Genomic DNA, 115,343 nt, shown 5'->3' on the forward strand with positions numbered 1-115,343 from the left:
GATTTGGACGAGGTTATCGATCTTCGTTCCCTCGCCGATCCAGGTCCGGCCGAAACGCGCGCGATCGACCATCGACCCGGCGCCGATTTCCACATCGTTGTCGATTTGCACGATGCCAGCCTGACGCACCTTGCGGTGGCGTCCCTGGCTGAACTCATAGCCAAAACCATCCGCGCCGATGACGACGCCTGAATGCAGGATGACATCGGACCCGAGGCTGCATTCCGCGTGCACGGTGCTGTTGGCGAACAACTTGGAGTTGCTGCCGATCCGAGCATTGCGCCCGACGAAACATCCCGCGCCAATCTCGACTCCGTCCGCCAGCTCCACGCCGTCTTCGATCACGGCGTAAGGACCGATGGCAACGCGAGCCGGGTCGAATTTGACCGTGGACGCAATGACTGCCGACGCATGCACTCCGGCGACAAAGGGCGCGGGCTGGAATCCATACGTTTCCACGATCAGTTCAAAGGAGCGCGACGGGTCAGCCACGGCGATGTAGGCGGCCTGCGGCGGCAACTCCGCGTAATCGGCCGGCACCAGCACCGCGCTGGCATTCGTTTTGAGCAATCGCTCATTGTATCGCGTGTCGTGGAAGAAACTGAGATCTCCGGCAACAGCCTCTTTGAGTGATGCAAATCCGGTGATCTCCTGATCGGGATCACCGTTCATGAGCGTCCCTCCGACGAGGGTGGCGAGGTCTGAGAGGGCGATCTTCATGAAACGCAGGCTCTCACGCTTTGCATTCTGATGCGAAGGTTATCTTTGAATTTGAAGCTTTTGTCACGAGACCATCACCCCTGGAGGGTTTCGACGCGCATCCAGCTTGGCTCGCCGCGCACACAGTTGAGTTTGCCGATGGCGGTGATGGCGGACTTCATGTCGCCGAGGCGGGCGTCGTGAATCATGAGCACAAGCGAAGTTTCCCCGCTGGTGTCTTCGAGATCTTCGGGCTGGATCATTGACGAAATGCCGATGCCGCGCTCGCCGAGCACTGTGGCGACCTGGGCCAGAACACCGGGAACGTCATCGACGGTCAGGCGCAGGTAGTAATGCGAGACAGTGTCGTTGACAGGCTTCGATTTGCCGTAGAGGCCGTGCGGCACGAAGCCGCTGTGACGCGCGCCATGCATCAGCACGGCCGCTGCTTCGCAAAGATCGCTGATCACGCTGCTGCTGGTCGGGTCCTGGCCGGCTCCGCGGCCGTAGAAGAGCGTCTCGCCCACGACATCGCCGTTCACGAGCACGGCATTGAAAGCGCCGCTCACGTTCGCTAGCACATGTGACAACGGCACCAGCGTGGGCTGCGTCCGCACTTCGACCAGACCGTTTTCATCAGCGCGGATCACGGAGAGCAGCTTGATCGTGTAGCCGAGGCGGGCGGCGAATTTGAAGTCCGTGATGTCAACGCGGTCCACACCCTCGACATGCACCTTGTCCTGCGGAATCCAGAAACCGTAGCTCAGCGAGGCCAGGATGATGGCCTTGTGTGCCGCATCCCAGCCGCTGACATCCAGCGTCGGATCGGCCTCCGCATAGCCTTTCTCCTGCGCCTCACGCAGGGCGTCCTGGTAGCTCAGCCCCGCCTGTGACATGCGGGTGAGGATGTAGTTGCAGGTGCCGTTGATGATGCCGTGGATTGACCGGATGTGGTTCCCGACGAGGCCTTCCTGCAGCACCTGGATGATGGGAATGCCGCCCGCGACCGCCGCCTCGAAGTAAATCGGCACTCCGCACTCCTCGGCCAGCGCGAATAGCTCTTTCCCGCGCTCCGCAAGGAGGGCCTTGTTGCCGGTGACGACGATTTTCTTGGCCCGCAAAGCCGCCGAAACCATCTCGTAAGCCGTGGTCGTGCCGCCGATCAATTCGACGACGACCGGGATGGTCGGGTCGTTCACCAGTTCCTTCCAGTCCGTGGTCAAAAGCTCCGCCGGAACGTCCACGTCCCGCGGCCGTTTCAGGTCCCGCACGGCCACGCGGGTCACGCGCAGGTCGGCCCCGGTGCGTTGGGTGATCAAAGCGCGGTTCTTTTGCAGATTCTTGAACACACCCGCTCCCACATTGCCTAACCCGGCCAAGCCTATGTTAATGACACGCGGAGAACTGAGGTTGGACATGATGAACGGAGTGTTGCCGGAGTTGAGGGGGCGTAGTCATGGCGGAGGCACGCCGGACTCGCAAGCAGGAAGGCTGGACAAGGCAGGTTCAGCTAATTTACTAAGCATGCTATCAAAAACGACTGATAATCAGCGGCTTGCGGCGGACGTGTCACAAAATATGCCTTGTCCAACTCGGGGTACGTCTGATAATTTTTGGTTAAATCCCATGACTTTGCGCTCCATCACCTACTGGCTTGCCTGCACAATCGCCGCCGCGATTGCGGCCGGGGCTGCCGAGTCGGATGCGATTGCCGCACTGCCTTTCTCCCCGACTTCCGAACTGGCAAGTTCTGTCATCCCGGTGCCTGAGCCAAGCCGTGCGTTGTTTCTCTTCGCCGGCATCATGGCCATGGCCTTCACATACCGGCGTGCATGGATGAACTGGAAACGCGGCTGCTGAAAAGCGAGCCACTCATTTTGGCGAGGGCTTTTTGATCGACGCCTGGCGGGCAAATCGGTAGCCTCTCCACATGAAAGCTTTTCCAGTGCTGCTTTGTCTTGTTTCCGGCCTGCTCCATGCTGGAGACGCCGCATATCCGAAACAAGCCATCGCCACGGTGCATCCGCTGGCCACGCAGGCCGGAATGGATGCCTTTGCGAAAGGTGGAAATGCCATCGACGCGGCCATCGCGGCCGGTTTGACGCTCGGCGTCGTGGATGGGCACAATTCCGGCATCGGTGGCGGCTGCTTTTTCGTCATCCGGGCCGCCGACGGCACCGTGACCTGCATCGACGGCCGTGAAATGGCTCCCGCGAAGGCCCATCGCGACATGTATGTCATCAACGGCAAGCTCGACGACGAGGCCAGCAAGACCGGCGCCCTGGCCAGCGGCGTGCCGGGCTATCTCAAAGCCTGCGCCGTCGCCCAAACGAAGCACGGCAAGCTCAAGCTCGCCGACGTGTTGCTGCCCGCCGCCGACATCGCGGAGAAGGGCTTTCCCATTGATGAACCCTACGCCCGCAAGCTCGCCGCCACCGCCGCCAAGCTCGCCCAGTTTCCCGCCTCCGCCGCCATCTTCCTCAAGGAGGGCAAACCGATCGAAAAAGGTCAGCCGCTCGTGCAGGCCGACCTCGCAGCTACTTATCGAGCGGTCGCGAAGAATGGCATCGAGTGGTTTTACGAAGGTGAGTTCGCCCAAAAGACCGAGGCATGGATGAAAGCGAATGGCGGCATCACCACCGCCGCTGATTACGCGGCTTACAAAGCTCCCGAGCGTGAAGCGATTCGCTCGAAGTATCGCGGTTACGACCTCATCACGATGCCGCCGCCCAGTTCCGGTGGCGTGCATGTGGCGCAGATCCTGAACATCCTGCAGCACTTTCCCATCCGCCACTTCCGCGCCAGCAGTCGCGTGCATGTCATCACGGAGGCAATGAAGCTCGCCTTTGCCGATCGTGCCCACTGGCTCGGCGATCCCGACTTTGCCAAGGTGCCGCGCGGCCTCGTCGATCCCGCATACGCGGCTGAACTCGCGAAAAAGATCGACCTCGATCACACGACCCCGGTTTCCGGCCACGGCATGCCGCCGCATTGGGAAGGCGACATCTTTGGCAAGCACACCACCTTCCTCTGCACCGCCGATGCGGAAGGAAACTGGGTGGCTCTCAATCAAACCATCAACACCGCCTTTGGCAGCAAGGTCGTCATTCCCGGCACCGGCGTGCTTTTGAATGATGAGATGGATGACTTCGCCGTGCAGCCCGGCATTCCGAATGCCTTCAAGCTGGTTGGAGCCGAGGCGAACGCCGTCGCTCCTGGCAAACGGCCACTTTCCAGCATGAGCCCCACCATCGTGCTCAAAGACGGCCAGCCCGTCATCGTCACCGGAGCCGCCGGCGGCCCGACGATCATCACGCAGGCCCTTCTACTCCTCACCCACATCATCGACGACGGCCAGCTCCCCGCCGCCGCGCTCGCCGAACCTCGTTTTCATCATCAATGGAACCCCGATGAGCTGAAAATCGAAAAAGCCTTTGGGGAAGAAACTCTCCAACGCGTCGAAAAACTCGGCCACAAGCTGGCTCCCACCGCTGGCTTCGGTGCCTGCCAGGCGATCTACTTCGATGCGGAGAAAAAGCTGTTCTTCCCCGCCCACGATCCCCGCGTGCCGGGCAAGGCGGACGGGCGGTGAGCCTCAATCCTCCTTCAACTTCCGACGCAGGGTGGCGCGATTCATTTTGAGGGCGGCGGCGAGGCGTGTGGGCTTGTGGTCAAAGCGTTGGAGGAGCGTTTCGAGCATGGTGGCCTCGACGGTCTCGAGCAGGTCGTCGTAGGCGGGCATGCTGTCGTCATCGCCGGTGGTTTTCTGGTCGAGCCAGGCGGCGAGCGAGCGTTTCATCGCCTCCTCCAAATGATTGGTTCCACAGCCACTCACGATGCCGGAGGGCAGGTGATGCGGCAAAATCGTGCTGCCACCGCACACCGCGATGGCATGTGTCATCGCTGTCATCAATTCGCGCACGTTTCCGGGCCAGGCGTGCGCCTTGAGCACGGCAAGCGCCTCCGCGGACAAAACGTGGTCACCCAGGAAGGAAGCCGCCAGCGCAGGCAAGTCACCTGTGCGCTCCGCCAAGGGCGGGAACGTCACCTGCAGAACCGCGAGCGCATAAAACAGGTCCTCGCGCACTTCCGTGAGTTCGCGGCTCGCCGTGCTGAAAACCCGCGCTTTCAAATCGCCAAGGCGATGCATGAGCGCGGCCTGCAGCGGTTTTGAAAAAGTGCCGATCTCATCGAGAACCAGCACCCCGCGTCCCGCTTTCGCGACAGCCTCATCCAGCGCCGCCTCCACACGATCCATGGCCCATTCATCGGCCCGGAACACGACCAAGGGTTCCTTGGCGCGCGCGCTGTGACGGTGAATCACCTGCGTGGCCAGGCTTTTGCCGCTTCCGGGTGGTCCTTGCAGCAACACCGGCGTGTCACAACCGCTCGCCTGCGCGATGACTGAAAACGCGCGCTGCATCGCCTCGCAGGAGCCGATCATCGTTGTTCCGGCGGCCGGCTCGACTTTCGCCGGTTTGAAAACCTCGCGAATTGTCCGTTGCATGGCCGCGAGATCGAGCGGCTTGAGAAAATACTCGCGCGCGCCGAGACGCCGCGCCTCCAGAGCCGTGTCGAGGGTGCCGTGCGCGGTGATGATCACCACCGGCGGTGGTTCTGGCAGCGATTGGATCTTTTCCAACACCTTCAGCCCGCTCATGTCCGGCAGGCCCACGTCAAGAATGACAAGCGCAAAGTCCTGCGTGCCGAGCTTGTCGATGGCGCCGCGTCCGCTCGCGGCGACCACCGGCGTGGCATCGAGGCGGCGCGTCACGGTCGAGAGCGCCGCGGCGAGCGCGTATTCGTCTTCAATGATGAGGATGGCCGGGTTCATTGGTCAGGCGAGGGAAGCGTCACGGTGACAACCGCGCCGCCCTTGGGGTTGTTTTGCATTTCAAGCTGTCCGCCGTGCGCCTCAATGATGCTGGCGACAATGTTGAGCCCCACGCCCATGCCGCCTTCCTTCTCGGTGAAGAACAGCTCGGCGCCACGGGCGAGTGCCGCGTCGGAAAAACCGGAGCCGCTGTCGATGAAGCGCATGATGACCGCTTTCTCCCGGTGCTCGGCCTCGATGCGCAGGCTCCCGCCACGTGGCATCGCTTGAATCGCATTCACGATGAGGTTGCGAAAAGCCTGTCCCAGGCGTTGGGCATCGCCCATGACCCAAATCGGTCCCGCGAGGTTGTTCTCGATGCGCACCGAGGTGTGTTTTGCCTGCGCGTCGAGGTTCTGCGCCACGCTCCTGACACATTCGGCCGCATCCAGCTTCGTGAGTCTTGGCGGCAGTGGATTGGCGAGATGCAGCCATTGATTCACCAGCCCTGCGATCACCTCGGACTCGGATGTGATGAGCCTCAGAGCCGTCGCGTCTTCGTCATTGGCAGGCGTCATCAACTGCGCGTGAAGTTGGATCGAGGCGAGCGGGTTCTTGATGTCATGCGCCAGGCTCGTCGCCACGCGGCCTAGCATGGCCAGGCGCTCCGATTGCGCCCGTTTGATGCGCTCCCGTGCCAGCATCCATCCGACGAGCGCCGAGAGCAGCCAGAAGACGATGAAGGCGTTCCGGGTTGCGGGATCGCGCAATGAAAGCTGCGACGCGGCCGGCTTGCGCGTGAAGATCATGTCGTTTTTGTCATCCAGGCGGATCATCAGCGTGTTCTCATCGGGAGCCGCGGCTTTTCCCGCTTCACGGAACTCGATGCGCATGCCCAGCAGTTGTTCGAGATCGTCCGCGAGCTTCGCGCTGCGAGGCAGGTTCATGCGCCGCACAAAGTCTGCATCCGCCTGCGCCAGCGCCTGAAACAGGCGGTTCGACTCCTCGTGCTCACGCTGTCTCAGCCAGGCCAGCAAAAGCAAAGATCCCGCGACAACGAACGCGAGAAAGCCGAGGCCGAAACGAAGGCCCGATCCAAATTTCCATTTAGAATACTTGATCGACATCTGAAATCATAAATCAGCCATCACGTCGAAGTTCATCCCATGTTTGGATTTTTCTCCACGTTGCCACAGTGTCCGTGACCCGAAGGATCGTCTGGTTCGCGATAATATAGTTCCCTATGCGCCGCACTTCATCTTCAGTTTTGACAATGATGCGGGTTACATCCTCGAACGTGAACGTTAAACGATCATTGTCCTTGGAAGGAACTGCGCGCCACTCCTTTTCGTCGTAGAATCGGCGAGTGCCCCTGCCTTCACTAGCACGATCACACCAATCTCCTTCGTAGAGCCTGACGAGAGGCATAAGCTTTCTGCAATGCGAAAGTAGCTCTTGAAACGTCTCGTTGGTGATCACCATCAACTTTTTCACCGAATCGGGAATGGCTTGTAATTCCTCAATGGTCGGAGCGACTCCAGTTACTTCGGCTAGCTGCACGAATATATTTTCATCATATTGAGGCATGTCCCTGTATAGATCCATGACAACGCTCGACGTTTCGCTCAAGAAATCAGGCGAGTTCTTGTGAACATAACGCACCGGGGTGACTCCCTTGCTTTGCCCCCAATTCTTTGTCAGTGCGATTGCATAATCGCCATATTGCTTTCGATGATCTTCGGTTTGGCTTATCGGCAGATCACAAAAGCATACGATCTCACAATCATGGACATGTTTGGTTATCCCAAACTGATCGAACGGATTGTTTCGATAACCTGACAATGGCAATTCCTCTTGGCAGAGCGAAAACCGAAAACCTTCGGCAAGAATTCCCTCCAAGTTCTCGATTTCAGGAGTGTAATGAAACAAGGATTCCGCGCTGACTTTCGTGGTCATATAGACAAAGAACCATGTGCTGAATTGGGCGCAATAAGACTCTCTTCACACATGAAGCTCACGGCTCGGGCAGCGGAGCGGTCTTATCAATCGGTTTGTCCTCCCACACGGCTTCTTTTGTGACCGGATCGTAGGTCAGCACTCGGCTTTTGCTGCCAGGAACGGGGTCTTTGTCGATCTTGGGCAGCCATTTCGCGAGCTCAGCCTTCTTCGCGGCGTGTTTCGGGTCTCCGGCGAGGTTGGTCCATTCATTGGGATCGTTCTTCATGTCGTAGAGCTCCTCGCTGCCGTCGGCGTAATGAATGTAGCGCCAGTCTTCGGTCCGGATGCCGTGGTTGCCTTTGTTGTGCGTGGTGATGGCCGGCCATTCGCGCGGTGCGCTGGCATCCTGGAGCTGCGGGACGAGGCTGTGGCCTTCGAGATCATCACGGGCGGGCATTTTCGTGAGCGCGAGCAGCGTGGGGAAGATGTCGAGCAGCTCGGCGGGACGATTGCAGACCTGTCCGGCCTTTACTCCAGGGCCGGCGAAAATGAGCGGCACCTTGGTGCTGCGGTCCCACAACGTGTTTTTGCCGGTGATCAATTTTTCGCCAAGGTGCCAGCCGTGATCGCCCCAAAGAACGATGATCGTGTTTTCCGCACGGCCGGAGGCTTCAAGTTGGGAGACCAGGCGGCCCACCTGGCTGTCCATGAAACTCACGCAGGCAAGATAGGCGCGCGCGAGAGGCTTCCATTCGTTGAATTGACGCAATGTGCTCAAGCGTGGCTCCGGCAGCTTCCAGTGGAGGAAATCGGCGAACTTCGGCAGATCGGCGCGGTCGTCTTCTTTGACCGGCGGCATCTTCAAACCGGCCTCGGGATAAAGATCGAACCACTTCTGCGAGGCATAGCATGGCACATGCGGCAGGCGAAATCCGGCGGCGATGAAGAAGGGCTTGCCGGCAGGGGCGCGTTTCATCGCGTCGATGGCGGAGTCCGCGATCTTCCAATCGGCGTTGTCCTCGTCGTTTTCTGGAAACACGCCCCAGTCCATCGCGGGATGGCGACCCGGACCCGGGAGGCTGGCGATGGGCTTTTTCGGCTTTGGCATCGGGCCGCGGTTGCCCCATTCGTTGAACTCGGCCTTCTGATCGCCGCCCCGCATGGAGCCGTCATGGTAGATTTTTCCACTGTTGAACGTGAAGTAGCCCGCCTGCGTGAAGGTCTGCGGCAGGGTGACGTGATTTCTCGTCTGCTCGACCTCGCGGATGCCGGGTGACAGGCCGCAGATGCCCGTCGTGGACGGCCGCAGACCGGTGAGCAACGAGCTGCGTGATGGATTGCACAGCGGCGCCTGGCAGTGGGCATTTGCGAAGAGCGTGCCGCGTTTTGCCAGCCCGTCGATGTGTGGCGTCTTCACCTGTGGATGCCCGCCCATGCAGCCGATCCAGTCGTTTTGATCGTCGATGGCGATGAAGAGGATGTTCGGACGCGGATCAGCGGCGTGTGTGAGCAGGCCGAAAGCCAGCAACAAGGCGATAACCGGGGATGATTTCATGGTCGGCTTCAAACGAAGGCCGGTGCGATGAAATAGCAGCCGCGATGAGGGACCGTGAGTTTGTCGGAGGAAGTGGAAGAGCAGGGCGCAGGATCAGAACATGGTGAGCGTGGTGAAGCGTGCTCATCACGCCTGCGTCAGTCCGCGCTGCTCACGAATGTGACGCAAAACGCCACGGCAGCCGTCTTCGAGGAGGTCGAGCACATGCTCGAAGCCCTGCTCGCCGCCGTAATAGGGGTCGGGAACTTCCTCCTCTTTGTGACCGGTGCAGAATTCGCAGAAGAGTCGGATTTTTTCACTGAACTGTGATTTGGAATCATAGGACAACACATCTCGGTGATTTTGCCGGTCCATCACGAGCACGAGGTCATGGTCGAGCAGATCGTTTTCATTCACCTGGCGGGCACGGCTGCTGAGGTTGTAGCCTCGCTTTTGGCCCGCGTTGCGCATGCGTTGGTCGGGCAGCTTGCCTGAATGCCAGCCGGCCGTGCCTGCGGACCGCATCGTGATGCTGCCAGCCAGCCCCTCAGCTTCCACCAAGGCGCGCATGACCGCTTCTGCCGCAGGAGAGCGGCAGATGTTGCCAAGGCAGACGAAAAGAAGGCGGAACGGGCTGTCCATGAGCGGAGCTAGGCCAGCGCCGGGCGGCGCACAAGGCCAAACCGGCTCCCTTCTGCCGGGGATGCCGGACATCCCCCAAGAATTCTTTTTTTGCGAACGAGTCTTTGGTTGAGCCGTAGTTTGAGCACGCTATCTGCTTCCAAACACCCCAACCCCTCCCCACACGCCATGCCAGTCGTATCCAAAGGTCTTGAAGGAATCGTCGCCGCAGAAACCCGTCTCGGGGAGGTGAAGGGCGCGGAGGGCGTGCTGTTTTACTGCGGTTATGACATCAACGAACTGGTCAAGGCCAGCTACGAGGAGATCGTCTATCTTCTTTACTACAACAAGCTGCCGAACGCGGTCGAATTGGAAAAGCTCACCACCGCGTTGCGTGCCGAGCGTGAGCTGCCGCAGGGAGTGATCGACTTCCTCAAGACCGCGCCAAAGACCGCGAAGCCCATCGACATCATGCGCACGGCCGTTTCGATGCTCGGCTGCTATGATTTGAAGCGCCACGACATCGAGGTGAGCGAAAATCTTGCCAATGCCATCCGGCTCACCGCGCAGATTGGTGTGATCGCCGCTTATTTCCATCGTGCCCGTCAGGGCCTGGAGCTGCCGCCGGTGCGCAAGGACCTCAGCGAAGCCGCCCACTTCCTTTACCTGATGACCGGAGAGGTTCCCAGCAAGGAGGCCGAGCGCACGCTCGACATCGCCTACATCCTGCATGCCGAGCACGGCTTCAACGCATCCACCTTCACCGCCCGTGTCGTGGCCTCGACGCTCAGCGACATGTATTCCGCCATCTCCGCCGCGATCGGCGCCCTGAAGGGCCCGCTCCACGGCGGTGCCAATGAAGGCGTGATTCACATGCTCCAGGAGATCGGCAGCCTCGACAAGGTGGACGCCTGGGTCGAGGACGCTCTGGCGCAGAAGAAGAAAATCATGGGCATCGGCCACCGGGTTTACAAGGTGCTCGATCCGCGCGCACCGCACCTGCGTGAGATGGCCATCAAGCTCACCGAGCAGCTCGGCGAGGCGAAGTGGATCCAGATGTCCGAGCGTATCGCGCAGATCATGCGTGAACGGAAAAACCTGAACGCAAACGTCGATTTCTACAGCGCCACGGTTTACTACAGCCTCGACATCCCGACCGATTTGTTCACTCCCATCTTCGCCATCGCCCGCATGAGCGGCTGGACGGCGCATGTGCTGGAGCAATGGAGCGAGAACCGCCTGTTCCGTCCGCTGAGCGAATACGTCGGCAAGCCCTACGGCCAGAAAGTCGTGCCGATCGAGCAGCGCTGAACTGCCGAGCCGGAAAGAACGGTTTTTGAAGCGCCAGCAGTGGCGGCAGTGCCGGTAGCAGCGTAGTTTGTTTGCTTGAATCGACTCCTTCCAACCATTGGAGCCGTCGCCGCCGCATTTTGCGTGCAGGCGGTGGCGCAGCCTGGCACGCGCCTCGTGTGGCAGCCGGTGCAGGAGTATTTCATCCACCGCGACGAGACGCAGCAGGTGGCGGCCGGCACGAAGCGGCTCAATTCATTCACCACCTACACGCACATCGGCAGCGACTTCGGCTTCCACGGTCCTGCCGAGCATGAGATCGAGTGGCTCACCGACGAGATCGTGGTGCACCTCGGGCAGCAGCCGGAAGCATGGGCGGGCATGTGGCATAGCCTGGCGGGGCAGGCGCGAAATGAAAAGCGAGTGATGGACTTCACCCGCGCCTATCCGGAGCCGGTCACCGACCCATGCCAGCCGAAGGTCTCGGCAGTCATGATGAAGGCCGCCGGACGGGGCAGGATCAAGTTGGAGATCAAATCAGCATCGCAGGAGTTGCGCTGGACGCAGATGATCGAGTTGAATGATCCTCAGCATCGCATGTTCGTGCATCCTGTCGCCTCCGACGCGGTGCGCGACGCGAAGATACTCGTGTGGACGGCCGAGCCGGGTTCCGAGGTGCGTGTCTGCGGCCTCTTTCTCGGAGTCGAATTGCCGCAAATGAGCTGGGACGCGTATGCGTTCCTCGCGTCTTACGCGAAGATCGCGCGCTCCTATTCCATCGACACCGGTTTTGTGCGGGATCGTGCTCACATCGAGGAGGGCGCGTTTGAGTCGGTCTCCGCCACCGGCATGTATGTGCTGGCCTCCGCGGCCGCCGCGCAGGAGCCGTTGCGGATCGTGACGCCTGAATACGCGCGTTGGGTTCTCACGCGCACCCACGAGGCGGTGCGGAAGCTCAAAACCGCGCGCGGCCTGCTGCCGCATTTCGTTCACCGTCGCAATGACGAGTATCAGATCCACCCGAACACCGAGTACAGCACGGTGGACACCGCCATCTACACGCAGTCCATGCTGCTGGCCGCCCGCATGCTGGGGGAGTCGCGGGTGGAGCAGGAGGTGCTCGAACAATTGCGGAGCATCGAGTTCGACCTCATGCGCCTGCCCGACGGGCATCTCTCCCACGGCTTCGCCGATGACGGCGTGACTCTGCTGCCGCATGGCTGGCAGGACTGGGGTGGCGAGTCCGCCCTGGTCATGCTCATGGAGGGCATCGCGAATCCGCAGCATCGTCCGCCGCCCATGCGCGCCCCCGGCAAGGCCTGGCAGGGCACCGGCTTCATCACCGAGTTGCAAAGCTTGTTTCACCCCGACTTCGACAGCGACGAACCGGACTCGCACGACGGAGTGCGCTGGCTCAGCGTGCGCCGCGCCATGCTCGGCGCGCAGCGCGCCTACATTCCCAAACGCTGGCCGGGCTCCCTGGCCGCCCGCGAAGGCATCTACGGCCTCTCCGCCGGCGAAAACAAGGCCGGCAACGGCTACTACGTCGGCGGTGTCGATCTGCCTGACCAGCGCCTCATCCATCCTCATTACATCCTCATGTCCGCCAGCATGCACCCCAGGCCGTCCGAGGTTTATGCTCTGCTTCAGCGCATGGAAAAGGCCGGCTACTTCCCGCCCTGGGGCATGGTGGAGAACCTGGATGTCGATGCGCGCGACTACCTGCCCATGGAAGGCTCGCTCAATGCCGGTTTCGAGGCGCTCGGTGCTTATCATCTGTTTGCCAGGAGCCGCGGTATTCCGGATGCCATTCATCAGGCCAGCCTGCGCTGTCCGCAGATCCGCCGTGCCATGCAGTTGTTTTACTCGAAGGCCCCTGCGGTGCAGTCCGCCGCGCCGGAGGCGGCGGGACCTTGAAGCAAAGCCTTGCCCCCGGCCCCATCCCCGGCTAACTCGGCTGTCATGTTTGTCGATCAGATCAAAGTCCACGCACGCGCCGGAAAAGGCGGCGATGGCAGCGCCCATTTCCATCGTGGCAAGTTTCGTCCCAAAGGAGGTCCCGATGGAGGTGACGGCGGGAAGGGCGGGGATGTCATCCTGCTCGCCGACCCCAGCACCGACAGCCTGCGCAACTACGTCTTCAACAACCGCCTCTTCGCCGAGGACGGCGCGAAGGGCGGCGCCACGCAGTGCACCGGCCGCAGCGGCAAGAACATGACCTTCAAAGTGCCGCCCGGAACGCTCGTCAGCCGCATCACCGAGGCGCTCGACGAGGCCACCGGGGAGATCGTGCTCAAATACGAGCCCGTGGCCGACCTCACCGAGACCAACGGCACCTACATCCTCTGCAAAGGCGGCAAAGGCGGGAAGGGGAACGTCCATTTCAAGACCTCCACGCATCAGGCCCCGCGTGAGTTCACGCCCGGCACGCCTGGCGAGGAAGGGGATTTCCACTTTGAGCTGCGCAGCATCGCCGACGCCGGATTCGTCGGCGCGCCGAACGCGGGCAAATCGACGCTGCTCTCCAAGCTCAGCGCCGCGAAGCCGAAGATCGCCAACTATCCCTTCACCACGCTGCAACCGATGGTCGGCGTGGTCGAGTTCGGCGAAAACCGCCGTGGCACCCTCGCGGACATTCCCGGCCTCATCGAGGGCGCGCATGAAAACATCGGCCTCGGCCACGACTTCCTGCGCCACATCATGCGCTGCCGCATTTTGCTCTTTGTCGTCGACACCGCCGGCACCGAGGGGCGCGATCCCGTCGCCGACCTCGAAACCGTGCGCACCGAGGTCGCCCTCTACTCGAAGGAGCTCTCCAAACGCCCTTGGTGCATCATCGCCAACAAGATCGACCTTCCCGAGGCGCAGGAAAACCTCGTCCACTTCAAGGAGCGCTTCAAACGCATCAAAATCCACCCCGTCTCCGCCGAAACCGGCGAGGGACTCGACAAGCTCAAGAAGTGGCTCGACGAGAAGATCGGGCAGAAGTTTGAAAACTGAGAGGCGATGCGCCTGAACCGCTCCAATCTTTGCTGGCTGGCCCTGGCGCTGATCATGGCGGGCTATTTGGTCTTTTGGTTCCTGCTGCTGGGGGCCACGGCGACGTACAGCACGCCGGATTCGTGGGTGAAGGTGCTGCAATCGCCGGAAATCCGGCATGCGACATGGCTGAGCCTGGCGACATGCAGCTTCGCGGCAGGCTTTGCCGTGCTGCTGGCGGTGCCGGTCGGCTATTTGATGTCCCGCCTGGAGTTTCGCGGCAAATCCTGGCTGGATGCGGCGCTGGACATCCCGATCATCTTGCCGCCGCTGGTCGTCGGCTTGTGCTTGCTGATCTTTTTCCAGACGAAGATCGGCAAGGTGATCGAGATGGCGATTCCCTTCACCTATCAAGTCAGCGGTGTGATCCTCGCGCAGTTTGTGGTGGCTGCGGCATTCGCGATCCGCACGATGCGCGGGACGTTTCAGCATCTCTCGGCGCGGCCGGAGGATGTGGCGCTGACGCTGGGCTGCACGCGGTTTCAGGCGCTGTGGCATGTGGCGCTGCCGGCGGCGCGGCGGGGCATGGTGGCGGCGTTTTGCATCGCCTGGGCGCGGAGTTTGGGGGAGTTCGGGCCGATCCTTGTGTTCGCCGGGGCCACGCGGATGAAGACCGAGGTGCTACCGACGACAGTGTGGCTCGAATTGAGTGTGGGAAATCTCGAAGCTGCCGTGGCGGTGAGTTTATTCATGGTGCTGCTGGCCGTGCTGGTACTGGTGGTGGTGCGTGCGACGGGGGAAAAAGTATGATTCAGCTCGATCACATCACCTGGAAGACCGGCGAGCGCGTGATCCTCGCGGATGTGACCGTCGCGATTCCGGCGAATACTTACGCGGTGCTCATGGGATCGACCGGCTGCGGCAAGACCACGCTGCTGGAGATTCTCTGCGGCCTGCGAAAGCCGGCTTCAGGCCGTGTGTTGCTGGATGGTGTCGATGTCACGCATCTGGAGCCGCGTGAGCGCGGGATCGGCTACGTGCCGCAGGATCTGGCGCTGTTTCCCGGCCTGAAAGTGCGCGAGCAGATCGGTTTCGCGCCGAAACTGCGCGGCGTGCCGCCTGAGGAACTGAATCAACGCGTGAACCGGCTCGCCGGGCAGTTTGGCATCGCCCCGCTGCTGGATCGTCTGCCAGACATGCTTTCCGGCGGTGAAAAGCAGCGTGTGGCGCTGGCCCGTGCTCTCGCGGCGCAGCCGAAGCTGCTGCTGCTCGACGAACCGCTCTCCGCGCTGGATGAGGGCATGCGCGCGGAGGCGGTCTCGCTGCTGCAAAAAGTGCAGCAGGAGCATGCGCTGACCGTTTTGCACGTCACCCACTCCAGCAGCGAGGCGGCGGCGCTCGGCCACCTGCACCTGCGCATGGACGCAGGGAGGCTGGAGGTTGAATGAGTGGAAACCCGGTCTAGTCTCCTCCCATGCCAGCGACTCTTGCCAAACCCAATGCCCGCAGTGTGTTGAACCAGTTGGAAGCGCTTTCATTCGCATCGCTGGAGAAGTTGATGCCGCAAATCGCGGCTTTGCGCGCGAAGAAGCACCCGCTGGTGATGTCGAAGCGGGAGGCCTGGCTCAAGAAAAAACTCGAAGCAGGGCTGCCGGCGGGACAGTGGGAAGAATACCGCCGTCTGATTGAGCGACGTGACGCCGGAGGTCTCACCGCTCAGCAGCAGCAGCGAGTGGAGACGCTGGCCGATGTGCTGGAGCAGCATCGTGCCGAATGGCTTGGCTGGGCCATGGAACTGGCGCGGCTGCGGCGCATGACTTTGCAGGGGTTGATGCGCAGTCTGAACATCCAGCGCCCGGTGCATGGCTGAGTCCCGTGTCAGCGCCGCGGTCAGGCGGCTTGTTGCGGATCGTGCGGCGCATCGTTGTGAATACTGCCTTGCCCTCGAAACCTTCTCTCCAGGTGGTTATTGCATCGAGCATGTCATGCCCGTTGCAGCCGGGGGTGGCTCTGAGCCTGCCAATCTGGCCTTCGCGTGCGCTGGCTGTAATGCGTTCAAGTCCGACAAGACCACTGCTGTTGATCCCGTGACCGGGCGGTCATTCCGCTTGTTTCATCCGCGTCGTGATCGCTGGGCGCGGCATTTTGCCTGGAGTGCTGACACATTGCGCATCGACGGCATCACCGGCATTGGCCGGTGCAGTGCTGCCGCGTTGAAGCTGAATCGTCCGGCTCTGGTGAATCTGCGCCGTCTGCTGTTCCGAGAAGGACTGCATCCACCAGGGCCGTGAGTTTGAGCAGATGATGGATTGGAATCTGCCCGAAGCCGCGTTTAAGGTGCGCAAATTACCCCCTGAATGGATTGGAATGACTGGCAGCGCGTGCTGAAATGGCGCGCCCTCGAAGAAGGCGATGCTGATGGCGTGCTCGTCAGCGCGGAGCGTCGCCGTGAGGCGACGGCGCATACGCGGGCAGGGCTGGTCTCCGAGGAGATCGAGGGGGACGCGCTGGACGAGCGCTCCGAGTCGTTTCTCGACAAACGGGCCGAATGGCTGGAGCGGGAGGCGGTGGGCTGGCGCGGGGAGCTGATTCGCGTGCTGGAACTGCTGCGCGTGCCGCACGGACGCTGGTCCTGGGCCGTCGCGGGCTGGGGGATCGCGCTGATCACGGGTTACTGGCTCACCGACCTGGGACAGACGGGCGAGTTCAACCTGCTGGCGCTGCCGCTGGTCGGTCTGCTGGCATGGAACGCGGTGGTGATCGTGCTTGGCGTGTTTTGCGAGCTCATGCCGATGTCGTCACTGGCCGGTCGCGGCGGCTGGCTGGCGGAGTTTCTGGCGCATGGTGTCTCGCGCTTCAGCGCGGCGTCCAAGCAGACTGAAAACACGCTTGGCGGCGCGGTGCGCGCACGGTTTGAAGAGCTGGTCTGGCCGCTGGCCTGGAGTCGTCTGCAAATGCGCCTGCGCCTGTGGCTGCACGTCGCCGCGGCGATGCTGGCGCTCGGCGGCGCGGTGGCGCTGTATGCCCGCGGTTGGTCGAAGGAATATCGCGCGGTGTGGGAGAGCACGCTGCTGAGTGAAACGGGCGCCCGGGCGTTCTTTGAGACCTTGTTCAAGCCCGCTTCGGTCGTCTTGCGCAAGCCGGTCCCGCTGGAGCAGCTCGAAGGCATGCACCGCACGGGTGGCAAGGCGGAGCAGCCGGCTCCTGCGCTGACGTGGATTCATTTGTACGCGGGAACGCTGCTGGTGTTGGTGATCGCGCCGCGTCTGATGCTCGCGGGGATCGGCGCGGCTCGCGGCGGGCGGGTGATTTCGTCCCGCGCCCGTGCTTTGAGTTGGGGAAATCATGTCCGCGGGCTGCTGCGGGCCGTCGAGGGCGGCGACGAGGTCGTGCAGGTGCTGGTGCATGCGATGGAGCTCACGCCGCATCATCGCGAGGTGTGGGATCGCGGCGTGCGCGGACGCTTTGGCGGCATGGCGCGCGCCGAGTATGTGCGCATCCCGGCGGGTGAGGAGGATGAGTTTGCCGCTGCCTGGCAGCCGGTGTCCGCCCAGGTGGTGGTGCTTTTCAGCATGGCGACGACGCCCGAGGCCGAGGTGCAGCGCCGCCTGGTGTCCGATGTGCGGCAGCGTCTGCTCACGAAGCATGCGGAGCCGGATTTGATCGTCCTCCTTGACGCCACCAGCCTCGCCGGACGCTGGTCGCCTGAGAAAATCGCCGGCCGCGAACAGCTTTGGACGCGCACCGTCGAAGGTCTTGCCACCGAGGTGATCGTGGCCGTGCGCAAAGAATCCGCACGCGATTCCGCGCCATTGTTGTAATCTTCACCCAATTGTCCCCCTGTCGTGGCCACCTTGCTCTCCAGATTTAAATCATCGCCTCCTGCCGCGGAGAAGGGGGGACTGGAGGTGCGCGATGCTTCGGACATCATCACTCTCAGCCTGATCTCGCACACGAACGCGGGCAAGACCACGCTGGCGCGCACGCTGCTGCGCCAGGATGTGGGGGAGGTGCGTGACGCGCCGCATGTGACGCTCTTCAACGAATCCTTCACCCTGCTCGAAACCGGCGGCTTCGTGCTGCGCCTTTGGGACACGCCGGGTTTTGGCGACAGCGCACGCCTGATGAAGCGCCTGAAGCGCGAGCGCAACCCGGTGCTGTGGTTCCTTTCGCAAACGTGGGATCGTATCACGGACCGGCCGCTGTGGTGCAGCCACCAGGCGCTCAAAAATGTGCGCGATGACGCTGACGTGGTGCTCTACCTCGTGAACGCTGCCGAATCGCCCGAGGCGGCGGGTTACATCGGCCCGGAGATGGAAATCCTCGGCTGGGTGGGCAAGCCGGTCGTGGTGCTGCTCAATCAAACCGGCACACCGGGCAGCTCTGAATTTGAAGCGACGGAACTCGATGCGTGGCGCGCGCATTTGAAGCAGTTCGAGATCGTGCGCGCGGTGCTCGCGCTGGATGCCTTCGCACGCTGCTGGGTGCAGGAGGACAAGCTGATGGAGTCGCTGGCTCCCCTCATGGAAGGCTCCAAGATTCCGACCTTTCAGCAGATCAAGAAGGCATGGACTCAGCGGAACATCGGCGTGTTCCGCGATTCTGTTCGGCTCATTTCCGAGCAACTCACCGCCGCGCTCCTGGATGGTGTGGAAGTGCGTGCCGAGACACTGCTGGAACGCGTTGGGTGGCAGCGCGATGAGTTGAACCAAGAATACAATGGAGCGCGGCAGAAACTCGCCTCCCAGCTCGCGGATCGTGTGGAGCAGGCGACGAACAAGCTCATTGAGGCGCATGGATTGAAAGGCGCGGCGGGTCACGAGATCAGCCAGGCGGCTCGTGAGCACTTTCATCTGCCGCATGGCGTTTCGGAGAACATCTGGGGCGTGCTGGGAAGCTTCGCCGGAGGTGCGATGGGCGGTTTGATCGCGGATTTGAAACTCGGTGGCATGACCTTCGGCGGCGGTGCGCTGCTCGGTGGCATTGCGTCGGGCATCGGCGCGTATGCGTTGATCCGCAGCTACAATCTCGTGCGCGGCAGCGACCAGCGTCTGCGCTGGTCACGCGAGCATTTTCGCGAGCAGGTGCGCCTGGCGCTGCTGACGTATCTCGCGGTCTGTCACTTTGGACGCGGTCGCGGTGAGTGGCAGGAAAGCGAGCAGCCGAAGCATTGGCGCGAGGCGGTGGACGCGGTTCTCGAAGAGCATGCTGATGCCGTGGATCATCTGTGGAAAACCGGCGTGCAAAAGGAGACGATGCCGGCGGCCTTGTTCCGCCAGACGCATCAATTGGCGGGCGATTGCATGACGGCGCTGCTCGAACGGCTGTATCCGGGCGTGGAATCTGACGCCTGGCGCTCCTGAGCATCGAATGCGCGCAAGCGGCGTTCCAGTCGTGCTTGGAAGGTCTTCCAGCACGGCGCGTGCGCGGAAGCGGGCGGGCGTGATGTTCAAGGCGCGCAGGCAATCTCGATGATCCCATGAGACGACGGTGGCGGTGGCGAGGTGGATGGCTTGAAATTGCCAGCGCCAGAGCCGCTGCATCGCGGGTGTAAGTGTCTTCAGCCGCTCGAACAGGAAGTCGCGTTGGAACGAGAGATGGCCCATTTCATCACGCAGCAGCTTTTTTGCGACGGTTTGGACGACGGGATCGCTGCAACGCAGGGCGAGGAGGCCGAAATAGACCTCGGCGATGAGTTCGGCGGTCAGGAGCACCTGGATGTTGAACTCGAGGTTCACCAAGTCCCGCATCCAGCGGAAGATGGAGTTGGTCCACTGCTTCTGAAGCAAGTTTCCGCGCAAATGGGTAACAGCGCGTACGAGGAGGGCCGCGTGGCTTTGCTCCTCCGCGACGAAGAGGTCCACGGCACGTTGATAGCCCTTGAGGCATTCGAGAGAGGCAATGCTGCGGGTGTAACGGCGCAAACGCGTGCCGCCGCCGCTTTCACCGAGCTGGAAGACGGCGAGCGAGCGTGCAAGCGGGATGCGTTCTTCATCCGGCAGCGCGCAAGGCACGTCTGGAAGCTGAAGTTCGCGGTTGAGGCGTGTGTTGGTCTCGAAGTGGTGGATCCAATGTTGGGTGTTCATCGACGTTCTTGGTTTCTTGTTCTTGGTTCTTTGGTGATCAGGCGGCTTGGAGCATGGAGCGGAGAAATTCGTGGGCGGGTGTGGTACGCAGTTCGGCGGCGATCTGGCGGAGGCGCTGCATGACGGCATCGACGGTTTCGTCGAGCGTGGAGGTGCCGGCGGTGACGCCGACGTTGCGAGCATCGCGGAACCACGCAGGATCGAGTTCATCCGGTCGTTCGATTTGCAGCGTGCGCAGGCCGTGGGCGAGCGCCTTTTGCGCGAGCTGGCGGGTGTTGTTGCTGTTGCGGCCGCCGATGACAACGATGTGGTCGCAATCTCGAATCAGGTCGTCCATCGCGGTCTGTCGTTGCTTGGTGGGATGGCAGATGGTGTCGATGAAACGCACCTCAGAGGTGCTGTGACGGCGTTTGATGGCCTCGACGAGCCGTAGCGTGTTTTCGACGGGCTGCGTGGTCTGCGAGACGATTCCAAGCCGTGGATGAGCGGGAATTTGTGCGAGGTCTGATCCTTCGAGAACGACAACGGCCTGTGGAAAGTCGCCGACGAGGCCGCGAACCTCGACATGCTGGCGCTGGCCGATGACGACCGGCTGGTATCCGTCGCTGACGAGTGTGGCGAGGGCGTGGTGGGCTTTTTTGACGAGCGGACAGGTGGTGTCGATGACGGTGTGGCCGGCGTTTTGCCACGATTGGCGATGTTTGTCAGAGGCGCCGTGCGCGGTGATGGCGACTTGATGCGTCGTGGCGGACTGAAGGTCATCAAGATCACCACGCTGAGCGCCAACGGCGGCGAGATGTCGATCGACAAGCGGATTGTGGACGAGCTGGCCGAGGATGGTCAGCGGGGCGCGTTGCGCAGCGGTGTGGGTGGTGCGTAGGGCGTCTCGGACGCCGAAGCACATGCCGTGATGTTGAGCGAGGATGATGTTCATGGTGTTGTTGGCTTTGTGAGGCAAAGTGAATGGGCAAAAAGAAGGGCAATCAGGTCTGCTGCGCGGCTTTGACGATCTCGCCGAGCACTTCGACGTAGTCTTTGAAGGCTTTGCGACCGGCGGCGGTGAGCTCATAGCTGGTGCGTGGGCGTGTGCCGGACTCGTCCCGGGTTTCTTTGATATAGCCGGCGGTGCCGAGCGTGCGCAGGTGGGTGATGAGATTCCCGTCGCTCATGCCGAGCTCGTTTTTGAGATCCTGGAAAGCCCATTCGCCGCGAGTGGAGAGCAGCGTCATGATCGAGAGGCGGCCCTTTTCGTGGATGAGCTTGTCGATTTGATCGAAGTCGATCATTCCGGCCGCACCTCCGCAGGTTTGCGGCTGACAAAGACCGCCAGAGCATAAACAACGTGCAGCAGGCCGAAGGTGATGCCCATGACAAGAGATGCGGGCGCGAGATCGCTGGATAGCAGATCCACATCACGCTTCGTGGCCCAGACGACGAAAAGCAGCAGTCCTGTCACGACGAATGCCCAGCCGAGGCGGATCAGGGAACGCGGAGAAAAGCTCGCGGTGCCGAGCAGGGAAAGACCATAACAAAGCGCCCAGATCAGCGCGGCGAGCGTGAGATTGTGCAGGAAAATGATCAAACCGATGCCGACCACGCCGCCGACCAGCATTGGCGGTGTGAAGGCCCGCAAAGCCATGCGCATGCCTGGGGAAATGAACGGCTGGTTGCGACGTGCGGCCTCCCTCGCGAGCAGAATGACGTTCAAGACGGAGGCCACTCCGAGAATGGCCAGCCAGGTGTAAAGGAAGCAATTGTCACACATCACGGCGGCTCCTTGGTTCGTCAGCGCATGCCACACAGGCCATCCAGCAGCCGCTAGAGCCAGCACACCGCCTGTGAGCGCCGCAGGAGCCGAAACTGCCCGGTAGATGTGCGCCTTTTCCATCAGGGAGCGGATGATTTGGAGGTTTTCCAAGGCGGCTTCGGTCGTGCTCATGTGACCAACTTTGTATCACAAAGCAAGGAGTGCAACAGAAACTTTGTGGGGCAAAGTTTGACGTAATCACACTGAGGTTTGGCAAACAGGGTTTACAGAGGCTTATAATTATCATAAATTAAGGTTCAATGTCTCCAACTGTTGTTTCATTGCCGCATGGCTGCACCTCGCGATTGCTGACGTGCTTGCCATTGCTTGGAGCGTGGCTGTTTCTACTGCTCGCGGGGCAGGGAACGGTCTTTTCGGCCGATCCCACGGTGGAGCAGCAGTATTGGCTGGAACTCACGAACCGCTTCCGTAGCGATCCGCAGGGTGAGTTGGGAAAGCTGGTGAACTTCTCCTCTCTTGGCGTGTGGGATTCGCCCAAATCAGACGACGCCTACATCGCGAACACACTGAATTTCTTCGGCACCAGTGCCTCGGCACTCGCGACGCAGTTTTCCGGGCCTTCCGCCGCGCCGCCGGTGGCTTGGAGCCATGCGCTGAACGCCTCCGCGACGACTTATTCGAACCTCATGGTCAGCAACGACCAGCAGTCGCACACGCTCGACGGTCTCAGCCTCGACCAGCGCATTCAAAGTGGCGGCTACAGCGGCAACTGGCTGGAGGTGGCAGAAAATCTCTTCGCGTCCACGAGGAACATCATCCACGGCCACGCGGCATTTGTCATCGACTGGGGGGATGGCAATGGCGCGTCGCCCGGTTATGGCGACGGAATTCAAAATCCTGCGGGCCATCGCGACGTGCTGATCGATTCTCTCTTCAAGGAGATCGGCATCGGTTTCCAAAGCGTCGCGATTCCAGGCGGCAACGTGAACGTTGTCGGCCCTTACGTCGTCACACAGCACTTCGCCACGCAGTATCGCCAGAGTGGCGCGAATTACTTCGCAGATGCGATCCTCACGGGCTCGGTGTTTCAGGACACGATCGCAGCCGATTTGTTTTACACGCCGGGTGAAGGACTGGCGGGCGAAGCGATCCATGTTTACGACGATGCCACGGGCATTCTCGTCGCCAGCGGGTTCAGCAACAGCGCCGGCGGGTTCAATATCTCTCTCGCCGGTCTCACCGACGGCGTCGTGTATCGTGTGGAGGCTCCTGGCACGGGGCTGGCGCCGCAAACCTTCACGCTCACCGCGCACATCGAAAACTATGGGGCGGACGTGACATTCTACAACAACGTCTATTCCTCCTTCATGGTCGTGCCCGAGCCGGGAAGCCTCCTGTTGTGCCTTGCCGCCATGCTGCGATTCCTCTCTTTCCGTTCACGCTGTTCCTTTGAATCGTCATGAAACACATCGCCCTGTTTCTTCTCACGCTGGTCGCCGCCGCCCAGGAAGCTCCCTCTACGCTTGCGACGGAGATCCGTTCCATCATCGACGAGTATGAGAACTCCGTCCGCGCGAACACGCAGAAGATGATCGCCGCCGCGACCGAGGAGGAGAAGAACAAATACCGCTCCAGCATTCCGAGCGCCGGTCCTTATGCGACGAAGATGATGCAACTCGTGCAGGCAAATCTCGACAAGCCTGACGTGGTGAAGGCGGTGTCATGGCTCGTGACCGGGGCGGCCAATTTTCCCGAAGGACAGGAGGCGCTGAAGATGCTCGGCTCTGTCTTCGCCGACCGCAAGGGCATCGCCGAGGCGGTGAAGCAGCTCGAATACCACGGCCTGCCGGCGGAGCCGATCCTCAAGGCGGTCATCGAAAAAAACACGAACCGCGAGGAGAAAGCCGCCGCGCTCTACGCGCTCGGCGCGATTCATTTCAAAAACTTCGATGCTACGGCTGATCGTGTTTCGGGTGAGGCCTCGAAGGGCAGGGCGCTTGAGTGTTTTCAGCAGCTCAACGCCGATTACTCCGATGTGACGATCCAGGGCTTCAAGCTCTCCGATTTTACGGCCAAGATGCTCTTTGAGATGACGAACCTCCAGGTTGGCTGCGAAGCACCGGAGATCGAAGGCAAGGACGCGGACGGCATCAGTTTCAAGCTCAGCGATTATCGTGGCAAACACGTCATCGTCATCTTCTGGGGCGGCTGGTGCCACGCCTGCCACGGCATCCTGCCGCTGATGAACCAGGCCGCGGCGCAGTTGAAGGACAAAAACGCCGTCGTCATCGGCGTGAACACTGACATCGAGTCCGAGGCGAAGAAAGCGCTCGCCGATTACCAAGTCACCTTCCGCAACGTGCTCGACAACACCACCAGCGGTCCGAACACCTCTCTCTACAACCTGCGCAACTTCCCCACGCTCTACCTCATCGACACCAGGGGGGGGATCGCGATCAAGAACGGCTCGCTGGATGCGATGATTGCCCGGATTAACGAGGCCAAGTGAGAGCAAAAAAGGGCGGATGGAGACCTCTGGCCCGGTGAAGGCGAATCCCCGGCTGAATGGTCGCTGACGACTCCTTTCAGCCCTCCAGATGGTTTAGAAGTATTAAAAACTTGCTATTTCTATAAAAAACCATAAAAATAGGGGATTATAAGACCTGATTTAGGGTCATAAGCCACATGCTTCCACTCATCGACCAGATCCTCTCAACCGCCGGCTGCGGCGAGTTGCCTGCCGTGCGGCAGGCGATTGAGGACGCATGCTTCAATCAGACGTCGTTTGTCGATGCGGTCCTCGATTGCGAAGGCGTGCGCGAGAGGGATTTCCTGATGGCACTGGCGAAAACGCTCGGCCTGCAATGGTGGGAGCCGAAAGATGAGGAAAAACCCGCGGAGTCGGGATTGCGTCGTCTGCTTCCGGCGGAGATCGCGTTGCGGCATCGTTTGCTGCCGATTTTCAGCGAAGAAATGAAGGATGAGGCGGCCGATGAAGCATCAGGCGAGCCGGCCCGGACACTTCATATCGCCACCTTCGATCCGTTGAACCTCGTCGCGCATCAGCGTGTGGCGGCGAGTCTCCCGATGCCGGTGATCTGGCATGTGGGACCGCGCACTCGCATCGTGGAGGGCTTGCAGAAGCTCTACGGCCTGGGGGCTGACACTTTCGAGAAAATCCTGCGCGGTCGGGCCGACTGGGGCTCCGAGGAATTGAAGGACGAGGTCACCGTGCTCGATGAACCCGAGGATGAGGAGGCCAGCGTGGTGCGCTTCGTGAATCAAATCATCCGCCGCGGCCTCGACCAGCGTGCCACCGACATCCACGTCGAGCCACAGCACGACCGTCTGCGCATCCGCTACCGCATCGACGGCCGCCTTGAGGAACTGGCCGTGCCGGAGAACATCAAATCGCTTCAGGCATCGGTCATCGCCCGCCTGAAGATCATGGCGCGGCTCGACATCGCGGAAAAGCGCCTGCCGCAGGACGGCCGCATCAATCTGGAACTCGACGGCACGCCCATCGACGTGCGTGTGGCCACGATTCCATCCGTCGAAGGCGAAAGCGTCAGCCTGCGCCTCCTGGCACAGCAGCAGGTCACCATCAGCCGCCTCGGTTTGACCGACACGGTGCGTCCGGTGGTGGAAGAACTGCTCAAGCTGCCCAACGGCATCATCCTCATCACCGGTCCCACCGGCAGCGGTAAATCGACCTCGCTCTACGCTTTCCTCACGGAGCTCAATCAGACGCATCGCCGCATCGTCACCATCGAGGATCCAGTCGAATACAAGATGCCCGGCGTGGTGCAGATCGCGGTCAAACCGGAGATCGGCCTCACCTTTGCCGCCGGCCTGCGCAGCATCCTGCGCGGTGATCCGAACGTCGTGATGATCGGGGAAATGCGCGACCTCGAAACGACCGAGATCGCCGTGCGTGCCGCTTTGACCGGACATCTTGTCTTGAGCACCCTGCACACGAACGACGCGATTGGCGGCATCACGCGTCTCATCGACATGGGGGTCGAGCCCTTCCTCGTCTCCAGCGCGGTTCGGGCCTTCCTCGCCCAGCGCCTGGTGCGCAAGCTGTGCCCCATGTGCAAAGCACCCGCCGATGTCGAGGAGAGCTATCTGCGCTCCATCGGCTTCCCCATGCAGGTGCGAGGGCAAATCATGCGCGCTGTTGGCTGCGAAGCCTGCCGTGGCAGCGGTTTCCAGGGCCGTCTCTCGATCTACGAGGTCTGCCTCGTCACGCATGCCTTGCAGCATCTCATCAACACACGCGCGCATCCCGCCGAATTCCACAAGCAGGCGATGAAGGACGGCTACATCCCGATGCGCGGCTACGGCTTTCAAAAAGTGCTCAGCGGCGAAACCACCATCGAGGAAGTCCTCTCCGTCACTGCCGCCGCAGAACGCCACGCGCCCGCTCCTGTCTCTCCTGTCGCCACCCCATCTCACACACGCCTCGCCGCTTAGTCATTCGTCATTCTGAATTCGTCATTTCAAGATGCCCCTCTTCACCTACAGCGCCCAAGGTCCCTCCGGTCTCATCACCGGCGAGCTTTCCGCGTCCGACCGTAGCGAGGCGTTCAGCATTCTCGGCCGCAAAAAAATCCAGCCGATCAAACTCGAGGCCGCGGGCGATGCCAGATCGAACGCCAAGGCTTCGTCAAAGGTGAAAAGCACCGCCGAACCCATCACGAGCGGCCCGATCAAGCTCAAGCTCGCCCAAGTCGTGCTCTTCATTGAAGAACTCGCCGATCTCGTTGGCGCGGGCATCCAGCTCGAGCCGGCGCTCGCTACGATGGAACGCCGCCGAGAGTTGTCCGGCATCAAAACACTCGCCAGCGTTCTGCGCGGCAAGGTGCGGGATGGCATGTCCTTTGCGAAGGCTGTTTCCAGCACGAGTCCGAGTTTCGGAAACCTGTTCTGTGCCCTTGTCACTGCCGGCGAGGCCAGCGGATCGCTCAGCACGATTTTGAAACGCCAGGCCGCCTACATGCGCTCCCTCGCGGCCCTGAGGTCAAAGGTGCTCTCCGCGATGATTTATCCTGCGTTCCTGGTTGTCGCAGCGGTCGGCGTTTCGTTGATGTTCGTTCTCTACCTCATCCCGAAGCTCACCGAGATGCTCGACAGCACGGGTGGATCGCTGCCGCTGGCCGCGCAGATCGTTCTGCGCGTCAGCGAGCTGTTCAAATCGACGTGGTGGATGCTGCTCCTCGGCGGCATCGCCTCTTTGATCCTCGGACGAGCCTGGCTCCAGCGTCCGGAGTCCGCCATTCCGTGGGCGCGCTTCAAGCTTCGGCTGCCGCTCTTCGGCGAAATCTTCAAAGCGCGCTTCTACGTCCAGTTCCTCGAAACGATGGCCAATTTGCTCGGCAACGGCCTCACGATGGTCCAGGCCATGCAGCTCACTCACCAGGCCATCGAGAATCCGCACCTGCAGCGCGAGTTTGAAGGCGTGCAGCGGCATGTCGGCGAAGGTGTGAGCCTCTCACGCGCCCTTGATCGCAGCGGCCAGTTCCCGCCGCTGCTGCTCGACATGGTAAACGTCGGCGAACAGACCGGCGACATGCCCTCCGCTCTTTCGCGTGCCGCCGAACGCTTCGACCGCGAGCTGACCAAGAAGATCGACACCCTCGCCGCGCTCATCCAGCCACTCATCGTGTTTCTCATGGCCGGCATGGTCGGCTTCATGGCTTACATCATGATGACCACGATTTTCGAAACCATCTCCAGCATCAAATAAGACCACCACCCTCATCCACCCAACAGCCACCATGAAACACACCCGCATCCATCCACGGCATCTTCGCGGCGCCTTCACGCTCGTCGAGATGCTTCTCGTCCTCGGCATCATCGGACTGCTCGTCGGAGTCGGCGTCGTCAGCTTCGGCGGCGTCCTCGAAGGCGGCAAAAACAAGACCGCGCTCGGCCACATCAACCAGATCCAGTCCGCCGTCCGCGCCTATGAGGTCGATACCATGAAACTGCCCTCCACCCAGCAGGGCATTGGCATCCTCGTTGAGAAGGGCAAGCTGAAGAAGATGCCGCTCGATCCCTGGGGGAACGCCTACCACTACCGCAAGCCCGGCACGAAGGACAAGGGCGGCTTCGACATCTACTCCGCCGGTCCTGACGGCATCGCGGACAACGCCGACGACATCGGAAGCTGGCAGCTTTGAAAATGACGAATGAGGAATTCAGAATGACGAAGGAAATCCCAATGAACGAATGCCCGATGACGAACAATAGCGTTCGGCATTCGTCATTCGCCATTCCTCATTCCCGCGCAGCGGGCTTCACGCTCGTCGAAATGCTCGTCGTCCTCGCCGTCATCACCTTGATGCTCGGCATCTCGATCATCAGCATCTCCGGCATCAAGGATGAGGACCGCCTGCGCCGCGCAGTGGCGGTGATCGAGACCACGGCGCGTGAAAGCCTGCTCCAGGCTGTCAAGAACCAGCAACTCGTGCGGATGCAGCTCGCCGCGGGTTCGTTTGGCTCAGCGGCCGATTTTGGCGGCAAGCTTGAAATACGCCGTTTCGGCGAGCGTGAGTTTCGCGCGCCCAAACGCGGCGAAATCTGGGAATTCAGCCCCACCGGTATCTGCGAGCCGATCGAAGTCCGACTCAGCGGTTCCGGCGGCACGGTCGAACTCGCGTTCGACGCGCTCACGGCCTGCGCGAAACGCAAAACCCTCGACTTCCACGCGAAAGGATGAAGAACCTGCGTCCAGTTCGGCCTTCGCCGGGTTTCGCCCTGCTCGAAATCCTCCTCGCCATCGCGTTGTTCGCGCTGGTGTCGGTGGGCATGACGCAGGCCATTGATGGCATCGCAAAAACGACCACGGCGGCGCGTCAGGAGGCGCAGGTGCTGCGCGTGCTCGAATCGGTGCTCGCAGAAGTCGCGCACCAGCCTGAATTCAAGGCGACGAAGGTCAGTTTCCCGAAAACCGCCGACAACATCGACGCCAGCGCCACCATCGAGAAGGTCCGCCTCATCACAAAGGACAAGGTGGAGCTGGATCACATTTTCCGCGTCCGGGCCGAGGCCTGGATCACCGACGGCGTCACGCGCCGCATCGTCCGCACCATGGAAACCTATGTTTATTCGCCCAACAGCCCGATCTAGCGCTGCAGGCTTCACGCTGCTCGAAGTGCTCCTCGCCCTCGTTCTCGTGGGCCTGGTGCTCAGCGGCGTGTTTGGCGTGTCGGATGGCGCGCTGCAGCTCGGAAAGTCAATGGGGGCGGCCCGTGTGAGCGAGACACGCATTTCGAACTTCGTCACGCAATGGCGTGATTACTTTGAGTCCGTGCCGCCTGGCATCTCAATGGCCGCGGGCGTCGAAAAGGTCGCGCGAGGCGCGTCGGGCAATCTGTTCATCACCGGCAGCCAGATGCCCTTCGTGTGGGATCAGCGTCTCAAGACGGCCGACGCGGTCGAGTTCGGCCTCGTGCGCGAACACGGCGAAAAAAGCCTCGCGCTGGTCGTGCGTCATCTGAAACGGCCGCAGAACGCCCGTCGCGAGGATGAATACAGCACCCTCGCCGAGCTGCCGATCCTCGAGAACCTCAAGCAGATGCAGTGGCAGTTCTACGAGGCGGAGGAAAAGAAATGGTTCACAAGCTGGGATCCTAAAAAGCGTCTCAAGCCGCCGCTTTTCATGAAGCTGCGCTTCGCCTTCCTCAACGATCCACGTGAGCACGAATACACGTTCTGGGTCGCGAATGATCTCTCCGGCCAAGGCACACAAGCACCGCAATGACCACCGAATGCCACAACACGAACCTTTGGAGCGCCGACGACTCGTCGGCATCCGGACTTCGTATTGATGTGGCGACGAATCGTCGCCACTCCAAAGAACGCGGTTCCGCGCTCATCGCGGTGTTCTGGATGATCTTCGTGCTCGGCATGGTGCTCTTCGGTGCCACGAAGGCGCTGCACGCGGACACCGAATACACGCGGATGATGCGCGGGCGCATTTTTGCCAAGCGTTACGCCGAGGCGGGCATCGAGCTGGCCCGTCATCCGGCCATGCAGCAGGATGATCCGCTGCTGCACTTCAACAGCGACGATGACGGCGGCTTCGACGTGACGCTGAAGACCGAGGAGGCGCGGCTGAACATCAACCATCTGCTGCAAACCGGTGACAAGGTGCTGCTGCGCCGTCTTTTCAACCGCTGGGGCTTCAAACCCGAGTTCACCGCCGCGCTTTGCGACGCGCTGAAGGACTGGGTGGACGCGGACAGCAACGCCAGCCTCAACGGCGCGGAGAAACGCGAGTATGAGAAGGCCGGCTTCGACGGCATGCCGTTCAACCGTCCGTTCAAGGAGGTCGAGGAGATGCTGAACGTGCGCGGCATGGACATCGTGAACGCGGAGCGTCCGGACTGGCGCGAGTGGTTCACGGTGTATGGCGACGGGCGCATCGACATCAATGACGCCAGCGCGGAGGTCATTTCCCTGATCGGTGACGTGCCGATGGACCGCGTGCAGCCGCTGCTGACCTTCCGCGCCGGTCGCGACGGCGCGCATCGCACGCGCGACGACGCGCGCCTTTCGAGCGTGCCGCAGGTGGCGCAGATGCTCGGCATCTTCAACCGCCAGACAGTCGAGCAGCTCACGCAATGGATTCAATTCGCCGGTCCCATCCGCCGCATCGAAAGCGTCGGCCGTCTGGGCCCCCTGAAACGCAAACTCATTCTCATCACGCAGGGCGGACAGGCCGTCTGGCGTGGTGAAATCCCTCTCCATGGCACGAACTCGTAAACCCACCGCCGAGCTGCTGCTCCCCGGCGCGTCCGTCTGGCAAAGCTGGACGGGTGTGGAGGAAGCGTCGTGCTCGAAAGGCGCTGATCATTCCGCGGATGGCGGTGTCTTCGGCCGTCAGGCCGCGCATCGCGTGCTGGCTCTGCCCGCCGCGCATTGCTGGGTGCTGCCCGCCTGGTTGAAAGGCGGCGAGGAGCATCTCCGCGGCATGGCGCTCCTCCACCTGGAGCGCATGGGCGCGAAGACCGGTGAAGACGAGGCCGCCGTGCAGGTGCGCGGCGTGGCTTCGAAGGACGGCGCGCACCTCGCGCGTATCATCGCGCTGAAGCAGGAGCCCGCGCCGCTGGGCGATCTGTCCCGGCTTCCGGATGAAGTGACGCTGCACGCGCTCTGCTATCCGCTGGTGCAGAACAGCATCACGATCTTCCGCGAGCTGGGCCGCCTGGTGGTGGCGATCACCAGCGGGTCGCAGCTTGTCTATTGCACGCCGCTCTCCTCCGTCCGTCTCGACGACCATGCGCTGGCCGAGCTGAACAACATCTGCCTGCAACTCGGCTTCCAAGGTGTTCTCGGCCGTCTGGAAAGCCTCGTGCTGTGGATCGAGGACGGCGACATCGGCAAAATCCAGCGCGCCACGGGTCTCGCGCCGTATCGCTGCGACATGCCCGCGCCGACGATGCCGCCGCGCGGCTCCAGCCTGCTGATGCCGGACGAGCTTGTCCAAGAACGCCAGCGCCAAGCCGTGAGCGCGCGCACCCGCATGCTGGCGCTCACTTTTGGCTCCGTGCTCGCCGCAGTCGTCGCGCTCGTCGCCACATTGACCGCCCTTGCCATGCAGGAGCGCAACATGCTGCGTGAAAAAGTGGCCGATCTCATGCCGCGCGCCTCGCGCGTGATGGATCATAAGAAAGCATGGCTCGAGGCCGCGCCTGCGGTTGATCCCGCGGTGTGGCCGCAGCAGGTGCTGCTGCATTGCATGGAGCCGGAGGCCTCGAAGGAGGCCAGCATCACCCATTGGGAGTGGACCCCGGACAAGCTGAGCCTCATCGGCCGCATGCCCAATGCCTCTCTCGCGCTGGAATACACCCAGGCCCTCAAAACGAGCGAGGCGCTGGAGAGGTTCGCGCTCGACGGCCCGCCGCCGGTCATCGCCAGCGACCAGAGCGCGACTTTTGAGATGAAAGGAGGCACCGCCGATGAAAAAGAGTGAGAAAATGCTCCTCGGCGTCTTCGCCGCGCTGTTCATCGGCATCGTGCTCGTGGGCGGCGGCCTTTTCGCCTTCCGCAACTTCCTCGAGGTGCGCGACGAGGTCGCGCTGCTGCGCGACCGCCTGGCTTCCATGAACCTGGCCATCTCCCAGGGCGCGGAGTGGGCGGAGCGGAACGCCTGGCTCGATGAAACCGTGCCCGGCTTCACCAGCAACAAGGACGCGTCCGCCAAGCTGCTCGAAGTCGTCTCGCAGGAGGCGCAAAAGCACTCGCTGACCATCGGCACCACCGAGTTCCTTGAACCGGCGCGCGTCATCGGCGCCGACGGCCTGCCGGTGGACGACGAGGAGGGGCACTTCGACAAGGCCGCCATCAAGACCATCCTGACCGGAGTGCCGGAGAAGGCCCTTTTCTCGTGGCTGCATGAGTTGCAGAAGCCGGGGAGCTTTCTCGGCGTCACACGGCTGCAGATCAATCCCAGCGGCTCGAACAAGACCGTCAATGTCGAGGTCGAGTTCACGCAGTTCTACCGCGAGAAAGCGGCCCCGAAGGTCACCAAAGCCAACTAATCATGAAAGTTTCCGGTTCTCAGTTCTCGGTTCTCGGTTGGGTGTTGTTGAGCACTCTGGGCGTCCATGCCCAGGAGGAGAAAAAGGCATCGCCGCCGGTCGCGCTTCCGAAGCTGGAGCATTTCGCCGCGTTGTGGGAGCGCTCCATTGTAACCACGAAGGATCTGCCGGCCCCGGAAACACCGGGCGGGCCGAACTTCGCGGACAACCTCAGCTTGAGCGGTGTTTACGAGATCGACGGCGGCGTGGTGGCCGTGCTGGTGGACCGCACGACCTCGCAGGTCATGGAGGCCCGCATCGGCTCCGAGAACGAGATGGGCATCAAGATCCGGCAGGTGACTCCCGGTGCCAGTTTGGACAAGACCCGCATCCAGTTGCAAAAGGGCGACCAGGCAGGGTGGGTGACCTTCGCCGACCCCGCCGCCGGCGCGGCGCAACCTGCGGAGGTGGTGCAAAAGGCGGTGATTCCAGCGCCAAATCCCGCCGCGGTGTCTCCCGTGTCCGGCGCGGTTCCGCCGCAACGCCGTGCCATGCAGCCAGCTCCGGCGGCAGCCCTGCCTGCGAATCCACTCCTGCCGCCTCCCCCGGCGGCGATCCCGCAGGCTCCGACGATCAACGACGTGCCGCTGCCACCGCCGTGAGATGAAAAAGCCGCACTCGCTCGTGGCGGGTGCGGCTGATGATTGAGCGGAAACTCAAGTCAAAGACGGCTTACTTGGCGTCCTTCTTGGGCTTCGGGGTGATCTCTTCCTTGGAGAGGGAGCCGTCCTTGTTCTTGTCCATCTTGCCGAAGCGTTCCTCGGCTTTGGCGGCGTCTTTCTTGGCGCCGGGGGAGGCGAGCCACTCTTCCTTGGAGATGGAGCCGTTGCCGTCCTTGTCGAGATTCTTCATCATCTGTTCAGGAGACGGGGGAGCCTTTTTCTTGCCAGCTTCCGGCTTCTTGGCGTCGCCTTCGGCGGCGTTGAGAGTGGCGGCGAGGGCGAGGATGGAGAGGATCGAGGTGATCGCTTTCATGATTGTGTGTGGTCGATTTGGTTTGGTTTGAACGAAGAGCGCGGGTTTTTTTGGATTCCCATGCCTGCGCGTGCGTCGTTAAACGAGGCGCGGTCGATTCCGTTTCAAAAAACTTTGCGCGTTTTTTGCACGGGCGAGCTGGCACGCTGAATGGAGGTCACAGCAGGCGGGCGGCGGCCTCGGCGAGGGCGCTGCGCTCTCCTTTGACCAGCGGAACGTGGGCGGCGAAGGCCTGGCCGCGCATGCGCTGGCGGGTATACACCAGGCCGTTGCTGCGGGAATCCACATACGGATTGTCGATCTGCGCGGGATCGCCGACGAGGACGAGCTTCGAGCCGCGGGACATGCGGGTGACGATGGTCTTGGCCTCCAGCGGGGTGAGCTGCTGCGCTTCATCGAGCACAAAGAAGCGGTCCGGGATGCTGCGGCCGCGGATGTAGCAGAGGGCCTCGACCTCGATGATGCCCTGCTGGATGAGGTGGTCATATGGGGCGGCGGGGGCCTGCACCTGCTGGGGGTCGGGGAGGAAGCGGTTCTTTTTGCGGGCGGGTCCCTGCTGGTTGCCTTCGACGGGGCGCATGAGGAGGTCCAGCGCGTCATAGACGGGCTGCAGCCAGGGGCGCATCTTTTCCTGCAACGAGCCTGGCAGGAAGCCGACCGTCTGGCCCATGGCGACGATGGGACGGCTGACGGTGAGGCCGTGGTAGGTGCGGCCAAAGACCTGCTGGAGACCGGCGGCGACGGCGAGGAGGGTTTTGCCCGTGCCCGCCTGGCCGTAGCAGGTGACGAGGCTGATCTCGGGGTCGAGCAGGGCGTCGAGCAGGCAGGCCTGGCCGAGGTTCATGGGCTTGATGGCGCGGCCTTGACCGACCTTGATGGACTCGGGGGTGTGATGGAGGCGGACGAATTCGGCGTTGGCGCCCAGCTTGGCGGGCATGGTGGCCTTTTCCCCGGCGGAGAGGAGGGCGTAGTCATTGATGACCATGCCGGCGATGCGCTGCTCCGGCAGGGTGAGACGTCCGCTGCTGGCGAAGCGCTGCAGCTCGTGCTGCGTGACCTCGATGCGGGCGATGTCGAAGTTGGCGACTTCGCGGGGCTCGACCTTGTCGTGCAGGTAATCCTCGCACTCGATGCCGACGGCGCGCGCCTTGAGCTGCATGTTGAGGTCCTTGCTGACGAGGATGACGGGCGGGGAGACCTGCTCGCGCAGCCAGAGCGTGCAGGCGAGGATGCGGTGGTCGGCTTTTTCGAGGTCGTGGAAGATGCGCTCGAAACCCTGCACGCTGGCGTATTTGCGGGCGTCCTCGGGATCATAAACGGCGAGGCGGATGCTGCCGCCGCCGGAGGTGGGGACGCCCTCGGTGACGGAAGCGTCCTTGGCGGTGAAGATCTTCATCAGCGCCCGATGCACCTCGCGGGCGTTCGAGCCGCGCTCGGTCATCTCGTTTTTAAAGCGGTCCAGCTCGCTCAGCACATCCACGGGGATGCAGACATGGTGCTCGGCGAAGCGGTGGATGCAGGCCGGGTCGTGGAGGAGGACGTTGGTGTCCAGGACGAAGGTTTTGGTGCCTACGACAGGACCGGAGCGGCGGCGGCGGGAGTTGGCGGGGGCGGGTGACAAGGGGCTAGAGACAGGACCAGAATCGGACGGACGGGTGGAGATGAGGGTTTGGGCTACCGATGCAGGATGGTCGTCGCGGTCCATGATGGTTCTGTGTTTGAGGTTGGCTCCGGTGTTTGACCGGAAGGGACGGTTTGTCTTTGGCGCAAGGGGAGTGCCAAGCCTGCCGATCCCTGAATGTGATTTTTTGAATGAATCACGGTAATTGCCAAAGAGTGTCAGAGCGTCGAGTGACTGGCAAGAAATTATTCACAATGCGTGAGTTTATTCACATTCGCAGGGCCAGTCAGGGCGACACAAGGGCGAGATGCGCTGAAGGTTGCCCTCTGGAGGCTGGAGGAGTCACCCTTCGCTTTTCGATGAGTCAGGGGTGGAGCTGCGATGGGTGACTCCATGCGGTGCCAGGGGTGACTCTGTGAAGCATGACGAGTGACTCCTGGCAGCGGGAGGGGTGACCCCATGAAGCGCGATGGGTCAGGGTAGGCGTTGCGATGGGTGCCCCCTCGCATCGCCATGGGTCAGGGGTGGATTCGCCACCCCTGACCCGGCGGTGCGTGCGGGGTGGCTCAGGTGATCGGCGTGATCGCGTCCATGAAGGTGAAGGAGCGCACGCTGCCGTTGATCTTGTTCGCCACACGGACGGTGAGGGGGCCGCTGAGCGTGGCGGGCACCAGGACGGAGAGGGACGTGGGCGTGATGGTGCCATACACCGTGGCGCGCACCTCCGCGTTGCTGCCGCTGCGGAAGAAGACGCCCTGCGTCACATCGCTCTTGTCGAGGTCCAGCCGGTGGCCGCTGAGCTCGATCATCGTGCCGGGGGCGTATTTGCCCGGCGCGTCGTTTTCCTGGCTCAGGATGCTGTCGATGTCCGGGCTCACCTTGCCCACCTCGCCCAGGCTTTCGAGCGTGAGGGTGGAGCGCCAGGCATCGCGCGTCTCCGCGGTGATGCTCAGGGCCACATCGCAGTTCATCTCATCCGGATTGTCAAAGTCCCCCGGTCCTGGCTGGCTGCCGCCGCTGGTGGGGCGGAAGCGCAGCTTGCCCAGCAGGTCGTTGGAAAAGGCGCAGCCGCTGCTGCATTCGAGGATCGTGTCCAGCACGGCGGTGAGCGCTGTTTTGATCTGGTCCGCGGTGAGACCGCCGCTTTTGGTGGCGGCGATGTTGAAGAACACTTCGTCCGTCACCGGATCGCCAAGGACGGGACGCGTGGTAAAGCCCCCCTTTGGATTGGGGGCCACGTGGTATTGGAACGTGGGCATGGTGGTGGTTGGGTTGGGTGGGTTGTGGTTTGCGGATTTCGCCTTGCGGCGAAAAGGCTTCTTCTTCGGCGCGGGCTTCGGCGCCGGCGTGTTGTAAGGCACAAAACCCTCGTCTCCGGGCTCCAGGTAATAGGAGGGGTCCCCCCATCTCAGATTGGGGTCATCCCAAGTGAACGGCTTTCCTGTGAAAGGATTGATCGCGTCCCAATGAAGAGGCTTCATGGCAGGAGGCGGGCTGGTGACGAAAAATTGCACCAAAAACCGGGCCGGATGGCAAGGATTTTTTTGGCCGCAGCCCGCTGCGTAGGCTCGTTCGCCAGAACGAGGGGATCGGGAGCTGTCGAGGGCCTGGGGAGGCTCGCCTTCCGCAGTCTGGCGACTGCGCCTACATCGGCGGGCGTAGGCTCGTTCGCCAGAACGAGGGGACTGGGGAGCTGTTGAGAGCCGGGATACGCTCGCATTCCGCAGTCTGGTGACTGCGCCTACATGCCGTCCTCAATCATACCGCTTGATCAGCGCGATGGCGCAACCGGGCATCTCTTTCCGCAGTGTCCCGGTTTGATGGGTCCGTCAGGCATTCCGCCGCTGCTTCACACGTTCCAGGCAGGCGGACAGCAGCTTCTCGCCTGCGTGGAAATTGGTGGCACGAAGGTCATTCAGGGCGTTCTCGAAGTCGAGGAAGCCTCTCGCATCAGCGGCTTCCAGCAGCGTGAGTGTGCCGATGGTGGTCAGACCATGCTCCTCGGCCACACGCCGGCCTTTGCGCTCATCCATGATCACCGTTTGGATGCGGAGATCGAGAGCGAGGGAGATGGCCTCTGTCTCGCCTGCGTCGAGCCCATACGACACGGCCGGACCTGCGTGGTCATGCGGCTCGATCCAATCAGGAAGCTCGCGGCACCATTCGCGCACCAAGGCTGGGGCGTGCGGATCGAGCAGCTCTCGCAGCACACTGCCCGGCAGGATCACTCTCTGAAACAATCTGCCGAGCAAGCCGGCCTGATGAATTTGGATCAGGTAATTGAGGGGGGAAGTGTCCGTGACGACGGCGTTCATGCCGCTGCGAGCATTTTTTCGAGCTCTTGGCGGTCCTTCTCCAGATCATCCGCACTCAGGCCATAACCCGCGCCATGTTGCTTCAAAAAGGCCTCGGTGTCCCAGTAGTCCATGCCGAGCATCTCGCCGACCTGCCCGCGCGAAAGATCGCCGCTGCGATAGCCCTCCAGCGCCAACGCCTCCAGCACACGCTGCTCGCGCCCCGAGTCCATCAGGTGCAGACTCGCAGCGATGAAGTCGGGGATTTGGAGAGTTACCGTCATATAGCGAAGGCTACCATCTGCGGGAAAGATGTGCCACTGTGTTTTCTTCCTGCTCTTGAGCTAGGGAGGCCGCCGTAGGCTCGTTCGCCCGAACGAGGAGATTCGGGAGCTGTCGAGAGCCTGGGGACGCTCGCCTTCCGCAGTCTGGTGACTGCGCCTACAGGGCTACCGCGTCACCGTCACGTCCGCGCGTTCTTTCTGGAAACCGGAGCACACGCGTCCCGCGTGTCGGCGGCGGCGTCCCGCCGCAGCCCGTCCCTGAGTGTGCGCCGGGTCTGCCACGGCTGAGGAGAGGATGTGAACGCCAGCACCGTTCCCCGCGAGGACGCGGGAAACAGCACGCGGGACGCGTGCGCTCCCTTCGAACTCAGCGCGTCACCTTCACGTCCGCGCGTTCTTTCTGGAAGGCGGCGATGGCAGCGGCATCGACACTGCGCGCAGATTTCGAGCAAAGGATTAAGGGTGCGAGCCTAGCCTCCAGACACCACCAGCACACAACGGAAGCCGCTGTGGTTGTAGCGATACCCGGGAATTCGGCGATCACGACACGACGACAGCAAATTGCCGCGGTCGTAGCTGGTCCACGAACTACCCCGGAGAACGCGGTCTTTTTGTGCAGCATCGAGCCAGTCTTCGCACCACTCCCACACGTTGCCGCCCATGTCATAGAGGCCAAACTTGTTCGGCTTGAAACTCATCACGGGTGCGGTGGTTGGGAAGCCGTCATCGTAATCTTCGAGATATTGGGCGGCACCGATGGGTGCCTTCGCCTTTCGGCTCGCATCGCTGTAGTTCCCGGCCTGGTCCTTGGTCTTCGGAGGGAATTCACCGCCCCAGGGGAACTCGGTACTTTCTTTGCCGCTGAGCATGGCCGGGGTGATGTTTTTGCCGGGCTTCTCCTTGCGCCCCAGGCCGACGGCGATGCTCCACTCCTCATCGGTGGGCAGGCGGTAAAGCTTGCCTTCTTTCTTGGAAAGCCAGGCGCAGAACTTCTGCGCGTCCTCCCAGCTCACTTTCGTGACGGGATGGTTTTCTTTGTTCTCCGTGAGGGCGTAGCCATCCACGCTTTGATCTTTCCAGGTGCCGTCCACGCCGGGTGAATCGGCGGCATAAGCCGCGTAGTCGCTGTAGCGGACTTCGTGGATGCAGAACAGCACCTCGGTGCCTTTCACGGGCAGGAACTTCATGCCGAGGCTGTTGGTGAAGCCGTCCTTCATGGCGAGCATGGCGGCGGGGTTCAGCGGTAGGGCGCTTGGTCCTCCAAGCACCGTCTGGGGCGTGGCGGCGGCGGGCAAGGGACTGCCCGCCCTACCCAATCCTTCCCGATACTCGCGCACGGTCTTCGCATGGGCGATGCGGTCCTGTTGGGTGAGCGTGGCCTCCAACTGCTTGAGGCGATTGTCCAGCGGATCGGTGAGGAGCTTCAAATTCGCGACGCGGGTGGCCTCAATCTTCGCGTAGGCGGCGCGGTAGATGCCGCGCAGCTTCTTGAGCGCCTCGGTGGTCGCCGCGTCGTCTTCGGCGGGGATCGGTTGTTTGTCGGCGATGAGCTTCTTCTCCGCCTCCAGGGCGATGACGCCATCCAGATGCCCGGCCTTCTTCTCATTCGCAATCTCCCGGTCGATGCCGCCGACGTAACCCGCGTTGAGCTTCGCCAACTCCGCCTCGAAGGGCGCGGTGACGCGCTCGGCTTGCAGCTTCACGAACTGCTCATGCAGCGTCTTCAGCTCCGGGATGGCGGCCATGGCCTCGGCCTGCGCTGCCTGGTGCTCCTCGGCAATGACAGCGGCGGTCTTAATGCCGAATCCATATTTTGCAGTGAGAACGAGGGTGAAGCATCCTTTGGAGGCCGCCTCACATGCTGCGGCATCGAGTTGGCTTTTGTCGCCGTAAAACTTCCAAGTGTCATTGCCGATACGTCCGGCGGTGATGGCGCCATTCGTCACAACCTCGGTCATGCCGGTGAACAGCTGTGCCTTGTTTTCTGGGTGGACGCCCACGGGGCCTTTGCCATCGAAAGCAACGGCTATCCACTGACCTCCCAAGTATGCCAGACGGAAGTGCTCGAAGGGCCCTCGAAGGAAGGGCTCTGAGGTGGATGCTTTGCCTGGGGGTCTGATCCATGAGATGTGCCCATCAGGTAAAACGGCAGCTGCGATGTCTCCGTGACGCGCGATGGCGGCCAGCGGGCCGAGTTTGATCAATGGATTGTCATTTGAGTGGCGGTTGGTGCGAAGGCTGACGATTTCACCGGACGCCACCTGGACGGAATCAAAGCCATCGCCGAGTTGAAGGGATACCACTGGCTTTTTGCCGTCTTCCAAGCCGGAAAGATCACGTCCGCTGGCACTGCCGAAGTACTGCAAGCGTCCGCCGCCGGTGATGAGGAGCGTGCGGCTGCCTGCTGCGGCTGCGTCCACCACATCCTTCAATGACGAAGGTATCTTGGTGCATCCGCTGACATCGTGTCCCCAGGCCATGGCTGAGCCATCGGCGCGCACGATCACGGCATGCACACTCGCAAATGAAGGGGTCTTTGTGTCGAAAGCGGATATCCTAACCGCGTCATGCACATTGGTCGGCGGGCTGAGCTCCGCATCGCTGCCTGTCATCGGCAGTCCATCAAGACGGAACACGACGGCATCTCCGGCCATGCTGGGAAGTTTTGGAATGGTCAGGGGAAAGCGGAGGCTAAGCGGCTGAGACGGTGGCAAGATATTGGATGCCGCCGGTAAGGCGGAAGTCGATGCGCTGGATGTGACGGCAGCAGGCTGGCGCAAGTCATTGCCCTTCTCATCCACGCCGAGGATCTTGAGCGCCTCGGCCTCGCTGAGGCCGTCGAGGTTGATGACTTCGACGGCCTTCACGCCGTTAGCTGATATCACTCGAAGTCTGCCCTCTTTAAGCTTGGTGTCTTTAACAGTGGCAACGAGTTTGCCATTAAGTCGAATGATCAAAGTCGTCCCGACTCCAGCAACTTCCAGGGCGACAGGCGCATCAGAGGGAGAATCCAACTTGCCCCGGTGTAAATAGGCCGCTTTATCGCTATCTAGTTGGTCTCTGTCAGGGGTGTAAACAAGTTCGAAAGCGCCAGAACTTCTCATGCGCAAAGCATAGGTGTTATCACGATCTTGATATCGAAGTTGTATAATTGCCGCATTCCCGTTTGGGTCCGCTCTGCTCAATTTATCGATCACCATGCGTCCGCCCTGATTGTGCACCACCAAATCCGAAGCGAATGCCGGGCCTGAAAAGTGCATCCAATCGCTATCATAGGTGGCGCCAGGAGGTGGTTTGAATGCAGAGCCGGGTTGGAAAAGTTTCACCCACTTCCCCGGTGGGAACTGAGGCTCGGAGGGCTTGGAGGCGGCGGGAGAGGAAGCGGTTGTGGTTTTGGGAGGTTCAGCGGGCTTGGAAGGTGGTGCCGCCGTCCCGGCTGCGGGTTTGGGAGGCAGGCCGGAGGCCTGCACCACACTGGTTCCGCTCGAAGGAGCGCCTGAACTCTTTGGCTTCGCGTCCTTCTTGCCAACGAACATGACGAAGGCACCGATGCCGATGGCCGCGGCGGCTCCAAGGCCGATGAGGAGAGGAGCGCGGGCACTTTTGCCCGCTTCAGGTTTCTTCGCGGCTGCACCGCCTGGAGCAGACGAGCGGAGAGGAGTCTCCGCGCTCCCTTTTGACGGCTGCGGCGGTTTGCCGACGGGCTTCTGCGCCACGGCGCTGCGCTGGCCGGGGGCCTGGGCCACTTGCGCCACAGGAATCGCCGCGCTCACCGGCGCGTCATTGCGCACGAAGGGCACCGTCAAAATCACATCCAGCTCACGCCGCAGCTCGGCGGCGCTTTGATGGCGGTCCGCGCGATCGTGCTGCATCGCTTTGAGAATGATGGGGTCGAAACGCGGGTCCAAACCCGGCACGAGCACCGAGGCGGGCTTGAACGCGCCACGCGGGATGTTGCCCGTGATCATCTGGTAGAGCATGACGCCCACCGCATACAAATCCGCGCGGCCATCAATGGCGGTGCCGAGCATCAGGGCCTCGGGGGCCACAAAGTCGGGCGTGCCCATGGCGTAACCCGTCTTCGTGAGGCCGTGGCTGCCGGGCTCCTCCACCTTCGCCAAACCAAAGTCGGCCACCTTGACCTGTCCCTTCATGTTGAGCAGCACGTTGGCGGGCTTGATGTCGCGATGCACGATGCCCAGCTCATGCGCGGCCTGGAGCGCGTCGCACACATGCGCGGTGATGGCCAGCGCATGCTCCGGCGGCAGCCTGCCTTGCGAGGCGATCATCTGCGAGACATCGCTGCCATCGACATACTCCATGGCGAAGTAAAGCTGGCCGCCCAGCGTGGTACCGAAGTCATAGACAGCGACGACGGCGGGATGATTGAGTTTCGCCATGAGCTTCGCCTCGCTCTTGAAGCGCCCGGCGAAGCTGGGGTCCTCCTTTTCGACGCCGGGCGGGAGAATCTTGATGGCCACCGGACGATCCAGGTTCGTCTGCACGCCGCGATACACCGCGCCCATGCCGCCACGACCGAGGATCTTCTCGATGGTGTAACCCGGCATTAGGTTCTGCAGCTCCTCCGCCGTCGGTGGTTCCCAACGAAAGCCTCCGCCCGTGGTGCGTGGCGGCGGGGTGTCGGACGTAGGTGAGGAAGGAGCGGATTCGTCAGCCATGCGGGCGGGTATTTACGAAAAAACTCCGCGAATGGCAAGCATCGACTGGCCGCAGTTTAGCAGGCGGTCGCAGGGTCAGACCGGCACCTCGAAGTACTCCAGCGCCCATTCCCGCATGTAGCGCACGCGTTCGGGCACGAAGCGGTAGATGATGAGCTCGGGATTGTCGAGAGTGCCGAGGTAGGCGCGCAGCAGAGGGTTCGCGGCCCAGATTTCCTCCCGGAGGGCGCGGTCGGTGACGATTTCGGCGCGGGCGGTGATGCGCACCTGGTGGTGGTCGTCGTCGGTGTAGCAGAGCTCGGCCTTCGGATTCAGCTCCAGCTCGCGGGTTTTGCCGTAGCGGCGCAGATTGGCGACATAGACGGTGAATCCATCGGTACGCACGGGAGAAACCGGGCGCAGACGGGGCTGGTCGCCGTCCACGGTGGCGAGCATGGGAAACTTCGCGGCCTTCATGGTGGCGCGGGCGAGCTGCGGAAGGTCGGCCGGATTGACGGGCTGGGGCTGGGGTGGCTGGGGCATGATTCAGGATCAAACGTCGTGGACGTGTCGAATCTGCCCGCAGATTTGGAGTTCCCAAACGAGGCGGAGCCGCTAGGATGCGCGTCATTCGCCCCAATGAAGAACCTGCCCACCGCCTTTCAGCGCAATGTGATGTGGACCGCCGTGACGGCGCTGTCGATCACGGTGATCAGTGCTCTGTCCGTGGGTTTCATCTACCTGCTGACTCAGGTGATGGCCTTCCTGCAGCCGATCCTCGTGCCCTTCGCGGTGGCCGGTGTGCTGGCCTACCTGCTGGAGCCGGGGGTGGAGTGGCTGGAGCGGCGGGGGCTCAATCGCCAGCGCTCGGTGCTGCTGGCCTTTGTGGTGTTCACGCTGGCTTTCGGCGGCCTCGGCTGGTGGATCGTGGTGAAGCTCGGCGACCCGACGGCAAATCTGGCCAAACGGGTGCCGGTGTATGTCGCCAAGTCACGGCAGGCGGTGGTCGATTTCAACGCCAAGGTGGAAAAGGACTACGGCGTGACCTTGCTGCCGCATGCCGCCGTCCAGCCGCCTGCCGCGCAACCTGCCACCGGCGCGACCGATGCGGAGACTGGTGCGCCGAACGCAGACACTGGTGAGAATTTTGACCTGCAAACTTTCCTTAGCGGTGACTGGGCGAAGACAAACCTGCCGAAAATCCCCGGCATGGCCTGGACTTTCATCAAATCGAGCGTGGGCGGCTTCCTTGGCGTGTTCGGTTTCCTCCTCTCCTTCATCATCGTGCCGCTCTACCTGTATTACTTCCTCATCGAGAGCGCGAAGATTCAGGAGCAGTGGTCGGATTACCTCCCGCTGCGTGCCTCGGCCTTCAAGGACGAGGTCGTGAGCTGCCTGAACGAGATCAACGGCTACCTCGTCGCCTTTTTCCGCGGCCAGCTTTTCGTCAGCGTCATCAATGGCATCGCCACCGGCGTCGGGCTCGTCGTCGTGGGCCTCGATTTCGGCCTGCTCATCGGACTGGCGCTGTGCGTGGCGGGGATTATTCCTTACCTCGGCATCGCGCTGTGCTGGATTCCGGCGGTCATCATCGCGGCGGTGCAGGGCGGCAGTGCTTTGATTCCCGGTGACCCGTGGTGGATCATGCCGCTCGTCGTCACCGGCGTGTTTGCGCTGGTGCAGCAGATCGACGCGCTTTTCATCACCCCGCGCATCGTGGGGGAGGCCGTGGGGCTGCATCCCATGACGGTGATCGCCTCCGTGCTGGTTTGGGGGCTGCTCCTTGGCGGGCTGCTGGGCGCCATCCTCGCCGTGCCCCTCACCGCCTCCGTGAAGGTGCTCTTCCAGCGCTACATCTGGCGTGCGCGCATCGCTCCGCAGACGATCGGCGGAGCCAGGAAGGAGGCCGCGCCATGCTGACGACCACACGCCATCCGGGAGTGGTGCATACTGGCTACCACACCTACAAGCCTGTGCATGGCGTGCTGGGCTTTATGATGTCCTGTGGAGCCTCCGTGATCCTGCTGTGGGTGCTGCTGCACTTTTTCAAGGAGGATGAAATCTCCCCGCAAAACATGCAGATCGCCGCAGGTCTCTCGGTGATCGGCTGCCTGCTCTTTTTCTTGGGAACCACCTGGTTTTTCTCCTTCATCACCGGTTATTCGCTCAAGCTTTCCATCGGTGAGGGCGGCATCCGGTATGGCGTGGCCTTTTTTTCCTGGCCGCAGGTGTCGGCAATCGGCGCGCGCATGAAGCGGGGCAGTTTCCAGGTCCATGTGACTCTTTCCCGCGGGTGGTTTTCCAGGCGCTGGCTGATGACCGACGATGGCATGACCCGCGAGATGGCACAGGAACTCATCGAGGAGTTAAGGCGGCAGATTTTGCCGCGTTTCCCACGTCTTGAAATCACCCGGCTGCCTGAACTGACGCAGGCTGTTGCAATTGCCCATCCCGCCGAGATGCCGGATGGCGAATCCTCCGCCGAGCCGCATGCGTGACGTTTTCCTTGTCTTCCTCGGCGGCGGCCTCGGCTCGGTGGCGCGCTACATCACCGTCATAGGACTCTCGCGCCTGCTTCCAAAGGCAACTTTCCCTTGGGGTGTGTTTGCCGCCAACATCCTTGGCAGTTTCATCATCGGTTTTCTCTTTGCCCTGCCCGCCATGAAGGACAAAGGCGGCGGCCCGTGGCTGTTCGCCGCCACGGGTTTTCTCGGCGGCTACACCACCTTTTCCACGCTCGCCAACGATTCCTGGCTGCTGCTGGTCAACCAGCATTCGTGGCTGGCTTTGCTCAATGCTTTTGGCAGCATTGTCCTGGGAATCTCCGCCGCCGCATTCGGGTGGTGGGCAGGCAGCAAGTGTGCGTGAAAAGATGTCGAATTTAGAATGACGAATTTCAAAGAACTAAACCGAAGCCAGTTTCCGGCCTCATTCGGCATTCCTCATTCTGGTTTCGTCATTCGGCGGCTGCCGCCGCTTCCGCGTCTTCTTCCCGTGCCGAGCCCACCTTGAGTGAAATCTTGATGCCGTGCTTGGCCGCTGCGGTGTTCAACAAGGCCCGGATGGCGCTGATGGTCATGCCATTCTTGCCGATCACATGACGAACATCCTCCTGGGCCAGTTGGACCCGGTAAGTGACGGCCCCGTTCACGTTGGTGCCGATGGCAATGGTCGCCTGCTGCGGGTGGTCGATCAGATTCGCCACCACATACGAAAGGAACTCGCGGAGGGCTTCCGGCGCGTCCATGGCGGTTTAGGCCGAAACGGAAGCGGTCTTGATGATGCTGGCCACCGTTTCGGAGGGCTTGGCACCTTGAGAGATCCAGGCGTTCACACGATCCAGATTCACCGTAGCACCCTTAAGGCCCTTCTGCGGGTCATAGGTGCCGAGGATTTCGAGGAAACGGCCTTCCTTCGGGAAACGCTTGTCTGCGGCGACAATACGGAACACCGGACGGTGCTTGGCACCTTCTTTGCGGAGACGGAGGACAACGGCCATGATTCGGATCAGTGTGGGGTCAGGTTTTGGGGACGCGCATGGTGGAGACTTCGGAACGGAAAGCAAACGGAATTTTCAGCCCAATACCTCCCGGATGACATGCCCGTGCACGTCCGTGAGCCGCCGTTCGATGCCGTTGTTGTAATAACTCAGGCGTTCGTGGTCGATCCCCAGCAGGTGCAGGATCGTGGCGTGCAGATCGTAAATGGTCGCCACCTTCTCGGCGGCTTGGTAGCCGAACTCGTCTGTGGCCCCGTAGCTGAAGGCCTTTTTCACGCCCGCCCCGGCTAACCAGACCGTGAAGCCCTTCGGATTGTGATCCCGGCCGTTTGCGCCCTTTTGGAAGGTCGGCATGCGGCCAAACTCGGTCACAAAGGCCACCAGCGTGTCCTGGAGCAGGCCGCGGGCCTTCAAATCCTTCAGCAGACCCGCCACCGGCTGGTCGAGGATCGGCCCATGCACGGAATACTGCTTCTCGATCGTCTTATGCCCGTCCCAGTTGCCCACGCCCTCGCCCATCGCGTAGGAACCGTTGAAAAGCTGCACAAAGCGCACGCCGCGCTCGATCAAGCGCCGCGCCAGCAGGCAGTTCTTGGCGAAACCGGCCTTGTTTTCGTTGCTGTCGTTCACGCCATAGAGATTCAGCGTCGCCTTGCTCTCGCCCGCCATGTTGCCGACCTCGGACGCCGCGATCTGCATTCGCGCCGCCAGTTCGTATGAAGAAATACGCGCCGCCAAGTCACTGTCTGCCGGATGTTCCGCCGTCTGGCGCTGATTCAAGAACTTCACCAGCTTGCGTGTGTCGCGGTCCGCAGATTCGCTCACCGTCGTCGGCCGCAGCAGATTCGGGATCGGCTTGCTCGCGTTGAAGGCCGTGCCCTGAAACACCGCGGGCAAAAACGCCGAGTTCCAATGCCGCGAGCCGATCTGAGGCACGCCACGCGGATCGGGGATCGCCACAAAGGCCGGCATGTCATCGCACTCTGAGCCCAGCGCATACGTCACCCATGAGCCGATGCCCGGAAAGCCGTCGAGGATGTAGCCGGTGCTCATCTGATTCTCCGCCGGGCCGTGCGTGTTCGACTTCGCCGTCATCGAGTGGATGAAGCACATGTCGTCCGCGAACTCCGCGATCTTCGGCACCAGATCGCTGATCATCTTCCCGCTTTGTCCACGCGGTTTGAACTCCCACAGCGGCTTCACCAGATTTCCCTGCGCCCCTTGGAACGTGATCAAGTCCGCCGCGCCTGGCAGCGGCATGCCGTGGCGTTTCACCAGCTCCGGCTTGTAATCAAACGTGTCCACATGGCTGATGGCGCCCGAGCAGAAGATCATGAGCACGTTCTTCGCTCTCGGCTCAAAATGCGGCGGCCTCGGCGCATACTGGCGTGAGGGATCAATCAGCGGCCGGATCGGATCATTCGCCAGCAGGCCCTTCTGGGCCAGCAGCGACGTCAAAGCGATGCTGCCCAGCCCGCTGACACTTTGATTCAGGAAGGTGCGACGTGAAAGGAGATGGTTTTTCATGGCTGGGGATCAGTAAAGGGTCATGAACTCGCTCGTGTTGAGCAGCGCCCGGCAAAACATCGCCAGTCCGTGCTCGGAAATCAGCTGCGTGGACGCGCTCAGCTCATCCGCACGCGGATCACGCTGGTAGGCCAGTTGAAACGCCCGCTTCACCTGCGCATCAGCCGCCTTGCCACTTTCTTTTTCGAGCCGTGTGGCAAACAAACCGGCCTGCTGCATCGCAAACGTGCTGTTGAGGAAATTCAGCGCCTGCAGCGGCGTCGTGCTCGATGTGCGTCGAGGGGCGATCTGGCCCGCATCTGGCACATCAAACGCGCCAAACGTGTCATCGAGCTGAACCCGTGGCTTGCTCTGATAAATCATGCGCCGGAACGTGTCGGCCCCGAACTCCTGCTTCGACTGATAGACCTTCACGTAGTTGTCATTCGGCTCGAACAGATCGAATCCCGGCCCGCCCATCGTGAGATCGAGCACACCGCTCACAGCGAGGATCGTGTCCCGCAACGGCTCTGCCTCGATGCGCCGCGTTGGAAAACGCCACAGCAGCCGAGAACCCGAATCCGCCTTCAAACCTGCGTCATTCGCAGCGCTCGACTGCCGATACGCCGCCGAGTTCATGATCAGGCGATGCATCTCCTTCAAACTCCAGGCTCGCTTCATGAATTCCGCCGCCAGCCAGTCGAGCAACTCCGGATGCGAAGGCTTGCCGCCGTTGAAGCCAAGATCACTCGGCGTATCGACGATTCCGGTGCCGAAGTGGTAATGCCACAGCCGATTCACCATCACACGAGCCGTGAGCGGATTCTTGGCATCCGTAAGCCACTTCGCCAAAGCCACGCGTCGCTCCGATTCCGGCGTGTCCTTCGCCAGATCCAGCTTCGCGCCGAACTGCGACAACCCACCCGACGCGATCTCTTCCTTCGGCGACATTGGATCACCACGATGCAGGCGGAAAGTCGGCCCCGGCTGCTCAAACTTGCCGAGATAGGCCATCGGGAAGCTCGTCAGCTCCTTCAGTTCGCGTTGCAGCACCGCTCGTCGCTCGCTGTGCTTCTTCACTTCGGCAGCATTTTCGCCTGTGACGCCGCTCAGCGTCGGAATATCGCGAATGCGCTCCCGATAATCCGCTGCCAGTCGATCCGCTGATGACGCCACGGCCTTCCAGGCTTTTCCATCGAGCGAGACCTCGACCAGATAATTCGTGGAGATGCGATCTTGAAACGCCTTACCCTTTTCGGCGCGATCTCGGCTCCAAACCACGCTGCTGATCACCTCCTCACGCGGCAGTTCGATTTGCAACCAGCCCTTGGCTCCTTTCGCGATCCAGCTATTCGCGTTGCCATACAAGCCGTCATTGGAATGCGCGATCTGGTGAATCGAGTTCGCGCCATCAGCAAAAACATCCGAGGCCGTCACCTTGGCTCCATTCTTGGCCAGCGCCACATTCTTGCCGCCAGCAAAGACTTCCAGCTCATCAACGCACGGCTGCCCACCGTTCGTCGCGTTGATCGTGAAGCGCACAAACTTCGCCTTCACGGCATCAAAGCTCTCGTGATTCGCCAGATGCGTCACTGGTGCGCGCAGATGCGGCTGGGAGGCCGGTTGCGCATCCGCCGCTTCTTCAAACAGCACCGCATCCGCCACCGTCGGTCCGCCGAGCTTGCCGCTGCGCAGGATGAGAATGGAATCCTTCGTCAGCACATGCGTTCCCGCGTATTTGAAGCCGCTCCAGCGCTTCTGCTGCGGAATCGCGCCGCTGCCGTCTGCGAACTTGCTCTGATCCACCGAGGCGATCTCCTTCTGGTCGTCCTTCGTGTTCGCATCGCCGTCGAGATCGAGAATGTAGCGCGCATCCTTCGCATGCGTCGTCCATGCACCCCAGGACAACCAGAGGCGCTGCTTGCCGCTCACACGCGGATTCCACGAGAAGAAGTTCTTGCCCGCCTCGTCGGCCTTCGCGCTCCAGTAGCGGTAGCTCTCGCCGAGGTTCGGCAGCCGCGTTGAGTCACCCAGATCAGACAACTGGCCGGCTTCCGAGCCTGGCGAGTATTCGATGGGCTTTCCATTCGTCGGCTGCTCGATCTGCACGCAGCCAATCGCATCCGGTTTTGTCGGTGGCGGCAGATCATCATCCACAAGCACACGTTTCGTGAGTTGCGCCTTCGGTTGGAAGCGTGACAGCGTCGCATCAATCGCTGCGATCTCTTGTCGCACGCTTTCGGCCTTCTTTTGGCTCTTTTCCGCATCCGCTGGCCGCAGTTCGCGCTCCGCATGCTGCACCCCTTCGAAAATGCCCCGCATGCGGTAGTAATCGACCTGGCTCACAGGATCGAACTTGTGATCGTGGCAGCGCGCACAGCCCACCGTGAGGCCCAGGAAGGTGCTGCCCGTCGTGCTCACGAGGTCGTGCATCTCATCCGCACGCTGATTGGCCCGTAGCGCGGGGTCCTGGCCCTTCACCTGATCCCAGGCACCCGCCACGAGGAATCCCGTGCCTTCATCCGCGCCCAATTGATCTCCGGCGATCTGCTCACGCACGAATTGGTCATACGGCTTGTCCTGATTAAGCGAACGGATGACGTAATCGCGATACGGCCACGCGTTGGGCCGCAAGCGGTTCATCTCAAACCCATGGCTCTCCGCGAAGCGCACCACGTCCAGCCAGTGCCGCGCCCAGCGTTCGCCGTAGCGGGGGGAGTTTAGGAGACGGTCGATGAGCTTCGCGTGGGGATCGGACTTGTCAGACGAGTCGGACACGTCCGACACAAACGCGGCGACCTCCTCCGGCGTCGGCGGCAGGCCAATCAAATCAAAGCTCGCACGGCGGATGAACGTCCTCGCGTCGGCGGCTGGATTCATTGCCAAGCCCTTCTCCTTCAGTTTTTCGATGATGAACTCATCAATCGAAGCGTGCTTCGTCGTCTTCAGTGGCTGAAAGGCCCAATGCGTCACATCGCCCTTCGGCTTTTCCTTCAGCACAATCTCCTGCGGCCACACCGCGCCCATGTTGATCCAGTGTTTGATGAGCTCGGTTTCGGCGGTGGAGAGCGAGGGCTTCTTCTTTGGCATCTCAGCCTTTTCGCCTTCCGCTTCAGGCACGATCATCGTGTAGAGCAGCGACTCGGCGGCCTTGCCTGGAACGATGGCCGGACCTTCGTCACCGCCTTTGAGCGTCGTTTCGAGCGTCTCCATGTTCAGCCCGCCCTTGGTCGTCACGTCGTTGTGACATTCAACGCAGTGTTTCACCAGGATCGGCGCGACCTGCTCGTGAAACAGCTTCCCACCGTCGGTTTCGACAGCCAGCAGGCTGCCGCCGGCGAAGGGCAATAACATGGCGAGGGAGGTTTTCATGTTCAGCGTGATTTTTTGGTCTTCGGCAGCGCCAGATCGGCCTCGGCGGTGTACAGATGCTCGCGCATCGCTTTCGCGGCGGCGGCGGCATCACGTTTCTCGATGGCGGCGAGGATCGCCGCATGCTCGCGCACGGAATTGGTTGTCGAAACACGGCTGTAGCCGCGCGTGAGGCCGACCTGCATCAAATCGGAGAGTGAATGCAGCAGCAGCGCGGCGATTTGATTGCCGGAGGCGATGGCCAGTTCGCGGTGAAACGTCATGTCGGCATCCACGGCGGCATCGTAGCCGTCCGCTTCTTCGAGTTTCTTCAAGGCGGCCCTCAATTTGCGGATTTGCGCCACGCTGGCGTGTTCAGCGGCCAGGCGTGCATTCTCCGGCTCGATCATGAAACGCACCTGAATGAGCTGACGCAGGCGTTCCTTGTCATCCGGGATCAGCAACGCCAGCGAGCCGTTCAGCGGCTTGTGCAGTTTGTCCACGACCTTGGTGCCCACGCCATGCTTCACTTCGAGCAGGCCCTGCAATTCGAGCCGCTTCGTCGCCTCACGAATCACAGGCCTGCTGACACCGAGTTTGAGTGCCAAATTGCGTTCTGGCGGCAGCCAGCCGTCGCCACCGGCGATCTCGTCGCGAATTTCCGAGGCGATGCGGGCGCATACCTCCTCGACGAGGCTGCGCTGCGGTTTGATGGATGAAAAAGCCATGTGGTTAGAGGTCTTACCACTGGCCTATACGGGTGGGTTGCTGGACTTTTATCGCCTTGGGCATGAGAAAGTGAAATCGCCTCAGGGGACGTCCGGAGATCGGAATGACGAAATCATAATTCCGAATGATGAATGAAGCCCGAATGGGTCATTCACTCGGCATTCCTCATTGATACGCTTCGCTTCCCTCCGGGCTCCTTTCAGTCGTCTGTCTCGCTTCGCTCGGCTCTGGTTTTGTCATTGGCCAGCTCCGCCGACACCGGAACTCCGCCTCGTGGCTTAGATCGTCATCGACGAATACCCGCCATCCACGACCATTTCATGGCCGGTGACGAACGAACCGCCGACTCCAGCAAGCAGCAGCGCAGCGGCGACGAGTTCCTTGGCTTCGCCAAAGCGGTTCATCGGCGTGTGGCCCATGATCTTGGCCACGCGGTCCGGGGTCAGCACCTTTTTGTTCTGCTCGGCGGGGAAGAAGCCGGGGACGAGGGTGTTCACGCGGATGCCGAGCGGTGCCCATTCGCGGGCGAGGTTCTTGCTGAGGTTGTGAACGGCTCCCTTGCTCATCGAGTAAGTGAACACTCGGCTCAGTGGCAGCAGGCCGGACATGGAGCCGAGATTGATGATGGAGGCCGGCACTTTGTTTTCGACGAAGTATTTGCCGAACACCTGGCAGGCCAGAAACACGCCCTTGGTGTTGATGTTCATGATCCGGTCGTATTCCTCTTCCGGAATGTCGAGGAAGGGCGTCGCAGAGTTCACGCCCGCGCCATTGACGAGAATGTGGCAGCCGCCGGAGCGTTCCAGCACTTGATCGAGCAGGATTTGCAGGTCGGCTTTGCGGCTGGCATCGGCGGAGACGAAATAGGCCTGACCACCGGCGGCCTGGATGGTTTCGAGGCGCTTGTCCGCCTTCGATTGATCACGACCGACGAGCACGACTTCCGCGCCGGCGGAGGCATAGCCTTCAGCGATGGCACCGCAGAGTTCGCCCGTGCCGCCGATGACGACGGCGGTTTTGCCTTGGAGAGAGAAAAGTTCGAAGATGGAGGACATGGTGAGGCGCGCATTTATGCCGTGCCGCGCCTTGGCTGCAAGCTGGCTGTCTTGTCAGTTTCGTGGTCTTGACACTCCGCCCGCGTTGTTCTCCGGTGGTGCATGCCCTGGGGCCACATCTTCACCTTTCTCGCAGGCGTGCTAGTCGGAGCGGCGACGATTGTACTCTGGAAGGCGTTGCGCTTTGCCGCCGATCTGCGCGCCGCGCGGCATGCGTTGGCCAGTTATGTCTATCCTGAGTGCGGCGTCGCGGATGAGCAGGCGCACAAGGCCGTGGAGGAGTGCAAAAACCGCCTGCGCTGGCAGAAAAACCTCAATCCCGAGTGGTTGCCGCCGCTGGTGGATGAAGTGCCGAAACTCGTGCGCGAGATAGCGTCGATTTATCATCCGGGAAAGCAGGACCCTTTGCTCGCGCCAGGTCTAAGCCAGTTCTCACGCGCCGTGCATCTTGCGGCGATGGATGTGGCGGACTTTTTGCAGACGCGCTCCATCGGCCGCCTCGTCGATGTCAGCGCCAGCACGGCGATCAAAACGTGGGAGATGACCCACAAGATCGCCACGCATGAGAAGATGCAGACCGCGAACAAATGGTACAAGCGACTGCTGCCTGTCTGGCAGGTGATGCGCTTCAAATCGCCCATCATGTGGGCCAGCGTGGCCGTGTCCAATGTCGCCGCCCGCACGCTACAGCCTGCGGTGATCGACATCATCGCCAAACGCACCATCGATCTTTACAGCGGGCGTCTTGGCAAAGGAAGCGGGGGCGCTTCATCGGAAGCGATCAGCGTGCCTGAGAAAGAACCGCCGCCAGGGGCAATGTGATTACTTTTTGCTGCTCTTCGCCTTCAAACTCGCGAGATAAGCCACCACATCGCGGATCTCCGCTTTGGTGAGGATGCCGAGCATGGGGGGCATGACACTGATGGGTGGGGTGGAGGTGGCGATTTGTTCGCGGGGGACTTTTTGGGTTTTGCCGTCAGGGGAGCGGAGGACGATTTGAGTGGCGTCTTCTTTGTCGAGAGCGCCGGAGAGGCTTTTGCCGTTCTTGAGGGTGATGGAAACGAGGCCATAACCGGGGGCGACGACGGCGAGCGGGTTCAAAAGGGATTCGAGGAGGTATTTGCGGTCCTTCGTGCTGCCGATGGTTTTCAAATTCGGGCCGACCTGGCTGCCTTCTTTGGCCTCGACGGTGTGGCAGGCGATGCAGTTGGCGCCGAGGTGGTTGGTGACGAGGTCGCGGCCGCGGGTGGTGTCGCCGCCTTCGAGGAGTTCGGTGTTTTGGGTTTGGAGGGTGGCGAGCTTGGGTTTGAGGCTCTCGCGGGTGGCGGCGGCTTCGAGGATGTCGAGCTGGATGGCGGCGGGGGCTTTGTTTTGCGCGAGGAGGTCGAGCCACTCGGTGATGACGGTGTCGTCTTTGGATGTGGCAAGCAGCGAGAGGGCGAGTTGCTTTGTGGTGGTGTCGGCTTCCTTCAACGCGGTGGCGGCAGCGGCGATGGCGCGGTCGGGTTGATGGGCGAAGAGCTGCTTGAGGGCTTCGCGGCGGAGTTCGGCGGGGGATTTTTTATCCAAAGCGAGATCGAGCGAAGGACCGAAGTCGCCGGTGCTGGCGAGCATCTTCAAGGCACCGGCGCGGAGGCTGGCGCGAGCGGCTGCATCGGCGACGATGCCCTGGAGCACGGCGGGCTCGACGCGAAGCTGGAGTTGCATGAGCAATTCGACGGCTTTGGCTTTCAAAGCGCCGTCGGTGAGGTCGAGGAGCGAGTCGAGACGCGATTGAACGAGCGCGGCGAAGGCTTTGGCATCGCGCGGAGCGTTTTCATGCGCGTGGCCGTCGATGCGGTCGAGGCGCGGCGGAGTGGTGAAGACGAGCAGGAGGTCGAGGGCCTCGCTTTGCAGCGGTGAAGGCTTCAAAGCGGCCTGGATGAGCGGTTCGGCGATGCCGAGGCGCAAACAGGCATTCAGTCCGCGACGCGAGAGTCGCGTGGTGAGCGCGGGAAGAGCCTCGGGGATGCCTGCATCGTCGTGAATGGCTCGCTCGGCCTCGTCGGGGAATTTGGTGAGAAACTCGGCGACCTTTGGCGAGCGCTGGCGGGCGAGGGCGAGGGCGAGGAGGTTGCAGAGGCTTTTGTCCTTCACGAGCACCTTCGCATCGGCACAGCCCGCGAGGCCGGTGACGATGGCGTGGCGCATGAAGGGATCGTTTTGCTCCTTGGCAGCAAGTTGGAGCAGTTTCGGTGTGGCAGCGGGGTCTTGGAGCTTGCCAAGGGCGATGGCGGCGTGGAAGCGGACGCGTGATGAGGGATGCGTGAGGAGTGAAACGAGTGCGGGATCGCGTGTGGTGCCATCGCCGAGGATTTTGGCGGTTTGGGTGAGGATTTCGGGATCGGCGTCGGTGAGGAGTTGGGTGAGCGTGCTCGCTTCGACCTTCTTGGCGCGGAGACCTTGGCCGAGGCCCCAGATGGCGTGGATGCGGGCGAGCTTAGCGGCTTTCTTGTCGCTGGCGATGGCTTCGAGGGTTTTGAAGTCACCACTTTTCACCAAGGCGAATTGAGCCTGCAAACGGACGCGTTGGTCAGCGTGCGACAGATGAGACGGATTCGTCTGATGGGGATTGGCGAGGAGTTTGGCGGTCTCTTGACGCTCGGCGCTGTTTTGGCCGGTGGGATCGTCAGCGAGCCAGATGTGGCCGAGTTCGTCGAGCGGGTAGCCGCCGACCCAATCGGCGATAAGGAGGCCGCCGTTGTTGGCGAAGGCCATGCCGATGCCCATGAGGCCGGTGTGGATGACGCGTTCGTTTTTCATGACGAACGAAGCGCCGCTCGGAGCGAGCTGAAACGCGGTCATGACGCCGCTGGGGAATTGATCGAGGATGAAATGCCCGCGCAGTGAGGCGCCGAGCGCGGTGCCTGGCTCGTGCGCGAAGCCAGCGGGGCCGTTCGAGTAGTTTTGCAGCGGCGGGGTATGGTAAGTAGGCGCACTCGCCAGAGTGCGGGCATCGGTCGAGTCTGCGGAGCCTTCCCGCGTTCTGGCGAACGCGCCTACGGGGGCTTTCCACAGGCTATCCATGATCCAGCGGCTCTTCTCTTTTTGATACTGGTGGCCGCAGCGCCAGCCGGAGTCGCTGCGCTCGGTGATATAGACGAGGCGTTCTTTTTCGCCGGGGAGGTCGGCGTCGTTGTCCACGCCGAAGAGATTGCCGAAGTCGTCGAAGGCGACCTCCTGCACGTTGCGCAGGCCGTGCGCGAAGACCTCGAAGCCGCTGCCGTCCGGCTCGCAGCGCAAGACGCAGCCTTCGTGCGGGTAAAACCACTTCACGCCTTCCTTGCTCGTCACGTTCACGCCTTTGTCGCCGATGCTCCAGTAGATGCGGCCATCCGGCCCGATGCGCGGGCCGTGCATGTCATGCCCGGCATACGCGATGTGCATGCCGAAGCCATGCGCGACGACTTCACGCTCGTCGGCGACGCCGTCGTCGTTCGTGTCGCGAAGGCGCACGAGATCCGGCGCGACCGTGACATAAACCCAGCCGTCGTGATACAAAATGCCGGCCGCGATGCCGGTGACGACGCTGTTGAAGCCCTCGGCGAAGGTCGTCATCTGGTCGGCGGTGCCGTCGCCATCGGTATCGCGAAGCTGCTAGATGCGCTCGCTGTGCACGGTGAGGTCCTTCCAGTCGATGGAGCCGTCTTTGTTGTGATCTTTGAGGCCACCGCGTGGCAGGCGCAGTTTGCCGGGCGCGAGCTCGCGTTTCAGGAAGACTTCTTTTTCCTCCACGCTGGTCAAAGACACGTCATCGGGAATCCAAATCGAGTGCTCGCGGATGTCGAGATCGGCTACTTTGCGCCGCGTGGTGGCGGCGACATAGACGCGGCCCTTTTCATCCGTCGTCACGGCCACGGGATCAGGCACGTTGAGATCGCCGGACCATTTGTGGAGTTCGAGAGCGGACTTCGGCGCGGGCTTGGCGGCCGCTTTTTTCTCCGCGGCGGCGCATGGCAAGGCCAGCAGCGCCGCGAGGGCGATGAGCGAGGGTTTTTTCATGAAATGGGGGATCGAGAAAACAGGAGGCAAGCGTTTGTTCTTGCCGCGTCGTAGCGGACTCGTCAAAGTCGAGTCTTCGTTCGTCACGGCGAACGCGATTCATCAAACCAACCCACATCCCATCATGAGCCAGATTGTTCCTCTCATCAGTTCCGGCATCGCCGGCCCCCTCGGTGTCCTCCATCTTCCCCGCCTCTGGCAGAAGGCCTCCTTGGCCGCTGCTGGCAAGCTCCACGCTGACTATCCCGGCATCGGCTGTGGTTATGACCAGATGACGCTCGACGCCCTGGGCATCAACATCGAGACCTTCAAGGCTTTCATCGCGACGAAGCCGAGCTATCCCCAGCTTGAGACTTGGATCAAGGCGCAGCCGGGTGTGAACCTGACGAAGGCCAACATCTACAAGCACAACCAGTCGATCATGGGCTACATCCACGGTGACGACGTGCGCAAAGGCATTCTGGCTGCCGATGGCATCGCCGATGACGGCAGCGTGAACCCTGGCGCGGTCGATCTGAACAACCTCGATGACTGGCACATCTTCTGGGCGCAGGAGATCAAGTAACCCTCGTTCTCAGTTCGTTGTTCGCGGTTCTCCGTTGGTTGTTTCGCAGTTGAGCTGACTGCAAATGACGAACAGGGAGCCGCGAACGTTTTTTAGATCCCCGCTTCCACCACCTTCATCCAGCGGGTTCGGAAGGTGCGGTTTTCCTCCATGAGCTGGGCCGCGATGGTGGCCGAGAGCTGAACCAGGCCATTGAGACGTGCGAACGCGGCAATGCTCTCCTGGCGGCGGTAGTACTCGGTGGAGTCGGTGATTTGAGTACTGAAGGCCTGGGCGATTTCGACGAGCGATTCCGGTGTGAGGCTCTCGAACGGAATGGACAGCGTGCCACGTTCGAGCGCGACGTTGATCGTGCTGCCGTCGGCACTGCAGGTAATGCGTCCGGTCATCTGGCCGCCTTCACGGCGTGAGACGGTGCCTGTCCAGCTTTTGGCGGTGAGGTCCGCGGTGAGCAGACGCACAAAGTCGCGTGATTGCGTGTAAAGGTAGATGCGTCCGTCGAGTGCGGTTCGCACGTCCTCGGTCTCGAGGCGGGTGCCGGAGAGCATTTCGATGGCGCGTGAGTAGTCGTAGCCCTGCACAAGGGAGGGGACGAGGGAATTGACCTCGGCGAGCAGTTCCAGGTCGGCCTGACGGCGTTTTTTATCCGTCAGCATCTGCTGTTGCTGAGCCTCCATGGTGAGGCGCTTGATTTCACGCTTCAATTCAGATTGCCAGGTCTCGATCTCGCTGTGGAAAGCTCCGTTGGTCTTGAGCTGCTTTTTCGTCCGCTCCACTTCAGCAAGTTCGGAACGCAATTCCTGCACCGTGCCGGCTAGGCGTGGCTGCAAGGCGGCTTTCACGAGCTGGAAATCGCTCTTGTAGTAGTCCACCAGGGTTTTGTAGCCGGCGATCCATTCGAGGGAATTGGTGGAACTGGCGGCGGAGGGCTTCAGCGCGTCGAGTTTTTTCTGGAACTTTTCGAGCGCGTCAGCGCCAATCCGCGAGGAGCCGAAGTGCCACTCTGCCAGCGCATGAGCCAGATAACCGAGGACTTCCTCGTTGTCAGAGCGGTAATCGAGCGAGTCGGGCGAGACGCCGAGCGTAAGGTTGCGCGACATGCGGTCCTTGATTTTCGTGAAGAAGGCTGCGAGGCCGTTCAGCTCTGCGCCGGTGGACAACTTGTCAAACTGGGCTGCTGCGGCGCCTTTCTTGTCGCGCAGGTTGTTCTTGTCGCACATCTCACAAAGTGCCGCGTTGAAGCGTGCCCAGTTGCGTGTGGGCTGTGGGGTTTCGTTTGAATCGGCGAGCTTGAGAAACTCCGCGCGTGAATCGCTGAACTTCTGCTCCACCAGTTCCCTTAGCGCGTCAGCGAAGCGCACGGAGACAGACTTTTTGCCAGCATCCGCCTTGAGAGTCACGCCGCCGCCGGAAAGGTCCTGCGCATCTGCGGCAGAAATCTGGATCGCGGTCCTGGTGGCGCGGCGTTCGCCGCCTTCACGCAGCAGCCAGCCTACACCGTAGGCGAGCGAGACAGCCGCGGCGATGGAGCCGATCAAATTCGCACGGCGGGAGAAAAGTCTGCGGCGCACGCCGCCGCGATCCAGCAGGCCCTCGGCGAGGCGCATTTCATCGACCACCTCTTCGTAGTTCGCGAAACGATCTTCCGCGCGGAAGCTCAGCATGCCGTTGATGACATGCTCGGTGCGCGGCGAGAAGCGCAGGCCGGAGTCACCAAGCGTGACCCGCTTGCATTTGATGCGGCGCAGGTCCTCGATGGCGTTTGTGTCCGCCTTGTGCGGCGGATTGCCCGTCATGGCGTGGTAAAGCGTCGCGCCGAGGCTGAAGATGTCGCTGCGATAGTCCTCCTTGTTTTCGATGATCTTTTCCGGAGCTACATAATACGGGGTCGCCCAGATTTCGCCGGACTGGTCGGTTTCACGGTTTGCGAACAACGCGAGGCCGAAGTCCACTACCTTCGCGGTGCCGGTTTCGGTGAAGAGGATGTTCGCCGGCTTCACGTCGCGATGGATCAGGTTGAGGTGCTGCGCGGCACGCAGCCCCTCGGCGACCTCGCGGCCGATGCGCAGTGCTTCATCCTCCTTTAGATGGCCTTCACGGCGGATGCGCTGCTCCAGGCTGCCGCCGCCGACCAGCTCCATGGCGATGTAGAAATAGCCCTGGTCGTAGCCCACGGAGTAAAGCTTGATCACATTCGGGTGCGTGACGTTCGCGGTGATATGTGCCTCCTGGCGGAACTGCTCCAGACGCGTCGCATCGCGGGAATACTGCCGGTTGAGGATTTTCAGCGCCACGCGACGCCCGAGCGTCTCGTCCTCGGCCTCGAACACCCGGCTCATGCCGCCTTCGCCGATCTGGCGCACGATCATAAAGTGGTCGAACCGTCGCCGGACACGCACCATCTGGCCGCAAAACGGGCATTTGAGCTTCGTGAACGGCTCCAACGAGGTCACGTCGATCTGCTCTTGGCAGACCGGGCAGGTGCTCAGGTAGGATTGTTCAGGGACGGGGTTCAAATGAGGGAGTCGGGTGTAGGTTTGGCTTCCTACCTGCATCGCATGGCAAATGCCAGAAATTACAGATTGCCTGATTAATTTGAATCATGAGTATGTCGCCGTGGATTGGACCCTCATTGAAACAACCGATGCCGGTGAGCGATTCGACAAGCATCTTGCCAGGCGCTTGCCTGAAATGTCGCGTTCACGGCTCCAAGATCTCATCAAGGACGGCCACGCCACACTGAACGGCAAACCGGCCAAACCGGGTGTCGCTTTGCGTCTCGGGGATGTGGTCAGTGTCACGGTGCCGGAGGTGGCACCAGTCGAGATCAAAGCCCAGGACATTCCGCTGACGTTTTTGTATGAGGATGCTGACATCGCCGTGCTGGACAAGCCGCCCGGTCTTGTCGTTCATCCGGCCGAGGGAAATCCTGACGGCACCTTGGTGAACGCCCTGCTTCATCACATCGATGACCTCAGTGGTATCGGTGGTGAGATGCGCCCGGGCATCGTCCATCGCCTCGACAAGGACACCAGCGGCTGCATGGTGGTCGCGAAGAATGACACCGCTCACCGCCGCCTCACCGAGGCCTTCTCAGAGCGCCGCCTCACCAAAATCTACCTCGCCGTCGTCAATGGCGTCCCGCGTGAGCGAGGCGGTCGCATCCAGAACTACATCGGCCGCCATGCCGTCGATCGTAAACGCATGGCAATTCTCCTCGACGGGGCGGGTAAGGAGGCCGTCACCGAATGGAAGATCCTCTCCACCCATCAAGGCTGCGCCCTCATCCAATGCCGCCTGCTCACCGGACGCACGCATCAGATCCGCGTCCACATGAAGGAGGCGCTGCAATGCCCGATCCTCGGCGATCCCATCTACGGCCATCCGTCACGCCAGCGCGTCCACACGCCGCGCCTCATGCTTCACGCCTGGAAACTCGCTTTCAATCATCCCATCCACGACCAGCCCATGGCCTTTGAGGCGAAACTGCCGCCCGAGTTTGAGCCGTGGATGAAAATGACGAAACCAGAGGGAAATGACGAAACCTGAATGACGAATCAATGACCAAGCTACAATCGGAAACTGCGGATGCCTCTCTCTGGGCTTCGTCATCTTAGATTCGGCCTTGATTCGTCATTCCTCATTCTGATTTCGTCATTCATTCATCCCCCACTTCGCCATGCTCAAACTCTACGCCTACTCCGGCTGCTCCACCTGCAAGAACGCCATCAAATGGCTCAAAGCGCACGCCATTCCCTTCGAGGAGATCGCCATTCGTGAAACGCCGCCGTCGCTCGTTGAATTGAAGGCCATGCTCGATGCTCGCAGCGACGATCTGCGTCGTCTCTTCAATGTTTCCGGCCAGGACTACCGCAATCTCGGCCTCAAGGACAAACTGCCCGGTATGACCACCGACGCATCGCTCAAACTGCTCGCTTCAAACGGCAATCTCGTAAAACGCCCCTTCGCCATCGACGCGAAAGACAAGATCTGCCTCGTTGGCTTCAAGGAGGACGAGTGGAAGGCCGCCCTGGCGTAGAACGAACTTCCAGTTCGTTCTCCCAGCGCGCCGTGCCTCGGGAACGAGTCGGAAACCCCGGGCTACTTCACCGCCTTCGCCTGCTCCTTGAAGAACTTCGCGATCAATGCCGGCGCTTCGTCCGGAAACTTGTGCGTGCCTTGATGGATGAACGCCACAAAAGGCGCTTCGACCTTGGAGGCAAACAGCGTGCAGTCCTTTGCCCACTTTTTTCCTTCCGCCTCGCATTGGTTGATCTGCTTCACCTTTGCCATCGACATTTCCTGCCACGCATATTTCACCAGCGGATCCTCTGTTCCGGCGATGTGCATGCACGGTTTCGGCTTGAACACCCGGTCAGCCAGCCGTGCTGAGGCTGATGCCGAGGGGGCCACCGCGCAAAAGACCTCCGGCCGAGTTTCCCAAAGCAGATACGTGAAGCCGCCGCCGTTCGAGTGCCCGGTCGAGAAAATGCGCTTCGCGTCCACTTTGAAGTTCTTCTTCAGGTGCGCCAGCACCGCGTCGAAGAGCTTCAAATCGCGATCTCCCTCCGCGCCTTCACCGTGTTGCCAGCCCGGCTTCTTGCCCTCGGGATCGGTCAGCTTGCCCGGTGTGTTCAAGCCTTGTAGATACACCGAGATGGCCTCCGGCCAGTGCTTGTGCATCGCAAACGAGCGCCCGGCCGCCATCGCCGTGCCACCGTGGCCATGCCAAACAAACACCACCGGTGCTGGCGATTCCTTCGCAGACGGCGGCGCATACAGAAATCCTGTCCTGGTCACGCCATCCAACGTGATTTCCAGCTTGGTCACACCTTCAGGCAATTGCCCCTGTGCGTGACAGGCAAGCGGGGCGATCAAAACAGACACCAGGCCTGCGAACAGTGAAATGAACCGATGTTTCATGCGTGTTGCGGCCTCAAACGCCGGGTTCTTGTCAAAGTTGCACCCCTCTCCTTGCGATCATGCGGCATGGCGCTATATCGGCCTCATGTTCAAAACTGGCCAGCAGGTCGTCTGCATCGACGACCACTTCGAACCCTGGGTCTTCGACCTCTTCAAGCAGTTGCCGAAGAAGGATCAGATTTACACCGTGCGTGCCCTCCGGGCCGGTCGCTCGAATCCGAAGTTCACCGTCAATGACGACGCCGAGATCAAGCTAGCCGACGCGCAGTTTGACATCCTCATCCTCCTCAAAGAACTCCACAATCCCGACGATCCGCACTCCAGCGTGAAGCAGGAACTCGGCTTCCGCTCCGAACGTTTCGCCCCGCTTCTCGAACAAACCGAGGAGGAAGAAGAAGCCGAACTCATCGGCGTCGGCCACGGCGAGAAAGAGTGGGAGCCAGAGCCTGCTTGGTCAAAGTAATCGAGAGCTTTAGCTCGTCAGTCTGAGTTCGTAGTTCGGGCTTTAGCCCGTTCTGCCTTCATTGTGTTTGCGTTGAAAACTTGGCACCGTCGCCGCTGTTTGATACACCACCCATCTCATGAGCGCTCCCCCCGACCTTCCGCCGTCTTCCGCCTCTCTCTCCGAACGCCAGGTCGTCGAACTCCTCTCCACCGCACGCCAGCGTCTCTTTGCGGAAGTCGGAAAAGTCATCGTAGGCCAGCAGCATGTTGTCGATGAGATGCTCATCGCGTTGCTCGCCGGCGGTCACTGCCTTATCACAGGCGCACCCGGCCTCGCGAAGACGCTGCTCATCAAAACCGTCGCCGATGTCTGCCACCTCAGCTTTCAGCGCATCCAGTTCACGCCCGATTTGATGCCGTCCGACATCACCGGCACCGAAATCCTCGAAGACAGCCCCGAAGGCCGCAAACTCGTCTTCAGCCGCGGCCCCGTCTTCGCGAACATGATCCTCGCCGACGAAATCAACCGCACGCCGCCCAAAACGCAGGCTGCCTTGCTCGAAGCCATGCAGGAGCATCAGGTCACCGTGAATGGCAAAACGATGCCGCTGCCCGAGCCCTTCTTCGTCCTCGCCACGCAGAACCCCATCGAGCAAGAAGGCACCTACCCGCTCCCCGAGGCCCAGCTCGACCGCTTCATGCTTAACATCGTCATCGACTACCTCAGCGAGGACGATGAAGTCGCCGTCGTCACCCGCACCACCAGTGGCAAAGGCGAACCCGTGCAGCGCCTCTTTACCGGCGAGCAACTCCTCGCCTTCCAGCAAGTCGTCCGCAAAGTCCCCATCGCCGAAGACGTCGCCCGCTACGCCGTCCGCATCTCCGCCGCATCCCGTCCCGGTCGCGACGGTGTGCCCGATTTCGTCAATCAATGGATCAGTTGGGGTGCCGGCACTCGCGCCAGCCAAAACCTCGTCCTCGGTGCCAAAACCCGCGCCCTCCTCCACAATCGCACCCACGTCACTGTCGATGACATTCGCGCCATGGCCCTGCCCGTGCTCCGCCACCGCATCCTCGTGAACTACAAGGCGGAAGCGGAAGGAGTGACGGTGGAGAAGGTGATCGCGAAGCTGTTGGAGACGGTCAAACAATGATGAAACCAGAATGAGGAATGCCGAATGAATGACGAAGTCTCAATTGCCCAAGGATTCGTCTCCTCGTTTCACCCTTCTCTCATTCGAACATTGGTCATTCATTCGTCATTCGCCATTCTGGTTTCGTCATTCCGCCGCCCATGAGCACCGGCACCACTTTCCTCGATCCAGCGGCCCTTATGCGCATCAATTCTCTTGAGCTTCGTGCGAAGGTCGTCGTCGAAGGATTATGGAAAGGCATGCACCGCAGCCCGTATCACGGCTTCTCCGTCGAGTTCTCCGAATACCGGGCATACGTCCAAGGTGACGACCCGCGCTACATCGACTGGAAGGTGCTGGCACGCAGCGACCGCACCTACATCAAAAAATTCGAGGACGAGACGAACCTGCGTTGCCAGCTCGTCATCGATCACAGCAAGTCGATGAAGTATGGTTCTCAGAGCTACACGAAAGCCGATTACGCGGCCACGCTGGCGGCCACATTGGCGTCTTTCCTCATGAAGCAGGGGGATGCGGCTGGATTGACCACCTTTGCCGATGGTATCGAAGAACACATGTCGCCACGCAATCGCCCAGGGCATCTGCGGCGCATGATCACCGAACTGGAGCGTCCCGCGAAGGCCGCTGGCACCTCGCTGGATCTCTCCGTCGGCCAGCTCGCCGATCTGCTGCGCAAACGCGGCATGATCTGCCTCATCACCGATCTCCTCGCGCCCATCGAGCATTTGGAGAAGCAACTCGCCCTCCTCGGAGCCATGGGCCACGACCTCGTGCTCTTCCATCTCATGGACCGCGCCGAGATCGACTTCAATTTCGAGAAGTCTGCCCACTTCCGCGATGCCGAAACCGGCACCGAACGCTTCATCGACCCTCAAATCGCCCGCGAAACCTACCTCAAGCGCCTCCAAGCCCATCGCGAAACCATCCAAGCCGCCACCGAACGCCACAACGTCGAATACCACTTCTGCCCCACGGACCGCCCGTTGGAAGAAGTGCTCTTCGACTTCCTCAGCGCCCGCCAACACCGGAAATCGAAAATCATAAATCATAAATCATAAATTTCCGTGTCCTGGCTCTTCCCACTCTACCTCGCCGGTGCTGCCGCGATCCTCGCGCCGATCCTGCTGCACCTGCGTCGTCGTCCGTCGCAGGATCGTGTGGAGTTCAGCTCGCTACTCTTCCTCGATGCGCAAACGCCCGTGCCCGTCAGCAAGCGCCGTCTGGAAAACTGGCTCCTTTTGCTGCTGCGTTGCCTCGCGCTCATCCTGCTTGCGCTGATGTTCTCGCGGCCTTTCATTCAAAGCGAATCCACCGCCGCCGCCTCGCCCAACAGCGCCACGCTCATCCTTCTTGATCGCAGTGCATCCATGCGTCGCGCTGATTTGTGGAAACAAGCCATCGCAGAAGCCGAGAAGCAGCTCAAAGCCGCCAAACTCACCGACCGCATCTCGCTCGCCGTCTTTGATCACGAGTTCACGCCGTTGTGGACTTTTGATGAAGATCGCAACACACCCGCGAACCGCCTCACAGCCATTCAAACGCGTCTTGCCGCCCTTTCGCCCACTTGGAATGCCACACAGCTCGACCGTGCCCTCATCGCTTCCGTGCCGACCTTTGACTCCAGCACCACCTCGCTGAAAAAACGCATCCACCTCATCTCCGATCTTCAAGAAGGCACCAAGCTCGACGCCCTCCGCACCATCGCCTGGCCCGCCGAACTCACGCTCAGCGTCCAACGCCTCGATCCCGCCACGAACGACAACCTGAGCATCGCCCTCGCCGCCCGCGAGCAAGATGGGAGCGCGGACACTCTTGTCCGGCTCCGCTTGAGCAACACACGCGACTCTACCCTTCGGGACTTCACGCTCGCCTGGCAGGGCGCACCCAAATCCGACGCCATCAACGCCCAGATCCCGCCCGGAGCCTCCCGCATCCTCACCGCACCGCCGAACTCGACGAACGCCACCACGCTCACCCTCACCGGCGACACCCACGACTTCGACAACCGCATCTTCATCGCCCCGCCACAGCCGCGCAACGTGCGCATCCATTTCCTCGGCCAAGACGCCACACGTGACGAAGCCTCGTCGCCGCTCTACTACCTCGCCCGCGCCCTCCAGCCCACCGCCACGCTCGCGCCGGTGCTCACCGCCGACGAAAAACTGCCCGCCCAGCCCCCCGACATCCTTTTCATCGTCGGCAGCGCTCCCGCTGACGGCCTGCGCAACTACCTCGAGCGCGGCGGGTTCCTCGTCACTGTGCCCTCGGATGCCACACTGATCAAAACGCTCACCGGCCTCGACCTCACTGTCACCGCCGACACCAGCGACGAGTATCGCATGCTCGCTGAGGTCAAAACTGACCATCCGCTGCTCAAACCCTTCGCCGATCCCAAACTCCGCGATTTCACCAAACTCCGCTTCTGGAAACATCGCGTCATCCGTGATGCGGGCACTCCTGCCCGCACCTCCGGTCTCGAAACACTCGCCACCTTCGACAACGGCCATCCTGCGATCCTCAGCGCCCGCATCGGCAAAGGCACGCTCATCGTCCTCGCCTCCGGCTGGCATCCAGCGGATAGCCAGCTCGCCCTCAGCACGAAATTTGTTCCGCTCCTCTACGGCTGGCTCGCCGCCGCCGGCTTCAGCCATGATCCAGCGGCCACGCTGCTCGTTGGCGATGCTTTGCCACTCGACGCCATACAGGCCCACAGCATCACCGACCCCGAAAACAAAACGCACAGCCTCAAACCCGGCGAATCCTTCACCACTAGCCAGATCGGCCTTCACAAGGTCCAAAGCACCGCGCACACCCAAACCATCGCCGTGAACCTTCCGCCCGACGAAGGCCGCCTCCTGCCTCTGGAGCCGCAAAAGCTCGCCGAATACGGCATCAAGCTCGCCAGCACCTCTGATACCTCCGCCGCCAGCGAAACCACCGACCAGCGCCTCACTTCCACCGACACCGAACAACGCCAGAATCTCTGGTGGTGGTTCTTGGTCACCCTTTTGGCCGTCCTTTTGCTCGAAACAGCCTTGGCAGGCCGTTCAAGGCAGAGCGCTTCAGTTCAAACCGCGTAATTCACCACCATGATCGCACGCACCATCCTCGAAGCTCGCATTTCGGAAGTCCGGGAGGCCTTGCGTCGCGCACGTCTGCTCCGCCACATGGCAGTGGTCTTTTTGATCGGCGTCCTGGTGCGCGGGGCGTTCCTGCTCGCCATGCTGAACGGGCACGCGATTCCGCAGCGCTTCGACCGCTGGTCCATGCTCGCGCTAATCGCGTTGGGCATCATTGCGTTTTTCAAAGGCCGCCGGAACCTGTGGAGCGACCGTGACATCGCCCGCATCATCGAGCAAAAGCATCCCACGCTCGATTCGCTGCTGCTCACCGCCATCGACCATGAGCCGCAAGCCGACCAGTCGACCAGCTTCCTGCACGAGCGCCTGATCGATCACACACTTGCCCGCGCTGCCACGCAGAACTGGCCCGTCACCGTCGCGAACAAGCCCTACACGCGTGCCCTCGCTACCGCTTGGACCGCCGTCATCGCCTTCCTCGTCACCGACATCGCCCTGCGCCTCCATTCCCCAAGTCATAAATCAGAAGTCGTAAAACATAAGGCGGAAGCTCCCGCCGCTCCCACCGACTTCAAAGTCACTCTCACGCCCGGCGATGCCGAGGTCGAGCGCGGCAGCCGCCTTATCATTGAAGCGCGCTTCGATGGCCCCGTGCCCGCAGACGCCGTTCTCGTCGTCAGCGAGGCTGATGGGAAAGTCCGCGACCAACTGCCAATGCGCCTCACGGTCGATGGTCAGGTCTTTGGCGGCTTCATCAACAAGGTGGAGCGGGACACGAAATACCACGTCGAGTTCGCCAACCAAAAGTCCCAGCAGCACACGCTCACCGTCTTCGATTATCCCGCGCTTGTCCGCAGCGATGTGATCGTCACGCCGCCCGACTACACGAAGCTCCTGGTCAAGGAGATCAAGAACACTCAGAAGGTCACCGCGCTCGAAGGCTCGAAGATCGTGTGGAAGATCAAGGTCAACAAGCCGCTGATCGCCGCCATTACCGCGAAGACCGATCCGTTTGCCCCGCACCTCACGGCGGCGGAGCTTTTCGGCGAAGACAAGACGATCATCCCGCTCACGCCCTCTACGGATGATGCCACGCTGCTCGAAGGCGTTATCATCGCCGAGAAATCGCAGAAATATCGACTGCATCTGGTTGATGAAGCCGAGCGTGCGAACAAAAACCCGCCGTGGTTCAACGTCACCGTTCAATCCAACCAGCTCGCCAAGATCGAGGTCGTTTTTCCGAAGCGCGACATCCAGGTGTCGTCGATTCAGGAGCTTCCCGTCGAGGCCAAAGTATCCGATGACCTCGGCGTGACGAAAAGCGGCGCGGTGTTCAGTATCAATGGCAACAGCAAGGAAGTCATCTTCAAGCATCCCGTCACCGCGCCGCAGAAGAAGCAGGACGTGCGCGCCGAGCTGACTTTGGAGAAGGAAAACGCCCAGCCACGGCAGCTTGTGAGCTACTACCTCTGGGCCGAGGACACCGGACCGAAGGGCGAGGTTCGTCGCAGCATGAGCGACATGTTCTTCGCCGACATTCGCCACTTCGAGGACATCTTCCGTGAGATGGAGGCCCCGCCTAGCGAGCCGGGCAAACCAAAGGCCCAAAGTGATAAGCTCGTCGATCTCGTGAAGCAGATCGTCAACGCCACCTGGAAGATCATCCGCGACACCAATGCCGGACGTGTGATTGAGGCGGCCACTCCTGACATCGACGTGGTGCATGAGTCCGTCGGCATCGCCTTGGAGCAGATCAAAGAAGGCATGGAGGAGGCCGAGGATGCGGAGGTCAAACAGGCGCTCACCGAAGCCTGGAAATCTCTCAAAGACGCCCAGCCGCCGCTCCAACAGGCCTCCGCCGAGAAAAAACGTTCGCCTTTGAACCAAGCGCTCACGTTTGAGCAGACCGCGCTCGAATGGTTGCACCGCGCGCAGAGCCGCGAGCATCAGGTCATGCGCCAGAACCAGCCGCAGCAGGCCATGTCAGGCAGCGAGAGCCAGAAGCAGAACCAGCTCATGGATCTCGAAATGAAGCAGCAGGAGCAGCGCTACGAAGAAGAGAAAGCCGCGACAGAAGAACAGACAGCCGAGCAGCAGGAGAACCTGCAGGTGTTGAATCGCCTCAAAGAGCTCGCCCGCCGTCAGGAGGCGCTGGCGGAGAAAATGAAAGAGCTGCAAGACCAGCTCGCCAAAGCGAAGACCGAGGAGGAGAAACAGGAGCTCGAAAATCAGCTCAAGCGTTTGCAGGCCGAGCAGGAACAGCTTCTCAGCGATCTCGACGATCTCAAAGAGCGCATGGAAAAGCCGGAGAACGCGCAAAACATGGCCGAGGCGAAGGAACAGCTCGAAAAAACTCGCGAGCAGGTGAACGAAGCCGCCGAAAAACTCAAAGAGCAGCAACTCACCGACGCCGCCAATTCCGCCACTCGTGCGCAACGCGAGCTGGAGCAGATGCAGGAGGATTTTCGCCAGAAGACGAGCAAGAAATTCGCCGACGAGATGAAGCAGCTCCGCCAGCAGGCCCAGCAGGCCGCAGAGACTCAGAAGAAGATCAGTGAAGCGCTCGAAAACCAGAAGCCCGCCGAGAGCGACATCGCCCAGAGCCTGCAAAACCAAGCGCAGAGCCGGCAGGTGGCCGAGCAGCAGGAGAACGTCGAAAAACTCCTCAACAACATGCGCCAGCTCAGCGAGCAGTCAGAGCAGAGCGAGCCGCTGCTGCACAAGAATCTCTACGACGCCGTGCGCAAAGCGCAGACCGCTGGTTTGGAGGAGAATCTTCAAGAAACCCGCGACCAACTGCGCTACGGCAGCGCTGCTGAAGCCAAAGACGCTGAACGCAAAGCAGCCAATGCAGTGGAGGAACTGCAAAAGGGCGTCGAGAAAGCCGCCGAGAGTGTGCTGGGCAGTGAAAGCGAGGCTCTGCGTGTGGCGAAGAACGAACTGGATAAGCTCATCCAGGAAGCGCAGGAGCAGGCGGGCGGTCAGAAAGGCCAAGAGGGTCAAGAGAAAGCCCAGCAAGCGTCCGACAAGTCAGACAAGTCCGACCCGTCGGACAAAACGGCCGCCACAGGCCAAAAACCCGGCGAACAAAGCGAAAAGCCCGGAGAAACCGGAAAAGGCCAAGGACCGCCGCAAGATTCCAAGACCGCCCAAAATGGCGAAAAACCCGGTGAAGGCCAGCAGGGGCAAAAACCAGGAGAACAAGGCCAAAAACCTGGCGAGAAAGGTCAGGGACAGGGCGAAGGCCAGGAGCCCAAGATGGCCGAAAAAGGCCAGCAGTCCGGCGAGGGCCAGCAAGGTCAAAAGCCCGGTGAACAACCCGGCGAGGGCAAAGGCCAGCAAGGCAAGGAAGGGCAGCAGCAGGCTTCTGCGCATCAACCCAACGGCAATCAACCGGGGCAACAGCCCGGACAACAAGGACAACAGCCCGGACAACAAGGTCAGGGCATGCAGCAGGCTTCCTCACAGCAGCCGAACGGTGAACAACCCGGGCAGCAGCCAGGCCAGAAGGGGCAGCAACCCGGCAACCAACCAGGAAGGGGCCGTGGCGAAGGCCAGCCGCAGACCGCAGATGCGAACAATCCCAATCAAAGCGGACGAGGGCGTCCGCGCTCCGATGACAACAACCGCAACAACAATTTCGATCCTGGCGGTCCCACGACGGGTCGTGATTCGGACAATGACCGTTCCCGCCCGCAGATCGCCGGAGGCGCTGTGCCTGAGGCGTTGTTTTTTGAAGATTCCAAGGAGGAGCCGGACACGAATGTCTTCACCGGCGACGGCTATGATCGCTGGAGCGACCGCCTGCGCAATGTGGAGGAGCTTCTCAACAATCCCGAACTGCGCAACGAGGCCGCGAAGATCCTCGACCGTGCCCGCGAGCTGCGCATCGACCTCAAACGCAGCAACGAAGCGCCACAGGTGGCCGTTTTGAACCAGCGCATCACCGCTCCGCTGATGGAACTGCGGGATCGCGTTGTTGAAGAGCTCTCGAAGAAGGATGCCGGCAAAAATCTCGCGCCTGTGGACCGCGATCCTGTTCCAGCGGAGTTCCGCGATCTCGTGAAGCGCTACTACAAGGAACTGGGCGCTGGAAAGTAAAGCCCTCCGAGATTCTTTGCCGGAATGAAGGCTCGACGCCTCCGCGCGGATCATCATAATCCGCGCCGATGTCGTCCACGGTTTTGAGACTGCACAGCGCTGAAGGCCTGCATGAGCTGGCCTGTCCGCCCGACGCTTGCATCGCACTAGGCGGTGCGCCGGAGTGTGACATCGTGCTGGATGGCGCGGCGATTTTGCCGAGACACTGTGTGCTGCGGCGGGTGGGGGAGACTCGGTTTCGCATCCAGCGCGCGGCCCAGGCGGCTTGGTTCACGGTGAACGGGGTTTACGGGCTCGATTTGGAGGTCGAGACGCCGTTCCGCTTCGGCATTGGGGCGGAGGAGATCACCTTCAGCCTCGTGGCGGAGGGCGAGGAGCCACCTGTGCTGGATGAGAAAGAGAAACCGGAAGCCGAGCCTGCCGCAGGAGTCGTGTGTGAAGAGCCGGCTTTCGAGGCGGCAAACGCCGTGCGTGCGAATCGCCGCGATTATCTCCTGCAACCCACGGCCGTGCGTCTGCGCGCTGGCGAGAGGGTGGGGGAGGTGGTTCTGGATGCTGATGAAAGCAGGCGGGAGTGTCCGCGCATCGAGGTCGAGGCGACGCAGGAGGCTATTGAAGCCGCGTCGTTGAGCGAAATGAAAACGGGAGTGCCGAAAGCGAAGGCCGAGGCGGAGGAGTCGTCCTCGGCGCTGGTGTTTGCGGGCCTGTTGATCTGCGGATTGATGATCGGCGGGATTTTTTACTGGCAGGATTATCTGGATGGCATGCCGATTGCATCCGCACCGTCCGCCGTCGTGGCACCGCAGGATTTCCAAACACGGGAATGGTCCGCGGCTGAGATGATCGAGGCTGCTGCTGATTTGCGGCAGGCAGGCATGCCGATGCTGGCGGCGCACTTTCTCATGCCGCTGGCGGAGGAGGGAAATGTGACGGCGATGCGCGAGCTGGCCTTGTCCTTCCTGGCCTCGGGTGAGTTGGGCGAGGAGGCGGTTTTTCTTCTGCGCGGCGCGGCGGAGGGAGGATCGCGCGAGGCGCTGGCCGAGCTGGTGCAGGCGGTGGAAAATCCGCTGAACATGGGGCGCTACAACGCGGAGTCGTTCCAGCATCTCGAATTCGCCGCGAAACTCGGTGAGGCGAGCGCATGGATGCCGCTGGGGGAACGCTTTGAGCAAGGGCACGGCGCGGAAAAAGACCTCGATCTCGCGCTGGCGGCCTACGAGAAGGCGAGGGCGGCTGGAGAGCGCCGCGCGACGGTGAAACTGGCTGCGAGACAGGAGGCGCTGGAGTGTGTGGCGGGTTTCGTGCGCTCGTGGAACGAGGTTTCCGTGGCGACGCTGCTGGATCACGTCTCGGTGCGTCCGAAACGTTATTTCACGCAGGAGAAGCCGGCGATGGAGGCGCTGCTGCGCACCGAGGAGCAGATGCGCGCGCTGTGGCCGCTGCGGCGCATCAGCGTGAGTGATGGAGCCAAGACAAAACTGGCCAGTTTCGAACACATCGAGGTGGCGCAGCCGTTTCAGTTCGAGCTGCAACGCGGCGAGCGCATAGCACGCGGCGCGGGCGTGCTGACGTGCGAGGTGGAGCGCGAGGAGGCGGGCTGGCGCGTGGTGAGAGCGTGCGATGAGGTTGAGATCAAGGAGCTGCTGCCTTCGGGCGGCCATTTTGTGAGCGCGGAGTCGCTGAGAGAGTTGAAACCGGCGTTTACGAAGGCGGAGCAGGTGGAGGAGACACGGCTGGAGATTCTCGAAAAGATGCGAGGCCTGGATGAGACGCAGGATTTCAAGCCGCTGCTGTCGCTGATCCTGAACACCGCGATGACGTTCCCGCAGGAGGAGTTCTGGCGGCCGTTCGCGGACAAGCTGTGCGACCGCATGGCACGCGAGTTTTTCAATCAGGGGCGGTGGCTGGACGCGGCGTGGTCCGCGCCGGTGCATCAGCTCGCGGAGCTGGGTTCTGTCTCCGCCATGCTGCTGGAAGGGCATCTGTTGATGGCGGGTTACGGCTACTCGCGGGATGAGAAGCGCGGCCTGGCGCTGTATGCGAAGGCGTTCGAGGCCGGGAAGCGGCGCGACGCGCGGTTTTATTATGCGGAGGCGTTGTTTCAGGGGCGCGGCGCGCCGCAGGACTTTGAAAAGGCGGGCGCGCTGGCGCTTTCCTTCATGGCGCGGTCAAAACATCCGCTGGAGGCATATCTGGGCGCGCATCTGCTGTGGCGGAAGGCGGAGGCGGATCCTTCGCTCTGGCAGGACGTGTATGACACGCTCTCCCGCGTGGCGGACAAGCATCCGCCCGCGAAGCACCTGGCCGCGATGGCGCTCCTGAACCACGGCAACACGACTCGCGAGCGCAAAACGGGCTTCACCGCGCTCAAGGCCGCCGCCGAGGCCGGCGTGCCGGAGGCGATGAAAAACCTGTCAAAGTGCTACCAGGACGGCACCGGCTGCGAGAAGGATTTTCATCAGGCGACGCTGTGGAAGCAGAAGGCGCTGGTGACGGAGGCTCCGAAGCGGAGGCACTACTCGGAGTTTGCGGAGTGAGTCGTGTTTCCATCCCATAGATGGAAAAACTCAAAACTGTGAATGGGGCAGAGTGGCGAATGGCCGGCGTCTTGTCTGCCCATTTTCATTTCCTGGGGCTGCGGACGAGGGCGTCCGCGCTCCTGAGCCGGCTGAAGCCGGGACTACAATGCTCAGAGGGTCTGATGAATCCGCCCCAGGGCCATCAGGATGTAGCTGGTGGTGAGGACGGGGTCGCTTTCCATCCAGCGGCCTTCGGAGTTGGCCCAGGAGCCGTCGCCTTTTTGAAGGTTGAGGAGCTTTTGCGTGATGTCGGCACGCCAGTCGATGAGCTTGCCGTCCTTGGTCTTGATGAAGTCGATCTTCGCGATGCTGAGGGCCTTGCTGAGGGTGTGGTAGTAGTAGTAGAGGCCCTGGGCACCGAGGCCGGGGTTTTCGTCGGCGCTGTAGTTCGCACTGATCCATTCGATGACGGCTTTGACGCGGGGGTCGTTTTTGTCGAGGCCGGCGTAGATGAAGCTGAGGAGGCCGGCGTAGCTGATGCTGCCGTAGCTGCGGAGGGAGATGGTGCCGTCGGGGTTTTCGACCTTGGCACCGCGGGTTTCGGTGGGGTTGTAGATGAAGCCGCCGGCGTCTTTGGGGTCTTTGCTGACCCAGCTTGACTTGTTGCTCTCAGGGCGGTTCTGGCAGCGCTGGATGAAGTCGATGGCAGCACCGAAGTTGAGCTGGGGCTCGCCTTTGGCGGCGTCGCCTTTATCAGCGAGGAGGGATTGGGCGTAGTAGAGGGCTTCGAGGGCGAAGGTGGTGTTCGAGAGGTCGGCGTGGGTGGCTTTTTCCTCGCCGTAGCCGATGCCGCCATCGGTGGGATTGTCGTTCTTGCCTTTTTCGTCGAGGTCGAGCTGGCGAGTAACGAGGTAGCGCCGTGCCTTGAGCATGACCTCCTCGTTTTCAGGCTTGTTGTTCAAAAGCAGCGCGGTGAGGGCGATGGCGGTGTTGTAGGTGGCGCGTGCCTTGATGGTGATGGAACCGTCGGGCTTGGCGTTGCTGATGAGGTAGCGGGTGGCTTTTTCGACTTCGGCAGGGACGGGACCAGCGGGCTTGCGACCGGGATCGAGCATGAATGCGGTCATGGCCAAGCCGGTAATGGCCACGGGCTCGGCCTCGCCCCACTGGCCGCTTTGCGGATTTTGCTTGGAGCGGAGGAAGTTGAGGCCGCGCTCGACGCTGAGGCGGACTTCCTGCTTGAGGGACTCGTTGCGTGGCGCCTGGGTGGCGGCCTGACCGAATGCGGAGACGGTGCCAAGAATGAGGAGGAAGGCCGGGTTTTTCATAATAGAGGAACAGGAGGCCAGAAGCTGGCGGCGTCAACGATCAAGAAGTCAAGGTGGCCGAGGCCGGACGATTCTTGACCATGCCTTGACTGGCTTGACCACTTCTTGACCAGCGCTACTTCGCGGGCGTGATGATGAGCGTCACTTTCGTCTCCTCCGCCGGAATGTTGTCCGGCATGCTGATCCAGAGGTCGTCGCGGTGGTTGCCTTTGGCGGGGGAGTTGATGATGGCGGTGCGGTCCACATAGGTGGAGATGATGCAGCCGGTGATTTCGGCGGCGAAGCCATCCGAGTCGATGCGGGAGCCGTTGAAGATCCAGGTGTCGAGATCAGGCGGGGTTTTGCGGGTTTCGCTGTTCTGGATGAAGTCGGAGAGCGGGACGTTTTTGGTTTTGTCACCCTCTTTCCACTCGCAGCGGATGTGGAGTCGGTTGGCGCCGGGTTTTACGGGTTCCGTGTCCTTGTCCTGGTAGGGGCGCTCTTGTGTGGGATCGAGTTTTTCGAGGATGCCGAGGGTGGCGGGCTGGTAATTGGCTAGGAGGAGGGCGAGCTGGACCTGGATGGGCTTCACCGCGGTCTGGAGGATGGTCTCGTGGACTTTTTCACCCGCTTCATGGCAAAGGGCGTACTCGAGGGGGAGCTTCTGATGCAGGATGCTGCACGGAATGCGCAGCTCACGTGTGGCGGCGGTGATCTGGATGCCGTTGAGGTCGTAAACACCGGGCGCGGTTTCTTTGAGCAGTTTTTTGGCGTCTTCGAGCTGGGCTTTCGCGTCCATTTTTGGCGTGCTGCTGTCCTGCGCGGTCAAAGACGCGATGATGACGAGGTAGGTGAAGAATAAGAGACGCATGGCGGGCGGGATGAGAACGCCGGAAGAGCGAAGTGTCTTGGGGCGCAAGTTTTTACAGCGCGGGCAGCTTGTAGGTGCCGGTGCGGAAAGATTCGTCGGCGTTTTTGGGAACGATGACGACCGGTTGGATTTCGTATGAGGGCCGGGGCTTGAAGGTTTTGTCGGAACGCATCTTGAGGACGATCTGCAAGGCGAGATCAACCAGCGCAGGCTGGACGATGGTGGCGTCGAGTTCGCCACGCTGCACAAGTTCGACGCCGCGTTTCTGGCCTGAGAGGCCGTCGGTGCCGACGATGAGGATGTTCTCGCGCTGTCCGGCGCTTTCGGCGGCCTTGGCGGCACCCATGGCGATGGCGTCGTTGTGGGCGTAGATAACGTCGAAATTTTTCTGGAGGCGGAAAGCTTCAGTGGTGCGTTCCGCGGCCTTTTCTGCATTCCACTCCGCAGGGCTGTCATGAACGATGATGACGCCAGGACTGGCTTGAAGGGCCTCGCTGAAACCGGCGGCGATCTCGTCGCTGGTGTGATGCCCCTCCGCGCCGCGCAGTTGCAGGACACGTCCGGTGACCTCGGGGGCTCCCTCCTCGGCGGCTTTGCGCTTGAGTGCCTCGATAACGGTCTGGCCAGCGAGGCGGCCGACGAGGCGCTGCTCGCAGAAGACGATGCTGGCGCAGCCTTCGTTGAGCATCCGTTTGTCGAGTCCGATCACCGGGATGCCCGCGGTGCCAGCCTCGACAATCAAGGCTGCGAGCGCCGGTGGATCTATCGGGGACACAAAAATCGCGACGGGTTTCGCAGCGATGGCCTGGCGGAACTGCTCCATTTGTTTGGCGGCATCGTCGGCGGCGTCCTGTGTGGTGAGCCTGTAGCCTGCCTGCCGGCCGACGAGGGTGGTAAGGCCGTTGCGCTGAAATTCCTGCATGGCGATGCGTGTGTCCGGCAGCAGCAGCACGATCTCGACACGCTCATCTTTTGCAGCGAGTCCGGTGGCGTCCAGCAAGGCGGCAGGAGGAGGTATTGAGCTGCCGGGTGGTTTGGCTGTGTTTTGCTGGTTTTTCTTTTCCAGTTCGATCACCTGCTGCTCAACATTAGTTTCTCCCGCAGGCTTGCAGGCGGTGAGAGTGAGGCAGAGAGGAACCAGGATTGCGAGTAAGCGGCTGTCAGACATGAGGACATTAATCTAGCCCAGAACACAAAGTCTGCACAAGTCTGTGCTGCCTGAGAAAAGGGCCGTCGAGTCTTTCGCTTGCAGATTAGCGGCTTTGCCCCAGACTCCGCGCCTTCTTCCCGCCACACCATTCGCATGAGCCACAAAAAAAAGACCGCTGTCGTCACCGGAGCCGCCGGATTTCTCGGTTCCCATCTCACTGACCGTTTGCTCAAGGAGGGCTACCAAGTCATCGGCATGGACAATCTCCTCACCGGCAGCGTTCATAACATCGAGCACCTGGCGGGCAAGGGGAGCTTCAAGTTTATCCATCAGGACGTCACGGAGTACATTTACCTCCCGGGGGATGTGCATCTGGTGTTTCATTTCGCGTCACCTGCGAGTCCGATTGATTATCTCAAGCTGCCGATCGAAACGCTGAAGGTGGGATCCATCGGCACGCATCACGCCCTCGGATTGGCGAAGGCAAAAGGGGCCACGTTTGTACTGGCATCAACATCCGAAACTTATGGCGACCCGTTGGAGCACCCGCAGAAGGAAACTTACTGGGGCAATGTGAACCCCATTGGTGTGCGCGGCGTGTATGACGAGGCGAAGCGTTTCGCGGAGGCGATGGTGATGGCCTACCATCGCTTTCACAACATGGACACGAAGATCGTGCGCATTTTCAACACCTACGGCCCGCGCATGCGTCTGGAGGATGGGCGCGTCGTGCCGGCTTTCATCGGCCAGGCATTGAATGGCGAGCCGTTGACCGTGTTCGGTGAGGGCCAGCAGACGCGGAGCTTCTGTTTCGTATCCGACCTGATCGACGGCATCTACCGCCTCTCCCAAAGCGACTACCATGAGCCGGTGAACATCGGTAATCCGACGGAGATGACAGTCATGGATTTCGCAAAGGCCATCCTGCGTATCACCGGCAGCAAATCGGAGATCGTTCACCGCGAACTTCCGGCCGACGATCCCAAGGTTCGGCAGCCGGACATCACGCTCGCCAAAAAACTGCTCGGATGGGAGCCACAGGTGTCGTTTGAGGAGGGAATTACACGGACTGTAGATTATTTTCGCGAATTTCTGAGAATCACTGCTTGATGCGCAGGGTGTTTTGCTGATAAAACGCTAAAATTCCAAGAACAACCAAGACGCCTTCATGAAACTCCCTGCTTTCAGTTTTGCCTTCCTGTTCGCCGCCACAATGCTGCATGCCCAAGCTCCTGCCGGTGATGGCAAGGCGCGTATCATTGTTGACATCAAAAGAGTCGAGGTGAAGGAGCAGCAGACGCCCCAATTCGCCGTCGGCAACATCAATGATAAGCGCTGGCGTCCGAAAAACTGGATTGAGGTCGATGTGGAGTTCGACATCAAATTGCCTCCGGAGGCCGGCGGCAGGGACGGAACCTTCCCCGCCATGCAGATGAACATCTACCTGGCGCTCCAGCACATGACCAAGGACGGCAAACGTGAGGTGCTTCAGGGAACGCTGGATTTGATCAACATTCCTGCGGACGGCCCCTGCCATGCTCTGGCCTACGTCTCGCCAGCCACCATGAAGAACATCTTCCAAAAAAACACGGTGACCGCCAGCACTGACGTTCAGGGCTGGGGAGTCGAGGTGATGATCGATGGCGAGCGTCGCGCTCAAGCGGCCAGCATCGGTAGAGACCCTTGGTGGGAGAAACAGGAGAATTTTGCGATCATGTCCGGGATGGTGCTGAGCAAGTCCAAGACTCCTTTTGCTCCTTTGTGGGGCGACTACGACGTGCAGGTGCAGCCGAAGTAAGCGAAGCTACCCGGCATTCTTTTTTCCGCCAAACCCATACCCAGCCCAGCATGGCAGACCCAACAAGCATCGCAGTGATCAACCTCGGCTCCCAACGTGTCGGAGGAGCAGTCTTTGGCAGGACCTCGGGTGGTGATCTGATCCTCAAGCGATATGATTTTGTGGAGATGGATGGCGATCCTTCCGTGGATGTGAGCCGTCTTCCTCAATTAAAGGTGGCGTTAGGAGAACTGGTCTCCAAGCTGCGGCTCAAGGGGCAGAAGACTTGGTGCGCTGTTCCTGGACACCCCGTTTTCAGCCGTTTCGTGAAGCTGCCTCCCGTCCAAGGGGACAAGCTGGCTCAGATCGTGGAATTCGAGGCCCGGCAGAATGTGCCTTGGCAGCTTGATGAGGTTTCCTGGGATTACGAGGTCGTCAACAAGTCTGACTTGGGCGAGGTGGAAGTTGTCCTCGCCGCCATGAAGTGCGAGCCGCTCAACGAGATGTATGAAGAGGTGGCCGCCAGCGGCATCAAGGTCGCTGGAATGGATGTGGGGCCGCTGGCCTTGTACAATGCGTTCCGTTACAGCTATCCCGATGTTGATGAGCCCGCGCTGGTCGTTGATTTGGGGGCTCGATCCACGAACCTGATCTTCGTCGATGGCGAACGCTTCTTTACGCGCAATTTGCTTGTGGGCGGCGCTGCCGTGACCAATGCGATTGCCAAAGAATTTGGCGTTCCTTTTGCCGAGGCTGAACGGCAGAAATGCTCCCAAGGTTTTGTGGCGCTGGGCGGTGCCGTGGAGGATCATCCCGACGAGGGGGTGAACGCCATGTCCAAGGTCATGCGCAATTCGATGACTCGGCTGCACTCCGAGATCATGCGCACAATCACATTTTACCGGAGCCAGCAGGGTGGGGCTGCCCCTAAACGTGTGTTTCTCGCCGGCGGCGGATCGTCGGCCGGTTATATTGCCGAGTTTTTCTCTGAAAAACTCAAGCTTCCTGTCGAACTTTTCAACGGTCTTCGTGGTGTCCAGCCTGATCGCTCAGTCAATGCCGAGGCGGCAAAAATTGACGCCCCTTCCTTGGGTGAGCTTGCGGGCCTGGCCTTGCATGGCATGGGCAGTTGTCCTTGTGAGATTGAACTCGTTCCTAATGCGCTGGCGGCCTCCCGAGACGCGGCGCGTCGCGCGCCCTCGCTCATCCTTGCCGGTCTTTGCATCGTGGCCATGTTGGCCGCCTCCATTTTCTGGTTCAAAAGCGCGAATGCTTCCATTCAGGATCGCGTCGCTGCGATGCAGGCGGATCAGGCGCGTCTGTCCAACCTTGCTGGCGAGATTGGCAAATTGGAATACCGGCAGGAGGAATTGCGTGCTCGCAGTTCCCAGCTTGAGCTGGCGGTGACTGACCGATCCTGGTGGGCGCGGATTCTCAACAGCATCAACCAACAGTTCGATAACGATCTTATCTGGCTGACGGTCATTGAAGTGCTGAAGGACGGCAAGCCCATCACCGCGCCGCTTTGGGGGGGCGCCGAGGATAAGTCCAAATCGGATGCCAAGGCGTCGGCAACACCGGTTTATGCGCTGCGCATGCAGGGATTGTATCGTGGCAATTCCGAAGGCGAGCAGAAGGTCGTTTATGACTTCGCCGCCAAGCTTGCCAAGATGGAAGACTTCGTCACCAAAGACTTCGAAGCCAAGCGCGACGATTACGTCAAGGTGGACACGGGCGTCGAGGAAGACCGCTACGCCTATCGTTTCGAGATTAAAATGCCCCTCAGCAAGCCTCTGCAATTCAAATAACAATCATGGACTGGATTCGTGAAAATAAACCCGTAGCTGCCATTCTCGGCGTGATCCTCGCGGCCACTCTGGGCTTGGGATACCTCCTCTTCGATGCGTGGAGCGGTTACACGGAAAGCAAGGAGTCGTATCTCGGCCTCGGCAGCCAGATCGCAGGCTTGAAAAGCTCCCGCCTCGCTCCGACAGAGGACAATCTCAAAGCCAAGAAAGCCTTGGTGGATGAGTACGGTTCCTTGGTAAATCAACTCGGCGGCGCATTGGTCATTTTGCAGCCTCCTGTGCAGCCGACCAAAGACATCGAGTTCCAAGCCAAGCTCAAGACCAAGATCGCTGAGGCGCGCAAAGCGGCCGGGCTCTCCAAAATGAGCTTGCCGGCAGATTTCGCCTTCGGTTTTGACGATTACACAGCCGGCTTGCCCAAATCAGCTGAAGCTGCCACCGAACTCTCCAGCTTTCTGGATGCCGTGGACGAACTTGTTCGTCTGTGCATGAAATGCGGAGTCGAGTCTGTTGACTTGTTAGAACGTTCGAAGCTTCCTCAGGAGCTCGATCAAGCTGCAAATGCAGCGCAACGTGGTGCTGCGGCCCCGGCGATCTTGGAAAAACGGCAGATATCCCTCATTCTAACATTGGACCAAGGACCTTTGCAGCTTCTCATCAGCCGCCTTGCCAATCCCTCGGACATGCCGTTCTTCACCAGCCTGCGGCTCCTGCGTATTGAGAATGAAAGGCAGGACGGCCCCCTTCGTGCTGAAGTGAAGCTGCCAGATGCCCCCTCTGCGCCTGCAGGCGGCGACGCGGCAGCCGCACCTGTATCTCCTGATCAGGACAAGGCCGCTTCGGATGACATCAAACCACCGCCTCCAGCACCGGTGGATTCGGTTCCCGTGATCGGCAAAGAGCGGCTGAAGGTCAGGATGGAGCTTGACCTTGTGAAGTTTCTTGATGCCGCCAAGGGCAACGCTCCCGCTTCAGCTCAAACTCCCCGCTGATTACATTCCCGCACTTCTGATATCGCCAGTCTTTCCACGCACACCATGCAAAACAGCCAGGGAAACTACGAAAAAGTCATTCTGACACTCTCCGCGCTTCTCGCCATAGGCGTGGCGGTGTGGCTGGTACTCGAATCGCAAGGGTTCGAAGACAGTCTTGCTTTGGCGCAACCTAGCGCGCAAAGCGGCATGAATCCTCCTGACAAACAGAAGGTCACCGAGGCCACCGAGACCATCCGCAAAAAGTACGCATGGACATCTCCCGCTCGAAACGGCAAGGCCGTTCCTCTGAACAAGTCAGTGCTGTTGGTGATGAAGGAAGGCCAGTTGTTCGACCTCCTGCTTCCGGAGCCGAAGTTTCGCGAGCCGATGACAAACATTTTCCTGACCGGCGACCTGTCGAAAAGTCCGCCTGAATCGCAGTTGCCGGACATTTTCTCCCCGAACGTGGGTGATCTGGACGCTGACGGCGATGGCTTTTCCAATCTGGAAGAATTCAATGCCAAGACCGATCCACGCGACGCGTCAAAGATGCCGCCGCTGACCAACAAGCTCTTCCTGCGCCAGCGCATCAGTCATGATTACATCATGAAACTGGTCAGCGGTGATGGAGCCACGTTCCAAATTCAGCGTCTGAAGCCTGAGCCGAAGGCAAGCAAGTTCGTCGCCATGAACGAGGAGTTTGGCTTCGAGAAGGGCGTCACGCGCTTCAAGCTGCTCTCTGCTAAAAAAGAGACGATCCAGCATCCGACACTCGGCCCCATGGATGCATCAATCGTAAAAGTTCTCGACCTCTCGACCAAGAAGGAGTTTGAGCTTGTGCAGGGTAAAGAAATCAACCTCGCCGAATACGAAGCCGAACTGGAATTCCTCTGGAAAAAGCGCCAGACGATTCCTGGTGTCAGGGGAGGAAAAACCTTCCAACTTCCTGGCTTGGGTGTGACCTACCACATTTTAAAACTGGAAGAAACCAAGGCGGTGATCTCGCCAAACGGCAAGGATGGAAAGCCAACTCCTGAAACAGTCGAAATTCTGCAACGCTGAATCCCCCTTTCTTTTTTCTAACTTCGAGAAAAAAATCTCGCCAAGGTTCCCACCTCTCTGCTAAAAATCCTTCTTCACCTCAAAAATACGCTGCTCGTCCGCCTTATGACCCACTCCTCCCGTCTGGTGCTCAACCTTTCCATTGCCGCCTTGACCACGATTTCCCCCAAAATCATGGCTCAAAGCTCGATTTCTGGAATGGCCAATCGTGAAATCGCACGCCGCTATGCCCGCATCGAGGATGCCCGAACCGCCATGGATCGCGGCGACAAGCTCTTCAGCGAAGGTGATTACGAAGGCGCCCTTGGTTCCTACAAGGCCGCGATTGATGCGCTCCCTTCCGCTCCGCTTACCCAAGACTGGCTTGAACTGGCAAAGCTGAAGCACGCCGACTGCAGCGTCGTCGTCGCACGTGAGAAGGCCCGAGTGGGAAATTACGAAGAGGCCAGGCAATTGCTCGAAGGTGCCATTGCCTCCATACCCGGCCATAAGGACGCCCTCGCCTTCCAGAAGCAGCTCGACGATCCGGACCGTTGGCCTCCAGCCTTGACTGCCAAACATGTTGAAAATGTCGGCAAGGTTCAGAAAGGCCTCCTCCTTGCCAATAGTTCGGTCGAACTCGGCAATTACGACAATGCCATCACCCAGTATCAGGACGTGCTCCGCACCGACCCCTACAACAGCGCGGCCCGGCGTGGTATGGAGAATGCCGAGCGCAAGCGCATGGAATACTTCCGCGCTGCTTATGACCATCAGCGCGCAAAGATGCTCGCCGCAGTGGACGAGTCATGGGAGGACAAGGTTCCGGTTCAGGGAAGCGCGGTCGCCTTCGATTATGGGATTGGCCGCAGTCCTGGTGCCTACCTCACTGAGAAGATGAACAAGATCATCTTCCCAACCGTGTCCTTCCAAGGAGCCACGATTGAGGAAGCCATTGAATATCTTCGCGTGAAGAGCCGTGACCTTGATACATTCACCGATGCCTCAGGAGTCAAAGGGGTGAACATCATCCTTCGCACCGGTGATGCCCCGAGCAATGCCTCCATCAGCCTGGACCTCAAGGATGTGCCGATGTCCGAGGCGCTTCGGTACGTGACCGAGCTTGCGCAGATGAAGTTCAAGGTTGAGGCGCATGCCGTGCTCGTCGTCCCTCTGTCCGAGGATGCCAGCCAGCAATACACCCGCACCTATCGCGTGCCGCCGGATTTCCTGAGTATTGGTGGCGGTGACCCAGGTGCAGGCGCGGCTCCAGCCGCTCCAGCGGATCCTTTTGCGGCTGGTGGTGGTGGCGCCGCTCCAGCGGGTGGGTTGATTGCTAGAAAATCTGCCAAGCAAATTCTTGAAGCGCAGGGCATCACCTTCCCAGACGGTTCCTCGGCAAGCTTCAACCCCGCCACCTCTCAGTTGGTGGTGCGTAACACCCAGCCAAACTTGGACTTGGTCGAGGCCTTCGTGGACACAATCACCAAGAATGCTCCCAAGATGGTGGTCATCACATCCAAGTTTGTCGAAGTCACTCAGAAAAACACTGAGGAACTCGGATTTGACTGGCTTCTTGGGGGCGTTGGTTTCAATGGAAACAACGTATTTGCAGGTGGTGGCTCAAGCGGGAATGGCAACCCTTACAACTACCAAAACTATCCTTTTGGCGGTATTCAAACAATTCCCGCTGTCACCGCTGGTGGCCAAGTGGTTTTCCCGGCGCAAATTATCAACAACGCGCTTGCTGGGCCGAATGTCCAGGGTGTTACTCCTGGCGCTACTGGTGGCGGCGGCGGGCCGATTTCCTCAGGTTTGCGTTCCGGTAGTTTGGCTCTCAACAACAATAGCATTGATAACCTGCTCACGACCGGTTCTACCACGGGTGGTTCTACGGTGGCCCCTGGTATCTTCTCGGTGGCTGGCGTGTTCACCGATCCACAATTCCAGACGGTCATTCGCGGCCTGAGCCAGAAAAAAGGTGTGGACCTGATGAGCGCTCCCAGCGTGACCACGAAGAGTGGAACACGTGCCACGATGGAGGTCACCCGTGAATTCATCTACCCCACAGAATTTGATCCGCCGCAGCTTCCACAGGCTGGTGGTGGTGGTATCGGTGGTGGTGGTACTTCGGCCTTGATCGCCACTCCGACCACACCCACAGCGTTCGAGATGCGCCAGACCGGTGTGCGCTTGGAGGCAGAACCAACGGTTGGAGCGGATGGAAACACCATTGAACTTACCTTGGCGCCGGAAGTGGTCGAATTTGATGGTTTCATCAACTATGGTAGCCCTATCAACTCACCTGCTGGTTCGAATTTCCAAATTCTGACATTGGGTGCTGGTGGTCAGACCATTGTTCCTATTGTTAGCACGGAGCGTTTGCTTACCGCCAACATTATTAACCAGCCCATTTTCTCCGTCCGTAAAGTAACAACAGGCGTGTCGATCTGGGATGGCCAAACGGTCGGCCTTGGCGGCCTGATTCGTGAGGACGTGCAAGACGTTGAAGACAAAATTCCTGTTCTTGGCGATCTTCCGTTCGTCGGACGCCTCTTCAAGTCCGAGGCTGAGCAGCACTTCAAGCGGAACCTCATGATCTTCGTCACCGCTCACCTCATTGACCCCTCCGGTCAGCGAATCACGAAGGTCGGCGCTACTCCTGACGCTGCCGCTGGACCGGGCTCGGTGGGAACCTTGCTGCCGCCAGTGGCTCCTGGGAATTGATCCTAGCGGGTCGATTCTTGAACCTCATTTCAGGCAGGAATGGCGACATTCCTGCCTGATTCATTTGAGCCACCTTTCATTGTGGCTAACTGAGCACCCTTCATGAAATCATGGCTAATCACAGGCGGGCCAGGTTGTGGCAAAAGCCTGCTGCTCAGTTTTTTGCATGGGATTCTGCCCGCAGTCAGCCGGTTCTCCGCTGATTTGGAGGTTTCCGCGGCCTTGGAGCGCCAGGAGACGATCGAACTACTCGAAGAATGTCTCGGTTCCAATGTTCGTCTTGGGTCCGGTATGGTGAACCGTTCCTGGCTGCGTGACGTTGTCCTGCCGGACCCGATTCTGCGTGGACGGCTGGAGGCAGTCCTGCATCCCCCGGTGCTTCAAGCCCTCGAAGCGAGCCGGAAGCAGGCGCTTGCCTCCGGGGCAAATCTTTTCCTTGCGGAAGTCCCTCTGCACTATGAGATTGGTGCAACAGTTTCAGCAGATCTCGTCATCGTGGTGGCTTCCAGCCGGTCGGTGCAGATCCGGCGGATGATGGAAACCCGGGGACTCGACGAACAGACCGTTCACAAGTTCCTGGAGGCCCAATGGCCCATCGAAGCCAAGGTTGAAAGAGCGGACGCCGTCATTTGGAATGACGGCAGTCTGGCCTCTCTTGAAGCCCAGGTGCTGACGCTGGCAAGCCCGCTCTTGCAAGCATGAACGAAGAACTCCCCGACTCCTCCTCCGCGACTACTGCGGAGCCCGCCGCCAACTCGGACGGCTCCCCTTCTCAAGAACCGCTTCCTGCCCAGGACAATGGAGCCGCCTTGAACGGGCCTGCCGCTGACCCCAGACAAGAAGGTGCGCAGCCGCCTTTTCCACAGGAGGTTTCCATCAATGACCTTCAGGCGGCGTCCCTCACGGAAATACAGGAACTGGCTGACAAGGTTGGTTTCCGGCTCAATGCCAGCCGTTCCAAGCACCAGTTGATCTACGACCTGTGCTCCTGGCTGGCTGAGCATAAAACCCGTCTCAAGGTCGAGGGTGTGCTCGAGATTGGCGCTGATAATTTCGGCCTCATCCGATATCCGAAATACAGTTTCACTCCGCTGCCGGAGGATGTGTTTGTTCCCTTGTTCCTCGTCAGGAAATTCAACCTGCGCGCCAGCCAGAAAATCACCGGCTATGCCAAGGCGCCGAAGGACAAGGACAAATACATCGCGATTGACCGCATCACCGAGGTCGAGGGATTGCCGATTGAGCAATGGGAGTCCCCGGTCGAGTTCGACAAGTTGACGGCCACATTCCCCAATCAGCGCATCATTCTAGAAACACCCAAGCCCTGCGCTCTCAGCGCCCGCATTCTCGATCTCGTCGCTCCGCTTGGCAAAGGCCAGCGTGGTCTTATCTGCGCACCTCCCCGCTCTGGCAAGACGGTCATCCTCAAGGACATCGCCAAATCCATCGCCCAGAACCACAAGGAGATCACGCTCATCGTCCTCCTCCTCGACGAGCGCCCGGAGGAGGTCACTGATTTCGAGGAGACCGTCCACGGATGCGAGATTTACAGTTCCACCTTTGATGAAAGCCCGAAGCGTCACAGCCAGGTCGCCGAGATCGTCCGTGAGCGCGCCTGCCGCCTTGTTGAGCTAAAAAAAGACGTGGTCATATTGATCGACAGCATCACCAGGCTTGCCCGCGGCTACAATGCCAGTCTTAGCGGTGGCAAAAGCCAGGGCGGTGGTGGCGGATACGGCAGCGGCGGTCTGCATCCCAAAGCCCTGCAAAAACCCAAGAAGTTCTTCGGTGCCGCCCGTAATGTCGAGGAAGGCGGTAGCCTCACCATCATCGCCACAGCGCTCATCGAGACCGAAAGCCGCATGGATGAGGTCATCTTCGAGGAGTTCAAGGGCACCGGCAACATGGAGGCCACGCTCGACCGCGAAATCTCCGAGCGCCGGATCTTCCCCGCGCTGCATGTGCTGAAGTCCGGCACCCGTCGTGACGACTTGCTCTATCATCCCGACGAGTTCCGCCGCATCACCCAGGTGCGCAAACAGCTCGCCGCTGTTCCCGCTGTCGAGGCGCTTGAGTTGCTCATCCGCAACATCAACCGCACCAGCAACAACGCCGAAATCCTTCTGACCGGCCTGAAATGAACGAGGCTTCCCACCAGGCGGACCACGAGTTTATCGACACGCCGCAGCATCTCGACCAGTGGGTCAAACAAATGCGCCAATGGCTCTCGGAAAGCGCCGACAAGCGCTGCTGTCTCGACACCGAGGCCGACAGCCTGCATCACTACCACGAAAAGCTTTGCCTCCTGCAAGTCAACTGCGCCGGGCGCTTCGCTCTCGTCGATCCGCTCGCCATTGCGGATGTCTCGCCGCTGCTTGAGCTGCTCGACGCCCATGAGCTTTGGTTTCACGGTGCTGATTACGACCTCACCATGCTGCGCCGCGGCTACGGCTGGTCTCCCAAGGTCGTGCGCGACACGCAGATCGCCGCGCGCCTTCTCGGCGCACGCCAGTTCGGCCTCGCCGCGCTCGTGAAGAACAACTTCGACATCGAGCTCTGCAAGGCTTCCCAGAAAGCCGACTGGAGCCGGCGTCCGCTGCCGCACAACATGCTCTCCTACGCCGTCGATGACGTGCGCTACCTCCTCCCCCTGGCCGACAAATTCGTCGCGCAACTGCGTGAGAAGGGCAGGGAGGCCTGGTTCCATCAGAGCTGTCTCGCCTTGCAGGAGGATGTCGCCGCACGCGACAATGCCGCGCGCGAGGATCCGTGGCGCGTGCAGGGCTGCGGCCGTCTGCATCCGCGCGGCCTTGCCCTTCTCAAGGGCATGTGGGAGTGGCGTGAAGGCATCGCGAAAGAGCGTGACCTGCCGTGTTTCAAAATCATGTCCAACAAGCAGATGACCGCCTATGCCGAGCAGTTCGAGGCCGGACAGGCGCTGAATCCGCCGAATGGCTGGCGTCCGCGTTGGAAGAAGGAATTTCACGACATCATCGCCGCGGTCACCAATTCCGACCCTGCCTCATGGCCAGCACGTCCCAAAAAGACCAAGGGCCGCCTCAGCGATGCCCAGCGCGATCAGATCGACCAGCTCTGCGCCCATCGAGAAAAAGTCGCCCAAGGGCTCGAAATCGAGGCGTCCCTGCTCGGATCACGCGGCACCTTGGAGGAGCTGGTGGTCTCGGGGGATCCTGGGAATCATCTCATGCTCTGGCAGCACGAGCTGCTGGCGGACGGGTTGCGGCAGGTGCTTCAGGCGAAGTAACCATCCAGGGGGCTCATTTCTGCCTCAACCACTCCGGCAGCACGATTTCGGTGCTCTTCACCGGGACTTCTTCCCCCCGCCATGTGAATCCGGCGTCCTCGAAGCTTTTGCGATGCTCTCGTAAAAATGCCAGCAGCCGGCGTCCGAGCTGCTGGTGCTCCGAATCACGCCTCACGGCAAACGGTTGCACCGCCTTTGACTTGTCCGCGGGCAGAGGCACCGCGTCGAAGTGATCCTGGGCTTTTTGAATGTTGATGCGATAGACGACCGCCGCGTCCAGGGAGCCGGTGCGCATCTGGTTCACCAGAAAATCTCCCGTCGGCACCTGCGAGGACGCATTCTTGCTGACACTTTCCCAAAGGTTCATCGATTTCAGCATCGAACTGGTTAAAAAACCCAGCGTGGACTGCTCCGCGTTGCACAGGCCCACGCGCAGCCCTGGCCGTGCCAGATCTGCCAGCGTGTGGATGCCCTGCGGGTTGCCTTTGGGGACCGCGATCACGATTTCCGCTTCGGTGAGCATCACAGCTTCCGGGAAATGCTCTGCCACAGGCGGCACAAAGCACACGTCGCAGGCATAATACACATCCGGGAACTTTGGATCGCTGCTTTTCTCCATCGTCTTCATCGCCGCGCAAAGGATGCCGCAGCCGTTGTAGGTCGTCGTGATGGTGATGCCTTCCCGCTCGGCGAATTCCAGCAGCACCTTTTCGATTGCCGGTCGGTTCACGCCGCCGCTGTAGAGGATCAAATCCGGCTTCGCGGCCCATTTGTCGCCAGGCACGTTGTGAAACCCGTGCTTCTGAAAAATCGCTCCGCCTTTTTCCGGAGCGGACAGATAACGCGCGAAGCGCAGCGTCGCCGCTGGCTGCGTGCTTGATGCCAGCACTGCGGCGGTGGCAAATTCCTCATGTTTCGCCAGTTCAGGGATGGTGACTGCCTCCAGATTGAACTGGGGCACCGTGGAGTCCCAGACAATCGCCGCGTCCACCGCTCCCAAGGACAAATCCGCCGCGATCTCCGTCACCGTGGGCTTCATCACCGCAGCTTTGGCTGCCAGCGCGTCCCACCCGGTCCCCAGAAGTTGTTTCGTCACACGTCCGATGCTCGCCGCCTCGGGATTCGGCAGCGCCAGCTTGATCTCCGGCTTCTTCAGCGCTGCGAGGCCGTCCACCTGCTTTGGATTGCCCTTCGCTACCGCGATGACGGGCTTCTGCTTCACCAGTTGGAACTCCTCCCGAGTCACGCCCATTTTCTTCGCATCCGACAGCGCGCCATCGTCAGCGGCGATGAAAAGATCGCCCTGTTTTGCGATCTTGAGCTGGCTCAGCAGCGTTCCCGTGCCGCCATACTGTAACCGCACCTCGTCACCCGTCTCCTTCTGGTAGGCCAGCGCGATTTCCTCCACCGGCTTTTTCAAACCAGCGGCGCAAAACACCGTGATGGTCGTTTTCTCGACGTTTTGCGGCATCAGGACAATCCATGCGGCGGTGGCGAAAGCAGCCAGCAAGAGCAGGAGGATGGTTTTCTTCATCATGACCACGGATGAACGTCCACCATGGCTGTCTTCGCTCACATTTTAAGCGACCAGCTTCTCGATCACCTGCCCGCCGATCTGCGAGAGCTGCTTGAAACGGCCGCCGTGGTAGAAGGTGAGCTTGTTGTCATCAAGCCCGAGCAACCGAAGCAGCGTGACGTGCAGGTCACGCACATGATGCACCTCCTCGATGGCCTCCATGCCGCGGTCATCCGTGGCGCCGATGCTGTGACCCGCTTTGCAGCCACCGCCCGCCATCCAGATCGTCATCGCCTTGGGATTGTGATCACGACCGTAGGCAGTGCCGCCGCGCACACCATTGTCCGGCGTGCGGCCGAATTCACCGCACCACACGATGAGCGTGTCATCGAGCAGGCCGCGCTGCTTCAGATCGGTGATGAGCGCGGCGATGGGCTGGTCCACACCGCGGATGAGGTTGCCGTGCGCACGCTCAATGTAATCGTGGCTGTCCCAGGTCCCATTGTAGAGCTGCACAAAGCGCACGCCTTTCTCGACAAGCTTCCGCGCCAGCAGGCATTTGCGACCAAACGCATCCGTGGCGTCCTTGCCGATGCCGTAGAGCTCTTTGGTCTTCGCGTCCTCTTTTTCGAGATCAATGACCTCTGGCACCTGCATCTGCATGCGAAAGGCCAGCTCATAGTTGTTCATGCGCGCCTTCAGTTCGTCGTGCCCAGGATGCTCCTCGGCGTGTTTGGCGTTTAATTTGCCCAGCAGGTCCAGATTCGCCCGCTGATGCTCCGGCGTGATGCCCAGTGGCGGCTGGAGATCGAGGATGGGCGAACCTTTGGCTCTTAGCGCGGTGCCTTGAAAGTGCGCGGGCAGGTAGCCATTGCCCCAATTGGCACTGCCGCCCTGCGGGTAGCTGATCTCCGGTAGCACCACAAAGCCCGGCAGGTCCTGATTCATGGAGCCAAGACCATAATTCACCCAGGAGCCAAACGCCGGATCTCCGCCGAAGCGATTGCCGCAGTTCATTTGATACATCGCCGTGGGATGATTCACCGAATCCACCTGGCAGCCGCGATAGAAGCAAAGCTCGTCCGCGACCTTCGAAAGATGCTGCCACGGCTCGCTCATCCACGCGCCGCTCTGGCCGTGTTGAGCAAAAGCGAAGGGCGATTTCACATAGTAGCGCTTTCCGCTCTCCATCGCGGACTTCATCTTCCCTTCGCGAACAAACTCCTTCAGGTGGAGTTTTTCGAGTGCGGGCTTCGGATCAAAGCAGTCGATGTGGCTCGGCCCGCCCTCCATCATGAGGAAGATGCAGTTCTTCGCCTTCGCGGGCACCATCTGTGGCTTTGGTGCCAGCGGGCTTTTTTGTTCGGCTGCGAGCAGGGAGGTCAAAGCCACGCTGCCGAGCGAGGTGCCGAGACCATACACGAAGTCGCGCCGCGTGGGCACATGCAGCGCACGACCACCAGCACAGGGAAAAAAGGAGGCGTTCATGGCTCAGTAGAGGTAGGCGAATTCATTCGAGTTCAGCAGCACGAGGCACACATCGGCCAACGCCCGCGTTTTGGCATCGCAATCGGCCGGTTGCAGGTCAGGGACGAAGTCAGCGTAGCCGGGGAGCTTTTCTTGGAAGCTGAATTTCTCGCCGGTGTTCTCCTCAACAGCTTCGCGGCGCACTTCGAGCGGCGGTTTAGGCTTTGAAAAGGTCAGGCGGGCCTGTTTGGCCTCCATCTGCTTCCAATGCGCTTCGCAGGCGGCTTGTTCATCAGCGGAAGGCTTGCGGCCAAACGTGAGCTCAAACACTCGCGCGATAGGATTCGCCGATTTCTCCTTCAACACGCGATTCGCCAGCGCCAAAGCGCGGTCGTAACTCGCCTGGCCGTTGAAGAGGCTGAAGACCTGCGGTGTGACGGTGGAGACCTCACGGGCTTCGCAGGAGAAGTCGGGCGCGGGCTCGTTGAAGACCTCCATGAACGGATCGCGCAGGCCGCGAATTTTGAGCGCATACAAACTGCGGCGATGCCGCTGCTGCGGCAGCGGATTTGGCACCCACGCGGCCGCAAACGTGCCCATGACCATGCGTGGTTGCATGGCGACCTCGAGATTGATCTCCGGCCGGTTCGGAATGCCGCCGAGCGTTGGATTCAACTCGCCCGTGATGCTCAGCATCGCATCGCGAAGCTCCTCGGCCATCAAGCGGCGCGGTTTGAAGAGGGCGTAGGACGAGTTTTCCAACTCGTCAGGTTTGGAACGAGTTGGAAAACTCGTTCGACGATACGCCGCACTCGTCATGATGAGCCGATGCATCTCCTTCACGCTCCAGCCTTTCTCCACGAGCGTCGCGGCGAGGAAGTCGAGCAGCTCGGGATGCGTGGGCTTTTTGCCGGTGCTGCCAAAATTGTTCGGATTGCCGGCGATGGCCTGGTCGAAGTGCCAGAGCCACAGGCGGTTGACGATGGTGCGTGTGGTGAGCGGGTTATCCTTGCTCGCGATCCACTTCGCTAGCGCGCTGCGGCGGCCTTCGACGGCTTCGGGGAACTCGACGCTGCCGAAGATGGAGAGCACACCGGGCTTCACTTTTGTCGTCGGTGAAAACGGATCGCCGCCGCCGAGGATGGCGGTTCGTTCGAGCTCGCCGTTCTTCATGGTGTCGCCGGGCATGCGCAGCGGCTGGTAAACATTCACCATCGGGATGGTGACGCCGTTGTACACGCTGAAGGCGTAGGGCTCGTAGCGCTCCATCTCCCACTTCAGGCGTTCGAGCCCTTTGCGGGCCACACGTTCGTTGCCGAAGTCCTGCGGCTCAAAACCGACGAGCTTCGGTGGATACTGATCCTCCGGCACGCCTTGCTTCGTCAGGATCTGACGCGCGGCACCAAAAACATCGGAGAAGCCCTTTTTGGGGTTCTTGCCGCCGCCTTGCTTCGCCTGCGCCACCGCGGCATTCCATTTCGCCGGATCGATCTTCTTCCCCGCGAGCCACTTCGAGGCGTTTTGCAGCAGCTTTTCATCGAGCACCTTCAAAACGGCCAGATGGTCGGAGCGGCGGGCTTCGAGATACCTTTTTTCCTCGAAGCCGCTCGTATTCTCCGACTTCAAAAACGGCGCTTCACGCTCGGTGAGCTGCGTCGTCGCGAAACAGGCCTGGATCGAGTAATAATCATGCGTGGGCACCGGATCGAACTTGTGATCGTGGCAGCGCGCGCATTGCAGCGAGTGCGCGAGGAAGGTCTCGCCGACGGAATTCGTCACATCATCGAGAAACCGCTGCCGCGCGACCTTGGCCACCTCCATGCCCGTGAGTTCCCACGGTCCCATGCGCAGAAAACCCGTCGCGATGAGCTTTTCGGGATCATTTGGCTGCATCTCATCTCCCGCGATCTGCTCGACGATGAACTGATCGAACGGTTTGTCCGCATTGAAGCTCCGCACGACATAATCGCGGTAGCGCCACGCATTGCCGCGCTCGTAGTCATTCGCGAAACCGCTCGAATCCGCGTAGCGAACGACATCCAACCAATGCCGGGCCATGCGTTCGCCGTAGTGTGGGGAGTCGAGCAGCCTGTTAATCAAACGTAGCCAAGCACCCGACCGGTCAGACACGTCGGACCAGTCCGACTCAAAAGCAGCCACTTCTTCCGGCGTCGGAGGCAGCCCTGTGAGATCAAAGGTGGCGCGTCGGATCAGCGTGCGTGCATCTGCTTCCGGTGCCGGATTCTTCACCGCCAGCAGCGCATCCACCGGATGCATCTCCTTGTCTCCCTGTCTCAAAGTCTCCAAGTCTGGCATCTTCACCGGTTGATACGCCCACAATGATTCGGGCTTGTAGCGCCGATTCGCCCACTCAGGCGTCAGAGCACCCGTGACCTTCACGGTGATGCCGTCTTCGGCGCTCCACTTATCCGCGCTCGCCTTCGCGATGGTATTTCGTTTCGCTTCATCGGGCCAGGGCGCACCGCCAGCGATCCAATCCTTGATCCAGGTAAGCTGCTCGGGCTTGAGTTGATCCGCCTCCTTCGGAGGCATGGGCTCCCAATCCTCGTGCTGGCGCGTCGAGGCGAGGTAAAGCGGACTTTCCTCCGGCTTGCCCGGCACAAGCGCTGTCGAGCCGCTCTCACCGCCCTTTGTGGCGCTCTCGAGCGTTCGCATGTCGTAGTCCGCCTTGATCTTCTTCTCGTCATTGCCGTGGCAAGCGAGGCATTTCTCCTGAAACAACGGCCACACACGCCGCACGAACAGCGATTCAGCATCCTCCGCATGCAGAGCGGAGGCGGTGAGGAGCGGAAGAAGGACGCGCAGAGTCATGGCGTGGAAACGAAGCCCCAGCGCGGACATTTCGCGCTTACTCCACCTCGCTCCAGCGGATGTTTCGCCGCACGCCGACGACGTGGAAGTGCGCGTCGGCATCCTGAATGAAGCCTTCGCGGTCGATTTTCAGGCCTTCGGCTTTGAGGAGGCGCTTTTGACGCGCGGCGAGCTTCGCGTCCATATTCGGGCTGATGCGGGCGTCGGCGCTGACCACTCGGTGCCAGGGCAGGGACTTCGATTCTTCATCCGTGAGACGACTGAGCACCGTGGCGACGTGTCGCGCGACGACATTCATGTGCACGGCGATGCTTCCGTAAGTCGTAAATTTGCCCTCGGGGATCAAGGCGACGAGGCGCAGCACTTCAGCGCGGATGCGGGCATACGTTGGAGACATGGGGAGGAATGACGAAACCAGAATGGCGAATGACGAATGAATCGCGAGCCGGATCGGCCTTCTGCATTCATCATTCTGGTTTCGTCATTGCGACCGCCACGCCTTCGAGGGCGAGAAGCTGCTTCTTCCGCGTGAGGCCGCCCGCGTAGCCGGTGAGCGTGCCATCGCGACCGATGACGCGGTGGCAGGGGATGAAGATGGAGAGCGGATTGCGGCCCACGGCGGCACCAACAGCTCGCACCGCCTTCGGTGAGCCAATGGCGATGGCGAGGGCGGCATACGTCGTGGTTTTGCCGCGTGGGATCTCGCGCAGAGCCTCCCACACGCGGCGCTGAAACGGCGTGCCGCCGACAAAGGTGAGCGGAGGCAGCTTGCGCGGCTTTTCATCGGCGAAGCAGGCATCCAGCCAGGCGCGCGCGGCATCAAGGTGCGGGCTGTCGCCGCGTTTCCAGCCTTCGCGCTTCGGCGCGGGCTTGTGGCCTTTGAAGTAAAGGCCGCACAGGCCTTCATCGGTGGCAGCGAGCGTCAGATCGCCAAGCGGGGACGTGTGGGTGGTGAAGTGAACGACGGGTTTCATGGCGCGTTGTTTTTCAGATGCTTCGCGAAGAACTCCACGCTGGCGCTCACGCAGGTATCGAAAGCCTTCTGTTGGCCGAGAAACGCATGCGGGGCCTGCGGGATGAGCACGAGGCCGGTGGGGATGCCGAGCTTTTCCAGATCGGGGCGTGTCTCGTCGGCATGCGTGCTGACGTCGTCGAGTTCGCCGGTCATGAAAAGCAGGGGAGGGTCGGCTTTGTCGAGGTGATGACGTGGCGAGGCGAGGGCGTAGGTTTGCGGGATCGCGGCCTGTGAATCGCCGAGGAAGGTCCGGTAGAAGGGATCGTCGGGTTTGCCGCTGAGCTCGCCGATGCGCGGGCTTTCGAGATCGCTCTGCGCGCCCATGGCGATGCCGGCCTGCACGGCGCTGGCTTGATCCGCGTGGCCGCCTTCGCCTTCGAGTTCCTTCACGCCGCCGCTGGTGGTGAGCAGCGCGGCGAGATGGCCGCCTGCGGAGAGCCCGGTGACGCCGATGGCCTTTGCGTCGATGCTAAACTTTGCTGCATTCGCCCGCAGGAAGCGCACCGCGGCCTTGCAGTCCTGCATGGCGGCGGGGAACTTCGCCTCACCGCTGAGTCGGTAGCTGATGGTGGCAGCGACGAAGCCCTTCGCGGCCAAAGCCTGCGCGAGGTTCGCCATGTTGGAACGCTCGCCCTTATACCAACCGCCGCCGTGGATGCAGACGATGGCAGGTAGCGGCTGCGAGGCGGCTTTCGGCTTCCAAAGATCAAGCTGCATCTCCCGCTGGCCGTAGCGGGCGTAAACGAGACCTGGATGCGCTTCGAGGGACGCCGTGGTTTCGGGCGCGAGCTTCGTGGGTGCCGGTTTCGGCTGCTGAGCGAGGGCAGCGAGAGTGAGGAGAGGAAGAAGGATGAGTGAGCGCATGAATTTGGAAGGTGAAGATGACGAAAGCTGGATCACGGAGGTGTTACATGAACGAATGGTTTTGGCCATGTTGGCGAGTTTTCCCACGATCTCGGCATGCCGCGAAGAAACAGCGTGTTTCTCGGCGAGGTCGGTTTGGAGGTCGAAGAGCATGCGTTAAGGAGTGAGATGGAGTTTCGAGCGGCCTTCGTGGAAGGATTCGAGGCGGCACACCTTGTCGCCGTTGTGGAAGTAGAGTCTGGTGCGGCGGGATTTGGCCTTCGGGTCGAGGAAGGGGTCAAACTGGTCAAGGCCCTCATTTCTCGAAGCCAAAGCTTCCAGCTTTGCGGGAAACTTTTTGCTTCCGGATTGATTAAGACATGCTTACTATAAGCTGTTATTGCCCGCTAAAGCTGCTCCACGACATCCATCCCGCGCATGCCGCCCCTTGCCCTCCAGGAACGAATGTATGAGCGCAGGAGCGAGTATGCGTCCCTGTCCCAGTTTGACGACCTGCTGCGCGAACTCATTGCCAGTGGCGGACCGATGCCGAACGAGTACGCGTTGCTGAACCGCACACTGCGGCAGCTTGGCGACTCGGTCAGGGCCGGGGGGCTCGCTCGTGATGACGTGCTGGCCTACGCGCATGACATCACCAGCCGCCATCTCGAAGGGACGATGCAAGCGAGGGCGCTGGGGAAAAAATACGGCTATAGCGGTGACTTTGAGATCATCGAAGCCATCTACACGCTGCAAACAGCCCAGGAGCCGCATCTGCGCCGCTGGGACCTGTATTTTCACTCGCAGGCGGCGCCGAACGCGGTGCGCAATCGCAAGGCCTACTTCCATCAACTGCTGAACTCGCACACGGCAGGCCGCTCCAAGGCCCGTCTGACTGTGCTGAACGTCGCCAGCGGCCCGGCGCGTGATGTGCGTGAGTGGGTGCTGGACAATCCTGAGCGCGAGGTGTTTTTCGACTGCGTGGACGCGGAGATTCATGCGGTCGAGCGTGCAAAGGTGCTGTGCGCGCCGTTTGCGCAGCGGGTGGAGTTTTATCATCGCAATGTGCTGCGGTTTCTGCCGGCCAAGGGCTACGGACTCGTCTGGTCGGCTGGGTTGTTTGATTACCTCACGGACCGCACCTTTGTGTATTTGCTGAAAGCGTTGATGGCCGTGACGAAACGGGGCGGGGAAGTGGTGGTGGGCAATTTTTCCGACTTCAATCCCAGCCGCGATTACATGGAGCTGCTCGGCGACTGGGTGTTGCAGCACCGAACACGGGATCATTTGCGCGAGTTGGCGCTCGAAGCGGGCGCGGCGGCGGATTCGATCGACGTGCAGTGGGAGCCCGAGGGCGTGAATCTGTTTCTGCACGTTCGGCGCTGAAGGTGGGCTTCACGTCAGATCCTGCGGCTGTGCTTGAAAGGCGGAGCGGGCAGGCTACAGCGCAGGGATGTTCCGCGTTTCCATTCTCCCGTTCGCTCTCCTCATGCTGCTTGGTGTCCCCCGCGTGGATGCGGAAACGCCTGATCGCATCGTCTTGATGGTGAGCGTGGATGGCCTAGCGAACTTCTACCTCGACGATCCCGTGGCGGAGATCCCGACGCTGCGCCGCCTAGTCGCCGAGGGGGCGCGTGCGCAGGGCATGATCGCCTCGATGCCCACGGTCACCTGGCCGAACCACACCACGCTGGTCACGGGCGTGCATCCCGGAAAGCATGGCGTGCTTGGCAACAGCGTGCTTGATCGCACGAAGAATGAGATCGTGCCGCTGGTGGTCGATCCTCTCTTCAACAAGGACGAGATTGTGAAGGTGCCGACGATTTACGACCTCGCGAAGCAGGCGGGATTGAAGACGGCCGCGCTGATCTGGCCTGCGACTCGCGGGGCGCGCACGCTGGATTGGACCATCCCGGATGTGGGCACGCTGGCGCTGGTGAAGCAGTTCGCCACACCCTCGCTGCTGGAGGAGTTCACCGCGAAAGGCATCCCCTGGGGCATGCAGGAGGAGTGGTGGAACACTGAGCGCATCGCGGAGCGGGACCGCATGTTTGCGCAGATGGGTAAGCATCTGCTGGGCGTTCATCGCCCGCATCTGCTACTCATGCATTTTGTGGAGCTTGATCACGCGCAGCACCGGTTTGGTCCCCGCTCACCGCAGGCCTATGCCGCATTGAAAAATCAGGACGCGTGCCTGGGCGAAATCTGGCAGGAACTGCAGCGCACTCATGGCGGGCGCGCGACGCTGGTGGTGGTGTCTGATCATGGCTTCATCTCCTACCGTCGGCGAATCCAGCCGAATGTGCTGCTGCGGCAGGAAGGATTGCTCACCGCGCTCGGGACGCGCATCACGGGCGGCAGTGTCCGGGCCGTGGCGCAGGGTGGAGCCTGTTTTGTCTATGTGCTGCGGGAGGAAGGCCGTGCGGCCCAGGTGGTGAAGCTCGCCGAACAGTTTCGCCAACTGGAAGGCGTGGGAGCCGTGATCACACCGGGCGAATTCGCCGCTCATGGGCTGCCTGATCCTGCGAAGAACCCGCAGATGGCAGACCTCGTGCTGTCCGCGGCCAGCGGTTTCAATTTCGTGGACTCGCCAGCAGGCGATGTGGTCGTGACGCCGCTGGATGAGGTGACCAAAGGCTCTCACGGATCGGACGCCGCACATCCAGACATGCACGCGACCTTCGTCGCCTGGGGTGCTGGCATCCAGCCAGGTGCCAGGTGCGGCACGGTTAGCAACACCTCCGTGGCACCCACTCTTGCCGCCTTGCTCGGCTTGAAGGCGGAGAACATGGACGGTCCCGTCTTGCAAACGCTCTTGGAGGGCAAGTAGCCAGCCTTTCTGCCGCCAACAGATCACTCAGGAACTCGACAGGAGCGGCGGCATGCGGTGGATGCCGGCGGGAGTGCGAGCGGGTGGCAATCACGATTCACGCTGGCCGGGTGAGTTCAAGGCAGCAACGGCCGCCAGTCACCGGTGCTCCAGTCGAGCATCTCCGTGCCGCGGAACTGCTTCTTGTAATCGTAAGCGCTGGGCTCGTGCGTGGCGTAGCCGGGGTAAAGCCAGCGCAGGCCGGCTTCGCGGCAGTGCTGGATCTCCAGCAGCAGGGTGAAGATGCCGAGGCTGCGTTTGTGCTCAGCAGGATCGAAGATGCCGTAGATGCTGGAGGCGGCCTGCTGGCCGACATCGAAGAAACTGGCGGCGAGGAGGCGTTCGCCCTCAAACACGCGCATCATGCGGCATTCGCAGGGGCCACTGGCGGGATCTTCGCCGAGGAAGTTCTCAAGCGCGTCGGGGATGTTGTGGGTGAAGCGCTGTTTGTGGCGCTGAAACATCGCCCGCATGTCGTCATCGAGAAGGGCGGGGATGACTTCCCAGCGCAAATCCGTGTTTTTGCGCAGGACGCGGCGCTGGCTTTTCGTGAAAACGCAGGCGGAAAGGTCGATGCGCAGCGGGGTGATGGTCTGCTCATCGCCATGTTCGCCGGGTTGGGTGCTGTAGCGAAAAAAGTATCTGCCAAAATGCCGCCATCCCGCCGCCCAGAGCCGGTCCATGAATTCCGCCGGCACGGAATCACAGATGAATGCGTCATCGAGGACGGGCGTCATAGGCCCTCAATAATCCGGCGGAGGGGTTTGACAATCATCATCCTCCCCGCAGACTCGCAGTCCAGCCACCCCTCACGCGCATGAACCTCCTAGACCGCATCGAACGCGTCTTCTTCTGGCTGTCCTCAGCCTCCTCCGACAACCTCGACGCCTGCCCGGCCTGGGAACGGCGAAAGTATGTGGCCTTTGGTGCGACGGTGCTTGTGCCCTCCACCTTCGCAATCATCGCCTGCGCGTATGCGCTTTCGACTCTGACGGATAACTGGCTCATCATCGCGCCGGTGTCGCTCGTGTGGGCGTTCATTATTCTGACGGTGGACCGTGCGTTGCTGGCGACCTATCGCGCTTATCAGAGCTTTTTCCGCAAGGCGGCGCAGTTCTCGCTGCGCATCGTGGTGGCCGCGCTGATGGGCATCACCATCTCGCATCCTCTCACACTGCTGCTTTTCAAGGACACCATCACCTCCGTCGTCGAAAAGCATCGCCAGGGTGAGATCGAGGCCGCGCGTGAGACGGCGAAGCAGCAGAAGGCCGCCGTCGAGGCCCGCATCGTTCCGCTGGAGGCGGAGATCGCCAAGCAGCGTGAAAATTGGAACGCGACCTTCAGCGCCAAGTTCCTCGACGAAAACGGCAAGCCGGTCGAAAAACAGCTCACAGACGACGAAAAGAAGGCCAAGGCCGAGCGTGAGGCTAAAATCGCCGAGGCCGTGGCTCCCGGCAAAACACGTCTCGAAGCGCTCGACAAGGAAATGGCGACATTGAGCGCGGATTATCAGAAAATTGCCGCTGAACTCAATCACTGGCAGACGGAATTTGAGCGTGAGGTTAACGGCCAGCGCAGCGGTATCATCGGTCTCGGCCCGCGTGCGAAAAGCATCCAGGAAGACCAACTCACCTGGCGGCGCGCCGAATCCGCGCGCCTTAGCGGTGTGCTGGACACGATGACGAAGAACCGCGTGGCGCTCGTGGCCGAGATCAAAGCCGCCGAGGACGGCGTGAATGCCGCGCTCGATGCCAAAGCCGCCGAAATGGCGGCCGCCAACAAGGCCGAGCAGGAGCGCATCATGGCCTTGAAGCAAAAGGTGCAGGCCGAGCAGGCGGACGCGTTCGTGGGCCAGCAAAACGCCATCCGCGAGACGCTGAAGACACAGATCGACGCGCTGCTGCTCCAGCTCCAGAATCATCACGCCGAGATCGCCCAGCTCGTGAAGGATGAGGAGACACGCATCGCCGGCATCCGCTCCGAGCCTCGCCGTGACATCCTCACGCAGACGCTCGCTCTGCATGAACTCTTCGAAAACGGCCAGCAGGGCGGCATGTTCGCGCTCGTTGCGTATCTCGTGCTCACGCTGCTTTTCATGCTCGTGGACACCATTCCGCTGGTCGTGAAGTTCTTCTCCAAGCCCGGCCCGTATGACACGCTGCTGGACCGCGAGGAGGTGAAGTTCGACGGCGAGCGCAAGGCCTTCCTGTCCACCTTCAACCGCTACATGAAGGATTTGGGTGAAAGCAAGCTGCTGCACCTCACGCAGCACAAGCCGCTGGAACGGGCACTGATCGAGGGTGTGGACCGCTCACGCGCCGCGAAGGGCTTCCTGGAGCACCTGATGGAGCTGGAGCATGCCTTTGAGGAGAAAATGCGCGTCGAGCGCGAACTCGCCGCAACCAGCGGCATCAAATACAAGGCGGACGCCCTGGAGGAGATGGCCCGGCAATTCTACGCCGATCTGCGGCAGCGCATGGAGGACTTCTTCCGTGACGACCGCCGCACGCCGGCCACGGCGCGGGCTTGATCATGCGAGGCAAGAGGAATGCGGACGAGACCGTATTCCTAGCATGAACGCCTCAGGCTCATCACGTCGTGCCATGCTGCGCAATTCCTGCGCGGGCTTTGGCTATCTGGCGTTGCAGGGCGTCTTGGGGCTGGAATCTGCCAACGCGGCGGTGGTTGATCCGCTGGCGGCGAAACGGCCGCATTTTCCGGCCAAGGCGAAGCGGGTGATTTTTCTGCTGATGAAGGGCGGCCCTTCGCAAGTGGACACCTTTGATCCGAAACCGCTGCTGGACCGCGATCATGGCAAACCGCCGCCGTTCGCGCTGCCGCGTGTGAAATTCGCGCAGACTGGCAATCTCCTGAAGTCGCCGTGGAAGTTTAAGAATTATGGCAGGAGCGGCCTGCCGGTGAGCGATCTGTTCCCGCATGTGGCGAAGCATGTGGATGACCTTTGCGTCATCCGCTCGATGCACGGCACGAATCCGGCGCATGGCGGCGCTTTGCTGAAACTGCACACGGGCAGCGACACGTTTGTGCGGCCGAGCATGGGCTCGTGGATCAGCTACGGCCTTGGCACCGAAAATTCCGATCTGCCGGCCTTCATCACGATCTGTCCGACGCTGGCGCATGGCGGGGTGAACAACTGGGGCTCCGCCTTCCTTCCCGCGCACTGCCAGGGCACGCCTCTGGGCAATGCGAGCGTGCCTGCCGACCAGGCAGTGGTGAAACACATCCACAACAAGTCACTGACACCGGAGATGCAGCGCGCGCAGCTTGATCTCGTCTCACAGATGAATCACGCGCACCTAGAAACGGCCGGCGCGAACGCGGCGCTGGAGGCGCGGATCAATTCGTTCGAGCTGGCTTATCGCATGCAATCGACGATGCCGGAACTGCAGGATATTTCCGGCGAAACCGAAGCGACCCGCAAAATGTACGGCCTTGATGATCCGGTGACGGCCAATTTCGGCCGCCAGTGCCTCATGGCGCGGCGTTTTGCCGAGCGCGGCGTTCGTTTCGTTCAGGTGACGCACAGCGATGGCTTCGTGCAGTGGGACCAGCATGGCGACCTGCTCAAAGGCCACACGAAAAACGCCGCCGAGGTCGATAAGCCCATCGCGGGCCTGTTGGCGGACCTTAAATCACGCGGTCTGCTGGATGACACGCTGGTGATCTGGGGAGGTGAATTCGGCCGCACGCCGGTGGCGCAGGGCACCGACGGTCGTGACCACAATCCGCACGGATTCACGATGTGGCTGGCCGGTGGCGGCAGCAAACCGGGCATCGCTTATGGTGCGACGGACGATTACGGCTACTACGCGGCGGTGGACAAGGTTCACATTCACGACCTTCACGCCACGATCCTGCACCTGCTCGGCCTGGATCATTTGAAACTGACCTATCGCTACGCCGGACGGGATTTCCGCCTCACGGACATCGCGGGCGAGGTGGTGAAGGGTGTGCTCGCCTGAAAACGCGTCATCTGATTTGGCGCATTACGCGCCACGAAAGGTCAAATCACAGACAAGACGTCCTTTTCAAGATTACTGGATGAAGAAGAACTGGCGGGTGTTCAGCACGGTCCAGAGCACGTCGCCACGGTCGGTGGCGTCAGCATTGTCAGCGATGGGCTGGAGCAGCGCCTTTTCCTCGGCGGTGGCCTTGCGGCTGAGCAGGCTGAGATAGACGGTGTCGATGACGGACTCGCCGCCCTCCTTCCTCGCCTTGTCCAAGGCGCGGGCGATGACGGTGTAGCGGTTCATGAGGTTGCTGAAGGTTTTGCCGTTCAGTAGCATGAGCGCCTGGCCCACGCTGGCCTCGTCATTTGAGTTTTCCACGAGTTCACGGTCGCTCTGGCCGAACTCGCGGAGGAAGTGGCCGTTCGGTGCCGGGCTGCGCAGGTCGGCGGCGCGGAGCATGTAGGTGTCGCGGAAGTTTTCCCAGGCGGCGAGGGAGGCTTTTTCGTTTTTGTCATCCACGGCGAATCGTTCCGCGTCCGCCTTCATGCGAGCCCGGGCCTGCTCCTGGAGCTTTGCACGGCGCTGTTTGGCGAGGATGCCGAGGGCTTCTTCCATGCCGAGGTCTTCGCCGTCTTTTTTGGCCTTGATGGCGGCGGCAACTTCCTTGGCGAAGTCCTCGTCCTTGGAGAATTCATCGAGCTTGCCTTCGCGGGCGAGCTCGGCGAAGCGCTTGAAGCCGGCGTCATAAACGATGGCATCCACGGCTTCGTCGATGCGCTTGCGCTGGCTCTGGATGGCCTTGCGTGCTTCGCGAATGGCTTCCTCGTCCTTGGCTTTGGACGCGGCCTCCATTTTTTCCTGGGCGGCGCGCACCTCGGCGGCAAGCTCCTTCTGCTTCTGGGCGACTTTGACCGTGCAGGCTTGCAGTTGCTTCGGAGTGAGGGTGTTCAGGGCACGGTCGAGCCACTCGATGCGGCGGAGGGTGATCTCGGCCTCCACCTTGGTTTCGATGCTGGGGGCGTCAGGATTGGGCTTGTAGAGGGCAACCATGCTGTCCCAGATCTGCTCGGCGCTCATGCGGCGGAGCAGGGGACCGGGGAAATTGTAAACCTCTCCGAGTTCGACATCCTTGGTGTAAGCTTCGCGCTGGTAGGCTTGGGAGTTCAGGATGGCGCTCAGGACGGCCTTCATGTCATAATTCGAGGCTTTCATCGTCTCCTCCAGGAAGGTCATGAGCTGCGGATTGCTCGGCACGGTGCTGTCGGTGATCTCATCGACGGGTTCGATGAGGCCCTGGCCCATGAGTTTTTTCCACAGGCGGTTGGCGATGACGGTGGTGAAGCGTGGGTTGTCCTTGCTCGTCATCCAGGCGGCGTAAGAGGTGATCGGCTGCTGACCGTCTTTGACGATTTTGCCGTCCTTGCTGAAGGAGGCGGGGATCACAGGCTCGATCCTCTGCTTTGGTTTGGCGTCGGTGTATTGATAATCATGCGGGAGCGCCAGAACCTTTTTGTCGGTCTGGTCCAGCACGGTGTTGTAGCGCAGCGGCCGGAGGATTTCGGTCATGGCGCGGCCGATGTCCTTGCGCTCGACGCCTTCGGGCAGGTCGAATTTCGTCACGGCACCGCCGTAGCGGTTGTTCTTGTTTTTCGCGGCACCGCCGCCGTAGATGGCCTGGGCGAGGAGCGGATTGGTCAGGCCGTTGCTGGCGGTCATGCCGTAGGTGTGGGCGGCCATCTGGTAGTAGTCCATCTGCGTCCATTTATCGAACGGATGGTTGTGGCACTGGGCACAGACCATGCTGGTGCCGAGGAAGATCTGGGTGGTCACCGCCATGTTGTCGAGCGGCATGTTGTAATCGCGGATGTAGAAGCCGATCGCGCCGTTTTCGTAGCTCTTGCCGTCGGCGGTCACGACCTCGCGCACCATCTGGTCGTAGGGCTTGTTGTCCCGCAGGCTGGCTTTGAGCCAGTTCGCATAGCCGTAGTAGGCGGGCAGGCTCTGACCGCCGCCGACCATCTGGCTTTTCATGCGAAGGATGTCGGCCCAGTAGTTGAAGAAGTTCTGCACATAACCCTCACTCGCGAGGAGGCTGTCGATCAGCTTGGAGCGCTTGTCCGTGTCGCTGCTTTTGAGGAACTCGGTGGTCTCATGCAGCGTCGGAATGCGGCCGACGACATCGAGATAGACACGGCGGACGAAAATCTCGTCGCTTGCGGGCTTGTTGGGGCTGATCTTTTCCTTCGCCAGCTTGGCATTGACGAGTTCGTCGATTTTGGCGGCGGTGGCCTTCAGGTCGGGCGCAGCCTGGAGCGCCTGGATGGAAAGGAGGGATATGAGAATGCAAAAGAGAGTCGTTTTCATGGACGAAAGCGAGGCGGGGTTTTTGGGGTGGCGCGAAAACGCCCTGCTGCCAGGGGTCTTTCATCTTCTTTGGTGTGATGAACCCCGGTGCGACAGATTCCCGGATTTTAGCTTTGACAATTCACCTCCCTTTCCGACAGAATCCGGGACTTTATGAAATTATTCCTCCCGCTTGTCCTGATTTCGACACTCGCCTCCTGCACCAGCCTGAAGAACAATCCGCGTCCTTCGGCTGAGTTGCCCTGCCGCGGCGCGCCTCTCACGAATCAGGGTCTTGGCTACGTCAGTGGCGCTGTTGGCCAGACGGTGACCAGCAGCTTGGATGTGACCGATGACACGCTGAACTACGGCGGCAAAGTCGTTGATCGTCAGGCTCGCGATTACACGAACATCGGCATGAATGCGATCCGCCGCACCGATGACATTGCTTATCGTGAAACCACCCGTTATGCCGACTATGCGCTGGACACGGTGGATGACGGCGCCATTTACACCGCACGTGCCGTGAACCGTTGGCCGCATGTCGCCACAGGAGCCGTTCAGCGCACCTTGGGTTCCACACGCAGGGTTTACCAGAGCACCTTGGCTTCCTACGGCGAGGCTGTGAACCGCACTTACTGGCCGTTCTGGAACATCTTCACCCCGCCGGAGCCGAAGCCCTACATGGTCGGCAGCCTCAATGACCTGCATCCCGGCTACGCGATGCCCGGTTCTGGCTGGCACTGCCGCCTGCCGCAGATCCCTGTGGAGCCGGTTCAGGAAACGGCTGGTAAAAACCCGAAGAATCCTCTCACGGCTTCCAAGTAACCTGATTTGATGAATTTCGGAGCGGCTGCTCGCAGCCGCTCCTTTTTTATGCCCTCATGTCACTGCAGGCGCTCATTTTCGATGCTGCAGGCACGCTCATCCGTGTCGCGGAGCCTGTGGGGCAGACCTACGCGGCCTTTGCGGCGCGTCATGGACTCAAAACGGCCCCGGCGGATGTCATGCGGGCGTTTCGCGAAGTTTGGAGCACTCTTCCTCCTCCGCTGCACCCGGTGGGAAAACTGCCGCAGGATGACGATCGCGGCTGGTGGCGTGCGCTCGTCGGGAATGTGTTTGAGCGGGTACTGGGGGAGCCTCCGGCAGAAGACACGATGGATTCACTTTTTGACGAGCTATACCGTCACTACGCCCGGCCTGAAGCCTGGAAGGTGTTCGAGGACGTGCCGCCAGCTTTGGAAGATCTCAGGCGCGATCACAAGCTCGTCGTGTTGTCGAACTTCGACCGTCGTCTGCGCGGCATCCTGCACGGGCATGGTCTGTCGCGTTTTTTCGAGCAAATCATCATCTCCAGCGAAGTTGGAGCCTCGAAACCGCATCTGCGCATGTTCAATGCGGCGATTGAGGCCCTGGAGTGCAAGCCCTCGCATTGCCTGCACATTGGTGACGATGAAAGGTGTGATCTCGAAGGAGCTCAAAGCTGCGGAATGGGCGCTTTTCTCGTCAAACGGCCCGAAAACGGCCTTGCCTCGCTGGTTCAGAAAGTCCGCGCCGGGGCATATTCCGGCTTGCGCGGCCCCGGCTTGTGAATACATACCCGCCCCCTTACTGGAAAGCGCAGGTAGCTCAGCGGTAGAGCAGTTGGCTTTTAACCAATTGGTCGAGGGTTCGATCCCCTCCCTGCGCACCACTTTTCACCGCAATGATTCGAGCGGTGACCGCGTTTAACGCCGCGCATGAAATCTTTTCTCTCCGCCGTCATTCTTTTGCCAGCATTCTGCGCTCACGCTGCCGACTGGAACCAGTGGCGCGGACCGGACCGCAACGGCGTCTCCCAGGACACCAGTCCCATCGCAAATACATTTCCAGCGGAGGGGCTGAAAAAAGTCTGGGAGAGCGAGTTCATCCCCAGCAACGAATATGGTGGCCATGGCAGTCCTGTGGTCAGCGGTGAGCGCGTGTTTCTGAGCGTCGTCTGGCATGAGCGGGTGACATCTGAAACGAGGGAAATCGACTCGGAGGTGATGCAGACGCTGAACTACCGCGGCACCACGCCGGAACTGGCCAAAAAGCTTGAGGAGACGCGTCTGAACCTGCCGAAGTTGCGTGGAGAGAAGTTTGACGAATGGGTGACGCAGTGGCGTAAGGACAACCTTACTGAAAAGGAGGAGATCAATATCGGCTCGTGGGTCACCAGCCGGTTCAAGGCCGGGAAAAACGCCATCGGACTTGAGTGGCTCGAAAAAATGTCAGGCAGGCAGGGCAAACCCTTTGAAAGCGCCGCCGCCTTTCAGAAGTGGCTCGATGACGAGGGTTTTCCGCCGGATGTGAAGGAGAAGATGATCGCCGCCGTGCCGAACACCGTGAAGGTCGCGCAGGATGTGATCCTCTGCCTCGATCTGGCCACCGGGAAGCAGATTTGGAAATATGCGAAGCCCGGCAACCCCACCGGGCGCCAGTCCTCCAGCACCTGCGCCGTCGTGGACGGGAAAGTGTATGCCGCGTGCAGCACCGAGTTGATTTGCGTCAACGAAACCGACGGCAGGCTCGTGTGGACAGCGCCGCTTTCCACCAAAGGCCCGGCAGCGTCGCCGATTGTCATGGGCGATCATGTTTACATGGCCGCCGGAAATGCCTGCGCGTTCTCAAAAGCGGACGGGAAGCTCTTGTGGGAGCAAAAACAGGCCAAGGGAAACATCGCCAGCCCGACGTGGTGGGCTCCCGTCAGCGGCAAACCTGTGCTCGTCATCAACGGCAACAACGCGCTCTATGGTTTGAATCCCGACAGCGGTGAATTGCTGTGGACGGCGGAGGGCGGCAGCCAGAGCACACCGGTTGCAAACGGTGACTGGCTCGTGCTCTACAGCGGCACGGAGGGGGTTGGACTGCGCGGCTACAAAATGCAGGCGGATGGCAAACCGAAGGCCATGTGGTCCCATTTTTGGGTCACCCGGCGTTACACCGGCAGCCCGATCATTCACGAAGGCAATGTCTATCTCTGCTGCGGGGAGAAGCACCAGTGCGTCGATCTCGAAACCGGCGCCGTGAAATGGGTCGTCAACGAGATCAACAGCACCATCACCTCCCCGCTGCTCGCGGACGGCAAGCTCCTTGTCTATGAGAATAACGGCACGCATGTGCGCATGATGAAGGCCACAAACGCCGCCTATGAGCAGCTCGGTCGGGCCAAGACCGATGCCATGGGCTGCTCGTCACCCGCCATCGCCAACGGCAGGCTGCTGGTGCGGCAAAAAGACAAGCTCGTGTGTTTTGACCTGCGCCCGGTGAACTGATCTCACGCGTCGCGTTCCGCGATGACGTTTGTTCCCGCCTTCACCATCGCCATGATGACAAATTTCCCGGTCAGGGGATGCTTTGCCACGCTGGTGACCGTGCCGATGACCTTGTCTTGCGGATCGTGAAGCTCCGTTCCAGCAGCGATGTCATGTCCTGACTCCCAGTGAACGAGGTTTCGAGGCATTTTGCCTGTCGTTTTGATGCGCGAGAGGACTTCCTGGCCGATGTAGCAGCCCTTGGCGAAGTCCATCGCACGGGCCTCCAGTCCTGCTTCTGGCGGAAATGTCTCCGCGTTCAGCTCATTCGGCCAGCGAGGGATGTTTTGCAGGACGCGCCAGGTTTCGAGTTCTGACTCACTCAAAACTGGAAGCGAATCGAAGGCCGGAGGCGTGGTTCCGGATGGAATCCACAGGTCGGCGCCAACCACGCCAAAGCGATTCGAACGCACAACGTGATGCGGGCTTTCCTGCGAGCCAAGAGCGTTTTCTTCTGGGACTGGAGCGGCCGCGTCACCCCAGACGTGCCAGAGCTGCCATCCGTCCGTCACATCGGCCAGCTCGGCATCATCTGCGACGATGTAGCGTTCCAGGCGCATGCCCAGTGATTCGCGCAGACCGGGCTCCGCGTCGATCAGCAGCGCCACCGCTGTCGTGTGGATGAACACATCACCGGCGACCCGGCCTTTGGCGTCGGTCACGCACGCGTAAAGCGTCTCATCGTTTTTTGCGCGCCGCACATCATTCGTCACCTGGCCGTTGAGGTAGCGAACGCGGTCGTTCCCGGTGAGTTGGAATTTGGCGCGCGCGGAGAGGTTCACAGCGGCTCCGTACTGTAGGATGGTTTGAAAAACGTCGGTGGTCACGCCGCATGGATGGACGGGCGTGGGGCGGAGGCAAGCCGGCAACGCGTTTCATGCTCACAAACGCAGAGGCGGTGGTTGACTCGCCGTGTGGTGTTGGTATCTGCCAGTACTTATGCGCTTTCTCCTCCTGCTGTTGTTCGCTGGCTTGCTGTCCAGCCTGGTTTCCACCGCTGAAGCCCAGGCTCCTGCCGCCGCGACCGCTCCGACTGCCAAACTCCGCGTCGTCACCCGCAACTTGGAGCCTTTCTCCTTTGAGAAGGACGGCCGCAGGGTCGGCTACGCTGCCGAGCTCTGGGACCAACTCGCCCGCGAGACAGGTTTGGAATATGATATCACGGTGGTGAACACAGCCCAGGACATGATCGATGCGCTGAAGGCAAAATCCGCCGATGTCGGCGTCGGTGCCATCAGTGTCACGGCGAAGCGTGAGGAGGTCATCGACTTCTCGCAGCCTTTCTACGAATCCGGCCTCCAGGTGCTCGTTTCCGGCTCCAGCGGCAGTTTCGCGGACAACATTTTCTCGCTCCTGGGCAATCTTTTCAATCTGGAGCTCATCGGCGCGTTCCTGCTGCTCATGGTGACGATGTTCATCATCTCGCACCTCGTCTGGCGCTACGAGCACAAGGTCAACAGCGACCAGTGGCCGGAGGATTACAAGGCGGGCATCTGGGAGTCGTTCTGGTGGACGCTGAGCACGCTGCTTGTCGGCGGCGCGGATAACAAGGGGCCTGTCGGAGTCGGCGGCCGCATCGTCGCCATCGTGTGGATGCTGCTGAGCATCGTTCTCGTCTCCCTGCTCACGGCGTCATTCACCACCACGCTGACCATCAACACCCTCAAGGGCGACATCAACGGCCCCGGCGACCTTCCGGGCCGCAAAGTGGCCACCGTCAAAGGCAGCACCACAGAAACCTGGCTGACTTCCAAAGGCGCCAAAGTGGTGCCCATGGCCACGCCTGCGGAATGCGTCGTCGCGCTCAAGAGCGGCGATGTGGAGGCCGTCGTGTATGACGCGCCGGTGCTGCAATACGAGGCGGGCAAGCTCAATGACGAGAAGCTGCAAATGGTCGGCCCTGTGTTCGAGCGTCAAAACTATGCGTTTGCCCTTCAGCAGGACAGCACCATCCGCGAACGCCTCAACCAGGCGCTGTTGAAGATCACGGAGCAGGGAGTCGGCAACGAACTGCGGAAAAAATACTTCGGCGACGATCAATAAAACCGCGGCTTTCCGGTCATGCCTGACGATCCGACGCCCGCGCCTGGCATCATCGGCATGATTGTGACCGTGTTCCGGCAGAACCGCCTGTCCTGTGCGGTGCTGAACGTGATCGCCGTCGCGCTTGTGGTCAGTTACTACAAGGTTCCGGCGCTGGCGGGCTTTTGGGAATCGCTTGGCGCGTTGAAGACGCGCTGGTCCTTCGGTTTTTCCTGCGCATCGACCATCTTTGCCGCCGCGCTGCTGCCCACGCTCGTTCAATGGGCGCAGGGCGTGCTTCCTTCCGGGGATAGATGTCGTCGTCTAATGCTGCTCATGGGCTTCTGGGGCTATCGAGGGATGGAGATCGACCTGTTCTATCGTTTGCAGGGAAAAATATTCGGGCATGGCAACGACGCGGCCACGCTCGTGAAAAAAGTCGTGTTCGACCAGTTCGTGATCAGCCCGCTTTGGTTTGTGCCGACTTATGTCATCGCCCTGCGCTGGGTGGAGATGGGCGGCTCATGGTCGCGCACGCGGCCCACACTGAACCGCGAGTTCTGGCTGCGCACCTGCCCCACCGTGCTCATCACGAACTGGCTCGTGTGGATTCCCGCCCTGGCGCTGGTTTACAGCTTGCCCGCCGCGCTGCAGTTCCCGCTGTTCTCAGTCGTCATGTGCTTCTTCATCCTCGTGGTCACGATGATGACGCGGCGTAAATAGCATCAGGCATGCCGTCCTTTGAAGGTCAGTTCGGCGATGCCGCTCTTGTCGAGTTCGCCGAGGCCGAGAGCCACCATTTTGTCGTATTGGGCCTTCGTTGCTTCGTTGAGCGGAAGATTCAGGCCGACGCTCTTCGCCACGTCGGCGGCGATGCCGCTGTCCTTCGCGGCGTGCTCGGCGGAGAACCAGCAGTCATGCTCGCGGGCGACCATGTCGGCGCTGTCGGTTTCCAGCACGCGCGAATTCGCTCCCGTCTGGCTAAAAACCTCGCGGATCATGTTCAAGTCGTGACCCAGGGCGGCAGCGAGGCCGAGTCCTTCAGCAAGGCCGGCGGTGTTGATGTTCATCACCATGTTCACCAGCGCCTTCACCTCCGCGGCACGGCCCGGCCCACCGATGAAACGGCGGTTCACGCTCATCTGCTCGATCATCGGCTGCACTTGCTTGTAGATCGTCTCGTCGCCCGCGAGCATGAGGTAGAGCTGGCCTTCGCGTGCATGACTGATGCTGGAGGCCATGCAGGCCTCCAGGCTGTGCGCGCCGGCTTTTTCGGCGGCGGCATACACCTCGCGATGAATCGCGGGCGAGAGCGTGGCGCAGTTGATGAAAATCTTTCCCTTTGCGTTCGTGAGCAGGTTGTCGCCGTTGCCGAGGAAAATAGCGCGCATGGCAGCATCATTCGTCACCACGGTGAAAATGACATCAGCGGCCGCTGAGACATCGGCCAGATTCGTGCAGGACCTGCAGCCGAGTTCTTTGGCGAGATCAGCGGCGGCTTGCGTGTTCACATCAAGCACGGCGGTGACGCTGTAGCCACAATCTTTGAGGCGGCGGGCCATGTTGGCCCCCATTTTGCCGACTCCGACGAAAGCAACGGTTTGAGACATGGTTGGGATGGGTTGGATGGTTTATTTGAACTCGGGATAGAACGGATTGTGCGCCTTTTCTTCACCAACGGTCGTGAGCGGACCGTGGCCGGGGCAGATCACGGTGTTGTCTGGCAGCGTGAAGATTTCTTTGCGGTTCGTGGCCAGCGCCTCGGCATACGAAACCATGCCGCCGCCCATGCTGGAGGCGAAAAGCGCGTCGCCCACGACGGCGACGGGGCGCTCAAGGCCGCTGACCACATAAGTGATGCCACCCTTCGAGTGCCCCCAGGTGCTGCGCGGCTCGATTTTCAGGCCGCCGGTCTCCCAGCACTCGGTTTCGCCCAGCTTGAACGGAGTCGCGCCATCGCACGACTCGCGCTCATGCACGAACGCGGTGACGGAGCCGTCAGCGGAGAGCTTTTTGAGGTCGAGGATATGATCCGGGTGCGTGTGAGTGAGAAAGATCAGGCTGAGGTTCAGGCCGTTTTTCTCGATGAACTCGATCATGGGCGATGCATCGGCCCCGGTGTCGAAAGCGACGGCATTTTTGGTCTGCGCATCCCAAACGAGATAAGCGTTCACCGTCATGTCGTGGTAGGTCGTGTTGAATTGCTCAAGGCCTGGCAGCTTCACATCAAACGGCCTCCATGCGTTCTGGGACATCGTCACGAGGGAGGGGCCATGAAGATTGAGGTGCTGCGCGAGACGGAGCAGTTGCGCATAGTCAGCCTGGCCGCCACGAGCGGCAACGATTTCATCCGCAGTGAGTCCAGAGAGTGTGGCGAGCTTGGAATCACTCATGGCCAGGCCGCGCTGGGCCTTGGCGAGCACATCATTGAAAAGATCTTCGAGGGGAATTGGCATGAGCCGCGATTCAAGGCGTTCTGGCTGCGAAGGCAAGATTTTATCTGCAATCTGCGATCATCCGATGCCTTGCCTGACAGAAGGAGGCGCGTAACATCCGCGCTCCATGCCCGACCTCGACATTCGTGAAATCCACATCCTCCGCGGCCCGAACATCTGGGCGAACTACCCGGTGATGGAGGCGTGGGTCGATCTCGGCAGCTTGAAGGACACCGGCTCGGATGAAGTGCCTGGATTCAACGAACGGCTCAAGGCCTGGCTGCCCGGCATGATCGAGCACCGATGCAGCGTGGGCGAGCGAGGCGGCTTTTTTCAGCGGCTCGACCGCGGCACCTATCCTGCGCACATCCTCGAGCATGTGACGCTGGAGCTTCAGACGATGGCCGGGCATCCGCTGGGCTTTGGCAAGGCCCGCGAGACCTGTGTCGAGGGACTTTACAAGGTGATCGTGCGTTTCGATGACGAGGTCGTCGTGCAGGAGTGCCTGCGCACCGCACGTGAGCTGCTGCTTGCGGCTTACACGGGCGGTGCCTTTGATGTCGCGGCTGAAGTGAAACGCCTGCAGGACGTGGTGGATCGTAATGCTCTCGGCCCGAGCACGAAGGCCATCGTCGATGCGGCCAAGGAGCGCGGCATCCCGTGGCGCCGACTTCAAGAAGGCCGCAGCCTCATTCAGCTCGGCCAGGGAGCGAAGCAGCGTCGCATCTGGACCGCGGAAACGGATCGCACGGGTGCTATCGCGGAATACATCGCGCAGGACAAGGACCTCACGCGCACCTTTTTGAAGCAAGCTGGCGTGCCGGTGCCGGAAGGCCAGACCGTGGGTAGTGCCGAGGAGGCCTGGGAGGCGGCACAGGACATCGGCCTGCCCATCGTCGTGAAGCCGACGGATGCAAATCATGGCCGTGGCGTGTTCATCGACCTCACGACCTCGGAGCAAGTCACCGATGCCTATCAGCAAGCATTGAATGAAGGCAGCGGCGTCATGGTGGAGAAATTCATTCCCGGCGTGGATCATCGCCTGCTCGTCGTCGGCAGTGAAATGGTCGCCGCGAGCCGTGGCGATCCCGCTGTGGTCGTGGGAGATGGCAAAAGCACCATCGTGCAGCTCATCGAGGACCAGTTGAACTCCGACCCGCGTCGCGGCGAGCTTGAAACCTGCCCTTGGGACAAGATCGACACGGTGAAGTGGGACCCGGTGATCCTCGCCGATCTGCAAAACAAGGGTCACACGCCCGAGTCCGTGCCGCACGATGGCGAGCGTGTGCTGGTGGCCCGCTTTGCGAACTGGGCCATCGACATCACCGACGACGTGCATCCCACCGTGCGTGATCATGTCATCATCGCCGCGAAGGTGGCCGGTCTCGACATCTGCGGCGTGGACGTCGTGTGCGAAGACATTTCCAAACCGCTCGAGGAGCAGGGCGGTGCCATCGTGGAGATCAACGCCAGCCCCGGCCTGCTGATGCATTTGAAGCCCGCCGTGGGCAAAGTGCGCCCGGTGGGAGAGGCCATCGTGAACATGCTCTTCCCGGAAGGGGATGGCCGCATCCCGGTCATCGGCGTGACCGGCACGCAGGGCAAAACGACCACGGTGAAGCTTCTCGCGCACCTGCTGGCCTCGACGGGTAAGTTCCTCGGCGTTTGCCACAGCGAGGGTTTGCAGTTCGGCGAACGCAAAGCCGTCTCGAAGCAAGGCGACCGCCTTTTCGGCGCCCAGGGCGTGCTGCTGCATCCGTGGACGGAGATCGCCATCTGCGAGACGAGCGCGGAATCCATCATCCTCGAAGGCATCGGCTATGATCGCTGCCAGACGGGCATCGTTCTGAATGTCGGTTCGGATCACCTTGGTCTTGGCTACATCGACACGCTGGAGCAGATGACAAAGGTGAAACGCTGCATCGTCGATGTCGTGCTGCCATCCGGCACCGCGGTGTTGAATGCGGATGATCCGCTCGTCGCGGGCATGGCGGAGTATTGCAAAGGCAGCGTGCTGTTTTTCAGCCGCGATGCAGGCAATGAGGTGCTCGTGAAGCATCGCGAGGCAGGTGGTCGTGCGTTTTTTGTATCCGCAGGTGAGATCAAGCTGGCGGAGGGCATTGCCGAGCGGACGCTTTGTAGCGTCAGCGAGGTCTCCTTGCCTCTTGATGGTCACTTCGCGTTCCATCTTCACGATGTGCTCGCAGCTTGCGGAGCCGCGTGGGATCAAGGTCTGGGCGATGAAGCCATCGCGAACGGTCTGCGGACCTTTCAGGCGACCGCGTGAGTGATGCGTCCTATTCGGGTGACACTTCAAAGGCCACCCAGCGCTTGTTGTCGGGCCAGGCTTGAAGCTTCCAGCCTTCCTTGAAGTGCATTTCCCACACGCCGCTGCCCGGCCGGCGTGCGTTCATGAACAGGCGCCACAGGGCGAGCTGGCGGTTTTGACCCGGCGAAGTGATGTGAATGGTGCTCGGCGTGTCAGGCGGCTTTGCCGTGGGTGGAGGCGGCTTCTTGTCGAGCAGCCGGCGCAGGCAGATCCGATCTCCTTGCCGGACCAATCGGGCCCGCAAGCCGCTGCGCATCTGCCCCTCAGTTTCCAAGTGCGAAGCATCGACGAGCAGGGAATCCGCTGGCGTCAGGCCGATGAGATCACCCG

The 115,343-nt window shown here is 60.9% G+C and carries 99 protein-coding genes, 1 tRNA gene and 1 pseudogene (2 of these 101 cut by a window edge); 57 read left to right on the top strand and 44 right to left on the bottom strand.

Features of this window, described 5'->3' with window-relative positions; translation table 11 throughout:
• Positions 1-720 carry the 5' portion of a UDP-3-O-(3-hydroxymyristoyl)glucosamine N-acyltransferase gene (lpxD, locus tag ACILSE_RS00660; protein ID WP_395715406.1) on the bottom strand. Its footprint begins 318 nt before the window's first position, so 720 of the gene's 1,038 nt are visible here — the first part of the coding sequence; the start codon lies at positions 718-720; the stop codon falls past the left edge of the window.
• 74 nt (positions 721-794) lie between these two features.
• Positions 795-2,117: a homoserine dehydrogenase gene (locus ACILSE_RS00665; RefSeq protein WP_395715407.1), complete on the bottom strand. Its 1,323-nt coding sequence runs from the start codon at positions 2,115-2,117 to the stop codon at positions 795-797.
• A gap of 208 nt (positions 2,118-2,325) precedes the next feature.
• On the opposite strand from ACILSE_RS00665, the gene ACILSE_RS00670 reads away from it, so the two are divergent.
• Both ACILSE_RS00670 and ggt read left to right on the top strand, forming a co-directional pair.
• Positions 2,326-2,559 carry a hypothetical protein gene (locus tag ACILSE_RS00670; RefSeq protein WP_395715408.1) on the top strand — a complete coding sequence of 78 codons (234 nt, stop codon included), beginning with the start codon at positions 2,326-2,328 and terminating at the stop codon, positions 2,557-2,559.
• Between the two features lie 70 nt (positions 2,560-2,629).
• On the top strand, positions 2,630-4,291 hold the full coding sequence (gene ggt, locus ACILSE_RS00675) for a gamma-glutamyltransferase (protein ID WP_395715409.1): 1,662 nt from the start codon (positions 2,630-2,632) through the stop codon (positions 4,289-4,291).
• Between the two features lie 3 nt (positions 4,292-4,294).
• Here the strand turns inward: ggt and ACILSE_RS00680 are convergent, their stop codons facing one another.
• The 5 genes from ACILSE_RS00680 to ACILSE_RS00700 all read right to left on the bottom strand — a co-directional run bounded on the left by ACILSE_RS00680 (position 4,295) and on the right by ACILSE_RS00700 (position 9,626).
• Complete coding sequence (locus ACILSE_RS00680; RefSeq protein WP_395715410.1) at positions 4,295-5,533, bottom strand: sigma-54-dependent transcriptional regulator; 1,239 nt, start codon at positions 5,531-5,533, stop codon at positions 4,295-4,297.
• A complete protein-coding gene (locus tag ACILSE_RS00685) occupies positions 5,530-6,639 on the bottom strand; it encodes a sensor histidine kinase (RefSeq protein WP_395715411.1) in 1,110 nt (369 codons plus the stop codon). The genes ACILSE_RS00680 and ACILSE_RS00685 overlap by 4 nt, the downstream gene beginning before the upstream one ends.
• Positions 6,640-6,652: 13 nt before the next feature.
• A complete protein-coding gene (locus ACILSE_RS00690) occupies positions 6,653-7,468 on the bottom strand; it encodes an abortive infection system antitoxin AbiGi family protein (RefSeq protein WP_395715412.1) in 816 nt (271 codons plus the stop codon).
• A 58-nt stretch (positions 7,469-7,526) separates the two neighbouring features.
• A complete protein-coding gene (locus ACILSE_RS00695; RefSeq protein WP_395715413.1) occupies positions 7,527-9,005 on the bottom strand; it encodes a sulfatase in 1,479 nt (492 codons plus the stop codon).
• Between the two features lie 126 nt (positions 9,006-9,131).
• Positions 9,132-9,626, bottom strand: a complete 495-nt coding sequence (locus ACILSE_RS00700; RefSeq protein ID WP_395715414.1) for a low molecular weight protein-tyrosine-phosphatase — start codon at positions 9,624-9,626, stop codon at positions 9,132-9,134.
• A gap of 168 nt (positions 9,627-9,794) precedes the next feature.
• Between ACILSE_RS00700 and ACILSE_RS00705 the strand changes: the two genes are divergently transcribed.
• From ACILSE_RS00705 to ACILSE_RS00750, 10 genes are all read left to right on the top strand, one after another.
• On the top strand, positions 9,795-10,916 hold the full coding sequence (locus ACILSE_RS00705; protein ID WP_395715415.1) for a citrate synthase: 1,122 nt from the start codon (positions 9,795-9,797) through the stop codon (positions 10,914-10,916).
• Between the two features lie 75 nt (positions 10,917-10,991).
• Positions 10,992-12,812, top strand: a complete 1,821-nt coding sequence (locus ACILSE_RS00710; RefSeq protein WP_395715416.1) for a hypothetical protein — start codon at positions 10,992-10,994, stop codon at positions 12,810-12,812.
• A 45-nt stretch (positions 12,813-12,857) separates the two neighbouring features.
• Positions 12,858-13,895: a GTPase ObgE gene (gene obgE, locus ACILSE_RS00715; protein WP_395715417.1), complete on the top strand. Its 1,038-nt coding sequence runs from the start codon at positions 12,858-12,860 to the stop codon at positions 13,893-13,895.
• Between the two features lie 6 nt (positions 13,896-13,901).
• The gene (locus tag ACILSE_RS00720) at positions 13,902-14,684 is read left to right on the top strand and encodes an ABC transporter permease (RefSeq protein WP_395715418.1); all 783 of its coding nucleotides are present in this window, start codon (positions 13,902-13,904) and stop codon (positions 14,682-14,684) included.
• Complete coding sequence (locus ACILSE_RS00725; RefSeq protein WP_395715419.1) at positions 14,681-15,322, top strand: ATP-binding cassette domain-containing protein; 642 nt, start codon at positions 14,681-14,683, stop codon at positions 15,320-15,322. Before ACILSE_RS00720 ends, ACILSE_RS00725 begins: the two co-directional genes overlap by 4 nt.
• Before the next feature lie 26 nt (positions 15,323-15,348).
• Positions 15,349-15,744: a hypothetical protein gene (locus ACILSE_RS00730; RefSeq protein WP_395715420.1), complete on the top strand. Its 396-nt coding sequence runs from the start codon at positions 15,349-15,351 to the stop codon at positions 15,742-15,744.
• Positions 15,737-16,165 carry an HNH endonuclease gene (locus ACILSE_RS00735; RefSeq protein WP_395715421.1) on the top strand — a complete coding sequence of 143 codons (429 nt, stop codon included), beginning with the start codon at positions 15,737-15,739 and terminating at the stop codon, positions 16,163-16,165. The genes ACILSE_RS00730 and ACILSE_RS00735 overlap by 8 nt, the downstream gene beginning before the upstream one ends.
• Positions 16,166-16,231: 66 nt before the next feature.
• Positions 16,232-17,695, top strand: coding sequence for a hypothetical protein (locus ACILSE_RS00740; protein ID WP_395715422.1), 1,464 nt, complete (start codon positions 16,232-16,234; stop codon positions 17,693-17,695).
• Between the two features lie 24 nt (positions 17,696-17,719).
• Entirely contained in the window at positions 17,720-19,237 is a 1,518-nt protein-coding gene (locus ACILSE_RS00745) for a DUF3482 domain-containing protein (RefSeq protein WP_395715423.1), read from the top strand.
• A 234-nt stretch (positions 19,238-19,471) separates the two neighbouring features.
• Entirely contained in the window at positions 19,472-20,083 is a 612-nt protein-coding gene (locus tag ACILSE_RS00750; protein WP_395715424.1) for a hypothetical protein, read from the top strand.
• On the opposite strand, the gene ispH is transcribed toward ACILSE_RS00750, so the two are convergent.
• From ispH to ACILSE_RS00765, 3 genes are read right to left on the bottom strand one after another with little or no spacing between them, the layout of a single operon-like run.
• Positions 19,998-20,894 (bottom strand): 4-hydroxy-3-methylbut-2-enyl diphosphate reductase, encoded by an 897-nt coding sequence (ispH, locus tag ACILSE_RS00755; RefSeq protein WP_395715425.1) that lies wholly within the window; start codon positions 20,892-20,894, stop codon positions 19,998-20,000. The two genes, ACILSE_RS00750 and ispH, sit on opposite strands and share 86 nt — an antisense overlap.
• 49 nt (positions 20,895-20,943) lie before the next feature.
• A complete protein-coding gene (locus ACILSE_RS00760; protein ID WP_395715426.1) occupies positions 20,944-21,246 on the bottom strand; it encodes a transcriptional regulator in 303 nt (100 codons plus the stop codon).
• Positions 21,243-21,899, bottom strand: coding sequence for a hypothetical protein (locus tag ACILSE_RS00765; RefSeq protein ID WP_395715427.1), 657 nt, complete (start codon positions 21,897-21,899; stop codon positions 21,243-21,245). The genes ACILSE_RS00760 and ACILSE_RS00765 overlap by 4 nt, the downstream gene beginning before the upstream one ends.
• 128 nt (positions 21,900-22,027) lie before the next feature.
• Here ACILSE_RS00765 and ACILSE_RS00770 point away from each other — a divergent pair, with 128 nt between their 5' ends.
• From ACILSE_RS00770 to ACILSE_RS00825, 12 genes are all read left to right on the top strand, one after another.
• On the top strand, positions 22,028-23,191 hold the full coding sequence (locus ACILSE_RS00770; protein ID WP_395715428.1) for a CAP domain-containing protein: 1,164 nt from the start codon (positions 22,028-22,030) through the stop codon (positions 23,189-23,191).
• Positions 23,188-24,237: a peroxiredoxin family protein gene (locus ACILSE_RS00775; RefSeq protein WP_395715429.1), complete on the top strand. Its 1,050-nt coding sequence runs from the start codon at positions 23,188-23,190 to the stop codon at positions 24,235-24,237. Before ACILSE_RS00770 ends, ACILSE_RS00775 begins: the two co-directional genes overlap by 4 nt.
• Before the next feature lie 176 nt (positions 24,238-24,413).
• Positions 24,414-26,204, top strand: coding sequence for a GspE/PulE family protein (locus tag ACILSE_RS00780; protein ID WP_395715430.1), 1,791 nt, complete (start codon positions 24,414-24,416; stop codon positions 26,202-26,204).
• A gap of 31 nt (positions 26,205-26,235) precedes the next feature.
• A complete protein-coding gene (locus tag ACILSE_RS00785) occupies positions 26,236-27,477 on the top strand; it encodes a type II secretion system F family protein (RefSeq protein ID WP_395715431.1) in 1,242 nt (413 codons plus the stop codon).
• 31 nt (positions 27,478-27,508) lie between these two features.
• Positions 27,509-27,913 (top strand): type II secretion system protein GspG, encoded by a 405-nt coding sequence (locus ACILSE_RS00790; RefSeq protein ID WP_395715432.1) that lies wholly within the window; start codon positions 27,509-27,511, stop codon positions 27,911-27,913.
• 23 nt (positions 27,914-27,936) lie between these two features.
• Positions 27,937-28,452, top strand: coding sequence for a prepilin-type N-terminal cleavage/methylation domain-containing protein (locus ACILSE_RS00795; RefSeq protein ID WP_395715433.1), 516 nt, complete (start codon positions 27,937-27,939; stop codon positions 28,450-28,452).
• A complete protein-coding gene (locus tag ACILSE_RS00800; protein WP_395715434.1) occupies positions 28,449-28,862 on the top strand; it encodes a hypothetical protein in 414 nt (137 codons plus the stop codon). The genes ACILSE_RS00795 and ACILSE_RS00800 overlap by 4 nt, the downstream gene beginning before the upstream one ends.
• Entirely contained in the window at positions 28,834-29,496 is a 663-nt protein-coding gene (locus tag ACILSE_RS00805) for a prepilin-type N-terminal cleavage/methylation domain-containing protein (RefSeq protein WP_395715435.1), read from the top strand. Before ACILSE_RS00800 ends, ACILSE_RS00805 begins: the two co-directional genes overlap by 29 nt.
• Entirely contained in the window at positions 29,493-30,500 is a 1,008-nt protein-coding gene (locus tag ACILSE_RS00810) for a general secretion pathway protein GspK (protein ID WP_395715436.1), read from the top strand. The genes ACILSE_RS00805 and ACILSE_RS00810 overlap by 4 nt, the downstream gene beginning before the upstream one ends.
• Complete coding sequence (locus ACILSE_RS00815) at positions 30,484-31,710, top strand: hypothetical protein (RefSeq protein WP_395715437.1); 1,227 nt, start codon at positions 30,484-30,486, stop codon at positions 31,708-31,710. Before ACILSE_RS00810 ends, ACILSE_RS00815 begins: the two co-directional genes overlap by 17 nt.
• A complete protein-coding gene (locus tag ACILSE_RS00820; protein ID WP_395715438.1) occupies positions 31,697-32,278 on the top strand; it encodes a hypothetical protein in 582 nt (193 codons plus the stop codon). Before ACILSE_RS00815 ends, ACILSE_RS00820 begins: the two co-directional genes overlap by 14 nt.
• Before the next feature lie 2 nt (positions 32,279-32,280).
• Positions 32,281-32,919, top strand: coding sequence for a hypothetical protein (locus ACILSE_RS00825; protein WP_395715439.1), 639 nt, complete (start codon positions 32,281-32,283; stop codon positions 32,917-32,919).
• Positions 32,920-32,989: 70 nt separating this feature from the next.
• On the opposite strand, the gene ACILSE_RS00830 is transcribed toward ACILSE_RS00825, so the two are convergent.
• From ACILSE_RS00830 to ACILSE_RS00860, 7 genes are all read right to left on the bottom strand, one after another.
• Entirely contained in the window at positions 32,990-33,292 is a 303-nt protein-coding gene (locus ACILSE_RS00830; RefSeq protein WP_395715440.1) for an EF-hand domain-containing protein, read from the bottom strand.
• 157 nt (positions 33,293-33,449) lie between these two features.
• Positions 33,450-34,913 carry a PhoH family protein gene (locus ACILSE_RS00835; protein WP_395715441.1) on the bottom strand — a complete coding sequence of 488 codons (1,464 nt, stop codon included), beginning with the start codon at positions 34,911-34,913 and terminating at the stop codon, positions 33,450-33,452.
• Between the two features lie 566 nt (positions 34,914-35,479).
• Positions 35,480-36,394 carry a DUF4469 domain-containing protein gene (locus tag ACILSE_RS00840; protein WP_395715442.1) on the bottom strand — a complete coding sequence of 305 codons (915 nt, stop codon included), beginning with the start codon at positions 36,392-36,394 and terminating at the stop codon, positions 35,480-35,482.
• 348 nt (positions 36,395-36,742) lie between these two features.
• Entirely contained in the window at positions 36,743-37,228 is a 486-nt protein-coding gene (locus ACILSE_RS00845; protein ID WP_395715443.1) for a DUF3368 domain-containing protein, read from the bottom strand.
• The gene (locus ACILSE_RS00850) at positions 37,225-37,491 is read right to left on the bottom strand and encodes a UPF0175 family protein (protein ID WP_395715444.1); all 267 of its coding nucleotides are present in this window, start codon (positions 37,489-37,491) and stop codon (positions 37,225-37,227) included. Before ACILSE_RS00850 ends, ACILSE_RS00845 begins: the two co-directional genes overlap by 4 nt.
• A gap of 470 nt (positions 37,492-37,961) precedes the next feature.
• On the bottom strand, positions 37,962-42,170 hold the full coding sequence (locus ACILSE_RS00855; protein ID WP_395715445.1) for a protein kinase domain-containing protein: 4,209 nt from the start codon (positions 42,168-42,170) through the stop codon (positions 37,962-37,964).
• A gap of 75 nt (positions 42,171-42,245) precedes the next feature.
• The gene (locus ACILSE_RS00860; protein WP_395715446.1) at positions 42,246-42,692 is read right to left on the bottom strand and encodes a pyridoxamine 5'-phosphate oxidase family protein; all 447 of its coding nucleotides are present in this window, start codon (positions 42,690-42,692) and stop codon (positions 42,246-42,248) included.
• 96 nt (positions 42,693-42,788) lie between these two features.
• On the opposite strand from ACILSE_RS00860, the gene ACILSE_RS00865 reads away from it, so the two are divergent.
• The 3 genes from ACILSE_RS00865 to crcB are packed head-to-tail and all read left to right on the top strand — an operon-like array spanning position 42,789 to position 45,017.
• The gene (locus ACILSE_RS00865; protein WP_395715447.1) at positions 42,789-44,069 is read left to right on the top strand and encodes an AI-2E family transporter; all 1,281 of its coding nucleotides are present in this window, start codon (positions 42,789-42,791) and stop codon (positions 44,067-44,069) included.
• Entirely contained in the window at positions 44,063-44,647 is a 585-nt protein-coding gene (locus tag ACILSE_RS00870; protein ID WP_395715448.1) for a hypothetical protein, read from the top strand. The genes ACILSE_RS00865 and ACILSE_RS00870 overlap by 7 nt, the downstream gene beginning before the upstream one ends.
• Positions 44,640-45,017 (top strand): fluoride efflux transporter CrcB, encoded by a 378-nt coding sequence (gene crcB / locus ACILSE_RS00875; RefSeq protein WP_395715449.1) that lies wholly within the window; start codon positions 44,640-44,642, stop codon positions 45,015-45,017. Before ACILSE_RS00870 ends, crcB begins: the two co-directional genes overlap by 8 nt.
• A gap of 88 nt (positions 45,018-45,105) precedes the next feature.
• On the opposite strand, the gene ACILSE_RS00880 is transcribed toward crcB, so the two are convergent.
• The 6 genes from ACILSE_RS00880 to ACILSE_RS00905 form a co-directional block, all read right to left on the bottom strand.
• Positions 45,106-45,396: a KH domain-containing protein gene (locus ACILSE_RS00880; RefSeq protein WP_395715450.1), complete on the bottom strand. Its 291-nt coding sequence runs from the start codon at positions 45,394-45,396 to the stop codon at positions 45,106-45,108.
• 6 nt (positions 45,397-45,402) lie between these two features.
• Positions 45,403-45,648 carry a 30S ribosomal protein S16 gene (rpsP, locus tag ACILSE_RS00885; protein ID WP_294231044.1) on the bottom strand — a complete coding sequence of 82 codons (246 nt, stop codon included), beginning with the start codon at positions 45,646-45,648 and terminating at the stop codon, positions 45,403-45,405.
• Between the two features lie 75 nt (positions 45,649-45,723).
• The gene (locus ACILSE_RS00890) at positions 45,724-47,175 is read right to left on the bottom strand and encodes a DUF1501 domain-containing protein (RefSeq protein ID WP_395715451.1); all 1,452 of its coding nucleotides are present in this window, start codon (positions 47,173-47,175) and stop codon (positions 45,724-45,726) included.
• A gap of 9 nt (positions 47,176-47,184) precedes the next feature.
• Positions 47,185-50,526 (bottom strand): DUF1553 domain-containing protein, encoded by a 3,342-nt coding sequence (locus tag ACILSE_RS00895; protein WP_395715452.1) that lies wholly within the window; start codon positions 50,524-50,526, stop codon positions 47,185-47,187.
• Positions 50,527-50,528: 2 nt separating this feature from the next.
• Positions 50,529-51,233 (bottom strand): FadR/GntR family transcriptional regulator, encoded by a 705-nt coding sequence (locus ACILSE_RS00900; protein WP_395715453.1) that lies wholly within the window; start codon positions 51,231-51,233, stop codon positions 50,529-50,531.
• A gap of 279 nt (positions 51,234-51,512) precedes the next feature.
• Complete coding sequence (locus ACILSE_RS00905; protein ID WP_395715454.1) at positions 51,513-52,289, bottom strand: SDR family oxidoreductase; 777 nt, start codon at positions 52,287-52,289, stop codon at positions 51,513-51,515.
• 102 nt (positions 52,290-52,391) lie between these two features.
• Between ACILSE_RS00905 and ACILSE_RS00910 the strand changes: the two genes are divergently transcribed.
• Positions 52,392-53,111 carry a hypothetical protein gene (locus ACILSE_RS00910; protein ID WP_395715455.1) on the top strand — a complete coding sequence of 240 codons (720 nt, stop codon included), beginning with the start codon at positions 52,392-52,394 and terminating at the stop codon, positions 53,109-53,111.
• Here ACILSE_RS00910 and ACILSE_RS00915 read toward each other — a convergent pair whose 3' ends face one another.
• The 3 genes and pseudogenes from ACILSE_RS00915 to ACILSE_RS00925 all read right to left on the bottom strand — a co-directional run bounded on the left by ACILSE_RS00915 (position 53,112) and on the right by ACILSE_RS00925 (position 56,330).
• A complete protein-coding gene (locus tag ACILSE_RS00915) occupies positions 53,112-54,479 on the bottom strand; it encodes a c-type cytochrome (RefSeq protein WP_395715626.1) in 1,368 nt (455 codons plus the stop codon).
• A pseudogene (locus tag ACILSE_RS00920) lies at positions 54,465-55,910 on the bottom strand (HEAT repeat domain-containing protein); the annotation flags it as partial. The pseudogene ACILSE_RS00920 and the gene ACILSE_RS00915, both read right to left, overlap by 15 nt.
• Before the next feature lie 15 nt (positions 55,911-55,925).
• Positions 55,926-56,330: a hypothetical protein gene (locus ACILSE_RS00925; protein ID WP_395715456.1), complete on the bottom strand. Its 405-nt coding sequence runs from the start codon at positions 56,328-56,330 to the stop codon at positions 55,926-55,928.
• A 124-nt stretch (positions 56,331-56,454) separates the two neighbouring features.
• Here ACILSE_RS00925 and ACILSE_RS00930 point away from each other — a divergent pair, with 124 nt between their 5' ends.
• On the top strand, positions 56,455-56,895 hold the full coding sequence (locus ACILSE_RS00930; RefSeq protein ID WP_395715457.1) for a DUF5069 domain-containing protein: 441 nt from the start codon (positions 56,455-56,457) through the stop codon (positions 56,893-56,895).
• A gap of 92 nt (positions 56,896-56,987) precedes the next feature.
• Here ACILSE_RS00930 and ACILSE_RS00935 read toward each other — a convergent pair whose 3' ends face one another.
• The gene (locus ACILSE_RS00935) at positions 56,988-59,411 is read right to left on the bottom strand and encodes a protein kinase domain-containing protein (RefSeq protein ID WP_395715458.1); all 2,424 of its coding nucleotides are present in this window, start codon (positions 59,409-59,411) and stop codon (positions 56,988-56,990) included.
• Between the two features lie 49 nt (positions 59,412-59,460).
• On the opposite strand from ACILSE_RS00935, the gene ACILSE_RS00940 reads away from it, so the two are divergent.
• Both ACILSE_RS00940 and ACILSE_RS00945 read left to right on the top strand, forming a co-directional pair.
• A complete protein-coding gene (locus ACILSE_RS00940) occupies positions 59,461-60,444 on the top strand; it encodes an RluA family pseudouridine synthase (RefSeq protein ID WP_395715459.1) in 984 nt (327 codons plus the stop codon).
• Between the two features lie 130 nt (positions 60,445-60,574).
• Positions 60,575-60,934 (top strand): Spx/MgsR family RNA polymerase-binding regulatory protein, encoded by a 360-nt coding sequence (locus ACILSE_RS00945; RefSeq protein ID WP_395715460.1) that lies wholly within the window; start codon positions 60,575-60,577, stop codon positions 60,932-60,934.
• Positions 60,935-60,996: 62 nt separating this feature from the next.
• Here ACILSE_RS00945 and ACILSE_RS00950 read toward each other — a convergent pair whose 3' ends face one another.
• Complete coding sequence (locus ACILSE_RS00950) at positions 60,997-61,818, bottom strand: alpha/beta hydrolase family esterase (protein WP_395715461.1); 822 nt, start codon at positions 61,816-61,818, stop codon at positions 60,997-60,999.
• 85 nt (positions 61,819-61,903) lie between these two features.
• Here ACILSE_RS00950 and ACILSE_RS00955 point away from each other — a divergent pair, with 85 nt between their 5' ends.
• The 6 genes from ACILSE_RS00955 (at position 61,904) to ACILSE_RS00980 (ending at position 73,134) form a co-directional block, all read left to right on the top strand.
• Positions 61,904-62,281, top strand: coding sequence for a hypothetical protein (locus ACILSE_RS00955; RefSeq protein WP_395715462.1), 378 nt, complete (start codon positions 61,904-61,906; stop codon positions 62,279-62,281).
• A gap of 118 nt (positions 62,282-62,399) precedes the next feature.
• Complete coding sequence (locus tag ACILSE_RS00960) at positions 62,400-63,416, top strand: AAA family ATPase (protein WP_395715463.1); 1,017 nt, start codon at positions 62,400-62,402, stop codon at positions 63,414-63,416.
• A gap of 140 nt (positions 63,417-63,556) precedes the next feature.
• Positions 63,557-64,474, top strand: coding sequence for a DUF58 domain-containing protein (locus ACILSE_RS00965; RefSeq protein WP_395715464.1), 918 nt, complete (start codon positions 63,557-63,559; stop codon positions 64,472-64,474).
• A 6-nt stretch (positions 64,475-64,480) separates the two neighbouring features.
• Positions 64,481-66,496 carry a BatA domain-containing protein gene (locus ACILSE_RS00970; RefSeq protein WP_395715465.1) on the top strand — a complete coding sequence of 672 codons (2,016 nt, stop codon included), beginning with the start codon at positions 64,481-64,483 and terminating at the stop codon, positions 66,494-66,496.
• Positions 66,497-66,505: 9 nt separating this feature from the next.
• Positions 66,506-70,597: a hypothetical protein gene (locus ACILSE_RS00975; protein WP_395715466.1), complete on the top strand. Its 4,092-nt coding sequence runs from the start codon at positions 66,506-66,508 to the stop codon at positions 70,595-70,597.
• Positions 70,598-70,665: 68 nt separating this feature from the next.
• Entirely contained in the window at positions 70,666-73,134 is a 2,469-nt protein-coding gene (locus ACILSE_RS00980; protein WP_395715467.1) for a hypothetical protein, read from the top strand.
• Positions 73,135-73,286: 152 nt separating this feature from the next.
• On the opposite strand, the gene ACILSE_RS00985 is transcribed toward ACILSE_RS00980, so the two are convergent.
• From ACILSE_RS00985 to ACILSE_RS00995, 3 genes are all read right to left on the bottom strand, one after another.
• Complete coding sequence (locus ACILSE_RS00985) at positions 73,287-74,444, bottom strand: prenyltransferase/squalene oxidase repeat-containing protein (RefSeq protein WP_395715468.1); 1,158 nt, start codon at positions 74,442-74,444, stop codon at positions 73,287-73,289.
• A 115-nt stretch (positions 74,445-74,559) separates the two neighbouring features.
• On the bottom strand, positions 74,560-75,294 hold the full coding sequence (locus ACILSE_RS00990) for a YdjY domain-containing protein (protein WP_395715469.1): 735 nt from the start codon (positions 75,292-75,294) through the stop codon (positions 74,560-74,562).
• Between the two features lie 52 nt (positions 75,295-75,346).
• Positions 75,347-76,462: a sugar ABC transporter substrate-binding protein gene (locus tag ACILSE_RS00995; protein WP_395715470.1), complete on the bottom strand. Its 1,116-nt coding sequence runs from the start codon at positions 76,460-76,462 to the stop codon at positions 75,347-75,349.
• A 135-nt stretch (positions 76,463-76,597) separates the two neighbouring features.
• Between ACILSE_RS00995 and ACILSE_RS01000 the strand changes: the two genes are divergently transcribed.
• From ACILSE_RS01000 to ACILSE_RS01040, 9 genes are all read left to right on the top strand, one after another.
• The gene (locus ACILSE_RS01000) at positions 76,598-77,554 is read left to right on the top strand and encodes a UDP-glucuronic acid decarboxylase family protein (RefSeq protein WP_395715471.1); all 957 of its coding nucleotides are present in this window, start codon (positions 76,598-76,600) and stop codon (positions 77,552-77,554) included.
• 58 nt (positions 77,555-77,612) lie between these two features.
• Positions 77,613-78,242 (top strand): Amuc_1102 family pilus-like protein, encoded by a 630-nt coding sequence (locus ACILSE_RS01005; RefSeq protein ID WP_395715472.1) that lies wholly within the window; start codon positions 77,613-77,615, stop codon positions 78,240-78,242.
• 50 nt (positions 78,243-78,292) lie between these two features.
• Complete coding sequence (locus ACILSE_RS01010) at positions 78,293-80,029, top strand: Amuc_1101 family PilM-like pilus complex protein (protein ID WP_395715473.1); 1,737 nt, start codon at positions 78,293-78,295, stop codon at positions 80,027-80,029.
• Positions 80,030-80,034: 5 nt separating this feature from the next.
• Positions 80,035-81,021 (top strand): Amuc_1100 family pilus-like protein, encoded by a 987-nt coding sequence (locus ACILSE_RS01015; RefSeq protein ID WP_395715474.1) that lies wholly within the window; start codon positions 80,035-80,037, stop codon positions 81,019-81,021.
• 45 nt (positions 81,022-81,066) lie between these two features.
• Complete coding sequence (locus ACILSE_RS01020; protein WP_395715475.1) at positions 81,067-82,065, top strand: Amuc_1099 family pilus-like system protein; 999 nt, start codon at positions 81,067-81,069, stop codon at positions 82,063-82,065.
• A gap of 105 nt (positions 82,066-82,170) precedes the next feature.
• A complete protein-coding gene (locus ACILSE_RS01025; protein WP_395715476.1) occupies positions 82,171-84,771 on the top strand; it encodes an Amuc_1098 family type IV pilus outer membrane protein in 2,601 nt (866 codons plus the stop codon).
• A 102-nt stretch (positions 84,772-84,873) separates the two neighbouring features.
• Entirely contained in the window at positions 84,874-85,473 is a 600-nt protein-coding gene (gene coaE / locus ACILSE_RS01030) for a dephospho-CoA kinase (protein WP_395715477.1), read from the top strand.
• Positions 85,470-86,912 (top strand): transcription termination factor Rho, encoded by a 1,443-nt coding sequence (gene rho, locus ACILSE_RS01035; RefSeq protein ID WP_395715478.1) that lies wholly within the window; start codon positions 85,470-85,472, stop codon positions 86,910-86,912. Before coaE ends, rho begins: the two co-directional genes overlap by 4 nt.
• Complete coding sequence (locus ACILSE_RS01040; RefSeq protein ID WP_395715479.1) at positions 86,909-88,036, top strand: ribonuclease D; 1,128 nt, start codon at positions 86,909-86,911, stop codon at positions 88,034-88,036. Before rho ends, ACILSE_RS01040 begins: the two co-directional genes overlap by 4 nt.
• Before the next feature lie 13 nt (positions 88,037-88,049).
• Here the strand turns inward: ACILSE_RS01040 and modA are convergent, their stop codons facing one another.
• From modA to ACILSE_RS01075, 7 genes are all read right to left on the bottom strand, one after another.
• The gene (gene modA / locus ACILSE_RS01045) at positions 88,050-89,573 is read right to left on the bottom strand and encodes a molybdate ABC transporter substrate-binding protein (RefSeq protein WP_395715480.1); all 1,524 of its coding nucleotides are present in this window, start codon (positions 89,571-89,573) and stop codon (positions 88,050-88,052) included.
• 42 nt (positions 89,574-89,615) lie between these two features.
• Complete coding sequence (locus ACILSE_RS01050) at positions 89,616-91,040, bottom strand: DUF1501 domain-containing protein (RefSeq protein WP_395715481.1); 1,425 nt, start codon at positions 91,038-91,040, stop codon at positions 89,616-89,618.
• Positions 91,041-91,043: 3 nt separating this feature from the next.
• Complete coding sequence (locus ACILSE_RS01055; RefSeq protein ID WP_395715482.1) at positions 91,044-93,851, bottom strand: PSD1 and planctomycete cytochrome C domain-containing protein; 2,808 nt, start codon at positions 93,849-93,851, stop codon at positions 91,044-91,046.
• A gap of 37 nt (positions 93,852-93,888) precedes the next feature.
• Positions 93,889-94,248 carry an MGMT family protein gene (locus ACILSE_RS01060; protein WP_395715483.1) on the bottom strand — a complete coding sequence of 120 codons (360 nt, stop codon included), beginning with the start codon at positions 94,246-94,248 and terminating at the stop codon, positions 93,889-93,891.
• A 70-nt stretch (positions 94,249-94,318) separates the two neighbouring features.
• Entirely contained in the window at positions 94,319-94,825 is a 507-nt protein-coding gene (locus tag ACILSE_RS01065) for a methylated-DNA--[protein]-cysteine S-methyltransferase (protein WP_395715484.1), read from the bottom strand.
• Positions 94,822-95,883 (bottom strand): alpha/beta fold hydrolase, encoded by a 1,062-nt coding sequence (locus tag ACILSE_RS01070; RefSeq protein ID WP_395715485.1) that lies wholly within the window; start codon positions 95,881-95,883, stop codon positions 94,822-94,824. Before ACILSE_RS01070 ends, ACILSE_RS01065 begins: the two co-directional genes overlap by 4 nt.
• Before the next feature lie 3 nt (positions 95,884-95,886).
• Positions 95,887-96,042, bottom strand: a complete 156-nt coding sequence (locus ACILSE_RS01075) for a hypothetical protein (RefSeq protein ID WP_395715486.1) — start codon at positions 96,040-96,042, stop codon at positions 95,887-95,889.
• A 105-nt stretch (positions 96,043-96,147) separates the two neighbouring features.
• On the opposite strand from ACILSE_RS01075, the gene ACILSE_RS01080 reads away from it, so the two are divergent.
• Together ACILSE_RS01080 and ACILSE_RS01085 are read left to right on the top strand one after the other, a co-directional pair.
• On the top strand, positions 96,148-97,095 hold the full coding sequence (locus tag ACILSE_RS01080) for a class I SAM-dependent methyltransferase (RefSeq protein ID WP_395715487.1): 948 nt from the start codon (positions 96,148-96,150) through the stop codon (positions 97,093-97,095).
• 103 nt (positions 97,096-97,198) lie between these two features.
• On the top strand, positions 97,199-98,539 hold the full coding sequence (locus tag ACILSE_RS01085) for an alkaline phosphatase family protein (protein ID WP_395715488.1): 1,341 nt from the start codon (positions 97,199-97,201) through the stop codon (positions 98,537-98,539).
• 116 nt (positions 98,540-98,655) lie between these two features.
• Here the strand turns inward: ACILSE_RS01085 and ACILSE_RS01090 are convergent, their stop codons facing one another.
• The gene (locus tag ACILSE_RS01090) at positions 98,656-99,315 is read right to left on the bottom strand and encodes a GNAT family N-acetyltransferase (protein ID WP_395715489.1); all 660 of its coding nucleotides are present in this window, start codon (positions 99,313-99,315) and stop codon (positions 98,656-98,658) included.
• Positions 99,316-99,395: 80 nt separating this feature from the next.
• On the opposite strand from ACILSE_RS01090, the gene ACILSE_RS01095 reads away from it, so the two are divergent.
• A complete protein-coding gene (locus ACILSE_RS01095) occupies positions 99,396-101,108 on the top strand; it encodes a DUF4407 domain-containing protein (protein WP_395715490.1) in 1,713 nt (570 codons plus the stop codon).
• Between the two features lie 43 nt (positions 101,109-101,151).
• Positions 101,152-102,561 (top strand): DUF1501 domain-containing protein, encoded by a 1,410-nt coding sequence (locus ACILSE_RS01100; protein ID WP_395715491.1) that lies wholly within the window; start codon positions 101,152-101,154, stop codon positions 102,559-102,561.
• Positions 102,562-102,633: 72 nt separating this feature from the next.
• Here ACILSE_RS01100 and ACILSE_RS01105 read toward each other — a convergent pair whose 3' ends face one another.
• Positions 102,634-104,913 carry a DUF1549 domain-containing protein gene (locus tag ACILSE_RS01105; RefSeq protein WP_395715492.1) on the bottom strand — a complete coding sequence of 760 codons (2,280 nt, stop codon included), beginning with the start codon at positions 104,911-104,913 and terminating at the stop codon, positions 102,634-102,636.
• 153 nt (positions 104,914-105,066) lie between these two features.
• Here ACILSE_RS01105 and ACILSE_RS01110 point away from each other — a divergent pair, with 153 nt between their 5' ends.
• The 4 genes from ACILSE_RS01110 to ACILSE_RS01125 all read left to right on the top strand — a co-directional run bounded on the left by ACILSE_RS01110 (position 105,067) and on the right by ACILSE_RS01125 (position 108,188).
• Entirely contained in the window at positions 105,067-105,720 is a 654-nt protein-coding gene (locus tag ACILSE_RS01110; RefSeq protein WP_395715493.1) for a hypothetical protein, read from the top strand.
• Between the two features lie 56 nt (positions 105,721-105,776).
• Positions 105,777-106,484: an HAD-IA family hydrolase gene (locus tag ACILSE_RS01115; protein WP_395715494.1), complete on the top strand. Its 708-nt coding sequence runs from the start codon at positions 105,777-105,779 to the stop codon at positions 106,482-106,484.
• A gap of 26 nt (positions 106,485-106,510) precedes the next feature.
• Positions 106,511-106,585 (top strand) — tRNA-Lys (locus ACILSE_RS01120).
• Between the two features lie 46 nt (positions 106,586-106,631).
• Positions 106,632-108,188: a PQQ-binding-like beta-propeller repeat protein gene (locus ACILSE_RS01125; protein ID WP_395715495.1), complete on the top strand. Its 1,557-nt coding sequence runs from the start codon at positions 106,632-106,634 to the stop codon at positions 108,186-108,188.
• Between the two features lie 2 nt (positions 108,189-108,190).
• Here the strand turns inward: ACILSE_RS01125 and ACILSE_RS01130 are convergent, their stop codons facing one another.
• Positions 108,191-109,054: a YgfZ/GcvT domain-containing protein gene (locus ACILSE_RS01130; protein ID WP_395715496.1), complete on the bottom strand. Its 864-nt coding sequence runs from the start codon at positions 109,052-109,054 to the stop codon at positions 108,191-108,193.
• Between the two features lie 112 nt (positions 109,055-109,166).
• Between ACILSE_RS01130 and ACILSE_RS01135 the strand changes: the two genes are divergently transcribed.
• Entirely contained in the window at positions 109,167-110,270 is a 1,104-nt protein-coding gene (locus tag ACILSE_RS01135) for a transporter substrate-binding domain-containing protein (RefSeq protein WP_395715497.1), read from the top strand.
• 18 nt (positions 110,271-110,288) lie between these two features.
• A complete protein-coding gene (locus ACILSE_RS01140) occupies positions 110,289-110,972 on the top strand; it encodes a hypothetical protein (protein WP_395715498.1) in 684 nt (227 codons plus the stop codon).
• Between the two features lie 2 nt (positions 110,973-110,974).
• Here the strand turns inward: ACILSE_RS01140 and ACILSE_RS01145 are convergent, their stop codons facing one another.
• Both ACILSE_RS01145 and ACILSE_RS01150 read right to left on the bottom strand, forming a co-directional pair.
• A complete protein-coding gene (locus ACILSE_RS01145) occupies positions 110,975-111,859 on the bottom strand; it encodes an NAD(P)-dependent oxidoreductase (protein ID WP_395715499.1) in 885 nt (294 codons plus the stop codon).
• A gap of 21 nt (positions 111,860-111,880) precedes the next feature.
• Entirely contained in the window at positions 111,881-112,705 is an 825-nt protein-coding gene (locus tag ACILSE_RS01150) for an MBL fold metallo-hydrolase (protein WP_395715500.1), read from the bottom strand.
• 106 nt (positions 112,706-112,811) lie between these two features.
• Between ACILSE_RS01150 and cphA the strand changes: the two genes are divergently transcribed.
• Positions 112,812-114,971, top strand: a complete 2,160-nt coding sequence (gene cphA / locus ACILSE_RS01155) for a cyanophycin synthetase (protein ID WP_395715501.1) — start codon at positions 112,812-112,814, stop codon at positions 114,969-114,971.
• Between the two features lie 10 nt (positions 114,972-114,981).
• On the opposite strand, the gene ACILSE_RS01160 is transcribed toward cphA, so the two are convergent.
• Positions 114,982-115,343: the 3' portion of a cyanophycinase gene (locus tag ACILSE_RS01160; RefSeq protein ID WP_395715502.1), read on the bottom strand. 742 nt of this gene lie beyond the right edge of the window; 362 of the gene's 1,104 nt are visible here — the last part of the coding sequence; the start codon falls outside the window, past its right edge; its stop codon occupies positions 114,982-114,984.

The sequence above is a fragment of the Prosthecobacter sp. genome (assembly GCF_044236155.1).
GTDB lineage: Bacteria > Verrucomicrobiota > Verrucomicrobiia > Verrucomicrobiales > Verrucomicrobiaceae > Prosthecobacter.

Coding starts and splice junctions, on each gene's coding strand:
- ACILSE_RS00665 (WP_395715407.1), bottom strand. CDS start 2,117: ATGTCCAACCTCAGTTCTCCGCGTGTCATTAACATAGGCTTGGCCGGG.
- ACILSE_RS00670 (WP_395715408.1), top strand. CDS start 2,326: ATGACTTTGCGCTCCATCACCTACTGGCTTGCCTGCACAATCGCCGCC.
- ggt (WP_395715409.1), top strand. CDS start 2,630: ATGAAAGCTTTTCCAGTGCTGCTTTGTCTTGTTTCCGGCCTGCTCCAT.
- ACILSE_RS00680 (WP_395715410.1), bottom strand. CDS start 5,533: ATGAACCCGGCCATCCTCATCATTGAAGACGAATACGCGCTCGCCGCG.
- ACILSE_RS00685 (WP_395715411.1), bottom strand. CDS start 6,639: ATGTCGATCAAGTATTCTAAATGGAAATTTGGATCGGGCCTTCGTTTC.
- ACILSE_RS00690 (WP_395715412.1), bottom strand. CDS start 7,468: ATGACCACGAAAGTCAGCGCGGAATCCTTGTTTCATTACACTCCTGAA.
- ACILSE_RS00695 (WP_395715413.1), bottom strand. CDS start 9,005: ATGAAATCATCCCCGGTTATCGCCTTGTTGCTGGCTTTCGGCCTGCTC.
- ACILSE_RS00700 (WP_395715414.1), bottom strand. CDS start 9,626: ATGGACAGCCCGTTCCGCCTTCTTTTCGTCTGCCTTGGCAACATCTGC.
- ACILSE_RS00705 (WP_395715415.1), top strand. CDS start 9,795: ATGCCAGTCGTATCCAAAGGTCTTGAAGGAATCGTCGCCGCAGAAACC.
- obgE (WP_395715417.1), top strand. CDS start 12,858: ATGTTTGTCGATCAGATCAAAGTCCACGCACGCGCCGGAAAAGGCGGC.
- ACILSE_RS00720 (WP_395715418.1), top strand. CDS start 13,902: ATGCGCCTGAACCGCTCCAATCTTTGCTGGCTGGCCCTGGCGCTGATC.
- ACILSE_RS00725 (WP_395715419.1), top strand. CDS start 14,681: ATGATTCAGCTCGATCACATCACCTGGAAGACCGGCGAGCGCGTGATC.
- ACILSE_RS00730 (WP_395715420.1), top strand. CDS start 15,349: ATGCCAGCGACTCTTGCCAAACCCAATGCCCGCAGTGTGTTGAACCAG.
- ACILSE_RS00735 (WP_395715421.1), top strand. CDS start 15,737: ATGGCTGAGTCCCGTGTCAGCGCCGCGGTCAGGCGGCTTGTTGCGGAT.
- ACILSE_RS00740 (WP_395715422.1), top strand. CDS start 16,232: ATGGATTGGAATGACTGGCAGCGCGTGCTGAAATGGCGCGCCCTCGAA.
- ACILSE_RS00750 (WP_395715424.1), top strand. CDS start 19,472: ATGGCCCATTTCATCACGCAGCAGCTTTTTTGCGACGGTTTGGACGAC.
- ispH (WP_395715425.1), bottom strand. CDS start 20,894: ATGAACATCATCCTCGCTCAACATCACGGCATGTGCTTCGGCGTCCGA.
- ACILSE_RS00760 (WP_395715426.1), bottom strand. CDS start 21,246: ATGATCGACTTCGATCAAATCGACAAGCTCATCCACGAAAAGGGCCGC.
- ACILSE_RS00765 (WP_395715427.1), bottom strand. CDS start 21,899: ATGAGCACGACCGAAGCCGCCTTGGAAAACCTCCAAATCATCCGCTCC.
- ACILSE_RS00770 (WP_395715428.1), top strand. CDS start 22,028: ATGTCTCCAACTGTTGTTTCATTGCCGCATGGCTGCACCTCGCGATTG.
- ACILSE_RS00775 (WP_395715429.1), top strand. CDS start 23,188: ATGAAACACATCGCCCTGTTTCTTCTCACGCTGGTCGCCGCCGCCCAG.
- ACILSE_RS00780 (WP_395715430.1), top strand. CDS start 24,414: ATGCTTCCACTCATCGACCAGATCCTCTCAACCGCCGGCTGCGGCGAG.
- ACILSE_RS00785 (WP_395715431.1), top strand. CDS start 26,236: ATGCCCCTCTTCACCTACAGCGCCCAAGGTCCCTCCGGTCTCATCACC.
- ACILSE_RS00790 (WP_395715432.1), top strand. CDS start 27,509: ATGAAACACACCCGCATCCATCCACGGCATCTTCGCGGCGCCTTCACG.
- ACILSE_RS00795 (WP_395715433.1), top strand. CDS start 27,937: ATGACGAAGGAAATCCCAATGAACGAATGCCCGATGACGAACAATAGC.
- ACILSE_RS00800 (WP_395715434.1), top strand. CDS start 28,449: ATGAAGAACCTGCGTCCAGTTCGGCCTTCGCCGGGTTTCGCCCTGCTC.
- ACILSE_RS00805 (WP_395715435.1), top strand. CDS start 28,834: ATGTTTATTCGCCCAACAGCCCGATCTAGCGCTGCAGGCTTCACGCTG.
- ACILSE_RS00810 (WP_395715436.1), top strand. CDS start 29,493: ATGACCACCGAATGCCACAACACGAACCTTTGGAGCGCCGACGACTCG.
- ACILSE_RS00815 (WP_395715437.1), top strand. CDS start 30,484: ATGGCACGAACTCGTAAACCCACCGCCGAGCTGCTGCTCCCCGGCGCG.
- ACILSE_RS00820 (WP_395715438.1), top strand. CDS start 31,697: ATGAAAAAGAGTGAGAAAATGCTCCTCGGCGTCTTCGCCGCGCTGTTC.
- ACILSE_RS00825 (WP_395715439.1), top strand. CDS start 32,281: ATGAAAGTTTCCGGTTCTCAGTTCTCGGTTCTCGGTTGGGTGTTGTTG.
- ACILSE_RS00830 (WP_395715440.1), bottom strand. CDS start 33,292: ATGAAAGCGATCACCTCGATCCTCTCCATCCTCGCCCTCGCCGCCACT.
- ACILSE_RS00840 (WP_395715442.1), bottom strand. CDS start 36,394: ATGAAGCCTCTTCATTGGGACGCGATCAATCCTTTCACAGGAAAGCCG.
- ACILSE_RS00845 (WP_395715443.1), bottom strand. CDS start 37,228: ATGAACGCCGTCGTCACGGACACTTCCCCCCTCAATTACCTGATCCAA.
- ACILSE_RS00850 (WP_395715444.1), bottom strand. CDS start 37,491: ATGACGGTAACTCTCCAAATCCCCGACTTCATCGCTGCGAGTCTGCAC.
- ACILSE_RS00855 (WP_395715445.1), bottom strand. CDS start 42,170: ATGGCTGACGAATCCGCTCCTTCCTCACCTACGTCCGACACCCCGCCG.
- ACILSE_RS00860 (WP_395715446.1), bottom strand. CDS start 42,692: ATGCCCCAGCCACCCCAGCCCCAGCCCGTCAATCCGGCCGACCTTCCG.
- ACILSE_RS00865 (WP_395715447.1), top strand. CDS start 42,789: ATGAAGAACCTGCCCACCGCCTTTCAGCGCAATGTGATGTGGACCGCC.
- ACILSE_RS00870 (WP_395715448.1), top strand. CDS start 44,063: ATGCTGACGACCACACGCCATCCGGGAGTGGTGCATACTGGCTACCAC.
- crcB (WP_395715449.1), top strand. CDS start 44,640: ATGCGTGACGTTTTCCTTGTCTTCCTCGGCGGCGGCCTCGGCTCGGTG.
- ACILSE_RS00880 (WP_395715450.1), bottom strand. CDS start 45,396: ATGGACGCGCCGGAAGCCCTCCGCGAGTTCCTTTCGTATGTGGTGGCG.
- rpsP (WP_294231044.1), bottom strand. CDS start 45,648: ATGGCCGTTGTCCTCCGTCTCCGCAAAGAAGGTGCCAAGCACCGTCCG.
- ACILSE_RS00890 (WP_395715451.1), bottom strand. CDS start 47,175: ATGAAAAACCATCTCCTTTCACGTCGCACCTTCCTGAATCAAAGTGTC.
- ACILSE_RS00895 (WP_395715452.1), bottom strand. CDS start 50,526: ATGAAAACCTCCCTCGCCATGTTATTGCCCTTCGCCGGCGGCAGCCTG.
- ACILSE_RS00900 (WP_395715453.1), bottom strand. CDS start 51,233: ATGGCTTTTTCATCCATCAAACCGCAGCGCAGCCTCGTCGAGGAGGTA.
- ACILSE_RS00905 (WP_395715454.1), bottom strand. CDS start 52,289: ATGTCCTCCATCTTCGAACTTTTCTCTCTCCAAGGCAAAACCGCCGTC.
- ACILSE_RS00910 (WP_395715455.1), top strand. CDS start 52,392: ATGCCCTGGGGCCACATCTTCACCTTTCTCGCAGGCGTGCTAGTCGGA.
- ACILSE_RS00915 (WP_395715626.1), bottom strand. CDS start 54,479: ATGCGCCACGCCATCGTCACCGGCCTCGCGGGCTGTGCCGATGCGAAG.
- ACILSE_RS00925 (WP_395715456.1), bottom strand. CDS start 56,330: ATGAAAAAACCCTCGCTCATCGCCCTCGCGGCGCTGCTGGCCTTGCCA.
- ACILSE_RS00930 (WP_395715457.1), top strand. CDS start 56,455: ATGAGCCAGATTGTTCCTCTCATCAGTTCCGGCATCGCCGGCCCCCTC.
- ACILSE_RS00940 (WP_395715459.1), top strand. CDS start 59,461: ATGCCAGAAATTACAGATTGCCTGATTAATTTGAATCATGAGTATGTC.
- ACILSE_RS00945 (WP_395715460.1), top strand. CDS start 60,575: ATGCTCAAACTCTACGCCTACTCCGGCTGCTCCACCTGCAAGAACGCC.
- ACILSE_RS00950 (WP_395715461.1), bottom strand. CDS start 61,818: ATGAAACATCGGTTCATTTCACTGTTCGCAGGCCTGGTGTCTGTTTTG.
- ACILSE_RS00955 (WP_395715462.1), top strand. CDS start 61,904: ATGTTCAAAACTGGCCAGCAGGTCGTCTGCATCGACGACCACTTCGAA.
- ACILSE_RS00960 (WP_395715463.1), top strand. CDS start 62,400: ATGAGCGCTCCCCCCGACCTTCCGCCGTCTTCCGCCTCTCTCTCCGAA.
- ACILSE_RS00965 (WP_395715464.1), top strand. CDS start 63,557: ATGAGCACCGGCACCACTTTCCTCGATCCAGCGGCCCTTATGCGCATC.
- ACILSE_RS00975 (WP_395715466.1), top strand. CDS start 66,506: ATGATCGCACGCACCATCCTCGAAGCTCGCATTTCGGAAGTCCGGGAG.
- ACILSE_RS00980 (WP_395715467.1), top strand. CDS start 70,666: ATGTCGTCCACGGTTTTGAGACTGCACAGCGCTGAAGGCCTGCATGAG.
- ACILSE_RS00985 (WP_395715468.1), bottom strand. CDS start 74,444: ATGAAAAACCCGGCCTTCCTCCTCATTCTTGGCACCGTCTCCGCATTC.
- ACILSE_RS00990 (WP_395715469.1), bottom strand. CDS start 75,294: ATGCGTCTCTTATTCTTCACCTACCTCGTCATCATCGCGTCTTTGACC.
- ACILSE_RS00995 (WP_395715470.1), bottom strand. CDS start 76,462: ATGTCTGACAGCCGCTTACTCGCAATCCTGGTTCCTCTCTGCCTCACT.
- ACILSE_RS01000 (WP_395715471.1), top strand. CDS start 76,598: ATGAGCCACAAAAAAAAGACCGCTGTCGTCACCGGAGCCGCCGGATTT.
- ACILSE_RS01005 (WP_395715472.1), top strand. CDS start 77,613: ATGAAACTCCCTGCTTTCAGTTTTGCCTTCCTGTTCGCCGCCACAATG.
- ACILSE_RS01010 (WP_395715473.1), top strand. CDS start 78,293: ATGGCAGACCCAACAAGCATCGCAGTGATCAACCTCGGCTCCCAACGT.
- ACILSE_RS01015 (WP_395715474.1), top strand. CDS start 80,035: ATGGACTGGATTCGTGAAAATAAACCCGTAGCTGCCATTCTCGGCGTG.
- ACILSE_RS01020 (WP_395715475.1), top strand. CDS start 81,067: ATGCAAAACAGCCAGGGAAACTACGAAAAAGTCATTCTGACACTCTCC.
- ACILSE_RS01025 (WP_395715476.1), top strand. CDS start 82,171: ATGACCCACTCCTCCCGTCTGGTGCTCAACCTTTCCATTGCCGCCTTG.
- coaE (WP_395715477.1), top strand. CDS start 84,874: ATGAAATCATGGCTAATCACAGGCGGGCCAGGTTGTGGCAAAAGCCTG.
- rho (WP_395715478.1), top strand. CDS start 85,470: ATGAACGAAGAACTCCCCGACTCCTCCTCCGCGACTACTGCGGAGCCC.
- ACILSE_RS01040 (WP_395715479.1), top strand. CDS start 86,909: ATGAACGAGGCTTCCCACCAGGCGGACCACGAGTTTATCGACACGCCG.
- modA (WP_395715480.1), bottom strand. CDS start 89,573: ATGATGAAGAAAACCATCCTCCTGCTCTTGCTGGCTGCTTTCGCCACC.
- ACILSE_RS01050 (WP_395715481.1), bottom strand. CDS start 91,040: ATGAACGCCTCCTTTTTTCCCTGTGCTGGTGGTCGTGCGCTGCATGTG.
- ACILSE_RS01055 (WP_395715482.1), bottom strand. CDS start 93,851: ATGACTCTGCGCGTCCTTCTTCCGCTCCTCACCGCCTCCGCTCTGCAT.
- ACILSE_RS01060 (WP_395715483.1), bottom strand. CDS start 94,248: ATGTCTCCAACGTATGCCCGCATCCGCGCTGAAGTGCTGCGCCTCGTC.
- ACILSE_RS01065 (WP_395715484.1), bottom strand. CDS start 94,825: ATGAAACCCGTCGTTCACTTCACCACCCACACGTCCCCGCTTGGCGAT.
- ACILSE_RS01070 (WP_395715485.1), bottom strand. CDS start 95,883: ATGCTCTTCGACCTCCAAACCGACCTCGCCGAGAAACACGCTGTTTCT.
- ACILSE_RS01080 (WP_395715487.1), top strand. CDS start 96,148: ATGCCGCCCCTTGCCCTCCAGGAACGAATGTATGAGCGCAGGAGCGAG.
- ACILSE_RS01085 (WP_395715488.1), top strand. CDS start 97,199: ATGCTGCTTGGTGTCCCCCGCGTGGATGCGGAAACGCCTGATCGCATC.
- ACILSE_RS01090 (WP_395715489.1), bottom strand. CDS start 99,315: ATGACGCCCGTCCTCGATGACGCATTCATCTGTGATTCCGTGCCGGCG.
- ACILSE_RS01095 (WP_395715490.1), top strand. CDS start 99,396: ATGAACCTCCTAGACCGCATCGAACGCGTCTTCTTCTGGCTGTCCTCA.
- ACILSE_RS01100 (WP_395715491.1), top strand. CDS start 101,152: ATGAACGCCTCAGGCTCATCACGTCGTGCCATGCTGCGCAATTCCTGC.
- ACILSE_RS01105 (WP_395715492.1), bottom strand. CDS start 104,913: ATGAAAACGACTCTCTTTTGCATTCTCATATCCCTCCTTTCCATCCAG.
- ACILSE_RS01110 (WP_395715493.1), top strand. CDS start 105,067: ATGAAATTATTCCTCCCGCTTGTCCTGATTTCGACACTCGCCTCCTGC.
- ACILSE_RS01115 (WP_395715494.1), top strand. CDS start 105,777: ATGTCACTGCAGGCGCTCATTTTCGATGCTGCAGGCACGCTCATCCGT.
- ACILSE_RS01125 (WP_395715495.1), top strand. CDS start 106,632: ATGAAATCTTTTCTCTCCGCCGTCATTCTTTTGCCAGCATTCTGCGCT.
- ACILSE_RS01135 (WP_395715497.1), top strand. CDS start 109,167: ATGCGCTTTCTCCTCCTGCTGTTGTTCGCTGGCTTGCTGTCCAGCCTG.
- ACILSE_RS01140 (WP_395715498.1), top strand. CDS start 110,289: ATGCCTGACGATCCGACGCCCGCGCCTGGCATCATCGGCATGATTGTG.
- ACILSE_RS01145 (WP_395715499.1), bottom strand. CDS start 111,859: ATGTCTCAAACCGTTGCTTTCGTCGGAGTCGGCAAAATGGGGGCCAAC.
- ACILSE_RS01150 (WP_395715500.1), bottom strand. CDS start 112,705: ATGCCAATTCCCCTCGAAGATCTTTTCAATGATGTGCTCGCCAAGGCC.
- cphA (WP_395715501.1), top strand. CDS start 112,812: ATGCCCGACCTCGACATTCGTGAAATCCACATCCTCCGCGGCCCGAAC.